General features: G+C 64.3%; 106 protein-coding genes and 1 tRNA gene (2 of these 107 running past the window's edge). 59 read left to right on the top strand and 48 right to left on the bottom strand.

Translation table 11 applies throughout. The features are described from left to right. Positions 1 to 1,684, bottom strand: the 5' portion of a protein-coding gene (locus tag AC097O_RS05195) for an FAD-dependent oxidoreductase (protein WP_479591795.1). It extends 32 nt beyond the left edge of the window; only the first 1,684 of its 1,716 coding nucleotides appear in the window; it begins with the start codon at positions 1,682 to 1,684; its stop codon lies beyond the left edge, outside the window. Between the two features lies 1 nt (position 1,685). Beyond that, positions 1,686 to 2,480: a shikimate dehydrogenase family protein gene (locus AC097O_RS05190; protein WP_479591794.1), complete on the bottom strand. Its 795-nt coding sequence runs from the start codon at positions 2,478 to 2,480 to the stop codon at positions 1,686 to 1,688. Positions 2,481 to 2,603: 123 nt separating this feature from the next. Between AC097O_RS05190 and AC097O_RS05185 the strand changes: the two genes are divergently transcribed. The 4 genes from AC097O_RS05185 (at position 2,604) to AC097O_RS05170 (ending at position 6,634) form a co-directional block, all read left to right on the top strand. Next, on the top strand, positions 2,604 to 3,422 hold the full coding sequence (locus tag AC097O_RS05185; RefSeq protein ID WP_315203420.1) for an IclR family transcriptional regulator domain-containing protein: 819 nt from the start codon (positions 2,604 to 2,606) through the stop codon (positions 3,420 to 3,422). A 2-nt stretch (positions 3,423 to 3,424) separates the two neighbouring features. Beyond that, positions 3,425 to 5,113, top strand: coding sequence for an FAD-dependent oxidoreductase (locus AC097O_RS05180; RefSeq protein ID WP_479591793.1), 1,689 nt, complete (start codon positions 3,425 to 3,427; stop codon positions 5,111 to 5,113). A gap of 72 nt (positions 5,114 to 5,185) precedes the next feature. Continuing rightward, a complete protein-coding gene (locus tag AC097O_RS05175) occupies positions 5,186 to 5,812 on the top strand; it encodes an NIPSNAP family protein (RefSeq protein ID WP_479591792.1) in 627 nt (208 codons plus the stop codon). 9 nt (positions 5,813 to 5,821) lie between these two features. Beyond that, complete coding sequence (locus AC097O_RS05170; RefSeq protein WP_479591791.1) at positions 5,822 to 6,634, top strand: sugar phosphate isomerase/epimerase family protein; 813 nt, start codon at positions 5,822 to 5,824, stop codon at positions 6,632 to 6,634. 4 nt (positions 6,635 to 6,638) lie between these two features. Here the strand turns inward: AC097O_RS05170 and AC097O_RS05165 are convergent, their stop codons facing one another. The 4 genes from AC097O_RS05165 to AC097O_RS05150 all read right to left on the bottom strand — a co-directional run bounded on the left by AC097O_RS05165 (position 6,639) and on the right by AC097O_RS05150 (position 10,837). Next, positions 6,639 to 7,571 (bottom strand): beta-propeller fold lactonase family protein, encoded by a 933-nt coding sequence (locus tag AC097O_RS05165; protein WP_479591790.1) that lies wholly within the window; start codon positions 7,569 to 7,571, stop codon positions 6,639 to 6,641. Positions 7,572 to 7,972: 401 nt separating this feature from the next. After that, a complete protein-coding gene (locus AC097O_RS05160) occupies positions 7,973 to 8,311 on the bottom strand; it encodes an NIPSNAP family protein (RefSeq protein WP_479589433.1) in 339 nt (112 codons plus the stop codon). Continuing rightward, complete coding sequence (locus tag AC097O_RS05155) at positions 8,308 to 10,014, bottom strand: FAD-dependent oxidoreductase (protein WP_479591789.1); 1,707 nt, start codon at positions 10,012 to 10,014, stop codon at positions 8,308 to 8,310. The genes AC097O_RS05160 and AC097O_RS05155 overlap by 4 nt, the downstream gene beginning before the upstream one ends. A 10-nt stretch (positions 10,015 to 10,024) precedes the next feature. Further along, entirely contained in the window at positions 10,025 to 10,837 is an 813-nt protein-coding gene (locus AC097O_RS05150) for an SDR family NAD(P)-dependent oxidoreductase (RefSeq protein ID WP_479591788.1), read from the bottom strand. 107 nt (positions 10,838 to 10,944) lie between these two features. On the opposite strand from AC097O_RS05150, the gene AC097O_RS05145 reads away from it, so the two are divergent. Beyond that, on the top strand, positions 10,945 to 11,871 hold the full coding sequence (locus AC097O_RS05145) for a helix-turn-helix domain-containing protein (RefSeq protein ID WP_479591787.1): 927 nt from the start codon (positions 10,945 to 10,947) through the stop codon (positions 11,869 to 11,871). 255 nt (positions 11,872 to 12,126) lie between these two features. Here AC097O_RS05145 and AC097O_RS05140 read toward each other — a convergent pair whose 3' ends face one another. The 6 genes from AC097O_RS05140 to AC097O_RS05115 form a co-directional block, all read right to left on the bottom strand. Further along, on the bottom strand, positions 12,127 to 12,456 hold the full coding sequence (locus tag AC097O_RS05140) for a hypothetical protein (protein ID WP_479591786.1): 330 nt from the start codon (positions 12,454 to 12,456) through the stop codon (positions 12,127 to 12,129). A 216-nt stretch (positions 12,457 to 12,672) separates the two neighbouring features. Next, a complete protein-coding gene (locus AC097O_RS05135; RefSeq protein WP_479591785.1) occupies positions 12,673 to 13,248 on the bottom strand; it encodes an NADPH-dependent FMN reductase in 576 nt (191 codons plus the stop codon). Positions 13,249 to 13,275: 27 nt separating this feature from the next. Continuing rightward, complete coding sequence (locus AC097O_RS05130; protein WP_479591784.1) at positions 13,276 to 13,602, bottom strand: chaperone modulator CbpM; 327 nt, start codon at positions 13,600 to 13,602, stop codon at positions 13,276 to 13,278. Next, positions 13,583 to 14,521 (bottom strand): DnaJ C-terminal domain-containing protein, encoded by a 939-nt coding sequence (locus AC097O_RS05125; RefSeq protein WP_479591783.1) that lies wholly within the window; start codon positions 14,519 to 14,521, stop codon positions 13,583 to 13,585. The genes AC097O_RS05130 and AC097O_RS05125 overlap by 20 nt, the downstream gene beginning before the upstream one ends. 128 nt (positions 14,522 to 14,649) lie before the next feature. Further along, positions 14,650 to 15,834 (bottom strand): MFS transporter, encoded by a 1,185-nt coding sequence (locus AC097O_RS05120; RefSeq protein WP_479591782.1) that lies wholly within the window; start codon positions 15,832 to 15,834, stop codon positions 14,650 to 14,652. Between the two features lie 20 nt (positions 15,835 to 15,854). Next, the gene (locus AC097O_RS05115; RefSeq protein ID WP_479591781.1) at positions 15,855 to 16,772 is read right to left on the bottom strand and encodes a LysR family transcriptional regulator; all 918 of its coding nucleotides are present in this window, start codon (positions 16,770 to 16,772) and stop codon (positions 15,855 to 15,857) included. Between the two features lie 98 nt (positions 16,773 to 16,870). Here AC097O_RS05115 and AC097O_RS05110 point away from each other — a divergent pair, with 98 nt between their 5' ends. Further along, positions 16,871 to 17,332 carry a cyclophilin-like fold protein gene (locus tag AC097O_RS05110; RefSeq protein ID WP_479589481.1) on the top strand — a complete coding sequence of 154 codons (462 nt, stop codon included), beginning with the start codon at positions 16,871 to 16,873 and terminating at the stop codon, positions 17,330 to 17,332. Positions 17,333 to 17,420: 88 nt separating this feature from the next. Here the strand turns inward: AC097O_RS05110 and AC097O_RS05105 are convergent, their stop codons facing one another. Next, entirely contained in the window at positions 17,421 to 18,266 is an 846-nt protein-coding gene (locus AC097O_RS05105) for a helix-turn-helix domain-containing protein (protein ID WP_479591780.1), read from the bottom strand. Between the two features lie 140 nt (positions 18,267 to 18,406). Here AC097O_RS05105 and AC097O_RS05100 point away from each other — a divergent pair, with 140 nt between their 5' ends. The 3 genes from AC097O_RS05100 to AC097O_RS05090 are packed head-to-tail and all read left to right on the top strand — an operon-like array spanning position 18,407 to position 21,407. After that, positions 18,407 to 19,405, top strand: a complete 999-nt coding sequence (locus tag AC097O_RS05100; RefSeq protein WP_479591779.1) for a Gfo/Idh/MocA family protein — start codon at positions 18,407 to 18,409, stop codon at positions 19,403 to 19,405. A gap of 5 nt (positions 19,406 to 19,410) precedes the next feature. Further along, positions 19,411 to 20,919, top strand: a complete 1,509-nt coding sequence (locus AC097O_RS05095) for a GMC oxidoreductase (protein WP_479591778.1) — start codon at positions 19,411 to 19,413, stop codon at positions 20,917 to 20,919. Positions 20,920 to 20,933: 14 nt separating this feature from the next. After that, positions 20,934 to 21,407 (top strand): heme-degrading domain-containing protein, encoded by a 474-nt coding sequence (locus AC097O_RS05090; protein WP_479591777.1) that lies wholly within the window; start codon positions 20,934 to 20,936, stop codon positions 21,405 to 21,407. 83 nt (positions 21,408 to 21,490) lie between these two features. Here AC097O_RS05090 and AC097O_RS05085 read toward each other — a convergent pair whose 3' ends face one another. The 4 genes from AC097O_RS05085 to AC097O_RS05070 all read right to left on the bottom strand — a co-directional run bounded on the left by AC097O_RS05085 (position 21,491) and on the right by AC097O_RS05070 (position 25,931). Then, positions 21,491 to 22,528 carry a helix-turn-helix transcriptional regulator gene (locus AC097O_RS05085; RefSeq protein WP_479591776.1) on the bottom strand — a complete coding sequence of 346 codons (1,038 nt, stop codon included), beginning with the start codon at positions 22,526 to 22,528 and terminating at the stop codon, positions 21,491 to 21,493. A 51-nt stretch (positions 22,529 to 22,579) separates the two neighbouring features. Continuing rightward, positions 22,580 to 24,547, bottom strand: coding sequence for a glycoside hydrolase family 3 protein (locus AC097O_RS05080; protein ID WP_479591775.1), 1,968 nt, complete (start codon positions 24,545 to 24,547; stop codon positions 22,580 to 22,582). Positions 24,548 to 24,727: 180 nt separating this feature from the next. Next, positions 24,728 to 25,768 carry a substrate-binding domain-containing protein gene (locus tag AC097O_RS05075; protein WP_479591774.1) on the bottom strand — a complete coding sequence of 347 codons (1,041 nt, stop codon included), beginning with the start codon at positions 25,766 to 25,768 and terminating at the stop codon, positions 24,728 to 24,730. Further along, positions 25,743 to 25,931 carry a hypothetical protein gene (locus AC097O_RS05070; protein WP_479591773.1) on the bottom strand — a complete coding sequence of 63 codons (189 nt, stop codon included), beginning with the start codon at positions 25,929 to 25,931 and terminating at the stop codon, positions 25,743 to 25,745. The genes AC097O_RS05075 and AC097O_RS05070 overlap by 26 nt, the downstream gene beginning before the upstream one ends. Here AC097O_RS05070 and AC097O_RS05065 point away from each other — a divergent pair. The 3 genes from AC097O_RS05065 to AC097O_RS05055 are packed head-to-tail and all read left to right on the top strand — an operon-like array spanning position 25,930 to position 28,293. Further along, a complete protein-coding gene (locus AC097O_RS05065; protein ID WP_479591772.1) occupies positions 25,930 to 27,009 on the top strand; it encodes a fatty acid desaturase family protein in 1,080 nt (359 codons plus the stop codon). The genes AC097O_RS05070 and AC097O_RS05065 overlap by 2 nt on opposite strands. Positions 27,010 to 27,035: 26 nt before the next feature. Beyond that, positions 27,036 to 27,350 carry a MocE family 2Fe-2S type ferredoxin gene (locus AC097O_RS05060; RefSeq protein ID WP_479591771.1) on the top strand — a complete coding sequence of 105 codons (315 nt, stop codon included), beginning with the start codon at positions 27,036 to 27,038 and terminating at the stop codon, positions 27,348 to 27,350. 25 nt (positions 27,351 to 27,375) lie between these two features. Beyond that, a complete protein-coding gene (locus AC097O_RS05055; RefSeq protein WP_479591770.1) occupies positions 27,376 to 28,293 on the top strand; it encodes a sugar phosphate isomerase/epimerase family protein in 918 nt (305 codons plus the stop codon). A 434-nt stretch (positions 28,294 to 28,727) separates the two neighbouring features. Here AC097O_RS05055 and AC097O_RS05050 read toward each other — a convergent pair whose 3' ends face one another. Next, entirely contained in the window at positions 28,728 to 29,774 is a 1,047-nt protein-coding gene (locus AC097O_RS05050; RefSeq protein WP_479591769.1) for a LacI family DNA-binding transcriptional regulator, read from the bottom strand. Between the two features lie 109 nt (positions 29,775 to 29,883). On the opposite strand from AC097O_RS05050, the gene AC097O_RS05045 reads away from it, so the two are divergent. From AC097O_RS05045 to AC097O_RS05035, 3 genes are all read left to right on the top strand, one after another. Continuing rightward, positions 29,884 to 30,864, top strand: coding sequence for a fatty acid desaturase (locus AC097O_RS05045; RefSeq protein ID WP_479591768.1), 981 nt, complete (start codon positions 29,884 to 29,886; stop codon positions 30,862 to 30,864). Between the two features lie 20 nt (positions 30,865 to 30,884). After that, positions 30,885 to 31,196, top strand: a complete 312-nt coding sequence (locus AC097O_RS05040; protein ID WP_479591767.1) for a MocE family 2Fe-2S type ferredoxin — start codon at positions 30,885 to 30,887, stop codon at positions 31,194 to 31,196. A 161-nt stretch (positions 31,197 to 31,357) separates the two neighbouring features. Then, positions 31,358 to 31,903 (top strand): hypothetical protein, encoded by a 546-nt coding sequence (locus AC097O_RS05035; RefSeq protein WP_479591766.1) that lies wholly within the window; start codon positions 31,358 to 31,360, stop codon positions 31,901 to 31,903. Positions 31,904 to 31,917: 14 nt separating this feature from the next. Here the strand turns inward: AC097O_RS05035 and AC097O_RS05030 are convergent, their stop codons facing one another. From AC097O_RS05030 to AC097O_RS05015, 4 genes are read right to left on the bottom strand one after another with little or no spacing between them, the layout of a single operon-like run. Then, positions 31,918 to 32,505, bottom strand: a complete 588-nt coding sequence (locus tag AC097O_RS05030) for a flavin reductase family protein (protein WP_479591765.1) — start codon at positions 32,503 to 32,505, stop codon at positions 31,918 to 31,920. A gap of 26 nt (positions 32,506 to 32,531) precedes the next feature. Beyond that, a complete protein-coding gene (locus tag AC097O_RS05025; protein WP_479591764.1) occupies positions 32,532 to 32,744 on the bottom strand; it encodes a YjfB family protein in 213 nt (70 codons plus the stop codon). A gap of 55 nt (positions 32,745 to 32,799) precedes the next feature. Then, the gene (locus AC097O_RS05020) at positions 32,800 to 33,264 is read right to left on the bottom strand and encodes a hypothetical protein (protein ID WP_479591763.1); all 465 of its coding nucleotides are present in this window, start codon (positions 33,262 to 33,264) and stop codon (positions 32,800 to 32,802) included. Between the two features lie 15 nt (positions 33,265 to 33,279). Further along, a complete protein-coding gene (locus AC097O_RS05015; protein WP_479591762.1) occupies positions 33,280 to 33,678 on the bottom strand; it encodes a hypothetical protein in 399 nt (132 codons plus the stop codon). 203 nt (positions 33,679 to 33,881) lie between these two features. Between AC097O_RS05015 and AC097O_RS05010 the strand changes: the two genes are divergently transcribed. From AC097O_RS05010 to AC097O_RS05000, 3 genes are all read left to right on the top strand, one after another. Then, a complete protein-coding gene (locus tag AC097O_RS05010) occupies positions 33,882 to 35,132 on the top strand; it encodes a DEAD/DEAH box helicase (protein ID WP_479591761.1) in 1,251 nt (416 codons plus the stop codon). 74 nt (positions 35,133 to 35,206) lie between these two features. Continuing rightward, a complete protein-coding gene (relB, locus tag AC097O_RS05005) occupies positions 35,207 to 35,419 on the top strand; it encodes a type II toxin-antitoxin system RelB family antitoxin (RefSeq protein WP_479591760.1) in 213 nt (70 codons plus the stop codon). Further along, entirely contained in the window at positions 35,397 to 35,675 is a 279-nt protein-coding gene (locus AC097O_RS05000) for a type II toxin-antitoxin system RelE/ParE family toxin (RefSeq protein WP_479591759.1), read from the top strand. The genes relB and AC097O_RS05000 overlap by 23 nt, the downstream gene beginning before the upstream one ends. A 1-nt stretch (position 35,676) precedes the next feature. Here AC097O_RS05000 and AC097O_RS04995 read toward each other — a convergent pair whose 3' ends face one another. The 5 genes from AC097O_RS04995 to AC097O_RS04975 form a co-directional block, all read right to left on the bottom strand. Further along, complete coding sequence (locus AC097O_RS04995) at positions 35,677 to 35,964, bottom strand: hypothetical protein (RefSeq protein ID WP_479591758.1); 288 nt, start codon at positions 35,962 to 35,964, stop codon at positions 35,677 to 35,679. 274 nt (positions 35,965 to 36,238) lie between these two features. Next, entirely contained in the window at positions 36,239 to 37,048 is an 810-nt protein-coding gene (gene iolB, locus AC097O_RS04990) for a 5-deoxy-glucuronate isomerase (RefSeq protein WP_479591757.1), read from the bottom strand. A gap of 1 nt (position 37,049) precedes the next feature. Next, a complete protein-coding gene (iolE, locus tag AC097O_RS04985; protein WP_479591756.1) occupies positions 37,050 to 37,955 on the bottom strand; it encodes a myo-inosose-2 dehydratase in 906 nt (301 codons plus the stop codon). A 73-nt stretch (positions 37,956 to 38,028) separates the two neighbouring features. Continuing rightward, positions 38,029 to 39,885: a 3D-(3,5/4)-trihydroxycyclohexane-1,2-dione acylhydrolase (decyclizing) gene (gene iolD, locus AC097O_RS04980; protein WP_479591755.1), complete on the bottom strand. Its 1,857-nt coding sequence runs from the start codon at positions 39,883 to 39,885 to the stop codon at positions 38,029 to 38,031. Between the two features lie 12 nt (positions 39,886 to 39,897). Further along, complete coding sequence (locus AC097O_RS04975) at positions 39,898 to 41,835, bottom strand: bifunctional 5-dehydro-2-deoxygluconokinase/5-dehydro-2-deoxyphosphogluconate aldolase (protein WP_479591754.1); 1,938 nt, start codon at positions 41,833 to 41,835, stop codon at positions 39,898 to 39,900. A gap of 265 nt (positions 41,836 to 42,100) precedes the next feature. Here AC097O_RS04975 and AC097O_RS04970 point away from each other — a divergent pair, with 265 nt between their 5' ends. The 3 genes from AC097O_RS04970 (at position 42,101) to AC097O_RS04960 (ending at position 45,754) form a co-directional block, all read left to right on the top strand. Further along, positions 42,101 to 43,039: a sugar ABC transporter substrate-binding protein gene (locus AC097O_RS04970; RefSeq protein ID WP_479591753.1), complete on the top strand. Its 939-nt coding sequence runs from the start codon at positions 42,101 to 42,103 to the stop codon at positions 43,037 to 43,039. Positions 43,040 to 43,177: 138 nt separating this feature from the next. Next, positions 43,178 to 44,710: a sugar ABC transporter ATP-binding protein gene (locus tag AC097O_RS04965; protein WP_479591752.1), complete on the top strand. Its 1,533-nt coding sequence runs from the start codon at positions 43,178 to 43,180 to the stop codon at positions 44,708 to 44,710. A 24-nt stretch (positions 44,711 to 44,734) separates the two neighbouring features. Then, entirely contained in the window at positions 44,735 to 45,754 is a 1,020-nt protein-coding gene (locus AC097O_RS04960) for an ABC transporter permease (protein WP_479591751.1), read from the top strand. Positions 45,755 to 45,903: 149 nt separating this feature from the next. On the opposite strand, the gene AC097O_RS04955 is transcribed toward AC097O_RS04960, so the two are convergent. Then, positions 45,904 to 46,962, bottom strand: coding sequence for a porin (locus AC097O_RS04955; protein ID WP_479591750.1), 1,059 nt, complete (start codon positions 46,960 to 46,962; stop codon positions 45,904 to 45,906). Between the two features lie 309 nt (positions 46,963 to 47,271). Beyond that, positions 47,272 to 48,288: a LacI family DNA-binding transcriptional regulator gene (locus AC097O_RS04950; protein WP_479591749.1), complete on the bottom strand. Its 1,017-nt coding sequence runs from the start codon at positions 48,286 to 48,288 to the stop codon at positions 47,272 to 47,274. 343 nt (positions 48,289 to 48,631) lie between these two features. On the opposite strand from AC097O_RS04950, the gene AC097O_RS04945 reads away from it, so the two are divergent. The 14 genes from AC097O_RS04945 (at position 48,632) to AC097O_RS04880 (ending at position 64,450) form a co-directional block, all read left to right on the top strand. Then, the gene (locus AC097O_RS04945; RefSeq protein WP_479591748.1) at positions 48,632 to 49,654 is read left to right on the top strand and encodes a Gfo/Idh/MocA family protein; all 1,023 of its coding nucleotides are present in this window, start codon (positions 48,632 to 48,634) and stop codon (positions 49,652 to 49,654) included. A 10-nt stretch (positions 49,655 to 49,664) separates the two neighbouring features. Next, entirely contained in the window at positions 49,665 to 51,260 is a 1,596-nt protein-coding gene (locus AC097O_RS04940; protein WP_479591747.1) for an acyl CoA:acetate/3-ketoacid CoA transferase, read from the top strand. Then, positions 51,253 to 52,032 (top strand): enoyl-CoA hydratase/isomerase family protein, encoded by a 780-nt coding sequence (locus tag AC097O_RS04935; protein WP_479591746.1) that lies wholly within the window; start codon positions 51,253 to 51,255, stop codon positions 52,030 to 52,032. Before AC097O_RS04940 ends, AC097O_RS04935 begins: the two co-directional genes overlap by 8 nt. 84 nt (positions 52,033 to 52,116) lie before the next feature. Beyond that, a complete protein-coding gene (locus AC097O_RS04930; RefSeq protein WP_479591745.1) occupies positions 52,117 to 53,574 on the top strand; it encodes an aldehyde dehydrogenase family protein in 1,458 nt (485 codons plus the stop codon). A 43-nt stretch (positions 53,575 to 53,617) separates the two neighbouring features. After that, positions 53,618 to 54,859: an ABC transporter substrate-binding protein gene (locus AC097O_RS04925; protein WP_479591744.1), complete on the top strand. Its 1,242-nt coding sequence runs from the start codon at positions 53,618 to 53,620 to the stop codon at positions 54,857 to 54,859. 13 nt (positions 54,860 to 54,872) lie between these two features. After that, positions 54,873 to 56,114, top strand: a complete 1,242-nt coding sequence (locus AC097O_RS04920; protein ID WP_479591743.1) for an ABC transporter substrate-binding protein — start codon at positions 54,873 to 54,875, stop codon at positions 56,112 to 56,114. 3 nt (positions 56,115 to 56,117) lie between these two features. After that, on the top strand, positions 56,118 to 56,984 hold the full coding sequence (locus AC097O_RS04915) for a carbohydrate ABC transporter permease (protein WP_479591742.1): 867 nt from the start codon (positions 56,118 to 56,120) through the stop codon (positions 56,982 to 56,984). 121 nt (positions 56,985 to 57,105) lie between these two features. After that, entirely contained in the window at positions 57,106 to 57,891 is a 786-nt protein-coding gene (locus AC097O_RS04910) for a carbohydrate ABC transporter permease (RefSeq protein WP_479592091.1), read from the top strand. An 11-nt stretch (positions 57,892 to 57,902) separates the two neighbouring features. Beyond that, the gene (locus AC097O_RS04905; RefSeq protein ID WP_479591741.1) at positions 57,903 to 59,024 is read left to right on the top strand and encodes an ABC transporter ATP-binding protein; all 1,122 of its coding nucleotides are present in this window, start codon (positions 57,903 to 57,905) and stop codon (positions 59,022 to 59,024) included. A 24-nt stretch (positions 59,025 to 59,048) separates the two neighbouring features. Continuing rightward, a complete protein-coding gene (locus tag AC097O_RS04900; protein WP_479591740.1) occupies positions 59,049 to 59,165 on the top strand; it encodes a GMC oxidoreductase in 117 nt (38 codons plus the stop codon). A 107-nt stretch (positions 59,166 to 59,272) separates the two neighbouring features. Continuing rightward, entirely contained in the window at positions 59,273 to 60,886 is a 1,614-nt protein-coding gene (locus AC097O_RS04895; protein WP_479591739.1) for a GMC family oxidoreductase, read from the top strand. 3 nt (positions 60,887 to 60,889) lie between these two features. Continuing rightward, positions 60,890 to 62,989 carry an FAD-binding protein gene (locus tag AC097O_RS04890; protein WP_479591738.1) on the top strand — a complete coding sequence of 700 codons (2,100 nt, stop codon included), beginning with the start codon at positions 60,890 to 60,892 and terminating at the stop codon, positions 62,987 to 62,989. Between the two features lie 40 nt (positions 62,990 to 63,029). After that, positions 63,030 to 63,968 (top strand): sugar kinase, encoded by a 939-nt coding sequence (locus AC097O_RS04885; RefSeq protein ID WP_479591737.1) that lies wholly within the window; start codon positions 63,030 to 63,032, stop codon positions 63,966 to 63,968. Further along, positions 63,965 to 64,450 (top strand): heme-degrading domain-containing protein, encoded by a 486-nt coding sequence (locus tag AC097O_RS04880; RefSeq protein ID WP_479591736.1) that lies wholly within the window; start codon positions 63,965 to 63,967, stop codon positions 64,448 to 64,450. Before AC097O_RS04885 ends, AC097O_RS04880 begins: the two co-directional genes overlap by 4 nt. Positions 64,451 to 64,550: 100 nt before the next feature. Here AC097O_RS04880 and AC097O_RS04875 read toward each other — a convergent pair. Continuing rightward, a tRNA-Lys gene (locus tag AC097O_RS04875) sits at positions 64,551 to 64,626 on the bottom strand. Positions 64,627 to 64,934: 308 nt separating this feature from the next. On the opposite strand from AC097O_RS04875, the gene AC097O_RS04870 reads away from it, so the two are divergent. The 5 genes from AC097O_RS04870 to AC097O_RS04850 all read left to right on the top strand — a co-directional run bounded on the left by AC097O_RS04870 (position 64,935) and on the right by AC097O_RS04850 (position 70,128). Next, positions 64,935 to 65,882, top strand: coding sequence for a PfkB family carbohydrate kinase (locus AC097O_RS04870; RefSeq protein ID WP_479591735.1), 948 nt, complete (start codon positions 64,935 to 64,937; stop codon positions 65,880 to 65,882). Then, a complete protein-coding gene (gene nudB / locus AC097O_RS04865; protein WP_479591734.1) occupies positions 65,879 to 66,325 on the top strand; it encodes a dihydroneopterin triphosphate diphosphatase in 447 nt (148 codons plus the stop codon). The genes AC097O_RS04870 and nudB overlap by 4 nt, the downstream gene beginning before the upstream one ends. Then, positions 66,322 to 67,050, top strand: a complete 729-nt coding sequence (locus tag AC097O_RS04860) for an endonuclease/exonuclease/phosphatase family protein (RefSeq protein WP_479591733.1) — start codon at positions 66,322 to 66,324, stop codon at positions 67,048 to 67,050. Before nudB ends, AC097O_RS04860 begins: the two co-directional genes overlap by 4 nt. Before the next feature lie 6 nt (positions 67,051 to 67,056). Then, positions 67,057 to 68,271, top strand: coding sequence for a cardiolipin synthase ClsB (clsB, locus tag AC097O_RS04855; protein ID WP_479591732.1), 1,215 nt, complete (start codon positions 67,057 to 67,059; stop codon positions 68,269 to 68,271). Positions 68,272 to 68,514: 243 nt separating this feature from the next. Continuing rightward, a complete protein-coding gene (locus AC097O_RS04850; protein WP_479591731.1) occupies positions 68,515 to 70,128 on the top strand; it encodes a GMC oxidoreductase in 1,614 nt (537 codons plus the stop codon). A gap of 33 nt (positions 70,129 to 70,161) precedes the next feature. Here AC097O_RS04850 and AC097O_RS04845 read toward each other — a convergent pair whose 3' ends face one another. The 5 genes from AC097O_RS04845 to xdhA form a co-directional block, all read right to left on the bottom strand. Further along, complete coding sequence (locus tag AC097O_RS04845) at positions 70,162 to 72,099, bottom strand: methyl-accepting chemotaxis protein (RefSeq protein WP_479591730.1); 1,938 nt, start codon at positions 72,097 to 72,099, stop codon at positions 70,162 to 70,164. A gap of 173 nt (positions 72,100 to 72,272) precedes the next feature. Continuing rightward, positions 72,273 to 73,169 carry a DMT family transporter gene (locus AC097O_RS04840; RefSeq protein ID WP_479591729.1) on the bottom strand — a complete coding sequence of 299 codons (897 nt, stop codon included), beginning with the start codon at positions 73,167 to 73,169 and terminating at the stop codon, positions 72,273 to 72,275. A gap of 55 nt (positions 73,170 to 73,224) precedes the next feature. Beyond that, on the bottom strand, positions 73,225 to 73,890 hold the full coding sequence (locus tag AC097O_RS04835) for a helix-turn-helix domain-containing protein (protein ID WP_479591728.1): 666 nt from the start codon (positions 73,888 to 73,890) through the stop codon (positions 73,225 to 73,227). Positions 73,891 to 73,942: 52 nt separating this feature from the next. Further along, complete coding sequence (gene xdhB / locus AC097O_RS04830; RefSeq protein WP_479591727.1) at positions 73,943 to 76,267, bottom strand: xanthine dehydrogenase molybdopterin binding subunit; 2,325 nt, start codon at positions 76,265 to 76,267, stop codon at positions 73,943 to 73,945. After that, the gene (gene xdhA, locus AC097O_RS04825) at positions 76,264 to 77,724 is read right to left on the bottom strand and encodes a xanthine dehydrogenase small subunit (RefSeq protein ID WP_479591726.1); all 1,461 of its coding nucleotides are present in this window, start codon (positions 77,722 to 77,724) and stop codon (positions 76,264 to 76,266) included. The genes xdhB and xdhA overlap by 4 nt, the downstream gene beginning before the upstream one ends. Before the next feature lie 289 nt (positions 77,725 to 78,013). Between xdhA and AC097O_RS04820 the strand changes: the two genes are divergently transcribed. The 6 genes from AC097O_RS04820 (at position 78,014) to AC097O_RS04795 (ending at position 84,965) form a co-directional block, all read left to right on the top strand. Then, the gene (locus AC097O_RS04820) at positions 78,014 to 79,546 is read left to right on the top strand and encodes an ABC transporter ATP-binding protein (RefSeq protein WP_479591725.1); all 1,533 of its coding nucleotides are present in this window, start codon (positions 78,014 to 78,016) and stop codon (positions 79,544 to 79,546) included. Then, positions 79,533 to 80,594: an ABC transporter permease gene (locus tag AC097O_RS04815; RefSeq protein WP_479591724.1), complete on the top strand. Its 1,062-nt coding sequence runs from the start codon at positions 79,533 to 79,535 to the stop codon at positions 80,592 to 80,594. Before AC097O_RS04820 ends, AC097O_RS04815 begins: the two co-directional genes overlap by 14 nt. After that, positions 80,594 to 81,514, top strand: coding sequence for an ABC transporter permease (locus AC097O_RS04810; protein ID WP_479591723.1), 921 nt, complete (start codon positions 80,594 to 80,596; stop codon positions 81,512 to 81,514). Before AC097O_RS04815 ends, AC097O_RS04810 begins: the two co-directional genes overlap by 1 nt. Before the next feature lie 181 nt (positions 81,515 to 81,695). After that, a complete protein-coding gene (locus AC097O_RS04805; RefSeq protein WP_315243744.1) occupies positions 81,696 to 82,856 on the top strand; it encodes a BMP family ABC transporter substrate-binding protein in 1,161 nt (386 codons plus the stop codon). Positions 82,857 to 82,941: 85 nt separating this feature from the next. Then, positions 82,942 to 83,919: an aromatic ring-hydroxylating dioxygenase subunit alpha gene (locus tag AC097O_RS04800; protein WP_479591722.1), complete on the top strand. Its 978-nt coding sequence runs from the start codon at positions 82,942 to 82,944 to the stop codon at positions 83,917 to 83,919. Continuing rightward, entirely contained in the window at positions 83,919 to 84,965 is a 1,047-nt protein-coding gene (locus tag AC097O_RS04795; RefSeq protein ID WP_479591721.1) for an adenosine deaminase, read from the top strand. Before AC097O_RS04800 ends, AC097O_RS04795 begins: the two co-directional genes overlap by 1 nt. 145 nt (positions 84,966 to 85,110) lie before the next feature. Here AC097O_RS04795 and AC097O_RS04790 read toward each other — a convergent pair whose 3' ends face one another. Continuing rightward, positions 85,111 to 86,346 carry an MFS transporter gene (locus tag AC097O_RS04790; RefSeq protein ID WP_479591720.1) on the bottom strand — a complete coding sequence of 412 codons (1,236 nt, stop codon included), beginning with the start codon at positions 86,344 to 86,346 and terminating at the stop codon, positions 85,111 to 85,113. Further along, positions 86,343 to 86,804, bottom strand: a complete 462-nt coding sequence (locus AC097O_RS04785; protein ID WP_479591719.1) for an N-acetyltransferase family protein — start codon at positions 86,802 to 86,804, stop codon at positions 86,343 to 86,345. Before AC097O_RS04785 ends, AC097O_RS04790 begins: the two co-directional genes overlap by 4 nt. A 145-nt stretch (positions 86,805 to 86,949) precedes the next feature. Here AC097O_RS04785 and AC097O_RS04780 point away from each other — a divergent pair, with 145 nt between their 5' ends. The 3 genes from AC097O_RS04780 (at position 86,950) to AC097O_RS04770 (ending at position 89,392) form a co-directional block, all read left to right on the top strand. Then, a complete protein-coding gene (locus tag AC097O_RS04780) occupies positions 86,950 to 87,876 on the top strand; it encodes a LysR family transcriptional regulator (RefSeq protein ID WP_479591718.1) in 927 nt (308 codons plus the stop codon). Positions 87,877 to 87,989: 113 nt separating this feature from the next. Further along, the gene (locus AC097O_RS04775) at positions 87,990 to 88,241 is read left to right on the top strand and encodes a FitA-like ribbon-helix-helix domain-containing protein (RefSeq protein ID WP_479591717.1); all 252 of its coding nucleotides are present in this window, start codon (positions 87,990 to 87,992) and stop codon (positions 88,239 to 88,241) included. Between the two features lie 320 nt (positions 88,242 to 88,561). After that, complete coding sequence (locus tag AC097O_RS04770; protein WP_479591716.1) at positions 88,562 to 89,392, top strand: Ivy family c-type lysozyme inhibitor; 831 nt, start codon at positions 88,562 to 88,564, stop codon at positions 89,390 to 89,392. A 52-nt stretch (positions 89,393 to 89,444) separates the two neighbouring features. Here AC097O_RS04770 and AC097O_RS04765 read toward each other — a convergent pair whose 3' ends face one another. From AC097O_RS04765 to AC097O_RS04745, 5 genes are read right to left on the bottom strand one after another with little or no spacing between them, the layout of a single operon-like run. After that, positions 89,445 to 90,098, bottom strand: a complete 654-nt coding sequence (locus AC097O_RS04765; protein WP_479591715.1) for a MurR/RpiR family transcriptional regulator — start codon at positions 90,096 to 90,098, stop codon at positions 89,445 to 89,447. Between the two features lie 5 nt (positions 90,099 to 90,103). Beyond that, entirely contained in the window at positions 90,104 to 91,114 is a 1,011-nt protein-coding gene (gene iolG, locus AC097O_RS04760; protein ID WP_479591714.1) for an inositol 2-dehydrogenase, read from the bottom strand. Between the two features lie 43 nt (positions 91,115 to 91,157). After that, positions 91,158 to 91,946, bottom strand: coding sequence for a TIM barrel protein (locus tag AC097O_RS04755; protein ID WP_479591713.1), 789 nt, complete (start codon positions 91,944 to 91,946; stop codon positions 91,158 to 91,160). 5 nt (positions 91,947 to 91,951) lie between these two features. After that, the gene (locus AC097O_RS04750; protein WP_479591712.1) at positions 91,952 to 92,263 is read right to left on the bottom strand and encodes a MocE family 2Fe-2S type ferredoxin; all 312 of its coding nucleotides are present in this window, start codon (positions 92,261 to 92,263) and stop codon (positions 91,952 to 91,954) included. Between the two features lie 19 nt (positions 92,264 to 92,282). Further along, on the bottom strand, positions 92,283 to 93,299 hold the full coding sequence (locus AC097O_RS04745; RefSeq protein ID WP_479591711.1) for a sterol desaturase family protein: 1,017 nt from the start codon (positions 93,297 to 93,299) through the stop codon (positions 92,283 to 92,285). A gap of 252 nt (positions 93,300 to 93,551) precedes the next feature. On the opposite strand from AC097O_RS04745, the gene AC097O_RS04740 reads away from it, so the two are divergent. The 4 genes from AC097O_RS04740 to AC097O_RS04725 all read left to right on the top strand — a co-directional run bounded on the left by AC097O_RS04740 (position 93,552) and on the right by AC097O_RS04725 (position 97,750). After that, a complete protein-coding gene (locus AC097O_RS04740) occupies positions 93,552 to 94,568 on the top strand; it encodes a LacI family DNA-binding transcriptional regulator (RefSeq protein ID WP_479591710.1) in 1,017 nt (338 codons plus the stop codon). 268 nt (positions 94,569 to 94,836) lie between these two features. Then, the gene (locus tag AC097O_RS04735; RefSeq protein ID WP_479591709.1) at positions 94,837 to 95,826 is read left to right on the top strand and encodes a sugar ABC transporter substrate-binding protein; all 990 of its coding nucleotides are present in this window, start codon (positions 94,837 to 94,839) and stop codon (positions 95,824 to 95,826) included. A 71-nt stretch (positions 95,827 to 95,897) separates the two neighbouring features. Further along, positions 95,898 to 96,971, top strand: a complete 1,074-nt coding sequence (locus AC097O_RS04730; RefSeq protein WP_479591708.1) for an ABC transporter permease — start codon at positions 95,898 to 95,900, stop codon at positions 96,969 to 96,971. Further along, positions 96,968 to 97,750 (top strand): ATP-binding cassette domain-containing protein, encoded by a 783-nt coding sequence (locus AC097O_RS04725; RefSeq protein ID WP_479591707.1) that lies wholly within the window; start codon positions 96,968 to 96,970, stop codon positions 97,748 to 97,750. The genes AC097O_RS04730 and AC097O_RS04725 overlap by 4 nt, the downstream gene beginning before the upstream one ends. Before the next feature lie 95 nt (positions 97,751 to 97,845). Here AC097O_RS04725 and AC097O_RS04720 read toward each other — a convergent pair whose 3' ends face one another. Genes AC097O_RS04720 through AC097O_RS04700 form a run of 5 tightly spaced genes read right to left on the bottom strand, consistent with a single transcriptional unit; the run spans position 97,846 to position 104,316 of the window. Next, positions 97,846 to 98,748, bottom strand: coding sequence for a hydroxymethylglutaryl-CoA lyase (locus AC097O_RS04720; RefSeq protein WP_479591706.1), 903 nt, complete (start codon positions 98,746 to 98,748; stop codon positions 97,846 to 97,848). Beyond that, on the bottom strand, positions 98,745 to 100,724 hold the full coding sequence (locus AC097O_RS04715; RefSeq protein ID WP_479591705.1) for an acetyl/propionyl/methylcrotonyl-CoA carboxylase subunit alpha: 1,980 nt from the start codon (positions 100,722 to 100,724) through the stop codon (positions 98,745 to 98,747). Before AC097O_RS04715 ends, AC097O_RS04720 begins: the two co-directional genes overlap by 4 nt. A 9-nt stretch (positions 100,725 to 100,733) precedes the next feature. Beyond that, positions 100,734 to 101,516, bottom strand: coding sequence for an enoyl-CoA hydratase/isomerase family protein (locus AC097O_RS04710; protein ID WP_479591704.1), 783 nt, complete (start codon positions 101,514 to 101,516; stop codon positions 100,734 to 100,736). A gap of 6 nt (positions 101,517 to 101,522) precedes the next feature. Continuing rightward, positions 101,523 to 103,130, bottom strand: coding sequence for a carboxyl transferase domain-containing protein (locus AC097O_RS04705; RefSeq protein WP_479591703.1), 1,608 nt, complete (start codon positions 103,128 to 103,130; stop codon positions 101,523 to 101,525). A 10-nt stretch (positions 103,131 to 103,140) separates the two neighbouring features. After that, positions 103,141 to 104,316 carry an isovaleryl-CoA dehydrogenase gene (locus AC097O_RS04700; protein WP_479591702.1) on the bottom strand — a complete coding sequence of 392 codons (1,176 nt, stop codon included), beginning with the start codon at positions 104,314 to 104,316 and terminating at the stop codon, positions 103,141 to 103,143. A 103-nt stretch (positions 104,317 to 104,419) separates the two neighbouring features. On the opposite strand from AC097O_RS04700, the gene AC097O_RS04695 reads away from it, so the two are divergent. Continuing rightward, positions 104,420 to 105,442, top strand: a complete 1,023-nt coding sequence (locus AC097O_RS04695) for an AraC family transcriptional regulator (RefSeq protein ID WP_479591701.1) — start codon at positions 104,420 to 104,422, stop codon at positions 105,440 to 105,442. A 3-nt stretch (positions 105,443 to 105,445) separates the two neighbouring features. On the opposite strand, the gene AC097O_RS04690 is transcribed toward AC097O_RS04695, so the two are convergent. Further along, positions 105,446 to 106,189 (bottom strand): tetratricopeptide repeat protein, encoded by a 744-nt coding sequence (locus tag AC097O_RS04690; protein WP_479591700.1) that lies wholly within the window; start codon positions 106,187 to 106,189, stop codon positions 105,446 to 105,448. A gap of 58 nt (positions 106,190 to 106,247) precedes the next feature. Here AC097O_RS04690 and guaD point away from each other — a divergent pair, with 58 nt between their 5' ends. The 5 genes from guaD to gsiB all read left to right on the top strand — a co-directional run. After that, positions 106,248 to 107,531, top strand: a complete 1,284-nt coding sequence (guaD, locus tag AC097O_RS04685) for a guanine deaminase (RefSeq protein WP_479591699.1) — start codon at positions 106,248 to 106,250, stop codon at positions 107,529 to 107,531. Positions 107,532 to 107,629: 98 nt separating this feature from the next. Further along, entirely contained in the window at positions 107,630 to 108,196 is a 567-nt protein-coding gene (dcd, locus tag AC097O_RS04680) for a dCTP deaminase (protein ID WP_295956959.1), read from the top strand. A 75-nt stretch (positions 108,197 to 108,271) separates the two neighbouring features. After that, entirely contained in the window at positions 108,272 to 109,144 is an 873-nt protein-coding gene (locus AC097O_RS04675) for a class II glutamine amidotransferase (protein ID WP_479589253.1), read from the top strand. After that, complete coding sequence (locus tag AC097O_RS04670; protein WP_479591698.1) at positions 109,141 to 110,997, top strand: dipeptide ABC transporter ATP-binding protein; 1,857 nt, start codon at positions 109,141 to 109,143, stop codon at positions 110,995 to 110,997. Before AC097O_RS04675 ends, AC097O_RS04670 begins: the two co-directional genes overlap by 4 nt. Positions 110,998 to 111,059: 62 nt before the next feature. Next, positions 111,060 to 111,311: the start of a glutathione ABC transporter substrate-binding protein GsiB gene (gene gsiB / locus AC097O_RS04665; RefSeq protein ID WP_479591697.1), read on the top strand. It continues 1,293 nt past the right edge of the window; 252 of the gene's 1,545 nt are visible here — the first part of the coding sequence; it begins with the start codon at positions 111,060 to 111,062; the stop codon falls past the right edge of the window.

Below are 111,311 nucleotides of genomic sequence, written 5' to 3'. Positions count from 1 at the left end.
CGGCCAAATAGCCAAACACCACCCCTGGCCCCAGCGTGATGCCGGGCGCGGTGTAGACCCCGCCCATGATGCTGTGCATGTCGTTGCCCACGGCGTACAGGCCGGGGATGGGCGTGTGGTCTTCGCCCAGCACGCGGGCATCGCCATCGGTGGCAAAGCCGGTGGACGCGCCAATGTCGCCGGGGTACAGGCGCACGGCATAAAACGGGGCCTCGCGCACGGGGCCGAGGTTGGGGTTTTTGCCGCCTGCGCTGGGGTCGCCCATGTTCTGCGAATAGGCGGTGCTGCCCCGCTGGAAGTCCGGGTCCACACCGGCTTGGGCGTAGTCGTTGATCTGGGCCACGCTGGCCTGCAGGTGCGCTGCAGGCAGGGCCAGTTTTTGCGCCAGCGCCTCCACCGTTTCGGCCTGCACCAGGTAGCCGTCGGCCAGAAACGGCTCCAGCCCCTTGCCGCCGGGGCGCACCATGCCGATGCCGTACTTGCGCAAGGCTTTGGCATCGCACACCAGGTAGGCCGCCATCTGGGGCTGCTGCTGCAGGGCCAGCGCGAACAGGTGGTAGGAGGTGCTTTCGTTCACAAAGCGGTCGCCCGCCTGGTTCACCGCCAGCATGCCGGGCTTGGCGCGGTCCATCATGAAGTGCGGGAACACGGCGGTGCTGCCGTCGGGCCGCAGGCGTTTGGACACCGGTGCCCAAAACGCCGGGCTCAGCCCCCCTTGGCCGTAGTGCGCACCCACGTGCTGGGCCAGGCCGTGGGCCTCGCCGGTGTGGCCGGGTGCCGCCGGGCACCAGTCGGGCGAGATGCCGGGCAGCAGGTCCTGGCGCAGTTGCGGATGCCGATTGAAGCCGCCGCTGGCCAGCACCAGGCCTTTGCGCACGGCCACGGTGCGGCGTTGACCCTCCTGCACCAGCGTCACAGTGGCAATGCCATCGGCAGTGCGCTGGATGCGCTGCACCGAGGTGTGCAGGGCCAGGGTCACGTTGGTGTGTTGGGAGAGGGAATGCAGCAGCCGCCCCACCAGCGCATTGCCCATCACCAGCCGGGTGCCGCGCGGGTGGCGCAGGCGGTCCATGCCGTGGCGGGTCAGCAGCTTGCAGGCGTGCTTGAATGAGCGGAACGACTTGCTCAGAGCCAGCAAATGGTTGATGTCGGTGCGGTCCACCATCATGCCGCCGAGCACGGTGAACTCGGGGATGGGCGGGCGCACCAGCGGGAACAACGGGCCCAGCAGGCGGCCATCGAAGGGCAGGGGCTCCAGCGCCCGGCCGTTCAGGGTGGAGCCGCCCAGGTCGGAGATGTAGTCGGGGTGCTTGGGGTAGGCGCGGTAGTGCACCTCGGTGCGGTTCTCCAGCACCTCCACCGCCTGCGCACCATGGTCCAGAAAAGTCTGGCGCAGGGCGGCCGGGCTGCGTTCGCCCACGGCGTTGTCCAGGTAGCGCTTGGCATCGGCCAGGGTGTCGGTGGGGTTGACGCTGGCCGCATGCCGGGTGCCGGGAATCCAGGTGGTGCCGCCCGACCATGCTGTCGTGCCGCCCACATGCCCGGTGCTCTCTACCAGCAGCACCTGCTGGCCTTCGAGCGCGGCGAATAGCGCGGTGGCCATGCCCGCGCCACCTGCGCCCACGACCACCAGGTCATAGGCCGAGGCTTCGGGCAGGGCGCTTAACGAGGAAAGTACCTGCATCTCATTTCTCCAGCAGGAAGTTCACCATCAAATCGCGCACCCGGCCAAACATGTGGGCCCCGGTCATGGTGGCGCAGCCCTTGGCGCGTGCGGTGGCGATCAGCGGTGTGATGGCGGGCGCGGTGATCACGCAGCCGACGAACATGCTGCTGTGTATTTTTTCTGCGTCGAGTGGATACGGATCACCCTCCCGCATGCCCACCGGCGTGGCGTTGAGCACGATGTCAAAACCCGTGGGGTCGGCGCTGCCGTGGGCAACAGTGCAGCGGCCCAGGCCGGCCAGGCGGTCCACCAGCGTGGTGCGGCGGGCGGTGTCGGCATCAAAGATGGCCAGCTCGCTGACGCCGGCCATCACCAATGCATGGGCAATCGCCGAGCCCGCGCCGCCTGCGCCCACCAGCAAGGCTTTTTTGCCTTCGGGCTGGCAGCCGTTGTCTTGCATGGCGGACACAAAGCCCAGGCCGTCGAACATGTCGCCGTGCCAGCTGCCGTCGGGGTTGCGGCGCATGGTGTTGACGGTGTGCAAGAAGGCGGCGCGGTCCGAAGTGGTGGCGCACAGGTCAAAGCAGGCAAATTTGTGCGGCACGGTGACGATGATGCCGTCCACGTTCTGCGCCAGCGATACGCCGTCGAGCCAGGCCGCCAGCTTGGCCGGGGCCACATGCGCGGGTATGACATAGGCGTTATGGCCATGGGACTGCAGTTCCTGGGTCACGCCTGCGGGGGATTTCACCTGGGCGATCGGGTCGCCGACGATGAAGTGGATGCGGGTGGCACCGCTGAGGGGTTCGGTCATGGGATAAGTCTCCGGAGGGTTTGTGTTGGCTGAATCATAGTCAAAAGTGGAATAGTATTCAAGTATTGAATTTAATTCCGATTTTGGTATGATGCGCTATCGCCACACACAATCGAGCAAGCCATGAACGGTGTTTTAGAACGAACCCTAGCCATCCTGGAGCTGCTGTCCCAGCACGGCGGCGGCCTGGAGCTGGCGGCGATTGCCGACCGGCTCGACATCCCCCGCAGCGCGGTGCACCGCCTGCTGGTGGACCTGGCCCGCTGCGGCTATGTGCGCCAGACGCGTGACCACGGTGACTACCTGCTCACCACCAAACTGGTGTCCATGGGCCTGAGCTTTTTGAGCAACACCGGCATCGTCGACATTGCCCAGCCCCTGCTGGACCGGCTGGCCGAAATCTCCGGCGAGCTGGTGCGCCTGGCGGTGGTGGACGGCAACCGCCTGACCTGGGTGGCCCGCGCCCAGGGTGCCCGCCAAGGCCTGCGCTACGACCCCGACATGGGAAGCGATGCGCGCATCTCCTGCTCGTCCTCGGGCCTGGCCTGGTTGTCCACTCTGGCCGACGACGATGCCCTGGCCCTGGTGGCCCAGCAGGGCGTGGGTCCGGTGGAAGAGTTTGGCCCCAACGCCCCCAAGACCCTGCAAGAAGTGATGGCGCAGGTGCAGGCCACGCGCGAACGCGGCTACAGCCTGACGCAGGAAACCTACACCCCCGGCCTGAACGCCATGGCCGCCCCGGTGTGCCTGGCAGGCCAGGCCCTGGGCACCATCAGCATAGCCGGGCCGTCGGCCCGCTTCACGCTGGAGCGCATGCAGGCCCTGGGCGGTGACCTGGTGTCGCTGGCGGCGCAACTGGCCGCAGCCAGCGGGGCCTCGCCGTTTTTCAACCAGCCGCGGGCGAACGCTGCGGCGGGCTTGCGCAAAATCTACGCCTCCTGACCATGGCCACCACCGAACACACCGACCTGTTGGTCATCGGCTCCGGTGCCGGGGGCCTGTCTGCTGCCGTCACCGCCGCCCATCGGGGCCTGAAGGTGTTGGTCATCGAAAAAGAACCGCAGTACGGCGGCACCACCGCCTGGTCGGGCGGCTGGATGTGGCTGCCGCGCAACCCGCTGGCCACCGAGGCAGGCATCACCGAGGACATCGCCACGCCCACCGCCTACCTGCAGCAAGAGCTGGGCGCGCAGTTTGATGCGGCGCGGGTGCAGGCCTTTTTGGAGAACGGGCCGCGCATGGTGGATTTCTTTCGCAGCCAGACCGCGCTGCGGTTCATCGACGGCAACGGCGTGCCCGACTTCCATGGCCGCAACCCGCACGCGGCGCTGGGTGGGCGCTCGATCTGCGCCGCGCCGTTTGATGGCCGCCGCCTGGGTGCCGAGATGGCGCGGCTCAAACCGCCCCTGAAAGAGACCACGCTGTGGGGCATGGGCATCGCCTCGGGGGCCGAGCTGCGGCATTTCTTCAATGCCCTGCGCAAGCCTGCCTCGCTGTGGTACGTCACAAAATTGGTGCTGCGACACTTTGCCGACCTGTTGCTCCACCGGCGCGGCATGCGCCTGGTCAACGGGAATGCGCTGGTGGCCGGGCTGGCGGCATCGGCCTTTGCCAAGGGTGTGGAGATCCGCACCAACAGCCCGGCACAGCGTTTGTTGACCGAGCAGGGCCGGGTGGTCGGCGCCATGGTCAACGGCCAGGAAATACGGGCCCGCTGCGGCGTGGTGCTGGCCTGTGGCGGCTTTCCGCATGACGTGGCGCGCAAGAAGGCTTTGCTGCCGCATGCGCCCACCGGGCAAGAACACTGGTCTGCCGCTTCGCGCGGCAACACCGGCGACGGCCTGCGCCTGGGCGAGGCCGTGGGTGGCCAGGTGGCGCGCGATGCGGTGCAGGCTGCTGCCCTGGCCCCGGTATCCCTGGTGCCGCGTGCCGATGGCTCGGTGGCGCACTTCCCGCACCTGGTCGAGCGGGCCAAGCCGGGGCTGATCGCGGTCACCGCCGCAGGCCAGCGCTTCACCAACGAGGCCGACTCTTATTACGACTTTGTCAGCGGCATGCTGGCCGCCACGCCTGCCGGTGCGCCCGTGCAGGCCTGGCTGGTGTGCGACCACGCTTTTATCCGCCATTACGGCCTGGGCGCGGTCAAACCCGCCCCCATGCCCATGGGTGCGATGCTGCGCAACGGCTACCTGCAGCGCGGTGCCACGCTGGCCGATTTGGCCCAGGCCTGCGGCATCGATGCATCTAATTTGCAGGCCACCGTGGCACGCTACAACCAGCAGGCGCTGACTGGCGTGGATGCCGACTTCGCCAAAGGCGACACCCCCTACAACAAGGTGCAAGGCGACGCGGCCAGCGGCACCCCCAACCCCTGCATGGCCCCGCTGCTCCACGGCCCGTTTTACGCCGTCAAGGTGGTCCCCGGCAGCCTGGGCACCTTCGCTGGCCTGCGCGCCAACGCCAGCGCCCAGGTGCTGGACGCGCACAGCCAGCCCATCCCCGGCCTGTACGCGGGCGGCAACGACATGCACAGCGTGATGGGCGGCACCTACCCCAGCGGCGGCATCACGCTGGGCCCGGCGATGACTTTCGGCTTCATCGCCGCCCACCATGCAGCGGGTATCGATTTATAAGAAATAGGCACTCCGTGCTTATTCCATAAGCGTAAGCAGCTCTTTATTCCATAGCAACCAAGGACTTTCACCATGTACTACGAACTTGCCACCATGACCCTGCCTTTCGGCACCGCAGGCCAGGCCGCCACCAATGTGCAGGCTTTTGCCAGCGCAGCGGACGCCAGCGGCGAACTGCTGGGCTGCTGGTTTACCGACATCGGCCAGCTCAACCAAATGATTGTCTTGCGCGGCTTTGCCGACCTGGCCACGCTGCAAAAAGAGCGCGACCGCACCCAGCAAAGCGCCGACGCTTTCGGCTGCGGCAGCATCTTCCAAAGCCTGGAAGTGCACAGCTACAAAGGCTTTCCGTGGATGAAGCCGGTGCGCCCTTCGGCCGAGTCGGGCATCATCGGCCCGGTGTACGAGATCCGCACCTACGGCATCAAGCCAGGCGGCGTGCAGGCCACCATCGACCTTTGGGAACAGTATGTGCCGCCGCGCGAAGTGCTGTCGCCCTGCGTGGTGGCCATGGTGGCGCTGGACGGACCCCTGCGCTTCACCAACATCTGGGCCTATCCCACGCTGGACGCGCGCAGCAAAGCCCGCGCCGACGCGGTGGCCCAGGGCATCTGGCCACCCAAGGGCGGGCCTGCCAATCTGACGACCAACATGTTCTCCACCATCGCAATGCCCACCGCGGTATCGCCCTTGAAATAAGGACCGGCCATGCGCAGCTACTCACTCGCCTACCTCACCGCCGCCAACCTGACCCCGCCGCAGATGCTGGCCGCCGCCGCCCAGCTGGGCTACGGCCATGTGGGTCTGCGCCTGCGCCCCAATGCACCCGGCGCGCCGTACCAGCCCTTGCTGGGCGATGCCGCCATCCTGCGCGAAACCTTGGCGGTGCAGCGCGACACCGGCGTGGGGGTGTTCGACATCGAAATCGTCCGCATCGATGCCGCCTTCGACCTGCAGGCCTACCTGCCCATGTTCGAAGCCGCCGCCGCGCTGCAAGCCCGTGCCGTGCTGGTGGCCGGGGACGACACCGACCTGGCACGCCTGGCCGACAACTACGCCCGCCTGTGCGCGGCCATGCAGCCTTACGGCATGACGGCCGACCTGGAATTCATGCCCTGGACGGCCGTGCCCCATGCCCAGGCCGCCCTGCGCACCGTGCAGGCCGCAGGCCACCCGGCCAACGCGGGCATCTTGGTGGATGCCCTGCACGTGGCCCGCTCCCACACCACGCTGGACGACCTGCGCGCCTTGCCGCCCGCGCTGCTGCACTACGCGCAGATCTGCGATGCCCCAGCGGGCAAAGACTTCACGGTGGAGCAGATGATTCATACGGCCCGCTGCGAGCGCCTGCTGCCGGGCGAGGGCGGGATAGACCCGGCCAGCATCTTTGCCGCGCTGCCCGCCGACGTGCCCGTCAGCGTGGAAGTGCCACACCAGGTACGGGCGGCGCAGGTGGGGGATGTGGAGTGGGCGCGCCAGGCGCTGGCGGCGTCGCGCAGGTTGCTGGAGGCCGGGAACTAAAGAACTAGCGCGGCCCGATCAGCCGCATCAGCGAAGACCAGGAACGCCGCAAGCCGGAGCCCCGCAGGGCCGGGTGCGATTGCTGGTGCCGGTAGATATTGATCTTGGCCTGTTTGCGCGGCGTTTGCTTGCCGTAAACGATGTCGCCGTTACTGGTGACCGGCAGCGGGCCAAACTGGCTGACCACCAGCAGCGCCCCGTTGGGCGAGAAAGCGATGCCGTGCGGAAACTTCAGGTGGGCATCGGGGTTTTCCAACACCTGGATCGGTGTGTGCTGCAGGATGCGGTTGAGGCTGCGGTCAAACGCATACGAGGTGACGCAGTCGGCGTTGCTGTTGGACACGGTAATGCTGTGGCCGTCGCGCGCCACCTTGATGTCTTCCGGGCGGAACAAGCGGGTGCTTTCGCCTTCGAAGGTCTGTGTGGGCACCGGGTTGAGTCGGCCTGTGGCGCGGTCCATCGCGTAAATGCAGATGCAGTTCAGGTCCGCATAGGTCACCAGCAAACTGCTTTCATCCGGAGAAAAGGCAATGCCTTTGGGTACGCCGGGTAAGTGTTCGTTCGGTATCCAGTCGAGCAATTGCATTGCCAGGCCTGCACTGTCAAGGCTGAACAGGCCGATGGCTTTGGGGTGGGTGGATGTCCAGCCAAAGGCTACCGTCAATAGCTTGCCAGAGGGCGACACGTCCATGCCATGGGGTTTGAAGCCCACCAGCAGCGTAGGAAACGGAATGCAGGCGACGGGGGCGGTGGCATACCGCTGGTCGGCTGCGCGCTGGTACATGGTGAATGTTTCACTGCTCCAATTGACCGCGATGATTTTCTGGCCATCCCGCGTGAAAACCACATGCTGTGGCCCATCGAGTAGCGCCTCGGGATTTTTGATGACCTGGCTGACGCGCGCTTGCCCGAAACGGTCTACCTTGAAATTAATCAACTGGTTGACGGATGAGAATGCCGCGCAGAATAAATTTTCCGTCGGGTGGAATGCAATGCTGTTAATCAGGCTGTAAGCCCAGGAGTTATTGTGAATGCAGTCCGTGGGGCGCGATTCGTAAGACAATTTTGTCTCTCCTATTATTTTTTATTTTGGGTGCTTACTTTGTAAATTGCATCGCATGGCGGTAGCTCTTAATGGTCAGCTGCTAGATACTTAAAATAGTAACCAACAGTATCTTTAGTTTCATTTCTGGTCTATTGAGGTTTACATCTAGATGGCGCAGATGGCATCAGGTAATAGGACTTGCATGGATTGGATGGGTTTTGGCATCTTTTTGTCCAAGGTATTCAAGTTATTTACCCCTCCGCGCCTATCCCATCAGTACGAGTAGCTATAAGTTAAATAGCATCCGTAAAAACAGCCATCTGCACCGCCTTCACCAGCCGCGTCTCCTGCGCGGTGATCAAGTGCCCCGATGCCGCCAGGTAGGCACCGAAGCCGGGGTGGGTGTCGCGGGCGAAGCAGCGGCGCTCGTAGTCGGCCAGGTCGTCGTAGGCCCAGAGGTGCACAAACTGGTTTTGCGGCCCCACCAGGCTGGTGTAGAAGCCTACGGGGTGGCCCAGCGTCTCCATCAGGATGGGCATGGCCAGGCGGTTGAGCACCTCCAGAAACTCCGGCATCTTGCGCAGCGCGATGGTGTAGGTGCGGTGGTCGATCAGCGGCTTGGCACTGTTCATTTTGCGGCTCCGGCCAGGTCGGCGATGTGGTTGCCGGTGATGAAGCCAAAGGTCATGTTCGGCCCGTGGGTGATGCCCGCGCCGGGGTAGTTGCCGCCCATCATGCTGGCGCGGTCGTTGCCCACCGCGTACAGGCCGGGAATCGCCGTGCCGTCGCGCTTCAACACCTCGCCCACCACGCTGGTCTGGATGCCGTCGAAGGTGCCCAGGTCGCCCATCACCACCTTGAGCGCGTAAAACGGGCCGGTCTGCACCGGGGCCACGCAGGGGTTGGGCCGGTGCTCGGGGTCGGCTAGGTAGCGGTTGAAGCTGGTGCTGCCGCGGTGGAAGGCCGGGTCTTCGCCGCGTACCGCGCCGCTGTTGTAGTGGCGCACGGTCTGCTCCAGCCCGGCGAGGTCGATACCGGCGTTGGCCGCCAGTTCGGCCAGGGTGTTGCCGTTCACCAGGTAGCCGCTGCGCAGGTGGCCGCCCAGAGGCATGGGCGCGGGCTTGGCGTAGCCCAGGCCGTATTTGGCGATGGTGGCTTTGTCGCAGACCAGCCACATGGCGGTTTCCTTTTGGCCCGCGCAGGCGCGTACCAGGGCTGCGCCCACGTCGTGGTACGAGTTGGATTCGTTGGTGAAGCGCTGGCCGTTGCGCAGCACACCGATGATGCCGGGCTTGTAGCGGTCCAGCAGGTGCGGGAACACGCCAAACGTGCCGTCGCGGTAGGGCACGCGCGAGACCGGCATCCAGGCGGCACTGTCCTCGAAGCGGATGTCTACGTTGGCCCCCAGCTTTTCGGCCATGGCCACGCCGTCGCCGGTGTTGCCCAGGGGCGTGGGCGACAGGTGTTCGCCGCCGCGCTGCAGGTGCGGGTAGGCTTTGGCGATGCGCTGGATGTCTTGCGGAAAGCCGCCGCAGGCCAGCACCACGCCCTGGCGGGCGGTGATGCGGCAGGGGCCGTCTGCGCCGTCGGCCAGCACGCCGGTGGCGCGGCCACCGAACAGGGTGACTTCACGCACCGGGGTGTTGGTGAGGATGGGGATGCCCAGGTCCAGTGCCGACTGCGCCAGGCGGGCCGCCAGCGCGTTGCCGCTGGTGACGTTGATGCCGCGCCCGTACTGCGCCAGCTCTTTCAGGTGCGTCACCAGGCGCTTGGCCACGTAGACGAACGAGGTCAGCGACTTGGTGGCCTGGAAGAAATGCTTCAGGTCGGCGTTGGACGAGTTGAACATCATGCCTATGAAGGTGATGGTTTTCAGCGGCGGTTTCAGGCGCGCCATGTCCTTGCCCAGGCCGCGGATGTCGTAGGGCGCGGCCAGGATGGAGCGGCCCAGGTCCACGCCGCCGGGCGCGTCGGGGTGGTAGTCGGGGTACATCGTGGGGATGAACTGGGCGGCGGTTTCGCGCTCGAAGAACTCCACCATCTTGGGGCCGTTGGCCAAAAAGGCTTCGACCGCCGCTGCGTCATAGAACTTGCCGGTTTCCTGCTGCATGTAGCTGCGCACCGCCTCCAGGGTGTCGGCCGGGTTCTGCTTGCGGCCATGCGGGCCTAGCGGGATCCACAGCACGCCGCCCGACAGCGCGGTGGTGCCGCCAAACACGGGTTCTTTCTCCAGCACCACCACGTCCAGGCCGCGCTTGCGGGCGGTGATGGCGGTGGCCAGGCCGGCAGCGCCGGAGCCGACGACGACGAGGTCGTAATCCAAATTTGGGGTCATGTGTGTGTTCTCAGGTGGCGTTGAAACCGGGGCGGGGCACCATGTCCATCAGCATGGAGGTCATGCCGCCGTCCACGGCGATCTCGGCGGCGTTGACGTAGGCCGCACGCGGGCTGGCCAGGAACAGGGCCACGTCGGCAATGTCCTGCGGCTCGCCGACGCGGCGGCTGGCGGTGACGGCGGCGCGCTTGGCCTCGAAACCGGGTTCTTCGTAAAACTTGGCCGACAGTGCGGTGCGGACCATGCCGGGGCAAACCGCATTGCTGCGCACACCCTGCGGCCCCCATTCCACCGCCAACTGGCGCGACAGCAACAGCACCCCGGCCTTGCTGGCGCTGTAGGCCCCGCTCTGGGTTTGCGGGGTCAGGCCCGAAACCGAGGCCACGTGCACCAGGCTGCCACGCCCGGCCTGGCGCATCTGCGCGCCAAAGGCGCGGGCGCACAGCAGGTAGCCGGTGAGGTTGACGGCCAGCACCGCGTTCCAGTCGTCCAGGCTGACCTCGGCCAGGCCCCCGGCGCGCAGCATGCCCGCGTTGTTGATGAGCGCGTAGGCGGGGCCCCAGGCGGCGTGCACCCGCTGGGCGGCGGCCTGCACGCTGGCTTCGGAAGCCACATCGCAGGCTACGGCCATGGCGGATGCGCCCTGGGCGGTGAGGGTGGCGGCGATCTGCTCGCAGCCTGCCAGGTCGCGGTCGAGCAGGGCCACCCGGGCTCCGGCCTGGGCCAGGCTGCGGGCGATGGCAGCGCCAATGCCGCTGGCCGCACCGGTCACGGCGCAGACCTGGCCGTCGAGTTGCAGCCAATGGCGGGGGGTGTCGGGCATGCGGGTCTCCTTGTTTTGAAGACCCTATTGTTCAAATTGCGGGCAAATACCGGTTTGACAATTCACGCGAAAACCCAGACAGTTCGTGCATCTTTGAAGGAACGGATGTGGCAACCAGGGTTATCCCGAACTATGCGCTGTACGGCGACCAGGCCGCACCCGGCTGGCAAAGTTCGTTCGATTTTGAATGGATTCCGCAGCGCTCGCGCCCCTACAACTGGGAGATTCGGCCCCACAAGCACGATGCTTTTCTGCAGCTGCTGTACCTGGTGCAGGGCACGGCCGAGGTGCAGATCGACCACGCGCGGTTTGCCGTCAGCGCGCCGTGCCTGCTGCTGATTCCCGCACAAACCGTGCATGCCTTCAGCTTCTCGGACGACATGGACGGGCCGGTGGTTACGGCGGCGCAGCGGCCTCTGGAGTCGCTGGCCGGGGTGGCCATGCCGGGGCTGCTGCCCACCATCCGCACGCCCGCCGTCATCACCCTGGATGCCAGCAGTGGCCATGCGGACATGCTGATGCCACTGTTTCTGGGCATCCAGCGCGAGGCGCAGTTGCTGTCTGCCGGGCAGGTGAATGCGGGCATGGCGCTGGTGGCCGCCGTGTGCGTGCAGGTGGCGCGGCTGGCTCAGGTGCAGCAGGCCGCGCGGGCGCTGGGCAACCCGCGCAAAACCCAGCAGATCGAGAAGTTTCGGGCCATGGTGGATGCGCGTTTCAAGCAGCACCTGCCCATCACCGCCTACGCCGAGCAGTTGGGCATTACGCCGGGGCAGCTGTCTCGCCTGTGCCGCGAGGTGCTGGGAATGTCCAGCCTGGATGTCATCAACGCCCGGCTGGTGCACGAGGCGCAGCGCGACCTGGTCTACACCAGCAACAGCATCCAGCAGCTGGCCGACAGCCTGGGCTTTGCCGACGAGACCTACTTTGGGCGCTTTTTTCGCAAGCACACCGGCCTGAGCCCGCGCGCCTTTCGGGTGAAGGCGCTGGAGGCCATGCTGGTGCCCGAGAGCACCGGGCTTAGAACTTGTCCGTAAATTATCAGGGGTCGCGTTGGGATGCAATCGGGATGAGTTGGTTGTCGCAGACCGCAGCATGGGCTCCCCGCCCATACAAGGGTTGCGGCAGACAAATCGCCCGATTTCACCCCAACCCGAAGGGCAGGTGCCTTTTCGGGCGCTCAGCGTCGTTACAAAACCAGCCAAGGCGGAAAGCCTTGGCTTGGGTTTTGCGCCTAACTGCGCATCCCGAACAGGCACCTGCGCGACCCCGGATAATTTACGGACAAGTTCTTAGTACTCCGTCGTGAGGCGGACCTCGTAGTTGCGAAACCGCAGCTTGGGGAACTTGCGACGCTGGAAGCTGAAAATGGCGCGCCACCACGCATACCCGTACCGTTTGGGGGGGCGCACGCCCAGCGCCGTGAAACCTTCGGGCGTGAGGCCACGCGCAATCGCGTACATGGGTGGGCGGCTGGGGTACTGGGTCAGCGCGGCCGGGCCGATATCCGCATGCACCAAACCCTGGTGTTTGAGTGTGACCAACCAGCCAACTTCCACCGGGTTGTTGATGTAGGTGTCGCCGTCGTATCGCGACAGCACTTGCAGAAATGGCAGGGACATGGGGAACTCCAGAGACTAGCCTCCATTGCACCTCCCCGACCGCCCCCCGCGTGTAGGACAAGTACGCCACGGGGGCTTCACGGGCACCGCGTGTGGGCGTAGCTGCTGTGTACCGATGGCAAATTTATAGGCTCCACAGGCCTCCAGCGCTTATTCCATAAGCGTGAGAAGCTATATTTTATATAGCGGTAGAGGGTCTGGCGGAGCCGGTGCGGGCTATGTCGTGGCCATGCTGGCAAGGGTGTGCGACTGCTTTTGCACCCAGGCCGCAAAGTGGTCCATCCAGCCCTGCAGAAATTCCCGGCTGCCCGCGCCGATGTTGCCATCCGCGTCGAACAAACCCTCTTTGGCCTGGATGAAAGCCTCTGGCTGGGCCATGGTGGGCACGTCCAGGTAGGCCAGGATGTTGCGCAGATGCTGCTGCGCCAGCGCCGTGCCGATGGCACCGACCGACACGCCCAGCACCCCGGCGGGCTTGCCCGCCCAGGCGTTGTCGCCATACGGGCGGGATGCGTGGTCGATGGCGTTTTTGAGCACGCCAGGGATGGAGCGGTTGTACTCGGGTGTGACGAACAGCAGGCCTTGCGATGCCGCAATGTCCTGCTTGAAGCGGATCACCCACTCCGCCTGGTTCGCGTCGTCGTCCTGGTTGTACAGCGGCAGGTCGCCGATCTGCAGCAGCTTGAACGAGAAGTTGCTTGGTGCCAGCCGGGCGATGGCTGTGGCCAACTGCTGGTTGAGTGACTCTTTGCGCAGGCTGCCGACGATGACGGCGATTTGGTAATGTTGCATGGGGTTCTCCAGAGGTTTCAGGGGGGTTCAGCTGAGGTGGGCGGGCACCTGGGCCTGCAGCGACTTCACCTGGCGCTCCAGGGTTTCGATGCGGTTCAGTTGGGCCAGCAGCAGGGCCACGGTAAACAGCTCCAGGTCAAAGTCGTTGCGCAGCTTGCCAGCGGTGCGCAGCGGGGTGACCCATTCGGCGCTGAAGCTGGGGGGCTGGCTGGCGGGCTGTAAGGGCACCAAAGCGCTGTACTCCACCAGCTCCTGCAGGTCATCTTCGGCGATGCCGCAGCAGCTGGACAGCTCAGTCAGCGTCATGGTTTCGCTGGCATCCAGCCAGACCCATTCAACGAGGGTGAGGTTCATGGGGACTCTCCTTGGCGGTCTTGGCGGTGTGGGGGCGGGGATTGAATGGGGAGATGCGGGCCAGCTCCTGGTACAGCGCGCGCTCTGCCTCGGACGGTGCGGCGGGCACGTCGATGTGCACCAGCGCATACAGGTCGCCGTGCCCGGCCTTGCCCTGGGCCAGGCCCCGGCCGCGCAGCCGCAGCTTGCGCCCGGCGCGGGTGCCAGCGGGCACGGTGAGCAGCACCGGGCCGTCCAGCGTAGGCACCTCGATCTCGGCCCCAAGGGTGGCCTCCCAGGGGGCCAGCGCCAGGTCGAAGTACAGGTCGTGGTGGTCGGCGCGAAACAGCGGGTGCGGGGCCAGCGTGATGTGCAGGTAGATGTCGCCATCCGGCCCGCCGTGGCGGCCCTTGCCGCCTTTGCCGCGCAGGCGCAGCTTTTGGCCTTCGCGGGTGCCGGGTGGAATGGTGACCTCCAGCGTGCGGGTGCCGCCTGCCTCGGCCAGGTCCAGGTTCAGCGTGCTGCCCCGGTGCGCGTCTTCCAGGCTGAGCGAGACGGTGTTTTCGTAGTCACGCCCCGGGGTGGCCACCGGCCCGCGGGTGGCCCCGCGCTGGCCTCGGCCCAGCGCGGCCAGCAGGTCGGCCAGGTCCAGGTCGTCGAACGAGGCTGCATCGGCCGCGTGCTCGTGCCGCCACTGCGGCGGTGGGGCAAATTCTTCGCCGGGCTTTGGGCGGCCCAGCGCATCGTAGGCGGCGCGTTTCTCGGGGTCTTTCAGGGTGGCATAGGCCTCGGCGGCTTCCTTGAAGCGGGCCTCGGCATCGGCCGCCTTGGACACGTCGGGGTGGGTTTGGCGCGCCAGCTTGCGGTAGGCCTTCTTGACCTGGTCCAGGCTGGCATCGCGCGGCAGGTCTAGCGTGGCGTAATAGTCTTTGTAGTGCATGCGGCGGGCCTTTGTGATTGCGCAACCCCACCGTAGAGCGCCTGGTGCGCGGAGTCTGTGCGCTGCAGCACATAGCGGCTGCACCAGGCCATCATGGCGGTGTCTGCGAGGCCCCGGGCTGATCTATGTCAAGGTTTGCGCGCGGCCCACGCCAATACCGCCGATCCGGCCAGCAGCAGCGCCCCCAGCGCAAATGGGGCCCACCATCCCACCGCATCGAACAGTGCGCCACCCACCCCCGCACCCAGGGTGATGGCCAGCTGGATGGTGGCCACCATCAGGCCGCCCCCGGCCTCGGCATCGTGCGGCAGCGTCTTGCTCAGCCACACGCCCCAGGCCACCGGGGCGGCGGTGCCCACCAGGCCCCAGCCCAGCAGCAGCACCGCCACCGCCGTGGCCGAGGCCCCCAGTGCGATCAGCAACAGCGCCATTGCCGCCATGCACAGCGGAATCAGCACCAGGCAGACGAACAGCCGCGTCTTCAGCAACACGCCCACCAGGTAGGTCCCCAGCAGGCCGCTGGCCCCCATCAGCAAGAGCATCAGCGATAGCGCCGAGATACCCACGCCGGTAATGGTTTCCAGAAACGGCCGCAGGTAGGTGAACACCGCAAACTGCCCCATGAACAGCAGCAGGGTGGCCGCCATGCCCAGCGCCACCGCAGGCCGCCGCAGCAGCCTGAACGGGTTGCCAGAGGCCGTGTGCGGGTTGCCGGGCATGGGCGGCAGCCGGGCCCATTGCCAGGCGAACGCGGCCACGGCCAAGGGAATGACCAGCGCAAACGCACCCCGCCAGCCCATAAACTGGCCCAGGAAACTGCCCAGCGGCGCGGCGATGGTGGCGGCCAGGGCATTGCCGCCATTGATGGTGGCCAGGGCCTGGGGCACGGCAGCGGTCGGCACCAGCCGCATGACGGTGGCCGTGGACATCGACCAAAAGCCGCCAATCGCCACACCCAGCAGCGCGCGGCCCAGCATGAACACCGCGTAACTGTGGGCTGTTGCAACCACCACGCCCGATACCGTGAGCAGCGCGGTAAAGCCCAGCAAGACCCACCGCCGGTCGAAGCGGCCCGTCAGCGGCGCATTGAGCAGGCTGGTGAGCACCGCAAAAATGCCCGAGATGGAAATCGCCTGCCCCGCGCGCCCCTCGGACAGGGCCAGGTCATGCGCAATCGGCGTGAGCAAACTGACCGGCATGAACTCCGAGGCGATCAGCACCGCCACGCACAGCGCCATGGACAAGACCGCGCCCCAGGCGGGACGGGTGGTGGCGGGCGTAGGGTGCCCGGCGGGCAGGTCAACGGTGTGCATGGGGTTCCTTGGGTCGTGATCTATCTGCGCCGCCGGGGCTTTGCCGCGCTGGACAGGCGCAGCGCATCCAGCACCAGCGAGAATGCGGGCGACGGCTGGCGGCGGCTGGGGTAGTACAAAAAATAGCCGGCAAACGGCGGGCACCAGTCTTGCAGCACGCGCACCAGGCGGCCTTGCTCGATGTGCGGCGCAAATTCTTCTTCCGGCAGATAGGCAATGCCCAGCCCGGCCAGCGCAGCGCCCACCACATGCGGCGTGGTGTTCACCACCACCTGGCCGTCCACGCGCACGTTCAGCGTCTGGCCCTGGCGCTCAAACTCCCAGGCGGGCAGGCCGCTTTGCGGCGAATACCGGATGTGGATGCACTGGTGGTCCACCAGCTCGCCCGGCGTGGCGGGTGCGGGGTGGGCGGCAAAGTAGCCGGGCGTGGCCACGGCGGCCATGCGCAGGGGCGGGCCTATCGGCAGGGCCACCATGTCTTTGTCGATGGTGTCGCCCAGGCGCACACCGGCATCGAAGCGGTCGGCCACGATGTCGCGGAAACCGTAGTTCACGTCGAACTCCAGCTTCACCTCGGGGTAGGCCAGCAGCAGCGGGGCCAGCTTGGGCAGCAGCGTGGTCTGCAGTACGTGGTCGCCACTGGTGATGCGCACCGTGCCTGCGGGCTTATCGCGCATGTCGGTCAGGGCGTCGAGCTCGGCCTCGATCTCGTCGAAGCGGTGGCCAATGGCCTGCACCAGCCGTTCGCCTGCTGCCGTGGGCGACACGCTGCGCGTGGTGCGCGTCAACAGGCGGATGCGCAAGCGCGTCTCCAGCCCTGCAATGGCCTGGCTGAGTGCCGAGGGCGTGACCCCCAGCGCCGCCGCCGCACGGGTAAAGCTGCCCTCGCGCGCCACGGTCACAAAAGCCAGTAAATCGTTGAGGTTGCGTCGTGCCATGGAGCGAGTCTCCCTGAAAGATTGCTTAGAAAAACTAACAGACTATGTAAGCATTGATTATCTAGTCGGGGTCTGCAAGGGCCGCCAGAATGCAGGTTATGCCCACACACCACACCTCTTCCGATAGCAAAGCCCGCTGGTTGCGCAATACCGCGCTGTGGGTCTGTGCCTTGTTCGCCACGTCTGTTTTTGCCCAGGAGCTGCCCATGAAGATCCGCCTGCACGTCCAAGGTGAGGTGGCCACCGCCACCCTGGCCGACAACGCCACCGCCCGCGACTTTGCGGCGCTGCTGCCACTGACCATCACCTTGAGAGACTTCGCCAAGGTCGAGCGTATTGGCGACCTGCCGCGCAAGCTGTCCACCGTGGGCGCACCGGCGGGCCTGGACCCGGTGGTGGGCGACATCGCCTACTACGCGCCGTTGAACCACCTGGTCTTTTTTGCGGGCGACAACGTGTACGCCGATGGGCTGGTGCGCATGGGTCGGGTGGATACCGGCCTGGCCGCGATGCAACGCCCCGGGCCGCTGCAGGTGCGCATCGAACGCATCGCGGACTGAGCGCTTTTATTTGTGTTTTGACCTATGCGTAAAAAGTAGCTTTCGTGCTGATGGAATGGGCGCAAGAAGCTATCTTAAATAGAGCAATTCAAGTGTGGAATCCACGCCTAAACGCCAGCGGTGTCACGCCTTTCACCGCCCGGAACTGCCGGGTGAAATAGCTCTGCTGGCGGTAGCCGGTGGCCTCTGCTATCTGGGCGATGGGGCGGTCGCCGTCCAGCAGCAGGGCGCAGGCGTGGCCGATGCGCAGTTGCGCCAGGTAGCCGCTGACGGTGCTGCGGGTGCTGCGCTTGAAGGCGCGCTGCAACTGGCTTTCGCTCATGGCGGCCAGCTCGGCCAGGGTCTCCAGGCGGATGGGTTCGGCGTAATGGGCGTGCAGGTGCGCGAGCACCCGGTCCAGGCGGGCCCGGTCGCGCGGCAGCTGGTCGGTGGCAAAGCCCTGCAGGGCCAGCAGCTGGCGCTGGCGGTCGGCGGCCAGCAGCAATAGCACCTCCACCAGGCCCAGCCAGCGCTGCGCCGGGGCCATGTCCACCAGCGCCAGCAACCGGGGCAGCACGGTGGCGACCGTGGCCGTGCTGAAGGCCACGCCCCGGCGCGCATCGGCCAGCAGCGGCAGGATGCTGTCCAGCTCCGGGTAGGGCTGGGTCAGGCCGTAAGCCCATTGCGGCTGGAACCACAGCACCAGGGCGCGGTGGGGTTGCGATGGGTCCAGCGCGGCGCGCGACTGCCAGGCGTGCGGCAGGTTCGGGCCGACCAGCACCAGGTCCGTATCGCCGTATTGGCCCACGTGGTCGCCCACGAAGCGCTGGCCGCTGCTGTTGAGCGTCAGGGTCAGCTCGAACTCGGGGTGGTAGTGCCAGTTGAACGGAAACGCGGGCAACTGCCGGTCAAACAGCGTCCACGACTGGCCGCTGCTGCGAGTGACTTGTTCCAACCAGGGCTGCATGGCCGAATTATGCAATTGGCGCAGCAGGGTGGGTAGAGATGCGGCAATCGTGCAAAAACCTGCGATGTTTCTGCCAGCCCAGCGGCGGCGCTTTCCTAAACTGGGCTCCACAACACAAGGAGCACACCATGGCACACACATTAGGCTGGGGACTGGTAGGCGCGAGCACCATCGCGCATGAATGGATGATCGACGCGATCCGCGCCCAGCCGGGCAACACGGTGGCGGCCGTGCTCAGCAGCAACGCCCAGCGCGGTGCGGACTACGCGGCGGCCCACGGCATTGCGCAGTCGTACACCGCACTTGACGCGCTGCTGGCCGACCCGGCGGTGGATGCCGTCTACATCAGCACCACCAACGAGCTGCACGCCGCGCAGGCGATTGCCGCTGCCGCTGCGGGCAAGCATGTGCTGTGCGAGAAGCCCCTGGCCATGAACCTGGCGGACGGCCAGGCCATCGTCGCGGCCTGCAAAACCGCCGGGGTGGTGCTGGGCACCAACCACCACCTGCGCAACGCGGCCACGCACCAGGCCATGCGTGAATTGATCCGCAGCGGGGCCATCGGCACGCCGCTGTTTGCCCGCGTGTTCCATGCCGTGCAACTGCCCGCCCACCTGCAAGGCTGGCGCGTCAACCAGGCCGACGCGGGTGGCGGCGTGGTGCTGGACATCACCGTGCACGATGCCGATACCTTGCGCTTTCTGCTGGATGCCGAGCCGCTGGAGGCCATCGCCATGACCCCCACCGCAGGCCCCCTGGCCGATGGCGTGATGGCCGTGCTGCGCTTTGACAACGGTGTGCTGGCGCAGTTGCACGATGCCTTCAATGTGCCGCATGCGGGCACCGGCATCGAGATCCACGGCAGCCTGGGCTCTCTGGTGGGCCGCGACGTGATGACGCAGCGGCCCGTGGGCGAGATGCGGCTGCGCACTGCCGAGGGCGAACGCGTGGTGGCCGTGGAGCCGCACAACCTGTACGCCCATTCGCTGGCGGCCTTCAACCGCGCCGTGCAGGGGCAGGGCGCGCCTGCGGCCACGGGCGAGGATGGCCTGCGTTCGCTGGCGGCTGCGCTGGCGGTGCTGGAAGCCGCGCGCACCGGGCGCAGCACGCCGGTACAGAAAGTCTGATCGCCGTGGATGTCGACATCGTCATCATCGGCTCCGGCGTGGGCGGCGGGGCCATGGCGCGCAGCCTGGCCAATACCGGGGCCAGCATCCTGATCCTTGAGCGCGGCGAACGCCTGCCGCGCGAGCCGCAGAACACCGATCCGCAAGCGGTATTCGTCCAGCGCCGCTACCGCGCCCCCGAGCGTTGGCTGGACGGCGCGGGCCAGCCCTTCCACCCCGGCCAGTACTACTTTGTGGGTGGCCATACCAAGTTTTACGGCACGGCCATGTTCCGCTTCCGTGCGCGCGACTTCGAGGCCACCGAGCATGCCGACGGCACCTCGCCCGCCTGGCCCATCACCTATGCCGACCTGGAGCCGTACTACGCCGAGGCCGAGCGGGTGTTTGGCGTGCACGGCCAGGCCGGGCAGGACCCGACCGAGCCGCCGCGCTCCAGCGCCTACCCGCACGCCGCCATCCCGCACGAGCCGCTGATCGGCGCGCTGGCCGGGCAACTGGCAGGGCAGGGCCTGCACCCCTTCCACATGCCGTCGGCCGTGGACCTGCACCCCGGTGGAACCTGCGTGCGCTGCGGCACCTGCGATGCCTTTCCCTGCGCCGTGGGTGCCAAGGGCGATGCCGAAACCCGGCTCATCGACCCGGCGCTGCAGCACCCCAATGTGACGCTGCAAACTGGCAGCCAGGTGCTGCGCCTGCTGACCGACGCACGCGGCCAGCGCATCGTGGCGGCGGAAGTGATGCACCAGGGCCAGGTGCAAACCATCCGCGCGCCGCTTTTCATCCTCAGCGCCGGGGCCATCAACTCGGCCCTGCTGTTGCAGCGCTCGGCCAGCAGCCAGCACCCGCGCGGCCTGGCCAATAGCTCGGACAGCGTGGGCCGCTACTACATGAACCACAACACCAGCTGCCTGATGGGCATGCTGCCGAGCACGGTGAACACCACGCGCTTCACCAAGACCCTGGCGCTGAACGACTTTTACGACGGCACACCGGCCCACCCCGCGCCGCTGGGCCACATCCAGATGCTGGGCAACATCCAGGAGCCCATGGTGCGCTCGGCCATGCCGCTGCTGCCGCGCTGGGCGGGCCGCATGTTGACGCGCCACAGCGTGGACTGGCTGGCTATGTCCGAAGACCTGCCGCACCCTGACAGCACCGTCCGCCCGCTGGCCGACGGCGGCGCGCAACTGCACTGGCAGCGTACCAACATGGCCAGCCACGCCACGCTGGTGGCGCGCACCAAGGCGCTGCTGCGCGGCCTGGGATTCCCGGTGGTGCTGAGCCGCCCGTTTGGTATCGACACGCCTTCGCACCAGTGCGGCACGGTGCGCATGGGCCATGACCCGGCGCAGGCCGCGCTGGACCCGTGGTGCCGCGCCTACGACCACCCCAACCTGTTTGTGGTGGATGCCAGCTTCTTTCCGTCGTCCGCCGCGCTGAATCCGGCCCTGACTGTGGCCGCGCAAGGCCTGCGGGTAGGAGAATACGTGCGCAGCCAACTGCATACTTTTTAAACCCGGAGACCCTGATGCCTGAAGACGAAAAAACCCTGCTGCAAGAGCTGCTGCGCCAGGAAGAAACCCTGCAATTTGGCCGCTTTACCAGCGAGACCGCCCTGCACCTGGGCCTGGGCATCGTGAACGCGGCGCGGCAGGCCGGGCAGTCGGTGCTGGTGGATATCCGCGTGAGCGAGCTGCAGCTGTTCCAGCACGCCATGGAGGGCTGCAACCCCGACAACGTGGACTGGGTGCGCCGCAAGAACAACGTGGTGCGCCGCTTTGCCCGCAGCTCGTTCTACATGGGCACGCTGTACCGCAGCAAGGGCACCGACTTTGATGCCGCCACCGGCCTGGACCCGCGCGAGTACGCGGCCCACGGCGGTGCGTTCCCGTTGCGCATCCGCGGTGTGGGCCAGGTGGTAGGCACGGTCACGGTGTCGGGCCTGCCGCAGGCGGAAGACCACGCCTTGGCGGTGGCGGTGCTGCAAACTTTGGTGGGATAGCGATTTAAGAAAAATCGAGCGCTTGTGCTGATCTGATAAGCACAAGCAGCTCTTATTTCAATAGCGTTCGTGCAGCGTGGGTTTCACTCGCGCCCCAGTATCCGGTGGCGGTACAGCGTGGGGGCGATGCCTTCCTGGTCTTTGAAGAAGCGGCTGAACGCGCTTTGGGACGAAAACCCCAGATGGTGGCTGATGGCGCCCAGCGACATGCCGGGCTTTTCCAGGTAGCTGCGTGCGACCTGGGTGCGCACCTTGAGCACGATGTCCTGGTAGGTCTGGCCTTCTTGCTGCAGCTTGCGCCACAGCGTCCAGCGCGTGGTGTTCATTTGCGCGCACAGGTTCTTCAGCACGGCATCCCCCGTGGGGTTGCTGTTTTCTGCGGTGAAGATGCCGCGAATGGCGTGCTCTACCCGTGACGAGAACGCGCCATGGGTCTGGATGGCGGCCAGCTCCTGGGCCAGCTTCTGGCTGAAGACGCGGTGCAGCACCGCATTGAACTGCGGGTAGGGCGCATCGAACTGCGCCGTGGAAAACTCCAGGATGTTGCTGTCCATGTTGTACAGCACCTTGCCCTCTAAAAAGTCTTCCATCACGCTGGCATCGGCTGGTGCGGGGCCGCGCAAATGGCAGCGCATCGGCAGGCGCACGCCCAGGCAGTAGTGGTGCGCAATCTTGGCAATGTTCAGCAAATTGGCGAGTGCCCCCTTGTCAAAGGTGGGCGGCATGCCTTCTGAAATGAACTCGAAGCGCGCAAGGCCTTGGGCCTCGTAGAAGTGCAAAAAATCCAGCTCGCCGATGATGCCGCGAAACTGCATGAAGGTCGTGAGGGCCGTGCGCAGGGTGGGGCAGTTGGCACACACGGCGGCCAGCAGGGGGTAGTCGTCAAACAGCGGGTCCAGCCCGCCGGAGATGAACCGCTCGTACGGAATGGGCTGGTGCGCAAACAATTTGGTGATGCGGATGTGCTTGTGCGCCTCTATCCGCCCGTTTTCGCGCTGCAGCTCTTCGGGGCTGACGCCCACGCTGCGCAGCAGTTCTTCGCCCGACATTCCCATCGCATCCGCATACTGCAGCTGCTTGCGGGCGATGGTGTTGGAAACGGTTTTATAGCGGGTATCCATGGTTTTACAGACCTGCCGCTGCGTGCAGCGGCAGGCAGAGATGGCTACAGTTTAGTACGCCAGCCCATGGAAAACCGGGTACAGCGGATGCGCCGTGTCGTGCGGCATATCCGACAACTGGGCTTCCACTTCGGCCATGGACGAGGGCAGCTCAAAAGGCAGCTTGCCCTGCGGTTTGGCCTTGCCGGTGAGCACATCGAACAGCGCCACATCGCTGACCCCGAAGTTGCCCAGGATGGCGGCGGCCTTGTCGCGCACATTGGTGAGGATGGCCGGGCGGTCCAGGTAGACCGTCACGATGGTGGGCACCTTGGCGCTGGCGGCCTTGATGGCCTCGTAGTCGGCATTGCCATCGGCGTAGGCCAGGCTGCCTTCGTGCTGGAAGGTGCCAAAGATGTAGCCGGGGTGCAGGGTTTCATACGGTGCGCTCACCCGCACAATGGCCACATCGGCTTCCTCGGGCGTGGCCACCACGGTCAGGCCGTACTGGGCGGCCACACTGGCTTCCACGCCATACAGGTAGACCTTTTTGACGCTGGCGGCCAGGGGCAACACCTTGTTCTTGTTTTCCAGCAACACCAGGGCTTTGCGCTGTGCATCCAGGGCTTCTGCCTTGAAGGTTGCGTTGCCCACAGTGGCCACCGACTGGGCCGCATCCAGGTAGGGGTTTTCAAACAGGCCCTGCTGGAATTTCTGCAGCATCACCCGGTAGGCCGATTCGCCCAGTCGGGCTTCGGTCAGGGTGCCTGCTGTTACCGCTGCGATCAGATGGCTGGTGTCGGTCACGCCGCCAAACTGGTCCATGCCGGCGTTCACGGCTTTGACATAGCGTTGCGCCTTGGTCAGGTTTTCCACGCCCCAGGGCGTGCCGAAGTTGGCGAACGAGGGTGCGGTGCCGGGGGCCGTGCCGTTGGTGCAGATGGCGTTGCAGTCTTCGGTGATGGCCCAGTCGGACAGCACCACGCCTTTGAAGCCCATTTTTGTGCGCAGCAGGTCGGTCAGCATTTGCTTGCTGAAGCCCGCGCCCACTTGCTCGAAGCTGATGCCGTCGTACGTCAAGGGGGCATCCGGCATGGAATAGGTGGGCATCACCGATCCCGCATTGGCGGCAAACGCGCCTTCAAAGGGCTTGAGGTGGTAGGCAAAGTTGTTGCCGGGGAAGGTCATGTATTTGCCGTAGGCGCTGTGGCTGTCCCAGCCGTCTTTGGCCGCGCCGTAGCCCGCCCAGTGCTTCACCACCGCCACCACACTGCCTTTGTGCAGGCCGGTGCTGCCATTCTGGAAGCCTTCGATATAGGCCTGCACCATCTTTTTGGCCAGGTCGGCATCTTCGCCAAAGGTGCCATTGGTGCGCGCCCAGCGCGGGTCGGTGGCCAGGTCGGCCTGGGGCGACAGGGCTTGGGTGATGCCTACGGCCTGGTATTCCTGGCGGGCAACATCGCCAAAGCGTTTGGTCAGTGCGGCATCACCAATGGCGGCCATGCCCAGGGTCTCAGGCCATTGCGAGAAGCTACCCGTTGCCACGCTGGCACCGGCCGTGTACTGGAAATGGTTGCGCGGGTCGGTGCTGAGCGACACCGGAATGCCCAGCCGGGTGGCCTCTGCCACCTCTTGCATCTGGTTGTACTGCTCCGCCATGGTCTGGGTACCCAGGCTGAGGCGGGTGATGAAGGTGTTGACCTTGCCGTCGGTGAGCAAGCTGCCCAGGGCTGCCAGGTCGTAACCGGTGCTGTTGGTGGGGGCCGTGCCGTGCATCATGGCCCCGGCTTTTTCGGCCAGCGTCATCTGGGCCACCAGGTCTTTGGCCCGGTCTGCGGGGCTCTTGCGCCAGTCTTCATACACGTCGAGCGTGCCGTTTTTGTTCATGTCCTTGAACTGCAAGCCGTCCACGGTGAGTTTGTTAACCGACTTGGCACCCAGCGTGGCCTGGGTGACATCGTCGCCACCGCAGGCGTACAGCGCGGCGGCAGCGACCAGGGTGAGCGAAAGGGCGGCGGGGTGCTTGCGCAAATTGGGCATGGTTGTCTCCATTTTTTGTTGAACCTCTGCGAGGTATTTGTGTGTTCCGGGCCGGATGCCTCCAGCCCGATTTCCGCCATCGTGGCGGTGGAGAAATAATTACACAATTATTAAAATTCTTGTTTTCCCCAGGGTGCAATGTTTTGACCTGGGGTTGCAACCTGGGGGCGGGGAAAAGAGCTACCCCATGTTCTCGGGCGTGAACAAGTCCATCGCCAGCAGCTTCTGCTGCGGCCCGGCGACCACCGCGCCGGGCAGGGTGGCGGCCAGCATCTGGGCCACGGCGGTCTGGGCCAGGCGCTCTTGCGGGGTGTGGATGACCAGGTCCACCACGCCATCGATCAGCGCGGCACGGGTGGTGGCGTTGAGTTCGTTGCACACCACTACCAGCTGGCGATCGGCAGCGTCTTCGCGCAGCGCCCGGATCACGCCCGCGCCGCCGCCGCCGGTGAGGTGCAGGCCCACCAGCTCGGGGTGGCGGGCCAATAATTCCAGCGTGGCCTCGTAGGCGAGCTGCGGGTCTTCCAGGTTCACCAGGGTGTCCAGCACCTTGAAGCCGGGCGCGTTCTCGCGCAGGTAGGAGCGAAAGCTGATCTCGGCCAGCTCGTGCCCCAGGTAGCGGTGGCTGCCCACAAACACCGCGACTTCACCCGTCGTCTGCCGGTTCAGGCGGCTGACGGCCCAGGCGGCGGTGCGGCCACGCTGGCGGTTGTCCAGCCCGATGTAGCCCGCCCGGTGCGGCGCGCTGATGTCGCTCAGCAGCGCAAAGCAGGGCGTGCCCTGCTCAAACAGCGCCTCCACCGCAGCGGTAACGTGCGGGTGGTCGACGGCGACCACGGCCAGCGCGTCCACCTTGCCGCCCAGCTCCAGCAGCTGTTCGGCGATGGCGGCGGGCTCCAGTGCGTCCATGAACGTGATGTGGGCCACGCAGGTTTCGGGCTGGTTCTGGGTGGCGGCCTGCTGCAGCGCGGCGGCCAGGGTTTGGTAGAAATGGTCGTTGCGCTTTTGCAAGCAAAAGCCCAGATGGCGCACCGGCACGCGCTCTTTCAGCCGCGCGCGCATCAGGCCCACGGCGTGGTAGCCCAGCTTTTCGGCGGCGGCGATGACGCGCAGCGTGGTGCCTTCGCGCACCGGCAGGCGGCTGTTGAGCACGCGGTCGACGGTGGCGGTGCTCACGCCCGCAGCCTCGGCCACGTCATGCAGGGTGATTTTGGCTTTCATAGACCCGGATTATCGCATTCTCTGCCATAAATGCAAGTTTTTGCCCCTGGTAGTTGATAGTTTTTGCAATGATTTGATGGTTTTTGAGGTTTTGCATCACACGGCAGGCGGCATTGGTTTTAGCATCCGGCATCCGCAGCACAAAACGAGAGACACGCCCCATGCCCACCACCGAATCGACAGCCTTTGCGGGCCCAAACTGGACCCGCACCCAGGACGACTACCACCTGATATCCGGCGCAGGCGACCGGGCCCAGGCTGCCGGGCTGGTCAACGCCAGCTGGTACAAATGCGCCGTGCCCCGCGCCCGCATGAAGCAGCTGATGCAGCGTGAAGACGCACAGGCCATCCGCGACACCGTGCTGTGGTACGCGCTGATCCTTGCTGCCGGTGCCGTGCTGGTAGCGACATGGGGCACGGCCTGGGCCTGGCTGGCCTTCTTTGTGTACGCCACCCTCTACACCGGCCCGGCCGATTCGCGCTGGCACGAAGCTGGCCACGGCACCGCCTTCAAAACCCGCTGGATGAACGATGTGCTCTACCAGATGGCCTGTTTTCAGGTGCTGCGCCGCCCCAGCGTGTGGAAGTGGAGCCATGCCCGCCACCACACCGACACCCTGGTCACCGGCCGCGACCCCGAAGTCGCCGTGACGCTGCCTACCGATTTGCTGGGCATGTTTTTGAACCTGTTTTCCATCAAGTCCGGCCCGCGCGAGCTGTGGCGCGTGCTGCGCAATGCCTTCGGCATATTGGGCGAAGAAGAAAAGACTTTTGTGCCCGAGATGGAGTGGCCGCAAATGGTCAAGGAAGCCCGCGTCTGGGTGGTGCTGTACGCCGTGCTGATCGCCAGCGCCGTCTACTTCGGCAGCTGGTTACCTTTGGCCCTGTTTGGCCTGCTGCCGGTGATGGGCGGCACCTGGCTGTACACCTTCTTCGGCCTGACCCAGCATGCAGGCCTGCCCGAAAACGTGCTCGACCACCGCAAGAACTGCCGCACCGTCTACATGAACCCGGTGTTCCGCTTTCTGTACTGGAACATGAACTACCACGTCGAACACCACATGTTCCCCATGGTGCCGTTCCACGCGCTGCCCCAACTGCACGAAACCATCAAAGACGACTGCCCACCGGCCTACGACGGCACCATCGCCGCCTACCGCGAGATCATTCCCGCCGTGCTGAAACAGGCCCAAGACCCGCACTACCACGTGGTGCGCCAAATGCCTGTAGCTGCCGCATAAATTCAACAACCACAAGGAGACAACTCATGACCAATTGGACCGAAGTTTGCGCACTGGACGACATCGACGACGAAGACGTGATGCGCTTTGACCACAACAACCACACCTACGCCGTGTATCGTTACAACGACAAGGTCTACGCCACCGATGGCTTGTGCACCCACGAGCACGTCCACCTGGCCGACGGCCTGGTGATGGAACACGTGGTGGAATGCCCCAAGCACAACGGCCGCTTCGACATCCGCGATGGGCGGGCGCTGGGGGCACCGGTGTGCATCAACCTGAAGACGTATCCGGCGAAGGTGGAAGGCGGGCAGGTGCTGGTGCAGTTGGGCGCGTGACGAACTTAAACACGTTCTAAAACCCATGAAAATCGCGCTCGACCCCTACATGATCCGCCACCTGTCGCTGCCCGAGCTGTGCCGCGCCACGGCCGAGCTGGGCTACGACCAGATCGAGCTGTCGCCGCGCGCCGACTTTCTGGACTGGTGGGTCATGCCCCGCGCCACCAAAGACCGCATGGCCGCCTTCAAAGCCGCCATGCGCACCCACGGCGTGGGCCTGGCCAGCCTGCAGCCCATGTACCGCTGGGCCAGCCCGTTTGAAGACGAGCGCCAGTGGGCCGTGCGCTGCTGGAAGAAAGCCATCGAGGTGTCCGTGGAAATGGGCTGCACCCTGATGATTAGCGAATTCGGGCGCGGCGCGTCCACCGAGCGCTCGGTGGGCGAGCGCCCAGGTGCCCATTTCATCAATACCAAAGAGATGTGCGAGGCCGCCTGGTTCCGCTCCATGGACGAGCTGCTGCCCATCCTGGAGCGCGAGGGCATCACCCTGTCCGTCGAGCCGCACCCCGAAGACTGGATCGAGCAACTGCAGCCCGCCATCGACATCGTCCAGAACATCGGCTCCAAAGCGCTGCGCCTGTCCTACATTGCGCCGCACACCTTCTACTACGGCGACGACATGGCCGCCATGCTGCGCGAAGCCGCGCCGCTGCTGGCCCACGTGCGCGTGGCCGACACTTTCAACCACAAAAAGAGCAGCCAGCTGCGCTACATCGTCAACCCCCCCGGCTCCACCCAGGTCCGCGTGCACCAACACCTGGACATGGGCCAGGGTGAGATCGACTGGAACCTGTTCTTCCAGACCTTGGGCGAGGTGGGTTTTGACGGCGTGATGTCGAGCTGCGTATTTGCGTGGGAAGAGCGGGCGGAAGATTCCAGCCGGTTTATGCGGGGGGAGATGCAGCGGTATGTGGAGCGGTATTTCCCGCAGCGGGGTTGAAAACTATCAAATTTGTAGCTGCTGCGCTTATGAGATAAGCGCTAGAGGGCTATTTGATCAGAATATTTCTGATGATGCTGGATTTCTGCTACCTAAACACACGTCCTCCAGAAATAGCGCAGAGCAGGCTTTGCCAAGCCGCTGATCGCGTGTATCGGAGTGCATGGGATGTCACCGAGGGGCACCTGCCGCCAAACATAGAGAGAGGCTACCGGCCAACAGGGGGCAATCGATAAGGTCCTCGCCAACACCCTTAAAGCCGACACTCGTGCCCATCGGGTTATTGCCCAATTGGCCTCTGCTTGACTAAATGAACGCCTGTCGCTGGCGGCGTAGCCTCGGCAAGAGGACATCCTGCCCACACGGCCCCCAAACCCAAACGCTATTGAATAAATAGCTGCTCCCGCCCACGCAATAAGCACAAGCAGCCCATTTCACACACTCTCCGGCGTATGGATATCCATAGGCACCACGATCTGCTGGACTGCTGACGGCGGTTCGGCCATGGCGCGTACCAAGCGCTCAGCCAGCAACGGCAGAGGGTGTGACAGCACCGCCTGCAGATAGCCGCCCACCAGCGCCTCGCGGGTGGTGGGGGTCAGGTCGTGGGCCACCGCCACCAGGGGCACGCCCGGCTGGCGATCAACATGGTCGCGCAGGGCTTGCAGCACGCCGTCGATGCCGCCGCCGCCCACGTACACGCCCACCAGGTCGGGGTAGCGCTGCAGCAGGTCGCGCGTGGCTTCCTGGGCGTAGTGGTCGCTCTCCAGCGTCACCACCGGCTCCAGCACTTCAAAGCCGGGGGCGTGCTCGCGCACATATGAGCGAAAACTCATCTCGCACAGCTCCTGGCACTGGTAGCGGTGGCTGCCCACAAAGATGCCGATCTGCCCCGGCTGCGCGGCCTGCCGGGTGATGAAGCCTGCCGCAGTGCGGCCCACGCGCCGGTTGTCCAGCCCGGCATAGCCTGCGCGCTCGGGGGCATCCAGGTCGGACACGAGCGCAAACACCGGCTTGCCCTGCGCCCGCAGCTGGGCGATGGCGGCGTGGATGTGGGGGTGGTCGGCGGCCACCAGCGCCAGCGCGTCGCAGGACTGGGCCATCTGCGCCAGTTGCGCGCACACCGCCTGGGGGGCCAGGTCGTCCAGAAACCGTACCACGGCCCGGCCCTGCATCTGCGCGCTAGCCTGCGTGGCAGTGGCCAGCGCGTCGGCCAGGCCGCTGTAAAAGGCCGAGCTGCGCTGCTGCAGCAAAAAGCCCAGCGTGCGCTTGGGCCGCACCTCTTGCAGGCGGGCGCGGATGATGCCCACCGGGTGGTAGCCCAGCGTCTGTGCTGCGGTGTGGATGCGGTCGGCGGTGTCGCTGCGCACCGGCACGCGGGCGTTCAGCACGCGGTCTACCGTGGACGGGCTAACCCCGGCGGCGCGGGCCACATCGGCCATGGTGGCGCGGGAGGAGGGTGTTTCTGGTATTTTTGACATATCTGTCATGAGGTATGCCAGTTTATGCCATGAAATGCCGAATAGCCGTCAAATTAAAGGGCTGCGCACCTACCATTACCGCACACCACAACCACCCGGAGACCTTTGCATGTCCAACCCCTACGCCCTGCGCGGCGACGCTGACGCGCCAGACACCACGCCCTGGTTCAGCCCCCGCATCGACCGCAAGCTGCTCAAGCAACTGATGCAGCGCAACGACCGCCACAGCCTGTGGAACTACGGCCTGTGGCTGGCCCTGCTGCTGGCCAGCGGCACGGCAGGCGTGCTCACCTGGGGAACGTGGTGGTGCCTGCCTGCGTTTGCGGTGTACGGCATCTTGTACGCGTCTGCCGACCACCGGGCACACGAGCTGTCGCACGGCACGCCGTTCAAGACGCGCTGGCTCAACGAGATGTTCTACCAGCTCGCAGGCTTCATGACGCTGCACGAGGGCCACTACTGGCGCTGGAGCCACACCCGCCACCACACCCACACGCTGATGGTGGGGCGCGATGCCGAAATCGCCGTGCACCAGCCGGTGCGCCTGGGCGGCCTGCTGCTGGACCTGTTTTTCCTCAAGTCTGGCGCGGCGCAGATCGCCAACATCGTGCGCCATGCCTGCGGCCAGATCACGCCGGACGGCCTGCATTTCATCCCCGTGGCCGAGCGGCCCAAGGTGATCCGCGCATCCCGCATCTATGTCGCCATCTTCCTGGCGCTGCTGGCCGCCTGCGTGCTGCTGCAAAGCCTGCTGCCTTTAGTGCTGGTGGTAGGCCCGCGTTTTTACGGCGGCGCGCTGGCGCAGGTGTTCAACCTGACCCAGCACGCCGGTCTGGAGGAGAACGTGCACGACCACCGCGCCAGCACCCGCACCTTCCATACCAACGCCGTGTTCCGCTTTCTATACGCCAACATGAATTACCACCTGGAGCACCACACCTTTCCCATGGTGCCCTACCACGCGCTGCCCCAGTTGCACGCCGCCATCCGCAGCCAATGCCCGCCGCCCCACGCCAGCCTGTGGTCGGCCTGGCGCGAAATTTTGCCCGCCCTGCTGCGCCAGCGCCGGGCTGCGGCGGCCTTTGTTTGACCGCCTACCAGGAGACTTCCATGACACATTGGACCGAAGTTTGCGCGCTGGACGACATCGACGACGAAGACGTGCTGCGCTTTGACCATAACCAACACACCTACGCGGTGTACCGCTATAACGACAAGGTCTACGCCACCGACGGCCTGTGCACCCACGAAAAAGTGCATCTGGCCGACGGCCTGGTGATGGAGCACGTGGTGGAGTGCCCCAAGCACAACGGCCGCTTCGACATCCGCGACGGGCGGGCGCTGGGCGCGCCGGTGTGCGTCAATCTGAAGACTTACCCGGCCAAGGTGGAGGGCGGGCAGGTACTGGTGCAGTTGGCATGACTGCTATCGAATAAAGAGCTGCTTGTGCTTATGCGATAGGCGCAGAGGGGCTAAAAGACCATGAGAAATCCAGGTTGTAAAGCACCGCTTACAACCGGAACTGTCCTCCGCAGCCAGCACTCCCACGTTGTATACCAATGTTTGTACAACGAGAGCACCGCATGACCCATCCCTTGGTTTCCTTTTCTTCCCATGTGTCCCGTGCCCGCAAAGCCGCCGCCTTGCTGGCGCTGGCCTGTGGCCTGGGCGCGGGCGCGGCCCAAGCGCAAGACGTGTACATCAACGGCACGGTGGGCGGGGCCATTGCCCCCGGCGTGTACGGCCAGATCACCTTTGGCGGGCGCCCCCCGCCGCCGGTGCTGTATGCCCAGCCCATGCTGATCCAGCGCGGCCCCGTCGCCCAGCAGCCGCTGTATTTGTACGTGCCGCCGGGCCATTCCAAAAACTGGCGTCGCTACTGCGGGCGCTACAACGCCTGCGGTCGGCCGGTGTATTTTGTGCAGGTCAACGAGCGCAACCGCTGGTGGGCCCAGCCGCGCGGAGGCCCCCGCCCGCACCATGACCGCCGCGACGATTGGCGTGATGACCGCGGTGACCGCCATGATGGGCAGCGCCACGATCGCGGCCACGATCGCCATAACGACCGTTACGAAGACCGCAACGACCATGGCCGTGATGACCGCGGACGCGGTCACGGCAACCGCTAGCCAGGTGGCCCGGATCAGGGCGTGATCTGCACCGAGGCACCGGTCGCATAAAACTGCCCGCCTGCCACATAGTGCAGGCTGCGCAGCGCGTCGGGCGCGGCATCAAAGTGCCAGCGGCCATTGCTGAACACCCGTTCGTCGGCCCAGGCTGCTACTACTTCGGCGATGAACAGGTCGTACTGGCCTTGGTTGTGCGGCTCGGGCAGCACCCGGCATTCCAGCCAGGCCACGCAGCCCTGCACCAGCGGCGCGGCGATCTGGCTGGCGGCAAAGGTGGTGATGCCGTGCTGCGCCAGCTTGCCTGGCACGGTGTGGGCGCTGTCGGTACCCACGGCCAGGGTCTGCGCGGCCATGGCCACACAGGGGATGTTCAGGGCGAACACCCCGCTGGCCTCCACCAGTTGCCGGGTCAGCGTGGCCTTGTCGATCACCACCGTGACCTTGGGCGGCTCAAAGTCCAGCGGCATGGACCAGGCAGCGGCCATCACGTTAATGGTGTCGCCGTGGGCCGATGACACCAGCACCACGGGGCCGTGGTTCATCAGCCGGTAGGCTTTGGCGAGGGGGACGGGAATGCAGTGGGCGGGGGCTGAGAAAGTCATACCCGCAAGGGTATCAGGCGGTGCCGTCAGGCGAAGGTGTTGAGCTGCGTGCCCAGGCTGCCCGAGGTGGCCAGCGCAGGTGCGGGCAGGGGCTGGGGAATGGATTCAATCAGCGCCTGCGCCGCCACGGCTTGCGCGTCCAGGGCTTTTTTCAGCACCCGGATGTTCAAACTGTCGGAGGTGGGGGCTTGGGCATCTGACGTGGCGGACTGCACGGCGGTGGTGCTGGCGATGTTCATAAGAGAGTCTCCTGGCAATAAAGAGTTATCGGCCCAAACACGCCAAACTTCAAAACTAGTGCAGCAGCTTTACCGCCGCAATCGCCACCCAGCCCAGCACAAAGTTCAGCACCACCAGGGTGTGGATCTGGCCAGCAGCCTTGGCGGCCAGGGGCCATTCGGCGGCGGCCACCGCGCGTTTGAACTTGGCGAACCCGGCAAACTGGATGTGGCCAAAGGCCAGCACCATCACCACGCCCAGCGCGGCCATGATCGACCAGCCCAGCGGCACACTGCCACCCGCAGCCATAAAGGCTTTCATGCCGCTGCCAAACAGGTGCCCGCCGGTCGCCAGCAGCACCACGATGGCGCCCAGCACCAGCCGGAAAAACCGCTGCCACACCTGCAGCATCAGGCGGGCGCGGACTTGTGCGTCCAGCGCCAGCAGCGCGGCAGGCCGCAGCGCAAACAGCATAAAGGTCATGCCGCCCATCCAGACGATGGCAGCGGCGAGGTGGAGAAAGGTGAAGAGAGTGGTCATGCAGGAGCTAAGGAGTTATTTGGTGCGTGAAGGGCCGGGCGGCATGGGCGGCACAAGAGTGGGCGGTGGCTGGTAGGCCTGCATCGGCAAGACCACGCGGGTCAGGGCGACGTCGACCTTTTCAGCGGGCACCACGCCGTCTTTTTCCTTGAGCCGCACGAACAGGCCTTTGCGGCTGATGTGCACATGGTTGACGGTGTGGCGTTCGCCCTCGTACTGCACATCGGCTCCCGGTTTGTACAGGGCCAGCCACAGGGCCGGCGCTTCCGGCGCTGCTTCCACTGCTTCGGCTGGCACCGTGGCCACTGCGGTGCTGGTGGGCACGGCAGGGGCTGCCGGTGCTGCAGCGGGTGCTTCGGCAGGTGCCGCCGCTATTGGAGGGCTGTCGAACAGGGAGTCAAAATCGTCGCTCAACTGCGGCTTTCTTTCACATGCAAGTGGGGTAGGGGCCGCTGGAATGTGGCCAGCGGGCCGGGTGCACATGCTGCAATATTTATAGCAAATGATGCAGTCGGCGCGCGCGCAAGCGCTGAATTTAACACGCAAACAATTCTGCTGCCTTGCGTGGGGGGTTAAACTGCCCACCCCTATCTGCCGTCCTGCCCGACGCACCCCCCATGCCCTTTGCCTCCCTGGGACTTGCTCCCGCCTTGCTGCGCGCCGTGCGCGAACAGGGCTTTACCGCGCCCACCGCCATCCAGACCTCGGCCATTCCGGCCATCGTGCGCGGCGCAGATGTGTGGGCCGCCGCGCCCACTGGCTCGGGCAAAACCGCTGCCTTCGCCTTGCCCCTGTTACAGCGCCTGACCGAGGCCCCGCGCCAAGACGGCAAGCGCCGCCCCCGCGTGCTGGTGCTGGTGCCCACGCGCGAGCTGGCCGCCCAGGTGGCCGAGGTGTTCCGCGGCCTGGCCCAGCACCTGCCGCAGCCCTTGAAGATTGCGGTGATCTTTGGCGGCGTGTCCATCAACCCGCAAATGATGGGCTTGCGCGGCGGGGCCGACATCGTGGTCGCCACACCGGGCCGTTTGCTCGATCTGGTGGACCACAACGCTCTGCAACTCTCCCACGTGGCCGCGCTGGTGTTGGACGAGGCCGACCGCCTGCTGGACCTGGGCTTTGCCGACGAGCTGGCCCGCGTGCTCACGCTGCTGCCCGCGCAGCGGCAGAACCTGCTGTTCTCGGCCACTTTCCCGCCCGCCATCGAGGCCCTGGCCGCCCAGCTGCTGCGCGACCCGGTGCGCATTGAAATGGCCGCCGAGCCAACCACCCACACCGCCGCGCCCGCCATCGCCCAGCGCGCCATCGCCGTGGATGCCAGCCGCCGCACCCAGCTGCTGCGCCACTTGGTGCAAACCCAAAAGTGGCAGCGCGTGCTGGTGTTTGTGGCCACCAAGTTCTCGGCCGAGATCGTGGCCGACAAACTGCGCAAGGCCGATATCTGGGCCGAACCCTTCCACGGCCAGCTCAGCCAGGGCAAACGCACCCAGGTGCTGGACGACTTCAAGGCCGGGCGCGTGCACGTGGTGGTGGCCACCGACCTGGCCGCGCGCGGTATTGACGTGGCCGAGCTGCCAGTGGTCGTCAACTACGACCTGCCGCGCTCCGCCGTCGATTACGTGCATCGCATCGGCCGCACGGGCCGCGCCGGGCAAAGCGGCGAGGCCTACAGCTTCATCACCGCCGACACCGCAGCCCATTTCGCCCTGATCGAAAAACGCCAGGGCCTGAGCCTGCCGCGCGAAGAGGTCGCCGGTTTCGAGCCAGTCGAGCTGGCCGTGCCGTCCCTGCCCGCGCAGGCCAATGGCGGCATCAAAGGCAAGCGGCCCAGCAAGAAAGACAAGTTACGGGCCGCTGCAGCAGCGGGTTGACCAAAGATGGCGCGAAGCAGTCCGCAGCGGCCTGGGCGTTCCCGCATCCGTCGGTTTGTGCTAGTCTTTCATCCATGTCTACTGTTCTCGACCCCATTGCCTCAGAGTTCCCTAGCGACGAAGCGGCGGCCAGTTACGACCGCTGGTTTCGCGCCAAGGTAGAGCAGTCGCTCGCCAAAGCCGATGATCCGACCACACCGCGCTACAGCAGTGATGAAGTGATGCGCAAGGTGGGTGCGACCATACAAGCTGTGCAAGCCAGCCATGCTGACCGTCATCTGGCTTGACGACGCACTCGCAGATATCCAGCAGATCGTCGCGTTCATTGCCCAAAGCAATCCAAGGGCTGCGCAGGCGCTGGCAGAGAAGCTGATTGACGATGCGGACATGCTGGCCGTGCTACCGGCCCACTACCGCCGGGGCCGGGTAGCCGGTACGCATGAGTTTGTCAGCCACCCCAACTACACCATCGTCTACCGCAGGACTCTTTCGGCAATCGAGGTCCTGAACATCGTGCATTCGCGCCAGCAGTATCCGAAGTAGCTTAGTCGGCCGCGACTTCCGGGCTCTCCTCGTCGTCCATAGTCTCGCTGTCCATCACCGCAATCTCGGCGTACTGGGTGCCGTTGAGCTGGTGGCGGTAGGCGCTGTAGGCATGGCGGGCGGCGGCTTCGTCGTCGCCTTCGTCATCGGCCGTGGCGGCCAGCAGGTGCAGCTTGGCCGCCGCCGCAAAGTGGTGCGCCGCCATGCGGTGGTGGTCGCCCACGGTTTCATATTCCTCGTCAAAAATTTCGGTCGGCAACTCGATGGCGGGCGTGCTGTGGGATGTCATAGAGGTCTCGCAAAGGTGGCAACGGCGACATGCCGCTGCGCCAGCATCGGCGCGGGGGATGAAGGCTTGATTACAGGGGGAGTCTTTCGAGGTGCACGTCTCGCTGCCGCCCCATTGCGCCCGGGTAGCGAATGCTCTCCTTTTTTACTTTAAAAAAGAGAGCTGCTCACGCTCTATGAATAAGCACGGGAGCCTGTTTTAATGCCTGAAAAAATAGGCTAAAACTAGGAGTCAAGGCTGGAACGGGTGCCGGAGCCTCCAGTCCCGTCCATGCCTAAACGGGCTTCAGCATCCACTCATGCGCCGGATCGTTCTTGAAGACCCAGAAGCGGTTCGGGCCCGCCATCACGTTCAGGTAGTACAGGTCGTAGCCGTGCGGTACGGTGACTGGGTGGTAGCCGCGCGGGACCATCACCACGTCGTGGTTCTCCACGGCGCAGGCTTCATCCAGCGTCCGGTCGTCGGTGTAGACGCGCTGGAACGCGAAGCCCTGCGGTGGGTTCAGGCGGTGGTAGTAGGTTTCTTCCAGCAGCGTTTCCACCGGCGGCTGCTCGATGTCGTGCTTGTGCGGCGGGTAGCTGCTGGAGTGGCTGGCGGGGGTGAGCACTTCCACCACCAAGAGGTGGGCAGCGGTGGGGTCGTCGTGGGGCAGCACGTCGCAGACGTAGCGGGTGTTGGTGCCCTGGCCGCGCACGCTGCGGCGCATGGTGGCGGGGTCGATCACGCGCACGGCGTGGGGCGTGTCGCCTGCGGGGGCGGTGCACAGGCCCAGCTCGGCATCGGTGTCGGCCCGCACCACCACGGTCTTGCCGCCGGGCACGTAGACGGCGGCGGGCGAGACCTCTTCGAACACGCTGGTACGCGTGCCCAGCTTCTCGTAGGTTTGGCCATCGACCGTGACCGTGACGGTGCCGGTGAGCACCACCAGGCAGAGTTCGCGGGTACTGGTGTTGACCGTCTCGGTTTCACCGGCGGCCAGGCGCACGGCGCGGAAGCCCACGTGGGTCCAACCTGCGCGCTCGGGCGTGACGTTGACGATTTCGCGGCCCGCAGGGGCGGCTTTGGCGAGGAGGGGGCTGACCATATCAAGCGCTCAACTTGTCAACGATGCCGCGCAGGGTGTCATAGCCCTTTTTCGCGTACTCGTAGCTGGGGGCAACGGCTGGGTCTTGCTCGGCTTCGACTACCAGCCAGCCTTCATAACCGGCATTTTTCAGGATGGTGAGCACGGCTTCAAAGTCCACCGCGCCGTCGCCGGGTACGGTGAAGGTGCCGTTGATCACACCGTTCAAAAAGCTCCAGCCGTCGTTGCGGGCCTGGGCAATGACCGGCACGCGCACGTCCTTGCAGTGCACATGGTTGATGCGCTCGATGTGCTTTTTGAGCAGCACCGTGGGATCGACGGCACCGCCAAAGTAGGCGTGGCCGGTGTCGAAGAGCAGGAAGACCTTGGTCGGGTCTGTCAGGGCCATGAGTTTGTCGATGTCGGCGGGGGACTCGACGTAGGCACCCATGTGGTGGTGGTAGGCCAGCTGGATGCCGTAGGTGGCGATGAGGTGCGCGCCAAAGGCGTTCAGGCGCTCGGCGTAGGCCTTCCACTGGGCTTCGGAGGTGAAGCGCGGGCGCTTGGAGACGGGCACGTCGATTTGGCCCTGGATGGTGTCGGCGCATTCGCCGTAGACCACTACTTTCACGCCGTTGTATTGCAGCTTGGACATGTGGGCCTTGCAGCGCTCGAACTCGGCTTCCACCGTGTCATTGCCCAAAAAGCCGGAGTACCAGCCAGAGACGCAGGCCACGCCGAATTCGTCCAGCTTGGCTTTCAGGCCGGGGCCGTCTTTGGGGAATTTGTTGCCCAGCTCGAAGCCTTCGTAGCCGATTTCTTTGCCCTCAGACAGGGCGGTTTCCAGCAGGGTTTCGCCGCCCAGCGAGGGCAGGTCGTCGTTCATCCAGCTGATGGGGTTGATGCCAATGCGTACGTTCCAGGTCATGTTGGTTCTCTTGAAGTTAAGTGGGGTGTGTTGGGTGTTGCTCCTTCCCCCGGAGGGGGAAGGGGTAAGGCAGCTAAATCCGTTGTTCTTGCTTGGCGGCGGTGTAGCGCTCGAAAGCGGCGTTCACTTCGGTGCGCTCGGAGACGGCGGGGATCGCCACCTCCCACCAGCAGCCGCCTTCGGCCGTGGTGCGGTGGTGGGTGGTGTCGATCACCACCACCTGGCTCTTGGTGGCGGCGCGGGCGGCGACCATGGCGGTTTTGAGCTCGGCCAGGTCTTTGACGTGCACGGCATCTGCGCCCATGCTGCGGCCATGCATGGCAAAGTCGATCTGGCTGCTGCTGCCGCCCTCGCCAATGCAGGTGTCCAGCATGTTGTTGAAGCTGGGTGTGCCGCTGGCGCGCTGCAGGCGGTCGATGCAGCCGTAGCCCCGGTTGTCCAGAATCACCACGATCAGCTTTTTGCCCAGCAGCACCGAGGTGGCCAGCTCGGAATTCATCATCATGTAGGAGCCATCGCCCACGATGACGATGACTTCCTGGTCGGGCCGGGCCATCTTGGCACCCAGGGCGCCAGCCACTTCGTAGCCCATGCACGAATAGCCGTATTCCACGTGGTAGTTGCCGGGCAGGGTGGCGCGCCAGAGCTTGTGCAGCTCGGCGGGCAGGGTGCCTGCGGCGCAGACCACCACATCGCGCACGTCGCTGTTCTCCACCGAGTCGCGCACGGTGCCAATGACTTCTGCGTCGTAGGGCAGCACGTCTTTGGGGACTGCCGTGGTGAGCTCGGTCACGCGGGCCACCCAGCCCGCGGCCAGGGTGCGGGCGCGGGTGGTCCAGGCGGGTGCGGCCTTCCAGTCGCCTGCTGCGGTGCTGAGCTGGGCCAGGCCCATGCGGGCATCGGCCACCAGGGCGGTACCCGCCCATTTGGTGGCATCGAAGCTTTGCACGTTCAGGCACAGCAATTTCGCTTTGGCAAACAGGGCGTGCGAGCCGGTGGTGAAGTCTTGCAGGCGGGTGCCCACGGCCAGCACCAGGTCGGCTTCACGGGCCATTTCGTTGGCTGCGGGGCCGCCGTCTACGCCGATGCCGCCCAGGTTCAGCGGGTGGTCCCAGGGCAGGCTGCTCTTGCCGCCGTGCGATTCGACCACCGGGATGCCGTGTTTCTCGGCAAAGGCCCGCAGCGCTTCCCAGGCCTGGCTGTAGAGTACGCCGCCACCGGCCACGATGAGCGGCTGTTTGGCGGTTTTCAGCAGGGCGGCGGCAGCGGCCAGCTCGCGGGTGTCTGCAGGTGGGCGGCGGAAGTAAATGGTGCCGGGCTGCAGAAAGGTCTCGGGGCAGTCAAAGGCCATGGCCTGCACGTCTTGCGGCAGCGCCAGGCAGGCGGGGCCGCAGGTGGCGGGGTCGGTCATGACCTGGATGGCACGGGGCAGGGCGGTCAGGATCTGCTCGGGCCGGGTAATGCGGTCAAAGAAGCGGGTGACGGGGCGGAAGGTGTCGTTGGCGTTCATGTCGCCGTGCGCAAAGTTTTCAATCTGCTGCAACACGGGGTCTGGGGCGCGGCTGGCAAAGGTGTCGCCGGGCAGCAGCAGCACCGGCAGGCGGTTGACATGGGCCACGGCGGCGGCGGTGACTAAATTGGTAGCGCCCGGGCCAATGCTGGTGCTCACGGCCATGATTTTTTGCCGAAAGTTCGCCTTGGCGTAGGCAATGGCGGCGTGGGCCATGCCCTGCTCGTTGTGGGCGCGGTAAGTGGGCAGGGTGGCGCGCTCGGCATACAGGGCTTCGCCGATGCCGGCCACATTGCCGTGGCCGAAGATGGTGAATACGCCCGCGCAGTAGGGCTGGGTGCTGCCGTCGGCCATCTCGACTTGCAGCGCGGCCAGGTGCTTGACCAGCGCCTGGGACATGGTGAGTTGTTGGGTTTTCATGGGACTAATTTGTTAGGCGGATTTGCGGTTGCGCCAGGCATCTACCAGCGTAGCAAAGTTACGGGCGACGGTGTTTTTGAAGGTGGTGTCGTCGATTTCATTCTTGAACCATTGCAGCGAGGCATCGGCCCACAGGGTACGGCCCACCATGAAGCCCTTGACGATGGGGTTGGTGGCCTGGGCAAAGCTGTCGGCCAGCAACTGCAGCGGCTGGTTCAGACCCAGGATGACTGCGCCACGGCAGTAGGGGTCGCGCTCGGCCACCAGGGCGGCCAGGTCGGTCCAGCCCTGGGGCTGCATGGGGGCCAGTTTCCACCATTCGGGCTTGACCCCCAGGTTGTAGAAGCGCTTCACGGCGCGCAGCACGGCGGCATCTTCGGTACCAGCGGGGGTCATAGGGCGGGGGCAGATGATTTCCAGCAGCAGCTCGTTGCCGCTGGTGCGGGTGGCTTCCCACAGCTCCAATACGGTTTGCTCCTGCTCCAGGCGCAGCGCATAGCTGTCGTCCGGGTGGTAGTGCACCAGGCACTTGACCACGTGCTCGGTAGGCCAGTTGATGAGTGCGCTGCCAATGGAGCGGGTGCCGTCAAAGCGCAGCGGGCGCGAACCGGGTAGCTCTACCGGGCGGCCCACCCACCAGCCGCGCCCGGTGGCGCTGGCCAGGGCATCGCGGCCATAGCCGCCACCGTCGATCAGCACGCCGGTGTGGCCTTGTAGCTGGTGGCTGGCTTCCACCTGCTCGGCGGCTTGTACCAGCAGCTTCTTGAGCGCCGGGACGCGGGCATCGCTGGCACCGGCTTCGCGGGCGATGTCGAAGAACTGGCTGCGGTGGTCAAACGCCAGCACGCACATCTCGTTCCAGTCGGGCCGGGCTGCGGTGACGCGGTGCAGATGGGCGAGCTGCTGGTCGGCATCCACCTTGGGGTTGCGGCTGCCGCTGAACCAGTGGTCCAGCTCGGCGGGCGTGGCCATGGCGGCGGAGCAGGCGTGGCGCGACACCACGATGGCCCCGCAGGCGTTGGCCACCTGGGTGGATTGGGCCCAGTCCTTGCCCTGCAGCAGGCTGGCCATCAGGCCGGACAGGAAGGAATCGCCAGCGCCCAGCACGTTCAACACCTCGACCCGCTCGCCCTTGAAGGTGGGGGAGTCGTCGATATGGGCCGGTATGTCGCCTTCGATCACGGTGCAGCCGTCGGCCCCGCGCTTGACCACCAGGGTGGCGGCGCTGAGCTTGCGCACAGCGCGCAGGCAGGCCATCAGGTCGCCCGCGATGCCCCCGGCGATGAAGAATTCTTCTTCGGTGCCCACCAGCAGTTCGAATTCGGGCAGCACCTCTTGCAGTTGCTGGGTGACGTGCGCGTCGGCCACGTAGCGGTTTTCGCCTGCGCCGCGGCTGGTCAGGCCCCACAGTACGGGGCGGTAGTCGATGTCCAGCACGCGGGTCACACCGTGCTTTTTGGCGTAGGCCAGGGCGGCCAGGGATGCGCTGCGCGTGCCAGGGGTGCTGAGGTGGGTGCCGGTGATGGCCAGGGCGCGGCATTGGGCGATGAAATCTTCGCTGATCTCATCGGCTTGCACCGCCATATCGGCGCAGTTTTCGCGCATGAACAGCAGCGGGAAGGTGTCGCGGTCTTTCAGGCCCAGCAGCACCATGCCGGTCAGGCGCTCGGGGTCGATCTGCACCTGGCTGGTGTCGCAGCCCTCTTGTTCCAGGGTTTCGGTGAGGAAGCGGCCCATTTGTTCATTGCCCACGCGGGACAGCATGGCGCTTTTGAGCCCTAGGCGGGCCACGCCAAACGCCAGGTTGGCCGAGCTGCCGCCCAGGTACATGGCCATGCTGCGTGCGTCTTCCAGGCGGCTGCCGAATTGTTGGGCGTACAGATCCACTGCCAGGCGGCCCAGGCAGGCGAGGTCGATACGGCGACCAGAGGGGAAGTTCAGTTGGCTCATCGAGGTACGGTGTTATGCAGAAAAAGGGTTCCCGTGGGATGCGGGAAGACGGGGTGCACGGCACGGAGCTGTGGCAGGTGTGGCGACTATAAATTGTAGAGAAATATTTTTCTCTAAGTGTAATCACTTAGAAATTTATTTTCTATTTTGGAGATTTTTGAGTACAGTACAGCCCGTGGTCAAGGGCATTTCTCTGTGCCCTGGCCTCAACTAACCAAACGGTACAACAACCCGCCGTTTACCAATAACTCTGGAGACGCATCCTATGAAAAACCTACAAAAGCTAGTCATTGCCGCAGCCGTGTCGACCACCCTGCTGGCGCCTTTGGCGGCACATGCCCAAAAGGTGGGCTTGGCCATGGCCCAGCTGGATACCTTTCTGACGATTCTGAAAGACGGCGTAGTCGATGCCGGCAAGAAGGCGGGCACTACGGTGCAGGTGGAGGATGCCCAGAACGACGTGGGCAAGCAGCTCAGCCAGATCCAGAATCTGATTGCCCAGAAGGTCGATGCCATCATCGTCAACCCGGTGGACACCGATGTCACTCCCAAGATCACCAAGATGGTGACCGATGCCAAGATCCCCTTGGTCTATGTGAACCGCAAGCCGGTGGACTTTGCCAAGCTGCCTGCAGGCGTGGCGTTTGTGGCATCTGACGAAGTAGTCTCGGGCACGGTGCAAACCCAGGAGGTGTGCCGCCTGCTGAAGGGCAAGGGCAGCGTGGTGGTGTTGATGGGCGAACTGTCGAACGAAGCCGCCCGCACCCGCACCAAGGACATCGAAGACGTACTGGCCACCAAAGAGTGCAGCGGCATCAAGATCCTGGACAAGCGCGAAGGCAAGTGGGACCGCACCCAGGGCCAGGACATCACCACCAACTGGCTGTCCACCGGCATGAAGTTTGACGCGATCATTGCCAACAACGATGAGATGGCCATTGGTGCCATCAACGCGCTCAAGGCCCAGAAGAAGTGGACCCCCGCATCCATCGTGGCCGGTATCGATGCCACCCCGGACGCGCTGGCTTCCATGAAGGCAGGCGACCTGAAGGTCACCGTGTTCCAGAACGCAGCAGGCCAGGGCGGCGGCGCCTTGGATGCCGCGCTGAAGCTGTCCAAGAAGCAGCCGGTCGAGCGCTTTGTGAACGTGCCGTTTGAGCTGGTCACCCCCGCCAACCTGGCCAAGTACAGCGGCAAGAACTAAGCCCTTGCGGATCTGAGGGTGCCCCGTCCCGGGGCATCTTCAGCCCTCACGCCAGGCTTTCCCCCGCACGGGGAGGCCTTGCGTGAGGGCTTACGACCAGACAAGCCCCCCTTCCACCCTTTCATAAAGCCACCCAGGATGTCAGACACCGCCACACTCGACCGCCCGGCCACCCAGGCAGCTGCCGCGCCTCCGCTGCTGGAGATCAACGGCATTCTCAAAATTTTCCCGGGCGTGGTTGCGCTCAACAACGTCGGCTTCAAGCTGCGCGCGGGCACGGTGCATGCGCTGATGGGCGAAAACGGCGCGGGCAAATCCACGCTGATGAAGATCATCGCGGGCATCTACATCCCCGACAAAGGCGACATCCGCCTGCGCGGCAAGGCCATCCACATGAAGTCGCCGCTGGATGCCCTGAACCTGGGTATCGCCATGATCCACCAGGAGCTCAACCTCATGCCCTACATGACGGTGGCCGAGAACGTGTGGATCACCCGCGAGCCCAAGAACGCCTTTGGCTTTGTGGACCACGCCGCGCTGTACCGCAAGACCGCCGAGTTGTTTGCCGAGCTGAACATCAAGATCGACCCCAAGGAAGAAATCCAGAACCTGTCGGTCGCCAGCCGCCAGATGGTCGAGATCGCCAAGGCCGTGTCCTGGAATTCCGACGTGCTGATCATGGACGAACCTACCTCGGCGTTGACCGAGACCGAGGTGTCCCACCTGTTTGCCATCATCCGTAGCCTGCGGGCCAAGGGCAAGGGCATCATCTACATCACCCACAAGATGAATGAGCTGTTCGAGATTGCCGACGAGTTCTCGGTGTTCCGCGACGGCCAGTACATCGCCACCCACGCCTCTACCGAGGTGACCCGCGACGACATCATCCGCATGATGGTGGGCCGCGAAATCACCCAGATGTTTCCCAAGATGGAGGTGCCGATCGGCGAGGTCGTGTTGTCGGTGAAGGATCTGTGCGTTGAAGGCATTTTCAAGAATGTGAGCTTTGACATCCGCGCCGGGGAGATCGTCGGCATGGCCGGGCTGGTCGGCTCGGGCCGCTCGAATGTGGCCGAGGCGTTGTTTGGCGTGGTGCCTGCCACTTCGGGCAGCATCAGCATCAAGGGCGTGCCTATCACCATCGACACGCCCACCAAGGCGCTGGCGGCGGGCATGGCCTTTTTGACCGAAGACCGCAAGGAAACCGGCTGCTTTTTGAGTCTGAACATCCAGGAAAACATGGACACGGCAGTGCTGAACCAGCGCTATGTGACCAAGGGCTTTGTGCAGGGCGACCAGCTGGCCAAAGACTGCGCCGAGATGGCCAAGCGCCTGCGCGTCAAAACCCCCAGCATGGGCGAGATCATCCAGAACCTGTCGGGCGGCAACCAGCAAAAAGCGCTGGTGGGCCGCTGGCTGCTGACCAACCCGCGCATCCTGATTCTGGACGAGCCCACCCGCGGTATCGACGTGGGGGCCAAGGCCGAAATCCACCGCCTGGTGTCCGAGCTGGCCGGTACCGGCGTGGCGATTTTGATGATCTCGTCGGAAATGCCCGAAGTGCTGGGCATGAGCGACCGCGTCGTGGTGATGCACGGCGGCCAGGTCACCGGCATTCTGGACCGCAAAGATGCCAACCAGGTGTCCGTGATGGACCTGGCAGCCAAGTAAAAAAACACATAGGAAACCTGCACCATGAGCACCCCCACCGTCACCCACGTTGCCCCCGCCGCTGTCAAAGCGCCGTTTAAATTTCCGCCCGAGTTCAGCATCTTTCTGGTGCTGATCGGCATCAGCGTCTTCTTTGAAGCCATCGGCTGGTACATGAACGGCCAGAGCTTCATCTTCAACGCCGAGCGCCTGAAGGTCATCATCTTGCAGATGGCGGTGATCGGCATCATCGCCATCGGCGTGAACATGGTCATCATCACCAGCGGCATTGATTTGTCGTCGGGTTCGGTGGTGGCGGCCTCCGCCGTGGTGGCCGCCAGCCTGGCCCAGGTGTCGGACTTTCCGCGCGCCGTGTTCCCGCAACTCACCGACATGCACCCGATCTGGCCGGTGCTGGCTGGGGTGTTGGTGGGTGTGGTGGTGGGCTGGGTGAACGGGGCGTTGATCGCCTATACCGGCATCCCGCCGTTCATCGCCACGCTGGGCATGATGGTGGCCGCACGCGGCTTTGCCAAATGGTTCACCGGCGGCATGCCTGTGAGCATGTTGACCCCCGAGTTCGCCTGGATTGGGGAGGGCAGTAATCCGGTGATCATCTTCCTGGTCATTACGGTGATAGCCCACATCGTGTTGCGCTACACCCGCTTCGGCAAGTTCACCTACGCCATCGGTGCCAACCGCCAGGCGGCCCGTGTTTCGGGCATCAACGTGAACCGCCACCTGATCTGGATCTACACCATCGCCGGTCTGCTCAGCGGCATTGCCGGTACTGTGACCGCTGCCCGAGCCATCTCTGGCCAGTCCGGCATGGGTGTGAGCTACGAGCTGGACGCGATTGCCGCCGTGGTGATCGGCGGCACCTCGCTGGTCGGTGGCTTGGGCCGGGTTACCGGCACGGTGATCGGTATCCTGATTCTGGGCGTGATGATGTCGGGCTTTACCTTTATCCGCATCGATGCCTACTACCAGGAGATGGTCAAGGGCGGCATCATCGTCGCCGCCGTGGTGGCCGACCAGTACCGCAACAAGAAACGCCGTACCTGAACCTTATGCATGAAATAGGCTTCCCATGCTTATTCCACGGGCGTGAAAAGCTATAGAAGATATAGCAACCGAGTTTTTCTGCGTTGTCTCCACCCGCCGTACCTGCCAGCCAGGTACGGCGGTTTTTTTGGGGTCAGGACAGTACGCGTTTAGAACGAGTGTTTGATGCCGACATTCAACAAGCTGGTGTTGGCATCGGCCATCGTGCCACCGGCCACCACGGATGTCAGAACCGTGGCACCGGCTTTGGCATTGGCAAAGGCCAGCGTGCCGTACAGCGTGGTGCGTTTGGACAGGGCGTATTCGTCGCTGAGGATCAGCGTGGTGGTTTTGTCGGCGTTGTTGTTTTTATCTTTGGCGAAATACGCGGCAACGCCCACGGTGTTGGCGGTGGAGGTTCTCCAGTCCAGGCCTGCACCCAGCACGCCCACCTTGCTGACATCGGCCAGCGTGGTGGCATCTTTGTTGATGCCGCGCAGGTAGTTCAGCTTGCCGGTAAAGTCGCCCAGGGTATAGCCCGCGCCCAAGGTGTAAATGCTGCTCAGGCGCTCGGAGGTATTCGGTTTGTTGGTGGCTTGGTAGGCCGCTGACAAGGACACCGGGCCAGCGTAAGTCACCCCCAGGGAAACCACCGCGCCCCGGGTTTCCGACACGCTGTAGCCGCCCGCAATGCCCACGGGGCCCAGTTTGTGGCTGTAGCTGATGGCGTTTTGGATGAACACCCCCACGTCGTTGTTCTGATTGCCGCCGGTGGTCAAGACGCCGGAGTTGTAGGCCCAGGGATACAGGCCGGAAAAATTTTCCCGCAGGCCGCGCGGATCGGTGGCGGCAAATGCCAGGATGGCCGGGCTGTACTGGTTGCCTAGGGTGAGCGTGCCCCAGTCGGCAGACGACAGGCCCACATTGGATTGGCGCCGAAACAAGGCTGCGGCGCCTGTGGTGGCATTGCCACCCGCGGCCCCCGTATCGGCTGCGATGTGGCCTTCCAGGTTGAAGTGTGCCTTCAGCCCGCCACCCAGATCTTCCGAACCGCGAAAACCCCAGATGCTGGGCGAAATACCGCCGTTGAACAGCTGGGTCTTGTTGGTGGCGTGGTTCTGCGTCAGCACGCCCAGATCCACATTGCCATACACCGTGACCGAACTCTGCGCCGCTGCCAGGCCGGACACCAGGGTCAGGGCCGCCGCCGTCATCAATCGTTTTTTCATCATTGTCTCGTTTCGTGTTGTGTGAAAGCAGCGGTTTGCTGCGGTACACGAAAGGGCAATTAGCATGCCTGTGCGTCGGGATGGCTATGCGAGGCGGGCGTTCCGGCTGGGCTTTCTCAAGAAAGACCTTCGCTTTTCAGTCCTATCAGAGCGGACCAGAAACCCCTCGGACGCGGTACACATTTTTCAAAGTGCTGCATTCTTGCGCAGTGCTGCCCAAAAATCGAACAATGTCACGGCGGCTTGCGAAGTAGCAGATTCGCGCGCAAGGTACAGAGAAAAACCCATGCAGGTCCGAGGTTTCCAGGCTCAAGCCGAGTCCCGCAAGATCAACTGTGGCTCGACCAGGTACTGCTGGCGTGCCAACTCTGGTTGTTCAATGCGCGCGAGAAGTAGCGCTGCCGCTTGCTCGCCCAGTTCGCTGGGGCGAACGTCGACGGTACTCAGCGGAGGGTTGGAATGCGCCGCGGCAAGAACATTGTCAAAGCCCATGAGCGCGAAGTCGTGTCCAGCGCGCAGCCCCCGTTCTCCCAGTGCGGATAAGGCACCGAATGCCACCAGATCGTTGTAGCAGACAGCCGCTCTGATCTCGGGTTTGGCATCGAGCAGTTGGACCATCATGGCGTGACCGCCCTGCCGAGTGGGGTCAGCCGGGAAGATGAGCTGTGCATCGAACGTAATGCCTGCGTTGGCCAAAGCGGCCTGGTAGCCCTGCAGGCGTTGCTCCAGCACTGGACTGCCATGTCCGCCCAGGAATCCGATGCGCCGATGCCCGGCGGATAAAAGATGTGCGGTGGCGATGTGCACGCCTTGCGCATTGTCCGCTCCCGCAAAATCGTAACTTCCGTTGCCAAGCGTGCGGACCATCACGACCAGCGGTATACCCCAGTCTCTCACTTCTGTGGTCAACGATTCCGGTGTCCCCAGCACGGGACACAAGGCGATGCCGGCTGCGTTGTGTTCACGCATGGTGGTCAGCACCTGCTGTTGGCGCTCCAGGCTTTCGCTGGTGTGGGCCATGAAGACGATGTAGCCGGCATCGACCAGTTTGCGTTCCAGGCCGACGAGCATCTCGGCAAAGAACGGATTCATCAGGTCGTTGATGATGACACCTATGGTTTTCGACGTGCGCCGCCGCAGCTCGCCTGCGCTGCGGTTGTAGACATAGCCGAGTTTGCGGGCGGCCTCGCGCACGCGCTCGGCGGTTTCCTTGCGGATCAACTCGCTGCCCTGGAGCACGAGCGAGACCGTCGATTTCGAGACATCGGCAGCGGCCGCGACATCCAGGATCGTGATCTGGCGGGGACTGTTGACTGGGCGTGGCATGGCGGACCAATGGGTGTTTCAGGCGTGGAATGCAAGCACTTGGCTGTGGCAGGGCCGGTTCAATGGTTGAGATTAGACCGTTCCAATCAGGATAACAGCACCGAGGCAGCTAGCACAACCGGTGCAAGGCCTATGAGGCACCCATAGGGTTTTCCGCAGGGCTGCATCAGATATTCGACCCGCAGCAAGCGACACGGCTTCTCGCCCCGGTACTGCCAGGGCATGGTGCACAGCACCCAGTGTTTTCCCTAGGGCCACGAATTTAGTCTTGTCTTTTTATTGGAACGATCCAATAATTCATTCAATCGTTCCAAAACCTAATAAATACGGAGAGAAACTGACCATGGAAAAACAATCCACCATCGGCTGGGGCCTCATCGGCGCAAGCACGATTGCAGCCGAGCACATGATCGACGCGATCCGTGCCCAGCCGGGCCATGCCGTTGTCGCCGTGGCCAGCAGCAGTGCCGAGCGCGGCCGCGCCTACGCCGACCAGCACGGCATCGCCGCAGCCTACAGCTCGGTGGATGCCTTGCTTGCTGACCCCGCGGTGCAGGCTGTCTACATCAGCACTACCAATGAATTGCACCGCGAGCAGGTGCTGGCCGCTGCGGCTACCGGTAAGCATGTGCTGTGCGAGAAGCCGCTGGCGCTGCATGTCGGCGATGCGCTGCAGATGATTCAGGCCTGCCGCGATGCTGGCGTGGTGATGGCCACCAACCACCACCTGCGCAATGCCGCGACCCACCGCAAGATCCGTGAGCTGGTGCGCAGTGGTGCGATCGGCAAGCCCTTGTTTGCCCGCGTCTTCCATGCCGTGTACCTGCCTCCGCACCTGCAAGGCTGGCGTATCGACAAGCCGCAGGCCGGTGGCGGTGTGATCCTCGACATCACCGTGCACGATGCCGATACGCTGCGTTTCATACTGGATGCCGAGCCCGTGGAGGCCGTCGGCATGACCCAGTCTGCCGCACTGGCGCAGCAGGGCCTGGAGGACGGTGTCATGGCGGTACTGCGCTTCGACAACGGTGTCGTCGCCCAGCTGCACGACGCTTTCACGGTCAAACACGCGGACACGGGCATCGAAGTCCATGGAGAGGCGGGTTCGATCATCGGGCGCAGCGTTATGACCCAGCGGCCCATTGGCGATCTGGTATTGCGCACGGCTTCCGGTGAACAGGCGGTGCCGGTGGAACACGAAAACCTGTACCAGCGCGGTGTCGCCGCATTTTGTGCCGCGATGCGCGGCGAAGGCCAGCCTGCCGCGACGGGCGAAGACGGCGTGCGTTCGCTGTTGGCCGCCACCGCGGTGGTGGAAGCTTGCCGCACCGGCAAGGCGGTGCGCATCCAGAACCCGTTTGCCTGAAAGAAAACCCATGAAGAAAGTCATCACACCTGCGCAGGCGGCCGCATTGGTCCGCGACGGCGACGTGGTCAGCATCAGTTCGTCCAGCGGCCTGGGCTGCCCCGACAAAGTTCTGGCCGCAATAGGGGAGCGCTTTGATCGCGAGGGCGCGCCACGCAATCTGACCACGCTGAACCCCATCGCCGCCGGCGACATGTACGGCATCAAGGGCATAGACCACATCGCCAAGCCTGGGCTGCTGGCACGCATTCTGGCGGGCTCCTATCCCAGCGGTCCGTCGTCGTTGCCTATGCCTGCCATCTGGCACATGGTGGTCGAGAACCAGGTCGAGGCCTACAACGTGCCCAGCGGCATCCTGTTCGACATGCACCGCGATGCAGCCGCCCGCCGCCCCGGCGTGCTGACCCAGGTAGGCATCGGCACTTTCGTTGATCCGGACCAGCAGGGCTGCGCGATGAATGCGGCCGCCACCAAGCATCCGGTGGTGCGCAAGGAGCACTTCGATGGCCGCGACTGGCTTTACTTCCCCGCCGTGGTGCCGAACGTTGCAATCATCCGCGCCACCACCGCCGATGAACACGGCAATCTGACCTATGAACATGAGGGCGCACTGCTTGGCGGGCTCGACCAGGCGCTGGCCGCACGCAACAGTGGCGGCATCGTGATTGCGCAGGTCAAACGTGTCGTCAAGCAGGGCAGCCTGAGCCCGCACGATGTGCGTGTGCCGTGCAACCTGGTCGATTACATCGTCGTTGATCCCGACCAGTGGCAGACCACGCAGACGGTCTATGACCCGGCCATCAGCGGCGAGATTGCGCAACCTTTGGCCACTTTCGAGAACCAGGTCTGGGGAGCGGAGAAGGTCATCGCGCGACGTGCAGCCATGGAGCTGGCGCGTGGCCATGCCGTCAACCTGGGATTCGGCATTTCGGCCAATGTGCCGCGCATCTTGCTCGAAGAGAGCTTGCATGGCGAAGTCACCTGGGCCATCGAGCAGGGCGCGGTGGGGGGCATGCCGCTGCTCGGCTTTGCTTTCGGCTGTGCGTCGAACGCCGATGCAATCATGGCCTCGCCGAACCAGTTCACCTACTTTCAGGGAGCGGGCTTCGACGTAACGCTGCTGTCCTTCCTCCAGGTGGACCAGAACGGCAGCGTCAACGTCTCCAAGCTGGGTGCCAAGCCCTACCTGACAGCCGGTTGCGGCGGTTTTGTGGACATTACGGCGCATGCCCGGCGCATCGTGTTCTCGGGCTTCTTTACCGCGGGTGCCCAGCTCGAAGTGGGCGAGGGCCAGCTCACGATCCTCAAGGAAGGCAAGACCCGCAAGTTCGTCAAAAACGCCGAGCACATAACCTTCAGCGGCGTGGTCGGGCGCCAGCGCGGCCAGCGCGTGACCTACGTCACCGAACGTTGCGTCATCGATCTGGAAGACGACGCACTGGTGGTCAAGGAAATCGCTCCTGGCATCGATCTGCAGCGCGATGTACTCGACCAGGCCGAAATCCCCTTGCGGGTCGCGTCCGATCTGCGCCTGATGGACGTGGCGCTATTCCGCGACACGCCATTCGGCCTGGTGCTAAAGGAAGAGGAGGTGCGCCGTGGCTGAAACCTATATTGAACTGCTGCGGGATGGGCAGGTGGCTACGGTCACCGTCAATCGGCCGACCAAACTCAACTCGCTAACTCCGGCGATGCTGGACCAGTTGGAGCAGTGTGCGCGTGCACTGGATGCCGACACCGAGGTGCGCGTCGTCGTGCTGACCGGCGGAGGCGAGAAGGCATTCTGTGTGGGGGCCGACATCAACGAGTGGGCGGCACTCCAGCCGCTGGACATGTGGCGCCGGTGGGTGCGCCGCGGCCACCAGGTGTTCGACCAATGGGCGCGCCTGCGCCAGCCGGTCATCACCGCGGTCAACGGCCACGCTTTCGGCGGTGGACTGGAGCTGGCCATCACGGGCGACATCCGCCTTGCTGCGGAGACAGCGCAATTCGCGCTACCAGAAGCCTCGATCGCCACCTGTCCCGGATGGTCGGGCACCCAGCGCCTGGTCCAGTTGATCGGTGCCAGCCACGCGAAGTACCTGGCACTCAGCGGCATACGGTTATCGGCAGCCGACGCACGGGCCAGCGGCCTGGTGCACGAAGTGGTGGCTGCCGCCGGGTTGCGCGCTCGCGCCATGGCGCTGGCGCAGGACATGGCGACCAAGGCACCGGTCTCATTGCAGCTGACCAAACAACTAATCAATGCAGCAGCGGGTGAAGACGCAGCCGCAACGCTGGAAGCCATGGCCGGTGCGCTGGCGGCGACGACCGGCGATGCCACCGAAGGCATCCGCAGCTTCAAGGAAAAGCGTGCGCCGCTCTACCGCGGCTCCTGAAATTCTTAAACATCTATTGGACTACCTGACATGACACATTCGAATACTCCCACAGCCGCAGAACTCCAAACCCGTCCGCCATTCGTGGGCAAACTGCTGATCGACGGTGCCTGGGTGGATGCGGCCGATGGTTGCACTCTGGATCGCAGATCGCCTGCCCATGGCACGGTGGTGGCCACCTACGCCAAGGCCGGTATCGTCGATGCCGAGCAAGCCATCGCTGCGGCACGCCGGGCTTTCGATACGGGTCCCTGGCCGCGGATGAAAGGGGCGGAACGGGCCCGCATCCTGCGCGAAGTCGCCGAAGGCATCCTGGCGCGCAAGCATGCGCTGGCGCTGATGGAGACGCTGGAAAACGGCAAGCCGCTGGCCCAGTCGCTGGCCGAAATCGAAGGCGCGGCCGACCTGTGGCACTACGCCGCCACCCTGGCGCGCAATCTGCACGGCGATAGCTACAACACCCTCGGCGAGAACACGCTGGGTGTGGTGTTGCGCGATCCTATCGGGGTCGTCAGCATCATTACACCCTGGAACTTTCCGTTCCTGATCGTCAGCCAGAAGCTGCCGTTCGCACTCGCCGCAGGCTGCACCACCGTGGTAAAGCCAGCCGAGGTGACCTCGGGCACGACGGTCATGCTGGGCGAGATTCTGATCGCCGCAGGCATGCCCGCCGGTGCGGTGAACATCCTTGTGGGTCGTGGCAGCGTGGTTGGCGATGTTCTGGTCACGCATCCTGACGTGGACATGCTGTCATTCACCGGCTCCACCGGCGTGGGCAAGCAGGCGGTGGCGAAGTCAGCCCAGACGCTGAAAAAAGTCTCGATGGAACTCGGCGGCAAGAATCCGCAAATCATCTTCGCCGATTGCGACTGGGACGCTGCCGTCGACGCAACCGTCTTTGGCACCTACTTCAATGCCGGCCAGTGCTGCAACAGCGGCAGCCGCATCCTGGTGCAGGAATCGATTGCCGAAAAGTTCGCGGCGGCCGTGGTCGAACGTTCACGCCTCGTCAAGGTCGGCGATCCGTTGACCGCTGGCGTGCAAGTAGGCGCCATTACCACCGAGAAGCAGCTCGAAACCATCTTGTCGCACATCGACGGCGCGCGCAAGGCCGGTGCCACGGTGCTGCTCGGCGGCTCGCGCATAGCCACCAACGGCATGTACGTCGAACCGACGGTCGTGACCGGCGTGACCCGCGACATGGCAATTGCCAACGAGGAAGTCTTCGGGCCGGTGCTGTCGGTCCTGAGCTTCAAGGATCTCGACGATGCCATCGATCTGGCGAATTCCACACTGTACGGCCTGTCGGCTGCAGTCTGGAGCCAGGACTTCAGCACCTGCATGACGGCGGCACGCCGCATCAAGGCTGGCACCGTCTGGATCAACACCTTCCTGGAAGGGCATGCCGAGCTGCCCTTCGGCGGCTACCGCGAAAGCGGTATCGGTCGTGAACTCGGGCGCTTGGCCACGGAAGACTATACCGAGACCAAGACCCTGCACATGCATCTGGGCCAACGAACCGACTGGTACGTGCCCCGCTGAAGTACCCCTGTACACCCAACCAACCACCCAACGGAGACTCACCATGAATAAAAGAATTATCAGCCTTGCTATCGCCGCAGCCACGATGCCGGTGTGTGCCCAACAACAGAGCGTGGAGGTCCTGCACTGGTGGACTGCGGGCGGCGAGGCCGCGGCCCTCAACGTGCTCAAGAGCAATCTGGAGAAGCAGGGCGTGAAGTGGAACGACATGCCCGTGGCCGGTGGCGGCGGCGAAGCGGCGATGACGGCCGTGCGCGCCCGCATCACCTCGGGCAACCCGCCCACCGCCGTGCAGATGCTGGGCTTCGACATCCAGGACTGGGGCAAGCAGGGCGTGGTGGCCGACCTGAGCGCGATCGCCGCCCGGGACGGTTGGGACAAGTCGGTGCCGCTGGCGCTGCAGAAGTTCTCCAAGTACAACGGCAAGTGGATCGCCGCGCCGGTCAACCTGCATTCGACCAACTGGATCTGGGCCAACAAGGAGGTGCTGGCCAAGGCCGGTGTCACGACCGAGCCAAAGAACTTTGACGAGTTCATCGCCGCCGCCGAGAAAGTGCAGAAGGCCGGTTTCGTCGCTATCGCGCATGGCGGCCAGCCCTGGCAGGAGGCCACCGTGTTCGACAGCGTGGTGCTTGCCACCGGTGGCATCGACTACTACAAGAAGGCTTTCATCGAGCTTGATCCGAAGGCCTTGGGTTCGGATACCACCGCGAAGGTCTTCGCCCGCATGGGCCAGATCCGCAAGCTGGTGGATAAGGACTTCTCGGGCCGCGACTGGAACGTCGCCTCCGGCATGGTGATCAGCGGCAAGGCCGGTTTCCAGATCATGGGCGACTGGGCCAAGGGCGAGTTCGTCAACGCTAAGAAGGTGCCGGGCAAGGATTTCGCGTGCTACCGCTTCCCCGGCACGCAGGGTAACGTGGCCTTCAACACCGACCAGTTCGTGATGTTCAAGCTGTCGGACGCCAACAAGGCCGCGGCCCAGCAGAAGCTGGCGGTCGCCATCATGGAGCCGGGCTTCCAGTCCGCCTTCAACGTGGTCAAGGGTGCGGCGCCCGCGCGCATGGATGTGCCTGACACCGCCTTCGACGACTGCGGTAAGAAGGCGATCAAGGACGTGGCCGAAGCGGCCAAGGCCAACACGCTGGTGGGCTCCATCGCGCACGGCCACGCCATGCCGGCCTCGATCAAGAACGCCATGTACGACGTGATCACGCGCCACTTCAATGGCCAGATCGACGACAAGAAGGCCGTGGCCGAGCTGGTCTCGGCCGCGAAGAACTGAAGGGAGACCCATCGTGCGCAAACACACCATTCTGGGATCGCTGCTGCTGGCCAGCGCGGCCGCCGCGTCGGCACAACAACAAAGCGTGGAAGTGCTGCACTTCTGGACCTCCGGCGGCGAGGCTGCCGCTTTGGGCGTGCTGAAGTCGCGCCTGGACCAGCAGGGCGTCAAGTGGAACGACATGCCCGTGGCCGGTGGCGGCGGCGAGGCGGCCATGACGGCGCTGCGCTCCCGCGTCACCTCGGGCAACCCGCCGGCCGCCGTGCTGCTGATGGGCCACGACCTGCTGGACTGGGCGCGCCAGGGCGTGCTGGCCGACCTGAACGCGCAGGCGCAGAAGGAGGGCTGGGACAAGGTGGTGCCGCAGGCCGTGCAGCGCTTTACCCGCCACGAAGGCAAGTGGATCGCCGCGCCGCTGGCCGTGCACTCGATCAACTGGGTCTGGGCTAACAAGGCCGTGCTGGACAAGGCCGGCGTGACGGCCGAGCCCAAGGACTGGGACGGCTTCATCGCCGCCGCCGAAAAGGTACAGAAGGCCGGCTTTATCGCCATCGCGCACGGCGGCCAGCCCTGGCAGGATGCCACCGTGTTCGACAGCGTGGTGCTGGCCACCGGCGGGGCCGACTTCTACCGCAAGGCCTTCGTCGAACTGGATGCCAAGGCGCTGGGCTCGCCCACCATGGCTACGGTGTTCCAACGCATGGGCCAGTTGCGCAAGCTGGTGGACAAGGACTTCTCAGGCCGCGACTGGAACCTGGCCTCGGGCATGGTCATCAGCGGCAAGGCGGGCTTCCAGATCATGGGGGACTGGGCCAAGGGCGAGTTCTCCAACGCGAAGAAGCAGCCCGGCACCGACTACCTGTGCTTCCCCGTGCCGGGCACGCAGGGCAGCGTGTCTTTCCTGTCGAACCAGTTCGCCATGTTCAAGGTGGGCACCGACAAGGCGCAGGCCCAGGCCAAGATGGTGGCCGCCAGCATGGAGCCGCCGCTGCAGTCGGCCTTCAACGTGCTCAAGGGGGCCGTGCCGGCGCGCAGTGACGTGCCCGACACCGCCTTCGACCTCTGCGGTAAGCGCGCCATGCAGGAGCTGGCCGAGGCCAACCGCCGCAACACGCTGGTGGGCTCCAACGCGCACGGCCACGCCTCGCCCACGGCCGTCAAGAACGCCTTCTACGACGTGATCACGCGCCACTTCAACGGCCAGATCGACGACAGGAAGGCCGTGGCCGAGATGGTCGCGGCGGCGCGGAGCTGAGCCATGAAAGCCGGCTTCCTCCCCAAGCTGTTGATCAGCCCCAGCGCCTTGTTGACACTGGTCTGTGTCTACGGCTACATCATGTTCACGGTCTACTTGTCGTTCACGACATCGACCATGATGCCCAGTTACGAGTTGGCCGGCACGGCTAGCTACGAACGCCTGCTCGGCCTGGAGAACTGGCGTGCCTCGCTGGCCAACCTGAGCATCTTCTCGGTGCTGTACATCGGCATTGCTGGCGTGCTGGGCCTGGCCTTCGCGATCCTGATCGACCAGAAGATCCGTGCCGAGAGCCTTTTCCGCTCGGTGTTCCTGTACCCGATGGCGCTGTCGCTGATCGTCACCGGCACCGCCTGGAAATGGCTGCTGGATCCGGGTGTCGGCCTGGAGCACACGCTGCGCAGCCTGGGCTGGGAGAGCTTCAGCTTCGGCTGGATCAAGGACAGCGAGATGGCGATCTACTGCGTGGTGATTGCCGCTGTGTGGCAGACCACTGGCTTTGTGATGGCCATGTTTTTGGCTGGACTGCGGGGCGTGGACGGCGAACAGATCAACGCGGCGCGCGTCGACGGTGCCAAAACTTGGCAGATCTACCTGCGCATCATCATCCCGCAACTAGGGCCGGTGTTCGTTTCGGCCTTCGTAATCCTGGCGCACATGGCGATCAAGAGCTACGACTTGGTAGTGGCCTTGACCAACGGCGGCCCCGGCCGCTCGACCTGGTTGCCCTCGGTCTTCATGTACCAGTACACCTTTACGCGCAACGAGATGGCGGTAGGGGCTGCCAGTTCAGTGCTGATGCTGCTGGCCATCGGTGTGATCGTGTTCCCCTACCTCCTGAGCGAGATGCGAAAGGTGAAAAATGGCTGAAGCAACTGTAACGACCCACGCCGCGCCGCACGCGCACGGTGCCTCGGGCCCGGCGACGGCCTTTGGCATAGGCCGCATCGCGCTCTATGCGCTGCTACTGGTGCTGGCGGTCTTCTTTCTGATGCCTGTCTACGTGATGGTCGTCAACTCGCTCAAACCGCTGGAGGAGATCCGCAACGGCAACCTGATGGCGCTACCGCAGGCCTGGACCATCGAACCTTGGCTGACCGCCTGGAGTACGGCCCAGATCGGCGTGCAGCCCACGGGGCTCAAGCCCTTTTTCATCAACTCGTTCCTGATGGTGGTACCAGCGGTGGCGATCTCGGCTGTCGTCGGCGCGATCAACGGCTATGTGCTGACGCAGTTCAACTTCCGCGGCGCGCACCTGCTGTTCGCGCTGATGTTGTTCTCGATCTTCATCCCGTTCCAGATCGTGCTGATCCCGATGGCCAAGACGCTCGGGCTGCTGGGCCTGGCTGGCACGGTAAAGGGGCTGGTGTTCGTGCACGTGGTCTACGGCATCAGCTTCTCGACGCTGTTCTTCCGCAACTACTACGCGGCGTTCCCGGCGGAACTGATCCGCTCGGCGCGTATGGATGGTGCGAGCTTCTTCGGTGTGTTCACGCGCATCCTGCTGCCCAACAGCGCGCCCATCCTGGTGGTCACGGTGATCTGGCAGTTCACCAACATCTGGAACGACTTCCTGTTCGGTGCCTCGTTCAGCGACTTCAGCTCCTACCCGCTCACGGTGGCGCTGAACAACCTGGTCAACAGCAGCACCGGCGTGAAGGAATACAACGTGCATTTCGCCGGTGCCTTCATCGCCGCGCTGCCGACGCTGATCGTCTATCTGCTGTCCGGTAAGTATTTCGTGCGCGGCCTGATGGCCGGCTCTGTCAAAGGTTAAAGGAGACAACCATGGCTTCACTCGATCTCATCAACGTCAAAAAAAGTTTCGGTCCCGTGCATATCCTGCACGACATCTCCATCGGCATGCAGGACGGCGAGTTTCTGGTGCTGGTCGGCCCCTCGGGCTGCGGCAAGAGCACGCTGATGAACATCATCGCCGGGCTGGAGGAGCCCACCGGCGGACTGCTGCGCCTGGAGGGCCGTGACATCACGCATGTCGCACCGGCCGAACGCAACATCTCGATGGTGTTCCAGTCTTATGCGCTCTACCCCAACATGACGGTGGCCCAGAACATCGAGTTCCCGCTGGAGATGCGCAAGGTGGATAAGGCCAGCCGTGCCGAGCGCGTGCAGTCGGTGTCCAAACTGCTGCAGATCGAGCATCTGTTGCAACGCAAGCCGCGCCAGCTCTCTGGCGGTCAGCGCCAGCGTGTGGCCATCGGTCGGGCCCTGGCACGCGAGCCCAAGCTCTACCTGTTCGACGAGCCGCTGTCCAACCTCGATGCGCAGCTGCGCGTGGACATGCGCACCGAGATCAAGAAGCTGCACCAGCGGCTGAAGGCCACGATCGTTTACGTTACCCACGACCAGATCGAGGCCATGACGCTGGCCACCCGTATCGCGGTCATGAAGGGTGGTGTGCTGCAACAACTCGGCACGCCCTACGAGGTCTACAACCGACCGGCCAACACCTTCGTCGCAGGTTTCATGGGCAGCCCGCGCATGAACCTGGTGAAGGCGCGGCTGGTCGACGAGCGCGGCAGCCTGTCGTTGGCGTTCCACGAGGGGCAGGCGACTTCGGTGTGTCTTGACCTGCCGACCGAGGTCGTACCACCCGCGCTGGCAGCCTACGCGGGCCAGGAAGTGATCGCCGGCATCCGCGCCGAGGCCGTGACGCTGGCCACACCGGACATGGTGGCCGGTCCGCAGCAGCGCTTCTTCGAGGCACGCGTCGAGGTGATCGAACCCACCGGTGCCGATACGCTGGTGCTGATTGACCTGGGCGGCCACGAGTTCACGGTGCGGCTGGAGCCCGATGTGGCGCTGGTGCCCGGCCAGCAGGCGCGCTTTCTGGTGGATCTGGCCAAGCTTGTGTGCTTCGACGCAAAAGCGGAGACGCTGATCGCGTGATGAATATGGCCGCCACGCACTGCGATGCCATCGTCATCGGCTCCGGTGTCGCACCCGTGCGGCACGGTGCGTTTCGGCGACGATCCGGCCATATCCGCGCTCGACCGTTTTTGCCAGGCCTGGGATCACGATAACCTGTAGGTGGTCGATGCCGGATTTTTCCCCTCGTCGGTTGCCGTCGATCCTGCATTGACGGTGGCGTCGCAAGGGCTGCGGGTTGGTTCCTATATTCGTGAAAAGATCTTTCAATGACAACTGCAAATTTTGACTACATCATCACCGGCGGTGGATCTGCTGGATGCGTGCTGGCCCGACGATTGAGCGAAGACCCCACGGTCAAAGTGCTGCTGCTCGAAGCCGGTGGTAGTGATGGCCATCCCTTCTTCCATTGGCCCGCAGGCTTTGCCAAGATGACCAAAGGCATAGGTTCCTGGGGCTGGCACACGGTGCCCCAAAAGCACCTCAAAAATCGTGTGCTGCGGTACACGCAGGCCAAAGTCATTGGTGGTGGGTCTTCCATCAACGCACAGTTGTACACCCGAGGTGTTCCGGCGGACTATGACGAATGGGTCAGCGAAGAAGGGGCCGCGGGTTGGGGCTACGAGGATGTGCTGCCCTACTTCAAGAAGGCTGAAAACAACCAGCGCTTTGCCAATCGCTACCACGGCTACCAGGGGCCGCTGGGTGTTTCCAACCCTATCAGCCCCTTGCCCATTTGTGAGGCGTATTTCCAGGCCGGGCAGGAGTTGGGCATTCCCTTCAATCCAGACTTCAATGGTGAAACGCAGGGTGGTTTGGGCTACTACCAGTTGACACAGTTGAACGCAAAGCGCTCATCTACCTCGATTGCCTACCTCAAGCCCGTCCGTGACAGAGCCAATCTGTCCGTCATGTTGAACACCATGGCAACCCGTGTCATGGTGGAGGGGGGGCGGGTGACTGGCGTGGAAGTGGTTCAGGGCAGTAGCAAGGCGAAATCAGTGCTGCGTGCCCACCGGGAAGTGGTTATTTCGTCGGGTGCCATGGGCTCGCCCAAACTCCTGATGCAGTCCGGCATCGGCCCGGCAGACCATCTGAAATCCGTGGGTGTTGCGGTGAAGCATGATTTGCCGGGTGTGGGCTCCAACCTCCAGGACCACCTGGATCTGTTTGTCATTGCCGAATGTACGGGCGACCACACCTACGACAAATACAACCTGCCGCACCATGCAGCATGGGCAGGAATTCAATACCTGTTGCTCAAGAAGGGCCCGGTGGCCTCCAGTTTGTTTGAGACTGGCGGATTTTGGTATGCCGATCCCCAGGAAAACGCCCGCTCGCCCGACATCCAGTTTCACCTGGGCCTGGGCTCCGGCATCGAAGCCGGTGTTGCCAGGATGCAGAACTCCGGGGTGACTCTGAATACTGCCTACCTGCGTCCCCGTTCTCGCGGAACGGTGCGCCTGGCGAGCAGCGATCCCGGTGCCGCCCCCTTGCTGGATCCCAACTACTGGTCGGACCCCTATGACCGCGCCATGGGCATCAAAGGCCTGCGTTTGGCCCGCGAAATCCTGAGTCAACCTGCCTTGCAACGCTATGTCAAGGCAGAGGTATTGCCCGGTGCAGGGCTGACCACCGACGAAGACCTTTTTAACTACGCTTGTGAGCACGCCAAGACCGATCACCACCCGGTGGGCACTTGCAAGATGGGACCTGCGTCCGACGCGCGCAGTGTGGTGACACCCGACCTCAAACTCATCGGCCTGGAAGGTGTGCGTGTGGTGGATGCGTCTGTCATGCCACGCGTGCCTTCCTGCAATACCAACGCACCGTCCATCATGGTGGCCGAAAAAGGTGCGGACCATATTCTTGGGAAACTTTGAGCTATGTCTAAACCTTTGGATACACGGGATACGCCGGACAAAGCTGCGGTGTCGCAAGCGGTCCTCGACGCACTGACGGATGTGAAGATGCCACGGTTGAGCCCCAGGCCCTCCACCAAGGAGTGGTTCTCGGTGCAAGGTTGGACCATTCCCGTGCGGCGTGCTCCTGTGGTGGTTGTCGGCAGTGGCGCTGCGGGCCTGCGTGCAGCGGTGGAGTTGAAGCGGCGGGACATGGACGTTGCCGTGGTCACGCAAAGTGCATACGGTGGCACGTCTGCCTGCTCCGGGTCAGACAAGCAGACCTTGCACACTGCCAATACCTCAGACCGTGGTGACAATTTCAAAGCCATGGCGGAAGCGATCGGGGCGGGTGGGGCCATGGACAAGGACACGGCCTACATTGAGGCAGTGGGCTCCGGTCGCGCCATGTCTACATTGCAGTTTTTGGGATTGCCTTTGCCGGTGGATAGCTATGGTGGTGTGCTGCGCTACCAGACCGACCATGACGAAGTGGGCCGCGCAACCAGTTGTGGGCCGCGTACCTCCCGCTTGATGGTGAAAGTTCTGGCGCAAGAGGCTATCCACCTGGGGATCCCCGTCTATAACCAGACGACGGCTGTGCGGATACTGGCGCAGGGGGCGCGTGTCACAGGTGTGCTGTGCATTGACCCCAAATCGAGGGATGAGAACAATCCGCACGGTGTAGTGGCGCACCTGTGTGATTACCTGGTGCTCGCTGCAGGTGGGCCCGGTGAACTGTATCGTGACAGCGTCTATCCCCGAAACTGTTTTGGTTCGTTGGGCATGGCGTTGGAGGCGGGGCTTGAAGCGGTCAATTTGACAGAAAGCCAGTTTGGCATTGGTACATCCCGCGACGGCTTCCCCTGGAATTTGTCGGGCACTTACGCACAATGCATGCCCTATGTGTACTCCGTAGACAGTACCGGTGCCGAACATAATTTCCTGGCCCGTTACTACCGGACGACACAAGAACTGGTGTCCAACACGTTCCGCAAGGGTTACCAATGGCCCTTCCATGCGACCCGTATGCTGGACTTCGGATCAAGTTTGTTTGATCTTGCCGTGTTCAGAGAGATGGAGTCTGGTCGCAAGGTTTACATGGACTTCCATCGGAATCCTGTTGCCGTTGCGGGTGACCAGGCATTCGATCTTGCACGCCTCGATTCCGATGTGCGCGTGTATCTGGAGAAGTCAGGTGCCTTGCTGGACAAGCCCATAGAACGCCTGAAGAAGATGAACCCGCTCTCCATCGAGCTGTACAAGCAGTACAAGGTGGACATCGAGAAGCATCCTCTCCTGTTCGCAATGAACAACCAGCACATGAATGGCGGCTTGGCGGTTGACATCTGGGGGCAGACCAGCCTGGATGGATGCTATGCAATTGGAGAGGCATCTGGAACGCACGGTGTCACGCGCCCCGGTGGAGCTGCTCTGAATTCTGGGCAGGTATTCGGAACGCGCTGTGCCGAACACATCGCATCCAGAAAGTCTGACCCACAAAGCGCCTCCCATGCAGAAGCAGCCATTGCGGATGGTGTTCTTTACATCCAGGCAACGCTCAAGGAGATGAGCCCGATCATGCCTTCGGGCATCAAGCGCGAGGTGCAGGCTCGCATGAGCGATTCCGCTGGAATGATTTGCAGGGCAGACCAGATTGCATCGGCTTTGCGTGAGGCCAAGCAACTCAGGCAATCCATCCAAGAGCAGGGTGTTTCTTTTGACGCTACGACCTTTGGTGTGACGCATGCGCTGCAGTGGCGACAAAACGCATTAGCTTCAGAAGCGATTTTGTCTGCGCTGGACTTCTATGTTTCAAAAGGCGGCGGCAGCCGAGGTGCCAGAGCCATTTGCGATGCCGCAGGTGAATGCGTTCCTGCAACGAATGAGGGGCCCCTGGAAGATTACCGCTTCCGGATGGAAAAAACCGAAGACAAGGACGAGCAGATTGTGGTGCATTGGACGGGTAAAGAGGTGGCTATTACCACCTGCAAACCCAGGAAACTGCTGCAGGCCGAGCGCCCGTTTTTTGAGCGTAACTGGCCCCATTACCTGACCGGTTCCATTTACCGAGAAACTATCTGATGGGTCCAGTCGGGGATAGAAGAAATTCGTGGAGAGCGATATGTCGATTGATGTGGTGACTTTCGGTGAGGCGATGATGTTGCTGGTGGCCGACCAGCCAGGGCCCTTGGAGCATGCGCAGGCGTTTGCCAAGCGTACGGCGGGCGCGGAGACCAATGTGGCCATTGGATTGGCGCGTTTGGGACTTCAGGTTGGATGGTGTAGCCGCTTGGGTACCGACTCCATGGGGCGGTACCTGCTGCAGTCCCTGCAGGCAGAAAATGTCGATTGTTCCCATGTGGTGTGTGATGCAACGCAGCGCACGGGCTTCATGATCAAAGGCCGTGTGGAAGGCGGCGGTGATCCAGAGGTGGAATACCACCGCAAAGGTTCTGCCGCCAGCTTGTTTCAGCCTGCAGACATCGATATTCCCTGGTTGGCAGGTGCCCGGCATTTGCATGCCACCGGAATCTTTGCGGCTTTGTCCCCCAACTGCCTTGCAAGCTCTGTTGCCAGCATGGAGGCCATGCGTCAACACGGAAAAACCATTTCCTTTGATCCGAATCTGCGTCCCTCGCTGTGGGCCAGCGAGGCCCTGATGCGCGAGACCATCAATGGCCTGGCTTTCCGCGCCGACTGGGTGTTGCCGGGCATTGAAGAAGGCACGCTGTTGACGGGGCGAGATTCACCAGAGGGAATCGCTCGGTTTTATCTCGATGCTGGCGTGTCCCTGGTCGTCATCAAGCTAGGTGCACAAGGGGCCTATTGGGCAACAAGGCACCAGGCTGCCTACGTTCCTGGCTTTCCGGTCGAGACGGTGGTCGATACCGTGGGGGCTGGCGATGGTTTCGCAGCGGGCGTTATCAGTGGCATGTTGGAAGGGCTGGCAGAGCAGGACGTTGTTCGGCGTGGGGCGTGGATTGGAGCCCGTGCGGTGCAGGTTCTGGGTGATACGGAAGGCTTGCCCACCCGGGCGCAGCTTGCGCAGGCACGGTTATGAATGCTGCAGATCTGGCAACCATTGCCCAGCAGGAAGAACTTCTGCAGTTCAATTTTTTTGACCATACGACGGCATGGCTATTGGGCGAGTCCCTCAAAAAGCTTGGCGAAGCACAGAATCTGGCCGTGACAATTGAAATCCGGATCTGCCGCGAAACAGTGTTTTCTTATGCCATGCCCGGGACCTCGCCGAACAATGCCGACTGGGCCCGCCGCAAACGCAACACAACCGAATTGCAACAGCGTAGCTCCTACGCGGTCGGACTTGCATTGCAGGAAGGGGAGACTTTAGAGGGCCAGTCTGGCTTGCCTCTGCGTGACTACGCGCACCACGGTGGCAGCGTACCGATTCGGGTGAGGGGTGTTGGTTTCGTTGGCGCTGCAACTATTTCCGGTTTGCCGCAACGCGAGGACCACAGTATGGTCGTGCAGGCCATGGCAGCGCTTATCGGCATCAGCCTGGCATCCTGCACACTCGCATGACTGCAAGCGTCCGGACCACGGTATGAAGCCACCGCATCAGAGGAGCATAAAAAAAGCACTTAGGCTTTTGACCTAAGTGCTTGACTTATTGACTTAAAAGTGGTGGGTCCTGACAGATTCGAACTGTCGACCTACGGATTAAGAGTCCGCTGCTCTACCAACTGAGCTAAGAACCCACTTCTAAAACTGGTGCCGATGCAGTAGATATTTCCACTGTGGCAAGCCCACTATTATGCACTAAATCACGGTGTTTTTAGAAGCTCTTGTTGGGCTTGTGGTGTGCAAGTGGATGAAATTCTGTGTGGCGCTACCATTTTAATAGCTTGTAACGCTTGACAGATAAGCACGAGAGGCTGTTTTCATTCAAAATTTGCCACGCCATTGTCCAAGGACTGTCTTGGGGCTGTGCGGAGCTTGGGCCACAATGCGCTGACAGCGTGGGCCCGGGGTGGGCGCACGGGGCCGTGGACCACAGAGAGGCGCTATGGGTGAGATATCGGGCACGTACGCAAGCGTGGATGCGTCTGCGGTGGGGCCGCGCATCAGTACGGTGGGGCATGCGGCACTGGACCATTGTTTTGATATTGCGGCGTTTCCGCAGCAGCCAACCAAGACCCCGGCCCAGCAATACCGCATGGTGTCGGGCGGCATGGCGGCCAATGCGGCCATCGCGGCGACGCGGCTGGGTGCGCGCGTAGGCTTGTTTGGCGCGGTGGGCGATGACGAGGCCGGGCAGTTTCTGGCGCGGCGGGTGCACAGCCTGGGCGTAGATTGTTCCGGGTTGCAGCGGGTGCCGGGGGCCACGTCGTCGATTTCGGCGGTGGTGATCGATGCGCACGGCGAGCGGCAGATCTTCAACTGCCGGGGCGATGCACTGCGCAAGGCGCTGCCCATGGATGTGTCGGGCCTGCAGGGGTCGGACGTGGTGATGGTCGACCCGCGCTGGATGGCCGGTGCCCTGGCAGCCTTGCACTGGACGCGGGCCAACGGCGTGCTCAGCGTGCTGGACGGCGACCTGTCGCCCCAGGCCGACCTGCAGACCCTGAGCGCGCTGGCCGACTGGTCGGTGTTTTCCGAATCCGGTTTGATGGCGTTTGCGCCGGGCGTGTCGATTGAATCCGCCTTGCAATCAGCGCTGGATGCCGGTACCCAGGTGGCGGTGGTCACCCTGGGCCCGCGCGGCGTGCGCTGGATGCGAAGCGACGGCGTGCTGCATGTCATTGATGCATTTCCCGTAAAGGCGATAGACACCAATGGCGCGGGTGATGTCTTCCATGCGGCGCTGGCGCTGGCCTTGGCGCAAGGGCAGGGCGACCGCGACGCGATCCGCTTTGCAGCTGCCGCGGCCGCGCTGAAATGCCTGCGCACCGGCGGCGTGGGCAATGGGCCCGATCGCCGCGAGCTGGACGCTTTTTTGGCCGCGCACAGTTGAGCACGTTCAAAATCCCCGAGTCGGTGCTGGTGGTCATCCACACCGCCGCGCTCGATGTGCTGCTGATCCGCCGCGCCGATGCCGACGACTTCTGGCAATCCGTTACCGGCAGCAAAGACGCACCCGACGAGGATTTGCGCGACACCGCCGTGCGCGAGGTGGCCGAAGAAACCGGCATCCAGGCGCTGCCCGGCCAGTTGCGCGACTGGCAGCTGGACAACTTCTACACCATCTACCCCCAGTGGCTGCACCGCTATGCGCCCGGCGTGCGGCACAACCGCGAGCATTTGTTCAGCCTGCAGGTGCCCGAGGGCACGCCGGTGGTGCTGAGCCCGCGCGAGCACACGGCTTACATCTGGTTGCCGTACCATGCAGCCGCACGCGCCTGTTTTTCACCCTCTAACGCCGAGGCCATTCTGATGCTTCCTCGCTTTTGCCCATGACCATTCTTCGGGTGGCCACCTACAACATCCACAAAGGCGTGCAGGGCCTGGGGCCGACCCGGCGGCTGGAAATCCATAACCTGGGCCACGCGGTCGAGCAGCTGGATGCCGACATCGTCTGCCTGCAAGAGGTGCGCAAGCTCAACCGCAGCGAACAAAAATACTTCACCCACTGGCCCGATCTGCCGCAGGCCGACTACCTGGCCCCCGACGGCTATGAGGCGGTGTACCAGACCAATGCCATCACCCGCCACGGTGAGCACGGCAACGCCTTGCTGTCGCGCTGGCCGGTGGTGTGGCACAAGCACGAGGACATGTCGGACCACCGCTTCGAGCAGCGCGGCCTGCTGCATGTGCATGTGCAGGCGCACGGCGTGCCCATCCATGTGATCGTGGTGCATCTGGGGCTGATTCCGGCCAGCCGCGCGCGCCAGGTGCAGCAGCTGGCCACCTACATCGCCCGCGATGTGCCGGCCGACGCGCCCCTGATCGTGGCGGGTGACTTCAACGACTGGGGCAGCCAGATGCGGCTGGCGCTGAACCGCATCCACATGCATGCGTTCGACAAGCCCGGCGTGCGCACCTACCCCTCGCGTCTGCCGCTGGCGCAACTGGACTACGTGTATGCCCGCGGCCTGAAACCGGTGGGGCTGGAAGTGCCGCGCGGGCGCATCTGGTGGCGCATGTCGGACCATCTGCCACTGCTGGCAGAGTTCGAAATCTAAAACGGCATGCCGCGCCCCCGTCCGCGCCTGCGCAGTGGCCATGGAATCGATCTGCTGGAGGGCAGCCGCGCGCTTTTCCCCGCCCTGGTCGCCGCCATAGACGCGGCCCAGCACGCGGTGCGGTTGGAAACCTACATTTTTGACTGCACCGGTGCCGGTGCCGAAGTGGCCGAGGCACTGCTGCGCGCCGCCCAGCGTGGGGTGCAGACCTGCGTGGTGGTCGATGGCCTGGGCACCGGCACGCTGCCCGAAGAATGGCGCAAGCGCCTGGCCGCTGCGGGTGTGCAGTGGCGGGTGTACTCGCCGGTGAATATGCTGGCTTTGCTGCTGCCCACGCGCTGGCGGCGGCTGCACCGCAAGCTGTGCGTGGTGGACGGCAGCGTGGCGTTTTGCGGCGGCATCAATATCCTGGACGACTTCCATGACCCCAACTTTGGTGCCCTGAAAGCCCCGCGTTTTGATTTTGCAGTGCGTATCAGCGGGCCCATCGTGGGGCATATCGACACCACCATGCAGGTGCTGTGGCGGCGGCTGCAAGCCGTGCGCGACCTGCGCCAGCGCAAGCTGCAAGAAGCGGTGCAAGTGCTTTTGTCGCCCAAGCTCCGTAGTGTTCCTGCTCCTGAAACCATAGCTGCTGATGCCCCATCCACAAGCGCAGCACTGGTTTTGCGTGACAACCTGCGCAGCCGTACCCGGATCGAGCGGGCCTACCTGCGGGCCATCGCCGGGGCCCGGCACGAGATCATTATTGCCAACGCCTACTTCGTACCCGGTTTTCGTTTGCGCCAGGCGCTGGTGGCTGCGGCCGAACGCGGTGTGCGGGTGCAGTTGCTGCTTCAGGGCCGGTACGAATACTTCATGCAGTACTACGCGGCGCGGCCGGTGTACGGCGTGCTGCTGGGTGCGGGTGTGGAAATCCATGAATACGCGGCCAGCTTTTTACACGCCAAGGTGGCGGTGGTGGATGGCCACTGGGCCACGGTCGGCTCGTCCAACCTCGACCCCTTGAGCCTGCTGCTGGCGCGCGAAGCCAACGTGGTGGTGGAGGATCCGGCCTTTGCCGCCACCCTGCGCGTGCGTCTGCTGCAGGCGATGGAAGAGGGCGGCAAGTTGATGGACCCGGCCACCTACGCCGCCCGCCCGTTGCGCCAGCGCGGCCTGGAATACGTGGCCATGCTGGTGATGCGGCTGGCGCTGTTGGTGACCGGCAAGCGTTACTGACTGTGCGGGTTTTGCGGGGCTCACAAAGTGAGCCTTTTCCCTGGTTTAAGGCTCATTCTCGCCAGGAGTGTGAAAATTTAAGTCATTGATTTAATTGTAAATTAAATTTTTATGTACGAGATTAAGTAACTTAAAGTTACTTTTTCACTGGCGAAATGCAGGTGCTTGCTTCCTATACTTTTCCAGCAACAGACCCCGGTTTTTCGGGCCATCCGGTTTTTTGCTATGCGATAGGACACCACTATGCTGACACGACGCACCACACTTCTGGGCTTGGGCGCAGGGGCTTTGGCCACCCCCTCGGCCCATTCCGCACTTCTGCCTTCCTTGCAGTTGCTCAAGTACAAGGCCCTGGTGCCCGAGATTTTCCAGACCATTCCCCGGCCACCCACCTACACGCCCTGCCTGGTGATTGGCTCGGGTTTTGGCGGGGCCATTTCGGCGCTGCGCCTGGGGCAGGCGGGCCAGCAGGTCACCGTGCTGGAGCGCGGCTCCCAATGGCCCACCGATCCGTGGCGCGATATTTTCAGCAACGACACCTTGCCCGATGGTCGGGCCTTCTGGCACGCCACCAGCGCGAAGATGATTGCCGGTAATACCGCCTATTTCGACCGGTTTGGGGGTGTCATGGATGCCACCGTCTACCCCAACATGACGGTCTGGCGCGGAGCCGCCGTGGGCGGTGGCTCCATGGTCTTTACCGGCTGCATGATCCAGCCCGAGCGGCAGTATTTCGATGCCATCTTTGGCGGCGCAGTCAGCTTTGACGAGATGAACGCCGTCTACTACCCGCGCGTGCGGGCCATGCTGAACCTGAGCACCATCCCCAGCGACCTGTACAACGCCAACGCCTTTCGGCATTCGCGTACCTGGGATGCGCAGGTGCGTGCGGCCGGGTACACCACGACCTTGAGCGAGTCCATCTTCAACTGGAACGTGGTGCGCGCCGAGGTGGGTTTGCAAAGCCGGGCCTCGGCCACCGTGGGGCTGAGCAACCATGGCAACAGCAACGGGGCCAAGTTCGACCTGAACCAAAACTACCTCAAACAGGCCCAGGAGACTGGCCGTGTGCGCATCTACCCCGGGCACGAGGTGCAGGGCATTGGCTGGGACGGCAGCCGCTATACGGTGGATGTGGTCAAGCGCCACCCCGACGGCACGCAGCTCGACCGCTATGTGCTGACCTGCGACAAGCTGTTTCTGGGCGCGGGCTCCATCGGTACATCGGAGCTGCTGGTGAAGGCCCAGGCCACCGGCAATTTGCGTAACCTCAATGCCGAGGTGGGCAAGGGCTGGGGCACGAATGGCGACACCACCGTGGTGCGCAGCCTGGCGCTCACCGGCGGCATTACCCAGGCCTCACCCAGCGCCTCGCGCGTGCACGACGCCGCGTCGGGCTTGCCCATCACCCTGGAGAACTGGTATGTGCCGGGCTTGCCGGTAGACCTGGGCATCATCGGCTCGCTGGGCATGGTGTTCGACCAGACCCACCGGGGCGATTTCCGCTACGACCCCGCCACCGGGTCTGTGAAGCTGAACTGGGCGGCCGACGGCAATGACGACGCCATCGCCGTGAGCCGTACCGTCAACAACCGCATCTGCGCGGCCACCGGTGCCATCCCGGGCGTGCCCTTCATCACGCCCGACGTGTCAGGCCGCAACTGGACGGCCCACCCCCTGGGCGGCGCGGTGCTGAACAAAGCCACCGACGGCTATGGCCGGGTGGTGGGCCACCCCGGTTTGTATGTGGTGGACGGGGCCCTGATTCCCGGCACCACCGGCGCGGTGAACCCCTCACTCACCATCTCGGCGCTGGCCGAGCGCAACCTGCAGAAAATCATCGCCGAAGGCCGCTGAGACGCTTTTTTCGTCTCTTGGCGGCTGGCGACATCAGACCAGCTTGAACACCGCCACCGCCTGCGCCAGCCGGTCGGCCTGGTCGCGCAGGCTCTCGGCGGCGGCGGCGGATTGCTCTACCAAGGCGGCGTTTTGCTGGGTCATCTGGTCCAGCTGGCCCACGGTGTTGTTGACCTGGCCGATGCCGTCCGATTGCTCGGCGGCGGCGGCGGTGATCTCGCCAATGGTGTCGCTCACCCGCTTCACCGAGCTGACGATCTCATCCATGGTGCTGCCCGCGTTCTGCACCAGCCGCGAACCTGATTCCACCTTGTCCACCGACGCGCCAATCAGCGTCTTGATCTCTTTGGCCGCATCCGCGCTGCGTTGGGCCAGGCTGCGCACTTCGCTGGCCACCACCGCAAAGCCGCGCCCTTGCTCGCCCGCGCGGGCGGCTTCTACGGCAGCGTTCAGCGCCAGGATATTGGTCTGGAAGGCAATGCCGTCGATCACGCCAATGATGTCGGCAATCTTTTTGGAGCTGTGGTTGATGTCGGTCATGGTGGCCACCACCTCGCCCACCACCGCGCCGCCACGCGCGGCCACGGCGGCGGCGGACGCGGCCAACTGGTTGGCCTGGCGCGCCGAGTCTGCCGACTGCTGTACCGTGCTGGTGAGCTGCTCCATGCTGCTGGCGGTGCGCTGCAGGTTGGTGGCGGTCTGCTCGGTGCGCGCGCTCAAATCCTGGTTGCCGCTGGCGATCTCGGCGCTGGCCGTGCTGATGCTCTCCACGGCAGAGCGCACCTGCGACAGGGCTTGCAGGTAGCGCTGGCGCATGCCTTCCACCTCGTTGACCAGCGCGCCAATTTCGTCGGTGCGCTGGGTGCTGAAGGCGCGGGTCAGGTCGCCCTGGGCCACGGCGGTCACAGCCACCGTCAGCTCGGCCAGCGGCAGGCTCACGGTGCGGCGCACCAGCACATACAGGCCCACGCCCAGCAGCACGGTGGTGGCGGCCAGGAGGCTCCAGATCACGGTCATGTTGCGCCAGTACTCGGCCATGGCCTCGCTCTCGGCCACCTCGGCCACCAGCCAGCCGCTGCCCGATGCCGTCTTGCGCATCACCGCCCAGGTGTCGGTGGGCGTGCTGCCCAGCAGCGTGGCGGCATCGCGCACATATCCGTCGGGCGCGGCAGACAGGGCGGTCAGGAAGGGCTCGGCCTGGGGAAAGGCCTCCAGCACCTTTTTGCCCTTGGCCGTGGGGTGGATGGCAAATTTGGCATCGGCCAGCGGGCCGCGCGCGTCCAGCAGGTAGATGCCGCCGGAGGTGAAGAACTTGGAGTCGGTAATCTGCTTGTCCAGCGCCGCCTGCTGTAGCGAAATATCGCTGCCCACAAAAAAGATGCCGATGGTGGCCCCGGCTGCGTCCTTGATGGGCTCGTAGCGCGTCATGTAGGGCGTGCCAAACAAGACCGCCGGGCCGGTGTAGGTTTGCCCGGCCTGCACCAGCGCGTAGGCCGGGTGGCTGCGGTCCAGCAGGGTGCCCATGGCGCGCGCGCCGTCCTGCTTTTTCAGCGAGGTGGTGATGCGCAGAAAGTCGTCGCCCTTCTTGGCAAACACCGTGGCCACGCCGCCGGTGTCCAGGGTGAACTGGTCTACCGCGCTGAAGTCGTCGTTGACCACTTTGTCGGCGTTGCTTAACTGGCCGGTGGCCGGGTCCAGGCTCAGCGTGGCGCCAAAGCTGCTGCGAAAGCTGCGGTACGCGCGCTGCACCAGCTCGCGGTTGATGCGGTCGTAGGCATCGGCCACGGCCACCACGCTTTGCACCCGCTCGGTCACGGTGCTGACCCGCTGCGCATGGGTGCTGCGGTGTTCGATCACCCCGATCGCCACTGCCACGGCCAGCAGCACCGCCGCCAGGGCCACCAAAGACAGCCAGGCCAACCGCCGCGCGACCGAGGCGCGGGAACCGGGTGTGGTGGGGGAGTGGTCCATAGCGCCGTCCTTGTAAATATTTGTAATAGAGCAGGAAGGACCGCATATTAACCTCCGCAGAGCCGAAGGTGTTTGTGGGTTGCTCTATTTTTTATAGCTTCTCGTGCTTGTCCAATAAGCACAAGAGGCCGATTTGCTTTAAATCTGCAGTTACCGCACCATGGCCCTGGCGGCTAGTTTTTCCGTTGGCGCACCTCGGCGGCCATCACCACCGCCAGCCCGGCCAGCACGCCACCCAGCCCGATCCACGCGCCCAGCGTGGTCTGCTCGTGCAGCACGGCCACCGCCAGGCCAAAGGCCACCAGCGGCTCGGCCAGCGCCAGCGTCACCGCCGTAGCGCTGGCCACCCAGCGCAGCGCGTAGCTGAACAGCAAATACGCCACCCCGGTAGCCACCACGCCCAGGTAGCCGACGACCAGCACGTCGGTGGCCGTGGCGCTGAACGGGCCCGACACCGCCAGCGCCACCGGCACGGCCACCCACGCTGCCGCGCCAAACACGCACAGCGTCACCGTGGCAGGCGGTGCAGCCCGCACCAGCCCCTGGTTGAGTACGGCATAGGCCGCGTAGCTCAAGCCCGCCGCCAGGCACAGCAGCGTGCCGCGCAGGCTCACGGCATGGTCGGCCCCGCCGCCCAGCACCATCAGCGTGCCCCCGGCCACCGCCAGCAGCGTGCCCAGCCACCAGGCCGGGCGCGGAATCTGCCGGGTAAACAGCCACTGCAACACGCCCGCCCACACCGGCCCGCTGCCCAGCGCCACGGCCGTGCCAATCGCCACGCCGTTGGCCTTGACTCCGGCAAAAAACGCCAGGTTGTAACCCGCCACGCACATGCCCGCCAGCAGCACCCGGCCCCAGGGCAGCGCGCGCAGATCGCCCGCCCAGCGGCTGCGCGGCACGGTTAAAAGTCCATAGATGGCGAAGAAGCCCGAGGCCACCACCAGCCGCAGCGCGCCGATCCAGTAGGCCGACAAATGCGGCGGGGCCAGGCTTTGGGCGGTGCCGGTCGTGCCCCATAGCACGGCGGCGGCCAGCACCATCAGGCTGCCGAGGAGTGTTTTGTTCTGCATGCGCCTATGGTGGGGCAGGGCGCGCAAGCGAAATGTCGAGAGACTCTCGACCTGCTCAGCTGCGCAAACTTTTGGCCCCCACGCCCTGGTCGCGCTTCAAGGCATAGGCCAGGGCGCTGGCGCTGCGGTAGCCCACCTGCAGCGCGGCGGTGTCCAGCGGCATGCCGCCTTGCACCAGGGCCATGGCCCGCTGCAGCCGCCGCGCGCGCAGATAGCTTTGCGGCGGGCTGCCGGTGAGTTCCAGCAGGCGGGCGTGGAAGCGCTGCGGACTTAAGAAGAACAGCGCGGCCATGCGTGCTGTTGTCCAGGGGGCGTGCAGCGCGGCATCCAGCGCGGCATCCAGGGCGGCCAGCGTGATGCGGCGGCGCTGCAAAACCTGCGGGGCCTGCAGCAGGTCGGCCAGCGCCAGAGGATGTATCGCCAAGTCCCGGCGCAGCGGCGGCACGGCAAAGCGTTTGACCCGTTCCAGGCCGGGCTGCGCGGGCACATCCAGCACCCACATGCGGGTGTTGGCTGCGGCCTCAAAGCCATGCGCCACCCCGGCCGGCACGATCACCCCGCAAGCCGTGTCGGCAAAGCAGGCGCGGCCCCCAATCTCCAGCTCCATGCGGCCCTGCAGGGCAAACATGATCTGCACGTGGTCGTGCGCGTGGGCCTGGTGCTCACCGCTGTAACGGCGCACGTCCCAGTGGAGATCGGGGGCGCGGGGGGTAGAGTGCATTAAATTTAGGAGCTGCTCGTGCTGATGGAATAAGCGCTAGAGGCCTATTTGGCTATGATTTTGCCCCCAGCGCCCACAGCACGTTCTCCGCAGTCGCCGGAGCCGCCAGTTGCACTACCGCGCCATCGCCGCGCGCCGAGGCAATCGCTTCCTTCAGCGCTTCAAACACGCTGATCGCCAGCATGAAGGGCGGCTCGCCCACGGCCTTGCTGCCGCCTACGTTGTCCTCACGGTTGGGCTGCTCCCACAGGTCGACCTTGAAGTGGGCGGGGATGTCGCCGGTGGCGGGGATTTTGTAGGTGCTGGGGGCGTGGGTACTCAGGTAACCCTTGGCGTTCCACACCAGTTGCTCGGTGGTCAGCCAGCCCATGCCCTGGATGAAGCCACCCTCGACCTGGCCGATGTCGATGGCGGGGTTGATGCTGGTGCCTGCGTCGTACAGCACGTCGATTTTCAGCACGCGGCTCTCACCCGTCAGGGTGTCGATGGCCACCTCGGTGCAGGCCGCGCCGTAGGCGAAGTAGTAGAACGGGCGGCCCGTCAGCGTGGTTTTGTCGTAGTGGATTTTGGGCGTGCGGTAGAAGCCGTCGCTCCACAGCTGGATGCGGTTGGCGTAGGCCTGCTGCACCAGGCTGGCAAACGGGCGGCTGGTGGTGGGTGTGATGACCTGGCCGCCCTTGAACTGCACCGCCCCGGCGCCGCAGTTGTCCAGCCCGGAGGCGAACGCGGCCAGGTTGTCGCGCACGTTGCGGGCGGCGTACTGGGCCGCGCGGCCATTGAGGTCTGTGCCGCTGCTGGCCGCCGTGGCCGAGGCGTTGGGCACTTTGCTGGTGTCGGCCGCCGTGGCCAGCACGCTGGCGAAGGGGATGCCCAGCTCGTCGGCCACGACTTGCGCTACCTTGGTGTTCAGGCCCTGGCCCATCTCGGTGCCGCCGTGGTTGACCTGCACGCTGCCGTCGGTGTAGACGTGGACCAGCGCACCGGCCTGGTTAAACAGGGTGGCGGTGAACGAGATGCCGAACTTCACCGGCGTGATGCTGATGCCGCGCTGGATCACCGGGTTGGCCGCGTTCCAGGCCGTAATAGCCTCTCTGCGCCCTATGTAACCCGAAGTCTGCTCTATTTTTGAGAGCATGGGATGCAGGATGTTGTCTTCCACTTGCATCTGGTAGTGGGTGACGTTGCGCTTGGCGTTGGGCGTGTCGGCAGCGTCGTAGAGGTTGTGGCGGCGCACGGCCAGCGGGTCCAATTTGAGCTGCCGGGCGATCTCGCCCAGGATGGTTTCGATCACGATCACGCCCTGCGGCCCGCCGAAGCCGCGGAAGGCGGTGTGGCTTTGGGTGTGGGTTTTGACGCGGTACGAGGCGATGTCTACATCGGCCAGAAAGTAGGCGTTGTCGGCATGGAACACGGCGCGGTCGGCCACCGGGCCGCTCAGGTCGGCGCTGAAGCCGCAGTTGGCCAGCATGGTGAGCTGCAGGCCGCAGACCAGGCCTGCGTCGTCGTAGCCCACGGTGTAGTCGTAGGCAAACGGGTGGCGCTTGCCGGTAACCATGAAGTCGTCATCGCGGTCGAAGCGCAGCTTGATGGGACGGTGCAGCTTATTGGCCGCCACCGCCGCCCACACGGCCAGGTGCCCGGCCTGGGTCTCCTTGCCACCAAAGCCGCCGCCCATGCGGCGGCATTCGACCTTGACGGCGTGGTTGGCGATGCCGAGCGCGTGTGCCACCCAGTGCTGCACCTCGCCGGGGTGCTGGGTGCTGGAGTGCACCAGCCATTGGTTTTGCTCTTGCGGCAGCACGTAGGCGACCTGGCCTTCGAGGTAAAAGTGCTCTTGCCCGCCTACTTCGAGCTGGCCGGTGAGGGTGTGCGGGGCAGCAGCTAAAGCCTGTGCGGCATCGCCCCGGCGCACGAACACTGGGGGTAGCACGTAGCTTTGCGCGGCGTGGGCGGCGCGCACGTCCAGCAGGGCGGGCAGGGCCTCGATGTCGAGCTGGATGGCGCGGGCGGCTTCGCGGGCCTGCATCACCGTGTCGGCCACCACCAGGCCGATCACCTGGCCGATGTGCAGCACGGCATCAAAGGCAAACACCGGCTCGTCATGGGCAAAGGCGGCCAGCATCTTGTCGCCGGGAATGTCCTGGCTGAGGATGATCGCCTGCACGCCGGGCATGGCGCGTGCGGCGCGGCTGTCCACACCCAAAAGCTTGCCGTGGGCCACGGTGGACAGGATGGGCGCGGCATGCAGGGTGCCGCGCACCTCGGGCAGGTCGTCGATGTAATGCGCCGCGCCTGCCACCTGGGCGCGGGCGCTCTCGTGGGGCTGGCTGGTGCCTGTGGAGGCGGTCGAGATGCTGAGTTTGTCGGGGGCGTTCATGCGCAGGCCTCCACGTCGAAAGTGGCAAGGTTGATCTGGGTCTGCCCCTGGCTTTCCAGCCAGAAGCGTTGCAGCAGGTTGCCCATGACCTCGCTGCGGTAGGCGGCGCTGGCCCGCATGTCGGAGATGGGCTGGAATTCGGCGCGCAGGGCGGCTGCGGCGGCCTGGGCCGTGGCCAGGGTCCAGGTCTGGCCGACCAGGGCCGCCTGGGTCTGCACGGCGCGCACCGGAGTGGCGGCTACTCCGCCTACGCCGATGGAGGCGGCTGTGACAACCCCGTTGTCCACCGTCAGACTCAGCGCCAGGCAGACGGCCGAAATGTCGTCGTCAAACCGTTTCGAGATTTTGTACACCCGCATGAATTCGGCACCCGCATGCGGCACCTTGACCCACGCCAGCACCTCGTCCGCTGCCATCACATTCGTGCGGTAGCCGGTGTACAAATTCTCCAGCGGCAGCTCGCGCTCCCCGCGCTGGCTGGCCAACACCACGCTGGCCCCCAGCGCGATCAGCAGCGGCATGGAGTCGCCAATCGGCGAGCCGTTGGCTACGTTGCCGCCCAGGGTGCCCGAGTTGCGCACCGGCAGTCCGGCGAAGCGAGAGGCAAAGCTGTGCAGTTGCGGGCGGGTGGCGACCAGGGCGGTGTAGGCATCGTGCAAGGTCACGGCGGCACCGATGTGCAGGCCGTCGGGTTTGGATGCGGTCTGGCGCAGTTCTTCCACCTGGGTCACGTCGAGCACGCTCTCGAAGTGCTTGTGCATCTTGGTAACCCACAGGCCCACGTCGGTACACCCGGCCACGATCTGGGCCTGGGGGTGGGCGGCGCGCGCGGCCAGCAGCTCGGCCAGGGTGCGCGGGGATTTATAAGCCGAATCGGCCTCTGCCGCCCTATTGCTAAGCGCAAGCAGCTCTAATTTCTGTAGCACATCGGCCTCGTCGATGCGCACGGCGGGCAGCTGCTCCATGGCCTGGGCGGCATCCAGAATCGGGCGGTAGCCGGTGCAGCGGCACAGGTTGCCCGACAAGGCCTCTTGTGCGCCCGCACGGCTGATGGTTTGTCCCTGGCAGGTGCTGTTTTGGTACATGCCAAACAGGCTCATCACAAAGCCCGGCGTGCAAAAGCCGCACTGCGAGCCATGGCACTGCACCATGGCCTCTTGCGCCGGGTGCAGGCTGCCGTCGGCCTGGGCGATGTCTTCCACCGTCCACAGCGCCATGCCGTCAATGGAATGGGCCAGGCGGATGCAGCTATTGATGGCCTTGTAGCGCAGCGTACCGTTTTCGGGTTCCGCCAACACCACGGTGCAGGCCCCGCAGTCGCCCTCGCCGCAGCCTTCCTTGGTGCCGGTGGTGTTCAGATCTTCGCGCAGCACCTGCAGCAGGGTGCGGTCGGGCGGCACGTTGTGCAGCGTGATGGTCTGGCCGCGCCGCAGAAAGCGCAGGGGTTGGGTCGTCATGGCTCGGGGGTCCTTCTAGGCAAATCTTGTGAAGCGCAGCATGCAATAGTCACACCACCCATTTTGGTGCATTGCAGCACTTATATAAGGCTGTTGCGGGTTAGGATACGCGTCGTTTACTGACTGTGTACCGCCATTGTTCGCAATATTTACGCGGTTGGCACTGAGCTTGCTGGGGTATCTGCAAAGCTTTCGGGGTCTTGCACTGGTTTGCTATGTAAAAAGTAGCTGCTCGTGCCCATTCCATAAGCGGCAGCACCCATATTTTTATAAAAAAGAGTCTCAACGCATGGCACCACCCAGACTGCAACTGACGAACATCACCAAGCGTTACCCGGCGGTGGTAGCCAACAGCAACGTGTCGTTGACGGTGCAGCCCGGCGAGGCGCACGCGGTACTGGGCGAGAACGGCGCGGGCAAGTCCACGCTGATGAAGATCATCTACGGCTCGGTCAAGCCCGACGAGGGCACGGTGATGTTCAACGGCCAGCCGGTCCATATCCGCAACCCGCAGGAGGCGCGGGCGTTGGGTATCAGCATGGTGTTCCAGCATTTCAGCCTGTTCGACACCCTGACGGTAGCCGAAAACGTGTGGCTGGGCCTGGACAAAAGCCTGAGCCTGGCAGAAGTAACCCAGCGTATAACAGCCAAGGCCAGCGCCTACGGCCTGGACATCGACCCCAGCCGCCCGGTACATACCCTGGCCGTGGGCGAGATGCAGCGGGTGGAAATCATCCGCGCGCTGCTGACCAACCCCAAGCTATTGATTCTGGACGAGCCCACCTCGGTGCTGACCCCACAGGCGGTGGAAAAGCTGTTTGTGGTGCTGAACCAGTTGGTCTCCGAGGGCTGCAGCATCTTGTACATCAGCCACAAGCTGCACGAGATCCGCGCGCTGTGCACCGCCTGTACCGTACTGCGTGGCGGCACGGTCACCGGCGTGTGCAACCCTGCCCAAGAAACCAATGCCTCGCTGAGCCGTTTGATGATCGGTGCCGAGCCGCCTGCGCTGCAGCACCGGGTGGTCAAGACCGGCCCCACCGTGCTGCAGGTGCAGGCCTTGCAACTGGCGCGCGAAGACCAGTTTGGCGTGGAACTGGACGGTATTTCCCTGCAGGTCAAGGCGGGCGAGGTGGTGGGCATTGCGGGTGTGTCGGGCAACGGCCAGCGCGAGCTGTTGTACGCGCTGTCGGGTGAAGACACGCGCTGCGCCGCCAACATGGTGCAGGTGGCAGGCCAGCCCGCGGGCAAGCTGGGCCCCCAGCAGCGCCGGGCACTGGGCCTGCATTTCGTGCCCGAGGAACGGCTTGGCCGGGGGGCCGTGCCCACGCTGGGCCTGGCGCACAACCTGATGCTCACCCGCTCGGATGCCATCACCTCCAGCGGCTGGATCCAACTGGGTGTGCTGCAAACCCAGGCGCAAAGCATCATCGACCGCTTCAAGGTCAAAACCGGCGGGCCGAATGCCGCTGCCAAGTCGCTCTCGGGTGGCAATTTGCAAAAGTTCATCGTGGGCCGCGAGATCGACGCCAAGCCGAAGCTGCTGATCGTCTCGCAACCCACTTGGGGCGTGGACGTGGGCGCGTCGGCGCAGATACGTGGCGAGATTTTGGCCCTGCGCGATGCCGGGTGCGCGGTGCTGGTGGTTAGCGAAGAGCTGGACGAGTTGTTTGAAATATGCGACCGGCTGCACGTCATTGCCAAGGGGCGGCTGTCGCCCTCGGTGGCGCGGGCCGATGCCACCGTGGCACAGATTGGAGAATGGATGAGCGGTTTGTGGAATGCACCAGCTAGCCAGGAGGCGGCCCATGTTCAAGCTTGAAGCCCGCCCCCAGCCGTCCAAATTTTGGGGCTACGGCTCGCCCATCCTGGCGCTGCTGGTCACGGTGGTGATCGGCGTGGCTTTGTTCATGGCACTGGGCAAAGACCCCGTCAAAGGCCTGCAGGTGTTCTTTTGGGAGCCCATCAAGTCGCCGTATGCGCTGGGCGAGCTGATGGTCAAGGCCACGCCGCTGCTGGTGATTGCGCTGGGGCTGGCGGTGTGCTTTCGCTCCAACGTGTGGAACATCGGAGCCGAGGGCCAGTACGTGGTGGGGGCCATTTGCGCCAGCGGCGTGGCGCTGCTGGCCGATAAAACCACCGGCGGCTGGATCGTGCTGCCGATTCTGCTGGCCGGGGTGCTGGGCGGCATGGTCTGGGGCGGCATTGCGGCGCTGCTGCGCGACAAGTTCAACGCCAGCGAGATTCTGGTCAGCCTGATGCTGGTCTACGTGGCGGTGCAACTGCTGGGCTTCATGGTCGATGGCCCCTGGAAAGACCCGCTGGGCTACAACTTCCCGCAGACCAAGAACTTCGAGGCCATCACCCGCATCCCGCGGCTGTTTACCGGCTCGCGGGTCAGCATCGGGCTGCTGGTGGCGCTGGTGGGCGTGCTGGTGCTGTGGGTGTACCTGTTTCGCACCCGGGCCGGGTTTGCCCAGCAGGTGGGCGGGCTGGCCCCGGCCGCTGCGCGCTACGCCGGGTTCTCTTCGCGCAAGGCACTGTGGGTGGCGCTGCTGGTGTCGGGCGGCGCGGCGGGCCTTGCCGGTGCGCTGGAGGTGGCCGGGCCGATTGGCCAGCTCACGCTGTACCTGCCTGCGGGCTACGGTTTTGCGGCCATCATCGTGGCCTTTGTGGGGCGGCTGCACCCGGTGGGCATGGTGTTCTCTGCCGTGCTGATGAGCATGTTCTATATCGGCGGTGAGCTGGCGCAGTCGCGCCTGGGCCTGCCCAAATCGCTGACCGGTGTGTTCCAGGGCTTGCTGCTGTTTACGCTGCTGACCTGCGACACCTTGATCGCTTACCGCGTCCGTTTTAAGAAGGAGGCGTGATGGAATCGTATGCTTTGTTATTTGCCGCCACGCTGAGTGCGGGCACGGTGCTGGCGCTGGCCGCGCTGGGCCTGCTGGTCAACGAAAAGGCCGGTATCGTCAACCTGGGGGCCGAGGGCATGATGCTGTGCGCCGCCATTGCCGGGTTTGCCACGGTGGTGCATACCGGCAGCGACTGGCTGGGCTTTGCCGCGGGCATGGGCGTGGGGGCCCTGCTGGCGGCGCTGTTTGGCGTGCTGGTGATCTGGCTCAACACCAACCAGTACGCCACCGGCCTGGCGCTGAGCCTGTTTGGCGCGGGGTTTTCGGCGTTTGCCGGTATCACCTACGTGCAGGCCAAGCTGCCCGAGCGCATCCAGTTTGCGGTGCCGGTGCTGGGCGATATTCCGCTGATCGGCCCGGCGCTGTTTCGCCAGCACCCGCTGGTGTATGTGGCTATGGCGCTGGTGGCGGCGCTGGTCTGGTTTTTGTACCGCACCCGCAGCGGCCTGGTGCTGCGCTCGGTGGGCGAGTCGCCCGAATCGGCCCATGCACTGGGCTACCCGGTGCGGCGCATCCGCTTTATGGCGGTGGTGGTGGGCGGCGCGCTGTGCGGGCTGTCGGGGGCTTTCATCTCGCTGGCCTACACCCCCTTGTGGGTCGAGGGCATGGTGGCGGGCAAGGGCTGGATCGCGCTGGCGCTGACCACCTTTGCCACCTGGCGGCCCATGCGGGTGCTGCTGGGCGCCTACCTGTTTGGCGGCGTGACCATGCTGCAGTTTCACCTGCAAAGCGTGGGGGTGGAGGTGCCCATCCAGCTGCTGAGCATGCTGCCCTATCTGGCCACCATCGTGGTGCTGGCGCTGATTTCGCGCAACCCGGTGTGGATCCGCATCAACATGCCCGCCTCGCTGGGGAAACCCTTTTTCCCCAGTTCATAGATGCACACCCCCAGGCTACAGCGCAAGCGCTTTTCGCCAACCCCCTTGCAGGGGGCAACACCAGCAGCCTGGCAGAGCCAGTTCTGCGGTGTTCTGGCGTGCGTGCGTTCTGTCTGACAAGTGGGTTGTTTCGTTAGTATCTGTTGCCTCGTTGTATTTAACCCTGTCTGAAAGAGACTTTATGACCGACCTGAAGAAACGTACCCTGATCCAACTGGCTGCCGCGTCTGCGGTGGCGGCGGCCCTGGTGGGCTGTGGCAAAAAGGAAGAGCCCGCACCGGCCCCGGCCGCTGAGCCCGCCGCATCGGCCCCCGCTGCCGAAGCGCCCAAGCCCGAGCCGCTGAAGATTGCGTTTGCCTACGTCGGCCCGGTGGGCGACGGCGGCTGGACCTTTGCGCACGACAATGGCCGCAAGGCGCTGGAAAAGGAAATGGGCGACAAGATCGTCACCAGCTTTGTCGAAAGCGTGCCCGAATCGGCCGATGCCGAGCGCGTGTTCCGCGACATGGTGGGCCAGGGCAACAAGCTGATTTTCGGCACCACCTTTGGCTACATGGAGTCCATGCTGAAAGTGGCCGCTGACAGCAAGGACGTGAAGTTCGAGCACGCCACCGGCTACAAGAATGCCGACAACATGGCCATCTACGACAGCCGCACGTATGAGGGCGCGTACATGGCCGGTGTGATCGCAGGCAAGATGACCAAGACCAACACCCTGGGTGTGGTGGGCTCCATCCCAATCCCGGAAGTCATCCGCAACATCAACAGCTTCACCCTGGGCGCGCAAAGCGTGAACCCGAAGATCAAGACCAAGGTGGTCTGGGTCAATGAATGGTTCAGCCCACCCAAGGAAACCGAAGCCGCTACTGCGCTGATCAACGGCGGTGCCGACGTGCTGTTCCAGAACACCGATTCCCCCGCCGTGCTGAAAACCGCCGAAGCCAAGGGCAAGCGCGCATTTGGTTGGGATTCGGACATGACCGCCTACGGCCCCAAGGCCCACCTGGCTTCCGCCGTGATCAACTGGGGCCCGTACTACATCAAGGCCACCAAGGACGCGCTGGACGGCAAGTGGGCTGCGGGCAAGAGCTGGTGGGGCGTGAAAGAAGGCGCGATCGACATCGTGTCCATCGCCGAAGATGTGCCTGCCGAAACCAAGACCCAGGTCGAAGAGATCAAAAAAGGCCTGGCCGACGGCAGCTTCGTGATCTGGAAGGGCCCGATCATGGACCAGTCCGGCAAGGTGGTGGTGGCCAAGGACGCGGTGGCCGACGATGCCTTTTTGGGCGGTGTCAATTTTTACGTTAAAGGCGTAGAGGGCAAGATCCCTGGCGGAAAATAAGCACACCCTCCATGGCATCCAAAAAGCCGCTCTTGCCGAGCGGCTTTTTTCGTTTGGGCATGGTCTTTGCTGATACCTTCGCACGATGATGGAAAACACTCTTTGGCACCCGGTGGTGGCCAGCGCGGATCTGGCGGATGCGCCGCTGGCCGTGGTGCTGCTGGAGCAGGCCGTCGTGCTGTGGCGCGACGCGGCCGGGGTGGCGCATGCCTGGGCCGACCAGTGCCCGCACCGCGGCGCACGGCTGTCCTTGGGGCGGGTGTGCGGCGACCGGCTGGAATGCGCCTACCACGGCTGGCAGTTTGCGGCCTCGGGGCAGTGCGTGCATGTACCGGCCTTGCCCACGTTCACCCCGCCCGCCACGCATACGGCGCGCAGCTTTGCGGCCTGCGAGCGCTATGGGCTGGTATGGGTGCAGCTGGAGGCATCCGATGTGCCGGTGGTGGCCTTTGCCGCCGAGGACGACAGCCGCCTGCGCAAGCTGATTTGCGGGCCGTATGACGTGGCCACCAGTGCGCCGCGCCTGGTAGAGAACTTTCTGGACATGGCGCACTTTGCCTTTGTGCACGAGGGCTGGCTGGGCACGCGCAGTGCCTCCAGCATCGACGACTACCGCGTTGAAACAACAGCAACCGGCCTGCTGGCCACGCAGTGCAAGGCCTGGCAGCCGCAGTCCAGCGTACAGGCCACCGGCCCCGCCCAAGTCGAGTACACCTACGCGGTGGATGCGCCGTACACCGCGGTGCTGACCAAGCTGCCCGATCCGGCCAGCGTGGCCCTGGCCGATTTCCGCGAGGCGATTGGCCTGTTCATCTGCCCGCTGGGGCCGGAGCGCAGCCGGGTCTGGTTTAGACTGGCTTGCAGCGATTGGGTGTCAACGGACGCCACGCTGCAGGCCTTCCAGCACACCATCTTTGAACAAGACCAGCCGGTGCTGGAATCGCAAACCCCCCAGCGCCTGCCGCTGGACCCGCGCGCCGAGCTGCACACCGTGGCCGACAAGGCCTCTGCCGCCTACCGCCGCTATCTCAAAAATATGGGCATTACCTTTGGAGTCTGCTAATGACCACTTTCACCGTACCCGCCATTGCGCCTGAGCGCCTGCCCGACCTGCTGCGCGGCATGCCCAAGGCCGAGCTGCACATCCACATCGAAGGCTCGCTGGAGCCCGAGCTGATCTTTGCCCTGGCCCAGCGCAACCAGGTCGCCATTCCCTACGCCAGCGTCGAAGAGCTGCGCAGCGCCTACGCCTTCACCAACCTGCAAAGCTTTCTTGACATCTATTACGCCGGGGCCAGCGTGCTGCTTAAAGAGCAAGATTTCTACGACATGGCCCACGCCTACCTGGCACGGGCCGCTGCCGACAACATCGTCCACACCGAGATCTTCTTCGACCCGCAAACCCACATCGCGCGCGGCGTGGCCATGGAAACGGTCATCCACGGCCTGCACCGTGCCTGCGTGGATGCGCAAAAAATGTGGGGCCTGAGCGCCGTGCTGATCCTGTGCTTTCTGCGCCACCTCAGCGAAGAAGACGCCTTTGCCACCCTGGAGCAGGCCCTGCCGCTGCGCGACAAATTCATTGGCATCGGCCTGGACTCCAGCGAGCTAGGCCACCCGCCCGAGAAGTTCGCCAAAGTCTTCGCCCGCTGCCGCGAACTGGGCTTTCGCCTGGTGGCCCACGCAGGCGAGGAGGGCCCCCCGGCCTACATCTGGAGCGCGCTAGACGTATTGAAGGTAGAGCGCATCGACCACGGCGTGCAGTCCACCCAAGACCCGCTGCTGATGCAGCGCCTGGCCAAAGACCGCATCCCGCTCACCGTCTGCCCGCTGTCCAACCAGAAGCTCTGTGTGTTCCCGAATCTGGCCGACCACAACCTGGGTGCTCTGCTGGACGCGGGCCTGGTGGCCATGGTCAATTCCGACGACCCGGCTTATTTCGGCGGCTACCTGAACGAGAACTTCACCCAAACCTTCGCCGCCACCGGCCTCAACGCCCAACACGCCTACCAGCTCGCCGCCAACAGCTTTGAGGCCAGCTTCATCCCCGCAGCGCAGAAGCAGGCGCTTGTGGGCAGGCTGCAGGCGTTTTTTGAGAAATTTGAATGAAATGGGCCTGTAAGGCCTGCTGCTGGGCATGCCCATCCTGGTGGCGGTGAAGGCCGTGTGCGACCGTGTGGGCGACCTCAAGCTGGTGAGGGAGTTTCTAGGGAATTAGGTGCAAGTTCCGCACGGGATCTTGTGCAGACTTGCCTTAGCGGGATGTGAGGCGTTGAAAACGCAGAATCATCCAAGGTCCTAAAAGCGCACCAGCCCCTACGGTCGTCCATGCCAGCACCCATTTTGGCCCTGGCAAAGCGAAATGGGCATGCCCCCAATCCAGCGCGATGCCAAAGACCCAGGGGCTGATCGCGCCAGCGCCGAATCCCATGACAGATCGCACAGACAAGGCGGCACCAAGCCGCGCTGGTGGAACCACATCCGCGAGCGCAGAGGTGTATGACGAAGAATCCGCAATGGCACACAAATTGTAAAAAGCGCCCATGCTTGCCACGACCCAGATAGGTGCGGCCCATATCCAGCCAAAACTGAAAGAACAGGCGAGGCTGGCGCAGGTGGCGACCATCATGATCCGGGTGCGGCCAAACCGGTCGGATGCAGTGCCCCCCACCACACTTCCCGCCACGCTGACTAAATGCGCCAGGGCCGCCAGCGCAATGCCTTGCGTTGGCGAGAGCCCGCCTTCCTGTGCAGAGAAGGCAAGGTAAGCAGGTAGCCATGCCCACAACGCCATCAACTCCCAGCAGTGTGCTGCGTACGCCCAGTTTCCGGCCATGGCCGGTTTGTCTTGCAAGGTTGCAACCAGAGAAGTGCGGGCAGCGTGGATAGAGTGTTCACGCGTGGCGCGCGGGTCAGGCCGCATGCGGCCCAATGCCATTAACGTCAAAAATGCACCTGTGGCGACCAATCCCGCGATGCACGCGAGAGTGGCCCGCCATGAGATGAAGTTCGTGCAGGCAGCAACCACCGCCAACGATAGACCATAACCCAAGGACGATGCGCCGATGAAAGCGCCCATGGACTTACCCCGCTGGGCGGGCGCGGCATTCGCGGCCAGCAACTGCAGGCCAGGGCTGTAGCATCCCCCGGCGCACAAGCCCGTAAGTCCAAATAAAAGCGCTGCAGAGACGGGCCCGCGGGCACCGGCGGCAAAAAGCATAGCGGCCAGGGCGGTCAGCACACTTGCAGCCCAAAAGACACGCCGGGGCCCAATCCGGTCGGCGATGAACCCGACGCAAAAAAGCGATATGAGATAACCCACATGCCATGCGCTTTGCACCAATCCCGCCTGGGATGCCGCCAAACCCCATTCCTGTATGACCTGGGGCATAACACCAGCCCATGCCGTCGCAACGCTTGCCTGCAACACCCGCGTCCCACACAACAAGCCCAACCAACCCGGCTTGGCCTCGTCGGGTGGGGTTGTCATGCAAGCTCCAGGCTGCGCTGCATTAACACCGTGTCTACCGCCTGCCCAAACTTGTTCCCCACAGCGCGCAGCACGCCAACATGGTGGAAACCGGCTTTTTCATGCAAACGGATGGAGCCCAGGTTTGCGCTGTTGCCAATGACCGCCACCATTTGCTTGAAATGTGCATCCTGGCACTCCCGGACCAGGGCTTGGAGCAAAGCCTGACCTACACCGCGCCCTTGGTGGGCATCGCCGACGTACACCGAGTTCTCCACCGTACCGCGGTACGCGGCCCGCGTCCTGAAGCGTCCCGCATAGGCGTAGCCCAGAACAGTCTCGCCTTCCAGTGCGACAAGCCACGGTAGCCCCATGCGGCGCAAGGAATCATGCCGTCCATGCATTTCCTCCAGGCTGGGCACAACCTCTTCAAAAGAGGCTAACCCGACCAACACGTGCGGAGCGTAAATTTCGCGCATGGCAGGCATGTGGAAAGAGCGGGCCGCGGCGATGTGGGGCTGTAAACAATGGGAAGAGGAGGCAATAGAGTGCATGGACCGCATCTTGACCTGCACTAGAAAATAAGGGAAGCTGCAGCGACTTCTACTTTGCATAAGAAAAACTTTGATTTCACCCTTTTCTTTGGACCAGCTCCAGGCCTTCGTACTGGTCCTGGAAACAGGCAGTTTTTCCAAAGCGGCATTGCGGTTGAACTTGAGCCAGCCAGCCGTCAGTCTGCAAGTCCGAGAATTGGAGCGGAGACTGGCCACCAGACTGGTGGAGCGCGTGGGTCAGGGCGTTGCACCCACGCCTGCGGGCGTATCCCTGCAGGGCCACGCCCGCGACATACTGGATGCGGTACAGCAAGCTGCGCAGGCTGTGGCCTCTCATGCAGAGGGTACAAAAGGGACCGTGCGGTTAGGAACAGGTGCCACCGCGTGTCTTCATTTTCTGCCGCCGGTGCTTCGGCGGCTGCGTGGGGAATTTCCAGCATTGCAAGTCGTGGTGAGCACCGGAAACACGAACGACATTGTTCGGCGTGTGGAAGAGAACGCTCTCGACATCGCGTTGGTCACCTTGCCGGTTTCCAGCAGGGCGCTGCAGGTGAGCGACGCGGTGCATGACGCCTTTGTTGCCATTGGCCCCCGAGAATCGCCCAGGCTACCCAAGGTGGTGGTGCCCGCAGATTTATCGGCGTTACCGTTGCTCCTGTTTGAACCGGATGCCAACACACGCCTGCTCGTAGATGCATGGTTATTGGCAGAGGGCGTGCGGGTACGACCTGAAATGGAATTGGGTAGTGTTGAGGCAATCAAGGAGATGGTGTCTATAGGACTCGGCTATAGCATCATTCCCGAGATGTCATTGCGGGAGTTTGAAAAGCAGACATTCCAGGTCCGCCCCCTGCGTCCTGCATTGGTTCGGAAGTTGGGTTTGGTTGTCAGGCAAGACAAACCGCTCACCAGGGGAATGCGCGCGGTTGCTGACGCGATTGCGCAAGCGGGCTCAGCATGCATGGCCATCACGCCGCAGCTTGCCAAACCTCTATAAAAAGCATGCCAAAAATAGGCCCTCTGCACTTGAATAGCTACTGAAGCTGTAGCGAATACGCGGATGCGTTGGCTTGCTTAAAATGCATGCATTGCCATCACCGGGAGTCTCCCATGGCCAGCATCACCATCCGCAATCTGGACGAGCAACTCAAAACGCAACTGCGCATGCTGGTGGCCAGCCACGGCTGTTCGATGGAGCAGGAGGCCCGCGATATCTTGCGCCGCGCAGTGCAGGGCCCCGAGCCGTCTAGCGGCTTGGATTTCGCCCAAAAAATCCACCAGCGCTTCGCCGGTGTGCACGTGGATGCCTTGCCCGTGCCCGCACGCCGCCCCGCGCGGGTCTCGACCGCAACCCCAGACTGATTGTGTAGGGCCGTGGGTTAAGGACTTTGTGGGCATCACGGGACTGACCGTGGTGAACCCGTGGGCGGCGGCGAATGGTTAAGGGCAATCCGCTAGCAATTTAGATGAAATTGGTCGCCAGCGCTTATTAGATAAGCGTGAGAAGCTACTGAAACTGTAGCGTTTTCTGCAGATTCGGTAATAAATGCCGCAGTGCAGCAATTTGGTTCTAAGATGGTCCGCAGTACTTCTTCAGGATTTACGCAAGTTCCCCCTGTAAGCCCGAAGGGCGATGCAGGGGCGCTGCGTAAATCCTATTCTGTTTGGAAGGTCTGCTTGCCATGGCTGCTGTACATCCCCTCTCGCCCCTGGCTTACCGCCCGATCTGCGCATGGTTGGTGGGTCTGTGGGCCAGCACCTCGCCCGTGCAGGCCATGGACGACGTGACGGCCACCGCGCTCAAAAACTACGGTGGCCGCTATTCCAGTGCCTGCCAGAACCCCGCTGCGCCGCGCCTGGCGGTCGGCCCCGGCAGCCTGGTGTTTGCGCAGGGCGGACAGAGCATCACCGGGCGCGAGGTGCTGGCGGCGCACTCCTACTTTGGCAACAGCCCACCGGCGGGTTTTTTGGTGGCCTTTATCAGCCAGATCAAGGGCAAGGAGCAGATGACGTTTTTGGTCCATGAAGACCCGCGTGGCCGCTACATCTTGATCGAGAACGAAGGCAACAAGCTGTCCGCCTACCTGGGTCCGGCCCGCATGGCCGCGCAGTACCGGCGCTGCGATGGCCCACCCGCCGTGGCGGCACCCGCCGCCACTGTGGCGCCCGGCGCGGCCCCGTTCAGCTACGAGGTGTTTGCCACGCCGCAATTCAAAAGCCAGTTTGCCTTGATCTCCGCTTCGGTGCGCCAGGTGCCGTGGTTGGCCCGCATGGAGGGGCCGAACAGCCAGATCGCGCGGGTGAAAGTGGGCAACAAGGAGTATTTGCGCGCCGACCTGTGTAAGCCGCACGACTGCCACGACTACAACGTGCTGTTTCTCTACGCCCCGCAGCGCAATGTGCTGTACGCCCAGGTGCACCAGAAGGGCCAGGTTACGCTGCTGGGCGACCCACCCCGTGCCGAGGCCGCTGCTTTGGGCAAGTTGTGGACGGCGCAGTTTCGCAGCCCATAAGAAAAATAGGGATGAAATAGGCCTCTGACGCTTATTCCATGGGCGTGACAAGCTACTGAATCAATAGCGTTTGCCGGGCGCTGTGCACCGCCTGCGCCAGGGCCAGTCCGGCCGGAATACCTTGCAAACCCTGGCCCAGGTGGGGCGTACAGAGGTGGGCATGGTGCAGCGGGCTGGCATCGGGCGCATCGCTGATGCGTACCACGGGCATGCTCTGGGGCGCTGCCGCGCTCTCTTTGGCCAGCGCCACCCACAGCAGCACATCGCCCGGTTCCGGCTGCCACCCAAGCGCGGGCCGCCACTGCACCTGCAGCCCGGCCACGCGCAGCATGTCGGCGTAGCACTGGGCCACTTGTGCGGTGGCGGGGCTGGCCTGCAGCCACACGGTGCGGGCCTGGGCCAGCAGGTGGGCGGCCAGGCCGAGCGCGTTGACTGTGTCGCCGTCCACCTGCAGACCCTGGCCCTGGTCCGCACCGGCCTCGGTCAAAAACGCCATCTTGAAGTCCAGAAAGCCGCGAAACCCGTAGCGCTTGGCCAGGCGCACCACGGTAACCGGTTGGGTCTCGCAGTGCTGCGCCACCTCCTGGATGCGGCACAGGTGCAACTGCCGCGCATGCTGCAGGCAGTAGTGGGCCACCTGCAGCAGCTTGGGGCTCAGGCTGTGCAGGTTGCGGGTGATGCGCGCCTCCAGGGCGGTGGCCTGCATGGGGCTCAGGCCGTGACGGGTTGGCCGTCTTTCAATGCCACTGGCTTGCCCAGTTTGGCGGACAGCGTGGCGGCTTCGGCCACAGCCAGGGCGTTGATGCCGTCCTTGAGCGTGACGGGCAGGGCGCTGCCCGACTCCAGGGCGGCGATGAAGGCGCTCCATTCGGCCTTGTAGGCACGCATGTAGCGCTCCAGGAAGAAGAACTCGGGCTTGGCGCTGACGGCTCCGCCGGTGGTGAGCTTGGTGACGGTGTGCTCCAGCACATTGTTGGCGGTCAGCAGGCCTTCGGAGCCCAGCAGTTCCACGCGCTGGTCGTAGCCGTAGACGGCGCGGCGGCTGTTCTTGATGGCGGCGATGCGGCCATCGGCCCAGCGCAGGGTGATCACAGCGGTGTCCACATCGCCCGCCTCGCCGATGGCCGGGTCCACGATGCTGGAGGCGATGGCCGACACGGTTTCCGGCAGGCCGCCAAACAGCCAGCAGGCCATGTCGAAGTCGTGGATGGCCATGTCGCGGAACAGGCCGCCCGACACTTTGATGTACGACACCGGCGGTGGCGCGGGGTCGAACGAGGTGATGGACAGCAGCTCGCCCTTGCCGATTTCACCGGCATCCAGCGCGCGCTTCAAGGCGGCAAACTGGGGATCGAAACGGCGGTTGAAGCCAATCATCACGGGCTTGCCGCTGTCTTTCACGGCCTCCTGGCATGCCAGGGCGCGGCCCAGGTCCAGGTCCACCGGTTTTTCGCACAGCACGGCTTTGCCCGCGGCGGTGGCGGCTTCAATCAGGTGGGAGTGGGTGTCGGTAGAGGTGGCGATCAGCACTGCGTCAATCGACGGGTCGTTCAGGATGTCTTGCGTGCTGCGGGCTATAGCCCCGCAGGTGGCGGCCAGCTTTTCTGCCGAGGGCATGTGGGCATCGGAGATGGCCACGAGTTGGCACAGGGGGTGGCTGGTGATGCTTTGGGCGTGCACATTGCCGATGCGGCCTGCGCCGAGAAGACCAATTTTGAACATGTTGATTCCTTGAAAAAGTGAGGGAGGGGTGAAAGAAAGGGGATCAGGCGGGCAGGGTGAAGGCGGAGCGGAAGGCTTCCAGCGCGGCTTCGGGGTCGCCCGAGGCAAAGGCCTCCATGCCCACCGGGCCGCGGTAGCCCATGGCATGCAGCGCGCGGGCGATACCGGGGTAGTTGATTTCGCCGGTGCCGGGCTCCATGCGGCCGGGCACGTCGGCCACCTGCACTTCGCCAATCCAGGGCAGGCAGCGTTGGCAGAGTTCGACCAGGTTGCCTTCGCCGATCTGGGCGTGGTACAGGTCCAGATTCAGGCGCAGGCGCGGGTGGTTCACGGCAGACACCAGGGCCAGGGTGTCTTCGGCCCGGCCAAAGGGCACGCCGGGGTGGTCTACCGGCAGGTTCAGGTTCTCTAATGTGAAGGTCACGCCCTCGGCATCGGCCAGGTCGGCGATGCGGGCCAGGGTGTCGCGGGCTTTGAGCCACATCGCACCGGTGACCACCTGCACGGGGGTGACGGGCAGGCCGCCATCGCCCAGGCCGGTGCCGTGCAGGTTCAGGCGTGCCACGCCCAGGCGTTTGCCCACCTGGGCCGTCTCGCGGGCGGTGCGCAGCAGCTCGGCCGCGCCCTCGTCGTCGGTCAGGCGGCCGCGCAGGTAGCCGTTCATGATGGAGAAGCTGGCGCCGGATTTTTCCAGCTGGGCCAGATCGTGCTCGGGCCAGTTCCACAGCCCTACCTGGAAGCCCATTTCGGTGAGGCGCTGCACGCGCCATTGCATGGGTTTGTCACGCCACAGCATTTCGGCGCAGGCGGCGAGGGTGAATACGTTTGTCATAGGTTTCAGATTTCGATGTGGATACGGCCGTTTTCGACCTTGGTGGGAAAAGTTTTCAGGTTCACGCAGACCGGCGCACGCCGGGCTTCACCGGTGCGGTAGTCAAACGCACCGCTGTGTTTGGGGCACTCGACTTCATGGTCCATGACCAGGCCGTCGGCCAGGTGCACGGCCTCGTGGGTGCAGAGTCCTGCCGTGCAGTAGTACTGGTCGTCGAGGCTGCGGAAGATGGCGAAGGTTTTGGCGGCGTGGTCGAAGCGGATGACCTCTTCGGGTTCCACGGCATCCGCGGCGCAGGCGTTGATCCATTCGGGCATGGGGTGTTCCTTGGTCGGTTTAAGTGGAAGGTGTTTCTGCGTTCATCCGGGCGCGCTTCTTGTCAAAACGGGCCTGCATGCGGGCTTCGCCTGCCGGGGAGCCGTCGTGCCAGGTGCCAAACAGCATGTCCAGCGGCACGAGCTGGTCGCCGCCGTAGTTCACCTCGAAGTATTTGTGGTGCAGGTAGTGCGCATAGGCCGAGCTGTCGAACGCCACACCGTCCACCACCTCGACCTTGTCAAAGCCGATGTGGCCATTGAGTGCGCCAAAGCCCGCGATGTGCAGCTGGAACAGCGCGATGATGGGGTTGGACGGAATCACCAGGTGCCACAGCGCCACTGCGTGGTACAAAAATGCCTCTACCGGGTGCATGGACAGCGAGGACCAGGGCGTGGGGTTCACCGAGTTGTGGTGGATGGCGTGCACCCACTTGTAGCCCAGGCGGGTGTGCATGGCCCAGTGGATGAAGAAGAAGTGGGTTTCGTGGATCACCGGGGCCAGCAGCACCAGGGCCGCCAGCCAATACGGGTTGTCGGCCCAGGCCAGCCAGGGCACATAGCCATTGGCAAAGCACCACAGAAACAGCACTTCCACCACCGTCCACAGCGGGATAGACACCAAAAAGCTGCGCAAGAAGTTGTCTATGTTCTGGCTTTTGAACCAGAAAACGTCCGAGGGCTGGTCGGCTGGGAATTTGCCGTTGAACTTGAACGTCGTGCCCTGGCGGCGGCGCACGTAGAGTTGCAGCTCAAAAGCGCCGTACAGCACGAACACGGCGGCGGCGTTCACGGCATACAGCCACAGCGCCCAGCCCCAGCCCAAGGTCTTCATGGTCTCTACATCGGGCACCACCCAGTACCAGTACAGCAGGGCGCTGGCCATGTGCAGGGCGTTCCAGGGCCAGACGTACGACACCAGCCAGCGCAGGATCTTGCCCAGGTTGAAGGGCCGCGCCCACAGGGCGGCGGGCTCCAGCGCCTGGTACGGGGCCCAGTCGCCGCGCTTGTTGCGTTTACCGAGTTGTGAGTCGTCCATGGGGTTCCTGAGGGTCAAAGTCTGAGATTTCATGAATTGCAACCGGGTGCAAAACATGGCAAAATTTTTTAGAAATTAAGTGCGAAATTTAAATTTTTCGAATTAATTTTCCAATGTGGCGATCATTACACAGCCGCAATTGGATTTTTCTAAGGGTTTTCGATAGGATTTACCGGATTTGCACTCGGGTGCACATCGATGGCAGGCGGATAGACTGGCAGCATACGCCTTGAACTCCATCTGCCCCACACCATGCACCCCGACCATCCCAACAAAAAAGTCACGGCCAGCGATGTAGCCGAGCGCGCCGGTGTCTCCAAATGGACCGTGTCCCGCGCCTTTACCGACGGGGCTTCCATCGCCCCCGAGGTGCGCGACCGCGTCCGGGCGCTGGCCACCGACATGGGTTATTCGCCCAATTTGCTGGCGCGCAGCCTGTCGACCCGCAGCACCGGCCTGATTGCGCTGGTGGTGGACGAGCTGGGCAACCCCAACCAGCTGGTGTCCTTGAACGAGGCCACCCGCCAGCTCCAGGCGCGGGGTTTGAGCACGCTGTTGCTGAACACCAGCCCCGAGTACCGGCCTGCGCTGGCGCTGCGCCTGGCAGACCAGTTCCAGGTGGACGGCATCATGTTTCTGGGCACCACGCTGACGCGGGACCTGGTGGAGCTGGCGCAGCGCATCAAGCACATCCCGCTGGTGGTCATCATGCGCAACAGCGGGCAGGCGGACATCCCCTTCGTCAGCACCGATGGCTATGCCGCTGGCGCGGAGATTGCCAACCTGTTTCTGGCCCAGGGCTACCGGCGCATCGGCTACATGGCGGGCCCGCTGTCCGAGCGCACCGAGTTGCGCCGCATGGAGGGCTTTCGGGACCGGCTGCAGGCCGCAGGCGTGGCGCTGGCCACGGTGATCGAAACTGCGCACTACCGCCGCGAGCAGGGCATGCATGCCCTGCAACGCTACCTGGAGTCCACCCCCCGCACAGACCGCCTGGAGGCGCTGTTCTGCGAAAACGACATTCTGGCCATCGGGGCCATGGACGCACTGGTGGCCGCCAACGCCCAGCGCAAGATCGCCATCGTCGGCTTTGACGATATCGAGATGGCCGCCTCGCCCAGCTACCAGCTCACCACCTTCCGCCAGCCGGTGGACTACCTGGTGGGCGAGGCCATCCGGCTGATCGTGGAGCCCGCCAGCGCCACGAGCCGGGCGCTGATGGCTCCCGGCTCCCTGGTGCTGCGCGACTCGCACCGGCGGCACGACTGAGATTTTTTGCGTCCGGGTGCAAGCCCACAGGGCTGCTTCGGCTGGGGTGGCTGCACGCAAGACCGGCCCAAAACAGGTCTTTCACCCCGTAATTTTTGGAAATATCAATTTTTTACAGCGGTTTATTGAAAGTTTATTTCCACGGGCAAACACCTAGACGGGTTTTGCAAGATGTTGGCTACAGTTATTTGCACCCGGTTGCATAACCACAACCGGTTGACCCACACCGATTTTTGCCATCCACACAAGACACCCCGAGGAGATCGATATGCACGCTGTACAACGTACCCTGAAGCTGGCGGCCACCGCCGCCATCGTGGCCACCGCGGCCACCCTGGCCACCACGGCCCTGGCGGCAGGGCCCAAAATTTTCGTGATCGGCGGCAAGGCCGACGATCCGTTCTGGTCGCGGGTCAAGAAGGGTGCCGACGACGCGGCCCTGGTGGTCAAGGCCGCAGGCGGCACTGTCACCTGGCTCGGCCCGCAGACCTACGACAACCTCGGCCCCGATGCAGCCAAGCTGATCCGCTCGGCCCTGAGCCAGAAGCCCGATGCCATCGTCGGCCCCAACTGGGTGCCCGAAGCCATGGACGCGGCCTTCAAGGAAGTGGTGGCCGCCGGGGTACCGCTGATCGTCTACAACGCCGGTGGCATGGAGTCCGCCAAGCGCCTGGGAGCCCAGAATTACGTGGGTAGCGACGAGTTCGTGGCAGGCATGGGCGGTGGCGAGTACTTCGCCCGCAACGGTGCCAAGCACGTGCTGTGCATCAACACCCAGCCCGGCTCCACCAACCAGGAGTCGCGCTGCAAAGGCGTGGCCGAGGGCATGGCCAAGGGCGGCGGCAAGAGCGTGCAGTTGCCCCTGCCGTCTTCGGCCTTTGGCAACCCCACGGCGGTGGCCCAGGCCATCAAGGCTGCGCTGCAAAAGGATCCCACCGTAGACGGCGTGATCACCATTGCGGCCAACGATGCCAATAGCGCCGCCAACGGCATCAGCCAGGGCGGCTTTACCAAGAAGGTGAAGCTGGGCACCTTCGACATCGACCCTACCAACCTGCAACGCATCAAGGCGGGTACCCAGCTCTTTTGCATCGACCAGCAACCCTACCTGCAAGGCTACCTAGCCGTGTCCATGCTCAACGCCTACGTGCAGTACGGCCTGAAAGTGCCGACCGCACCCATCCTGACCGGCCCCGGCATCGTGGATGCGTCCAACGTGGATGCCACCGTAGCCGGTGCCGCCGCCGGAGCCCGCTAAGCCATTTGTCGCGGGGCACAGCCTGCATGGGCTGCGCCCCGACTCCCTCCCATGACCACTTCGAGCCCACCATGAACCCGCACACCTCCTTACCAGCGTCTGCCGCCAGCGCGCCAGACACGCGTCCAGGCCCCACGCCCTGGTCCTTCGGCGCACTGTTGCGCCGCCCCGAAACCGGCTCCTTCATCGGGCTGGTGGCGGTTTTCGTCTTCTTCTCCATCTTCGGTGGAGCCAACTTCTTGTCTGCCGGTGGCGCAGCCAGCTGGCTGAACATCGCTGCCGAGCTGGGCATCATCGCCTTGCCGATTGGCCTGCTGATGATTGCGGGCCAGCTGGACCTGTCGATCGGCAGCGTGATCCCGGCCAGTTCCATGACCATCGCCATCGTCTCCGGCCACTTCGGTCTTCCCATGCCCGTGGGCATGGCCGCCGCGCTGGGCCTGGGCCTGGCAGTGGGCTGGCTCAACGGCTATCTGGTGGTGCGCACCGATTTGCCGTCGTTTGTGGTGACCCTGGCCACCTTGTTTGCGGTGGCGGGTTTGACCCTGGGCCTGTCGGTGATTGTGGCGGGCAGCACCAGTGTCGCCCTGGTCAGCCCCCCGGCCTACAAGATGGTTTTTGGTGACTTCATCGACGGCAAATTTGAGGTCGTTTTGCTGTGGTGGGTGGCCGCCATCGCCCTGGTCAGCTACATCCTGAGCTACTCCAAATACGGCAACTGGATTCTGGCGCTGGGCGGCGACAAGGTCAGTGCGCGCAACGCGGGCATCCCCACCGACAAGCTCAATATCGCGCTGTACATGTCCAGCGGTTTTTGCGCGGCCTTTGTGGGCATGTGCCAGGCCATTCTGTACAACAGTGCGCAGGTGTCTGCCGGGCAGTCGTTCATCTTCAACTCCATCATTGCGGTGGTCATCGGCGGTGTGTTCCTCACCGGCGGCTACGGCTCGGTGCTGGGCATCGTGCTGGGCACGGTCACCTTCGCCATCGTCAACCAGGGCATCTACTACACCAGCTTCGATGCCAACTGGGCCAGCCTGATCATTGGCGTGCTGCTGTTGGCCGCCGTGCTCCTCAACAACACCTTCCGCACCCTGGCGCTGGCGCACTCCAAGCCGCGCACCACGACAAAGGCTCCGAAATGACCACCCCCATCTTGCAACTCAAAGGTGTTAACAAATCCTTTGGCCCCGTCGATGTGCTGCACGACATTTCGCTGGACGTGTACGCCGGTGAAGTGCTGTGCCTGCTGGGCGACAACGGTGCGGGCAAATCCACCCTGATCCGCCTGCTGTCGGGCGTGCACAAGCCCACTTCGGGCCAGATGCTGATGCAGGGCAAGCCGGTGCTGTTCGAGAACCCGCGCGAGGCCAGCAACCATGGCATCGCCACCGTGCACCAGTTCGGCGGCACCTTCCCGCTGATGAGCATTGGCCGTTCGTTCTTTGTGGGGGCCGAGCCCACCAAGCGCTGGGGCCCGTTCGAGGTGTTTGACCGCGACTACGCCAACACCGTGGCGGTGCGCGAGATGCGCGAGCTGGGCATCACCCGCATCGACGATGGCGACCGCCTGGTCGGTGGCCTGTCGGGCGGCGAGCGCCAGGCCCTGGCCATCGCCCGCGCCGTGCACTTCGGTGCCCATGTCTTGATTCTGGACGAGCCCACCGCCGCGCTGGGCGTGAAGGAAGCCGCTCACGTGCTGCGCATCGTGCAGCAGGCGCGCAAAAAGGGCATTGCCGTCATCTTCATCACCCACCAGGTCATGCATGCGCTGACCGTGGGCGACCACTTCGCGGTGCTGATCCGCGGGGCCAAGGCCGCCGACTTCCGCAAGGGCGAGAAGACCCGCGAGGAAGTCACCGACCTGATGGCCGGTGGCGAGGCCATGGCGGACTTGGAGGCCGAGATCGAAAGCCAGATGTAGCGTATTGCCTGTAGACGCAGTGGGCAGCCATGGGTCAAAAACCATAGCTGCCCACGCTTATGGAATAAGCGCTGGAGGCCTAAAACGCTCTTATTTCAACTTGCACGCTTGGCCAGCAGTGCCCGCCCCACGCGCGAGGCCGAGGCGCGGCCCAGCTGGGCGTTGATCCAGTCGCCGCAGTCCACCAGCCGGTCCAGGTCAATGCCGGTGTCTGCGCCCAGTTTGTGCAGCAAATACACCACGTCTTCGGTGGCCACATTGCCGGTGGCCCCCTTGGCATACGGGCAGCCGCCCAGTCCGCCGACCGAACTGTCGAAGGCGCGCAGGCCGAACTGGTACGAGGCGTAGACGTTGGCAACCGCCATGCCATAGGTGTCGTGGTAGTGGCCGGCCAACTGGGCCACGGGCACTTGCTGCGCCACCGCCTCCAGCATGCGCAGCACCGAGTCGGGCGTGCCCACGCCGATGGTGTCGCCCAGCGATACCTCGTAGCAACCCATGGCCAGCAGTTGGCCCGCCACGTCGGCCACGCGCTGGGGGGCCACATCGCCCTCATAAGGGCAACCCACCACGCAGGACACGTAGCCGCGCACCCGCACGCCCCGGGCCTGGGCGGCGGCCATCAGCGGGGTGAAGCGGGCCAGGGATTCGGCAATCGAGCAGTTGATGTTCTTCTGCGAAAACGCTTCGGAGGCCGCGGCAAATACGGCCACCTGGTCCGCCCCAGCCTCCACGGCTGCGTTAAAGCCCTGCAGGTTGGGGGTCAGCACCGGGTAGGTAACACCGGGGCGGCGCAACAAGCCACGCATAATTTCGGCGGAGTCACCCATCTGCGGCACCCATTTGGGCGACACGAAGGAGGTGGCCTCGATCTCGCGCAGCCCGGCATCGGCCAGGCGCTGGATCAGTTCCAGCTTGGTGGCGGTGGAGACGAGTTGCTTTTCGTTTTGCAGGCCGTCGCGAGGGCCCATCTCGATGATGCGCACAAAGTCGCTCATGGTGCAGCCTCGAAATCCACCAAATCTACCCCATCGCCCACCTGTTCCCCCGCGCTGAAATAGAAGCCCTTGACCAGTCCCTTGGTGGGCGCGTGGATGGTGTGCTCCATCTTCATGGCTTCCAGCACCAGCAGGGGCGTGCCTTTTTCTACCGTGGCACCCACCGCGGCCAGCAGGGCGATCACCTTGCCGGGCATGGGCGCATGGATGCCGCCGTGGGCATCGTCGCCGCCTTCGCCGTGCAGCAGTTCCACCTTCGTCAGCGCCCAGCTTTGGCCTTGGCAGAACACGTGCAAGTGCTCGGCACGCGCCACCACTGCGGCGGTGAGGCGGCGGTCGCCCAATTGCACTTGCGATGGGCTGGTGCGGCGGGCCAGCACGGGCTCACCGCCTATGGCGAGTAGCACGCCATCCGTCACCACTTCGGCAGTCACGGCTTGCTCCGTCTCGCCACAGCGCAGGGTAATGGTTTGCTGCGATGTGCCGTTGAGCCGCCAGCCGTCCAGCACGCGCCAGGGCGAGTCGGGTTCCATGGCGGGCAAGGCGGCGGCATCGGTTTGGCTTTGCAGCACGCTTAAAGCGGCCAGCATCCACACATCGGCGGGCACGGCCTCGGCCTGGGTAGGGAAAAGGTGCTCCTGCTCGCGCTCGATCAGTGCGGTGTCCAATTTCGCCTGGGCAAACGACGGGGTAGTCACCAGGCGCTGCAGAAAGGCCACGTTGTTGGCTACGCCCACGATCTGGTAGTCGGCCAGGGCCTGGCGCATGCGGGCCAAGGCCTGGGTGCGGTCGGCATCCCAGACGATGAGCTTGGCGATCATCGGGTCGTAGTGCGGGGTGATTTCGTCGCCTTGCTCCACCCCGGTATCGATGCGCACATGGGCGGACGCGGCGGGGGGCAGCAAGTGGCTGAGGCGGCCGGTGGAGGGCAAGAAGCCCTTGTCCGGGTCTTCGGCGTAGATGCGTGCCTCGATGGCGTGGCCGGTCAGCACCAGTTGCTCTTGCGCCAGCGGCAGGGGCTCGCCCGAGGCCACGCGCAATTGCCATTCCACCAGGTCCAGCCCGGTGATCATTTCGGTCACCGGGTGCTCTACCTGCAGCCGGGTGTTCATCTCCATGAAGTAGAAGGCACCGTCCTGGTGGGCAATGAACTCCACCGTGCCTGCGCCCACATAGCCCACGGCCAGGGCGGCGTTGACGGCGGCAGTACCCATGGCCGCGCGGCGCTCGGCGGTCATGCCGGGGGCGGGGGCTTCTTCCAACACCTTTTGGTGGCGGCGCTGCACCGAGCAGTCGCGCTCGAACAGGTAGACGCAGTGGCCCAGGCTGTCGCCAAACACCTGGATTTCGATGTGGCGCGGCTGCAGCACGTACTTTTCGATCAGCACATGGTCGTTGCCAAAGGCGTTAATGGCTTCGCGTTTGCACGACACGAGGGATGCCTCGAAATCGGCCGCCGCGTCCACCCGGCGCATGCCCTTGCCACCGCCGCCTGCGCTGGCTTTGATGAGTACTGGGTAGCCGATTTTCTCGGCCTGCGCGGCCAGAAAGCCAGGGTCCTGGTTGTCGCCGTGGTAGCCGGGGGTCAGGGGCACGCCGGCTTTTTCCATCAGGGTCTTGGCCGCTGACTTGCTGCCCATGGCGCGGATGGCCGAGGCGGGCGGGCCGATGAAGACCACACCGGCCTGGGCGCAGGCATCGGCGAAGTCGGCGTTCTCGGACAAAAAGCCGTAGCCGGGGTGTACCGCCTGGGCACCGGTTTGCAGTGCGGCGGCGAGGATCTTGTCTGCCACCAGATACGACTCGCGGGCCGCCGCCGGGCCGATACACACGGCCTCGTCGGCCAGGCGCACATGGCGGGCGTTGGCATCGGCTTCGGAGTACACCGCCACGGTACGGATGCCCATGCGGCGGGCGGTCTTGATGACCCGGCAGGCGATCTCCCCACGATTAGCGATCAGAATCTTGTTGAACATATTTTTTCCTTACGCAACCCAGGAGGGTGCGCGCTTTTCAAGAAATGCCGCCAGGCCTTCGCGGGCCTCGGGCGTGGCGCGCAGGCGGGCGATGCGCTGGGCGGTGTCTTCCACCAAAGCATCGTCGATGGGGTGGTTGGCGACGGCGCGGATCAGGTCGGTGGCGGCAGCTTGCGCACCCGACCCACCGGCCTGCAAGGCCTCTAGCAGGGTGTGCACCATGGCGTCCAACGCTTCGGGCACGGCAACTTCGTGGGCCAGGCCCAGGGCCAGGGCGCGTTCGGCGCTGATGCGCTCTGCGGTCTGGAAGTAGCGGTAGGCCTGGCGTTCGCCGATCGCGCGCAGCACGTAGGGGCTGATGGCGGCGGGGATGATGCCAAAGCGCACTTCCGAGGTGGCGAACTGCGCCTTGCTGGAGGCCACGCAGATGTCGCAGGCGGCAGCCAGGCCCATGCCGCCGCCCAGCGCCGCACCGTGCACGCGGGCGATGGTGGGCGTGGCCATGCAGGACAGGGTGCGGAACAGTTTCGCCAGTTGGCGGGCATCGTCCACGTTCTTCTCCAGCGTGGCGGCACCCTGGCGCTGCATCCAGCCCAGGTCGGCTCCGGCCGAAAAGCTTTTGCCCCGGCCCGCCAGCACCACGGCGCGCACGGCGGGGTCGGCATCCAGCGCCAGCAGGGCCTGGGTCAGCTCGGTGATCAGGGTTTCGTCAAAGGCGTTGTGCACCTCGGGCTTGTTCATCCACAGCCAGGCGGCGCTGCCCTGGTATTCGATTTCTAAGGTGGTGTACATACAAGCTCACATGCGGAAGATGCCGAACTGCGTGGGCTGGATGGGCGCATTCAGCGCGCTGGCCAGCGACAGGCCCAGCACGCGACGGGTTTGCGCCGGGTCCACCACGCCGTCGTCCCACAGCCGGGCGGTGGCGTAATAGGGGTGGCCTTGCAGCTCGTACTGGGCGCGTATCGGGTCTTTGAAGGCGGTTTCGTCCTCGGCCGACCACTGGCCGCCCTTGGCTTCGATGCCCTCGCGCTTCACGGTGGCCAGCACACCCGCGGCCTGCTCGCCGCCCATCACGCTGATGCGCGCGTTGGGCCACATCCACAGGAAGCGGGGCGAATAGGCCCGGCCACACATGCCGTAGTTGCCTGCGCCAAAGCTGCCGCCCACCAGCATGGTGATCTTGGGCACGGCGGCGGTGGCCACGGCGGTGACCATCTTGGCCCCGTCTTTGGCGATGCCGCCGTTTTCATATTTACGGCCGATCATGAAGCCGGTGATGTTCTGCAAGAACACCAGCGGGATGCCGCGCTGTGCGCACAGCTCGATGAAGTGCGCGCCTTTCTGGGCCGACTCGGCAAACAGAATGCCGTTGTTGGCGATGATGCCCACCGGCATGCCATACAGCCGGGCAAAGCCGGTGACCAGGGTGCTGCCATAGCGGGCCTTGAATTCGTCAAAGCGCGAGCCGTCCACGGTGCGGGCAATGATTTCGCGCACGTCATAGGGCTTGCGCGCGTCCAGCGGCACTACGCCGTAGATTTCTGACGGGTCGTACAGCGGCTCTTCGCTGGATTCCAGCTTCACGGTGAAGGGCTTTTGCCGGTTCAGGTTGCCAACGATGTTGCGGGCGATCAGCAGCGCGTGCTGGTCGTTGTCGGCCAGGTGGTCGGCCACGCCGGAGATGCGGGTGTGCACGTCGCCCCCGCCCAGGTCTTCGGCGGTGACGACCTCGCCGGTGGCGGCTTTCACCAGCGGCGGGCCGCCCAGGAAGATGGTGCCCTGGTTTTTGACGATGATGGTTTCATCGCTCATGGCAGGCATGTAGGCGCCGCCTGCGGTGCACGAGCCCATCACCACCGCGATTTGCGCAATGCCCATGGCGCTCATCTGGGCCTGGTTGTAGAAGATGCGGCCAAAGTGGTCGCGGTCGGGGAAGACTTCGTCCTGGCGCGGCAAAAAGGCCCCGCCCGAATCCACCAGGTAGATGCAGGGCAGGTGGTTTTGCATGGCAATTTCTTGCGCGCGCAGGTGTTTTTTGACGGTCAGCGGGTAGTAGGTGCCGCCTTTGACGGTGGCATCGTTGGCCACCACCATGCATTCCACGCCATTCACCCGGCCTACGCCGGTGATCAGTCCGGCGGCGGGGGCTTCGCCGTCGTACATGCCGTAGGCCGCCAGTTGCCCGACTTCCAGGAAGGGCGTGCCGGGGTCGAGCAGCTGGGCTACGCGGTCGCGCGGCAGCAGTTTGCCGCGGGCGGTGTGACGCTGGCGGGCGACCTCGCCGCCGCCCAGGGCGGCCTCGGCGGCTTTGGCGCGCAGGTCTTGCACCAGGGTGCGCATGGCATCTGCGTTGGCACGGAAGGCCGGGTCGCGGGGTTGGAGCTGGGATTTCAGGACTTGCATGGCGCGCTACCTACATGGTTTCTGCAAACAGCTCGCGGCCAATCAGCATGCGGCGGATTTCGCTGGTGCCCGCGCCGATTTCGTACAGCTTGGCATCGCGCCACAGGCGGGGCGTGGGGTATTCGTTGATGTAGCCATTGCCGCCCAGAATCTGGATCGCCTCGCCCGCCATCCAGGTGGCTTTTTCGGCCAGGTACAGGATGGCACCGGCGGCATCCTTGCGCAGCGTGCGGGCGTGGTCGGCCCGGTCGCAGGCCGCAGCCACGGCATAGCCGTAAGCACGGCAAGCCTGCCAGGTGGTGTACATGTCGGCCAGCTTGCCCTGCATCAGCTGGAATTCGCCAATGCTTTGGCCAAACTGTTTGCGATCGTGCACATAGGGCACCACCACGTCCATGCAGGCCGCCATGATGCCTAAAGGGCCGCCGCACAGCACGGTGCGCTCGTAGTCCAGGCCCGACATCAGCACTTTGACACCCTGGCCCACACCGCCTAGCACGTTCTCGGCGGGCACTTCGCAGTCTTCAAAAAATACCGGGTAGGTGTTGGAGCCGCGCATGCCCATTTTGTCCAGCTTGGTGCCGAAACCCAGGCCTTTGAAGCTTTTTTCGATGATGAAGGCGGTCATGCCCTTGGCACCGGCGTGGATGTCGGTCTTGGCGTAGACGATCAGGGTGTCGGCATCGCCGCCATTGGTGATCCACATCTTGGAGCCGTTGAGCACATAACGGTCGCCCTTCAGGTCTGCGCGCAGCTTCATGCTGACCACGTCGGAGCCCGCATTGGGCTCGCTCATGGCCAGGGCACCCACGTGGTCGCCGCTGACCAGCTGGGGCAGGTACTTGTCTTTTTGGGCCTGGGTGCCGTTGCGGTGCAACTGGTTGACGCACAGGTTGGAGTGCGCGCCGTAGCTCAGGCCCACGGAGGCGCTGGCACGCGAGACTTCTTCCATGGCCACCATGTGGGCCAGGTAGCCCATCTCGGTGCCGCCGTATTCTTCTGACACCGTCATGCCGTGCAGGCCCAGGCTGCCCAGTTTTTTCCACAGGTCGGCCGGGAACAGGTTGTCGTGGTCGATGGCGGCGGCGCGCGGGGCGATCTCGGCAGCGGCAAAGCTCTGCACCGTGTCGCGCAGCATATCTATGGTGTCGCCAAGGTGGAATGAAAGCGAAGGCAGGTGGGCCATGGGGGTGTCTCCTCAGATAGTTGCCGCTAGTGTCAGCCCGTGGGGCGATCAATGCTTGCCAATGTGGTTGCAAATCGTGCCAAAGTTGCGTAGCCTTGGGCCCATGCCACCCCGTTCCCCCGCTGCCGCCAGCACATCCCCCCGCGCCGCCACACCCATCGCCTTTGTGCAAGCGGTTTTACTGGCCTACGCGCGCTACGGCCAAGACCCCGGCCCGGCCTTGCAGGCTGCACAAATTACGCCAGCCCTGCTGGCCGATCCGCAGGCCTGCATCACGGCCGCGCAAATGGAAATGCTGTGCAATGCCGCCATGCGTGCGCTGGACGACGAGGCCCTGGGCTGGTTCTCCCGCAAGCTGCCCTGGGGCAGCTACGGCATGCTGTGCCGGGCCTCTTTGGGCGCGCCCAGCCTGGAGGTGGCCATCAAGCGCTGGTGCCGCCACCACCGCTTGCTGACGGGCGACCTGGCGTTGTCGCTACGCATCGAGGGCGATGAGGCCGTGGTGATGCTGGCCGAGCAGCAAGACTTTGGCCCGCTGCGCGAGTTTTGCCTGGTGACCAGCCTGCGCTACCTGCACGGCTACGCCTGCTGGGCCATCGACTCGCGCATTCCGCTGCGCGGCGTGGCGTTCCCGTTCCCCGAGCCCGCGCATGGGCAGGTGTATCCGCTGATTTTTCCGGGGCCCACGGTGTTCAATGCGCCGCAGGCGGGTTTTCGTTTCGATGCCCGCTACCTGGGCCTGGCCTTGCGCCGCGACGAATCGGCCCTGCAGACCATGCTGGAGCGGGCGCTGCCCTTGACCGTGCTGCAGTACCGGCACGACCGGTTGTTGCAGCAAAGCGTGCGGGCGCTGCTGCACACCCGCTCGGGCGAGCTGCGCAATGCCGAGGCCCTGGCCATGGCGCTGGGCGTGTCTACCCGCAGCCTGCACCGGCAGTTGCAGTTGGAGGGTGTGTCGCTGCAGGCGCTGCGCGACGAGGTGCGCCGCGAAGTGGCCCTGGACCTGCTGCGCCGCACCGACTGGCCGGTGAAGCAGATTGCGCACACGGTGGGTTTTTTGAACGAAAAGAGCTTTTCGCGGGCTTTTAAAACCTGGACCGGGCTTGCGCCCAGTGAGATGCGCTGATGTTTAGACTTTGACTTTTGCCAGCATCTGCTGGCCCACGCGTCGAAACTCGGGGTGGCCCGACTCCAGCAGCACCGTGCCCACCTTACGCAGATACGCCGGGGTGGCGGTCAGCGGCACCTTGTTCAGCCATTCCAGCGCTTCCGGCAGCCGACCGCGTGCGGCCAGCATGCCTGCATAGTTGAACTGGCCGCGAAAGTCGCCGCCCTGGGCACCTTCCTGGTAGCAGAAGAAGGCGGCCTCGGCGTCTTTCTCCACCACCAGCCCGTCCTCGTAGTAGCGGCCCATCTTGGTCATGGATTTGGCGTGGCCCAGGTCGGCGGCCTGGCGGTAGAGCTGCAGCGCGGCGGCGTGGTCTTGCGGCACACTTTTGCCCTCGGCGAGCTGGTTGGCCAGGTTGTACAGCCCGGCATCCAGGCCCAGGCTGGCGGCTTTTTTGTACCAGGCCACGGCGGCAAACAGGTCGATGGGCGCGCCCCAGCCGTTTTCCAGGCAGCGCCCGGCCATGTTCATGCCCATGGCGTGGCTTTGTGCTGCGGCCTGCAAAAACCAGTGCAGGGCCTGGGCCGGGTTGCGTTCCATGCCGTGGCCGTCCAGCAGCCACTGGCCCAGCACGGCTTGCGCGTCGGCATTGCCCTGGGCGGCGGCGGTTTGTACCCAGGGCAGGGCCTGCGCGGGCGGGCTGGCCAGCACGGTGGTCCACTCGGCTTGGGTGGCGGAGGAGGAGATGGGGGGCAGGGCGGTCATGGGCAGTACAGATGAGACAAATGAGAAATGGTCCGAATTATGCGTAAGCTATGGCTCTATGAAAGCTTACCGCGCCGCCATCCTCCGTTTTGCCCCCGACCAGTCGGCCATTTTTGAAGAAGATGGCCTGCTGGTGACCGGCCCTGATGCGTCGGGCACCCGGCGGGTGCAGGCCGTGGGGCCGTACCGCACGCTGGGGCCCAAATACCCAGGCCTGCCGGTCGAGCACCTGCCGGGCCGCATCCTGGCACCGGGTTTTGTGGACATGCACATCCACTACCCGCAGACCGACATCATCGGCGCACCCGCCGACGGCCTGCTGCCCTGGCTGGAGAACTATACATTTCCTGCAGAAAAACAGTTCTCTGCGCCAGTCCATGCTGCGGAAGTAGCTAGTTTTTTTATAGCAGAGCTGCTGCGCAACGGTGTGACCACGGCGCTGGCCTTTGCCACCTCGCACCCGGCCTCCGTCAACGCCTTGTTTGCCGAGGCGCAAAAAAACCATATGCGCCTGATCACCGGCAAGGTGCTGCAAGACCAGAATTCGCCCGACGGTGTGCGCGACGACACCGAGCAAAGCCTGCTCGACACCGAGGCACTGATCCAGCGCTGGCACGGCGTGGACCGCCTGGGCTACGCCATCACCCCGCGCTTTGTACCCACCAGCACACCCGCCCAGTTGCGCGGAGCGGGAGAGCTGGCCGCCAAGTACCCCGATGTGTGGGTGCAGTCCCACGTAGCCGAAAACCTGGGCGAGATCGCCTGGGTGCGCGAGCTCTACCCCGACGCGCGCAGCTACCTCAGCGTGTACGAAGACTTTGGCCTGCTGCGTCCGCGCGCGGTGTACGCCCACTGCATCCACTTTGACGATGCCGACCGTGCCCTGATGCGCGACACCGGCACCGTGGCCGCCATCAGCCCGACCAGCAACCTGTTTCTGGGCAGCGGCTTTTTTGACTACGAGGGCGCAGACCGCATCGGCTTTGGCTACGGCCTGGCCAGCGATGTGGGCGGCGGCACCAGCTTCAGCCCCTTCCACACCATGCGCGCGGCCTATTACGTGGGGCGCGAGGGGCAAACCAAACCCGGCCTGTCGCTGAATCCGCAAAATCTGTGGTGGCAGCACACGGCGGGCGCGGCGCAGGCGCTGGGCCTGGGCGGCGTGGTGGGCAACCTGGCGGTGGGCTGCGAGGCCGACTTTCTGGTGCTGAACCCGCAGGCCACGCCCTTGCTGGCGCGCAAGACGGCGCGGGCGCAGAGCCTGGACGAGCTGTTGTTTGGCCTGATCATCCTGGCCGACGACCGGGCGGTGGAGCGCACGGTGATCTCCCAAGCCAAATAGACCGTTAGCGCATGTAACGCATGTGCATATAGCTATTACTTTGGTAGCGATGGGCATGTCTGCGCGGTACAATCGCGGCCAACCTCAGAGACTGCCCAATGACTATCAAAAGCGACAAGTGGATTCGCCGCATGGCCGAGCAAACCGGGATGATCGAGCCGTTTGAGCCCGGCCAGATCCGCGAACGCGACGGCAACAAGATCATCAGCTACGGCACCAGCAGCTACGGCTACGACATCCGCTGCGCGCCCGAATTCAAGGTGTTCACCAACATCCACAGCACCGTAGTCGATCCGAAAAACTTCGACGAAAAAAGCTTTGTGGATTTCTCGGGCGACAGCTGCATCATCCCGCCCAACAGCTTTGCGCTGGCCCGCACGGTGGAGTACTTTCGCATTCCGCGCAATGTGCTGACCATTTGCCTGGGCAAAAGCACCTACGCCCGCTGCGGCATCATCGTCAACGTCACGCCGTTCGAGCCCGAGTGGGAAGGCTACGTGACCCTGGAATTCAGCAACACCACGCCGCTGCCAGCCAAGATTTACGCCGGCGAGGGCTGTGCCCAGGTGCTGTTCTTTGAAAGCGACGAGGTCTGCGAGGTCAGCTACAAAGACCGTGGCGGCAAATACCAGGGCCAGGTGGGCGTGACTTTGCCCCGAGCCTAAACCAGGTATCAGCCGGGATAACAGCCGCAAAGGCCTGATTCTTGCAACTGCGCAGGGCGACTCCAAGGAAATACCATGTGCCAAATGCTCGCCATGAACTGCAACAGTAGCGCCAGCATCAACTTCTCGTTTGCCGGTTTTTCGGCCCGCGGTGGGCAGACCGGTGAGCATGCCGACGGCTGGGGCATTGCCTTCCACGAGCGCACCGGCTGCCGGGTGTTCATCGACGATGGCCGCGCCAGCGACTCGGCCCTGGCCGACTTTGTGCGCAGCTACCCGATCAAGTCCAAGTCGGTGCTGGCGCACATCCGCAAAGCCACCCAGGGCGCGGTGACTTTGTCCAACTGCCACCCGTTCCAGCGCGAATGGCTGGGCCAGCACTGGGTGTTCTGCCACAACGGCGACCTCAAAAACTACCACCCCAACCTGCGCGGCAACTACCTGCCGGTGGGCACCACCGACAGCGAAAAAGCCTTTTGCTGGATGCTGCAAGAGCTGCGTAGCGCGTTCAAAGGGGCCTGCCCGCCCAGCTGGAAACAGGTGGCCCCGGTGCTGGCCGAGCTGTCGCGCCGCATCGCCAGCCACGGCACCTTCAACTTCCTACTGTCCAATGGCGAGGCCATGTACGCGCATTGCTCCACCAAGCTCAGCTGGGTATCGCGCCAGCACCCGTTCCAGACCGCCCGGCTGATCGACTGCGACATGACGCTCGATTTGCGCCAGGCCAACAGCGAAAGCGACCGCATGGTGCTGGTCGCCACCGAGCCCCTCACCGCCGACGAGCCTTGGGACAGCTTTGCCCCGGGCGAGCTCAAGGTGTTTGTCGAAGGTGCCCAGGTCTGGAGCAGTACCAGCCTGCCGCCTAAGCCCGCCAAGCCCGTCAAAACGGCCCGGGCGGTACGGGTCCAACCCGTCGCCGTGCGCGCCAGCTTAGGGGCACCCGCGTGAGTGCTGCCGCAGGGGCGGGCGGTCGCCGGGTGCTGGATGTGCAGCACTTGAGCGTGCGGTTTGAAACCAAGGAGCGCGTGGTAGATGCCGTGCGCGACCTGTCGTTCCACGTCAACGCGGGCGAAACGCTGGCCATCGTGGGCGAGTCGGGCTCGGGCAAGTCGGTATCGTCCCTGGCGCTGATGCGGCTGGTGGAAAACGGTGGCGGGCGCATCACCAGCGGCAGTATGCAGTTCCACCGGCGCGACGGCAGCCGCCTGGACCTGGCCCAGGCCAGCCCGGCCACTATGCGCGGCATCCGCGGGGCCGAAATGGCCATGGTGTTCCAGGAGCCCATGACTTCGCTGAACCCGGTGTTTCCCGTGGGCGAGCAGATTGCCGAATCCATCCGTCTGCACCAGCGGCTGGGCCGTGCCGCCGCCCTGGCCGAGGCCCTGCGCATGCTGGAGCTGGTGCGTATCCCCGAGGCGAAGAATGTGCTGGGCCGGTTTCCGCACCAGCTCTCGGGCGGCATGCGCCAGCGGGTAATGATTGCCATGGCCCTGGCCTGCAAGCCCCGCCTGCTGATCGCCGACGAGCCCACCACCGCACTGGACGTGACCATCCAGGCCCAGGTGCTGTCGCTCATCCGCCTGCTGCAAAGCGAGATGCAGATGGGCGTGGTCTTTATCACCCACGACATGGGCGTGGTGGCCGAGATGGCCGACCGCGTGCTGGTCATGCTGCGCGGCGACAAGGTCGAAGAAAACGACTGTGCCCGGCTGTTTGCCGCTCCCCAGCACCCCTACACCCGCGCGCTGCTGGCGGCCGTGCCCACACTGGGCGCCATGCGTGGCACCGACAGCCCGGCCAAGTTTCCCTTGCTCGACGCACCCCATGCGGTGGTTTGGCCGGAGCGCGATACCGTCCAAAACGGCATGCCGCCGGTACTGGGTGTGCAGGGTTTGACCACCCGCTTTCCGGTGCGCACCGGACTGCTGGGCCGTGTGACCCGGCAGGTGTGCGCGGTGGAGCAGGTCAGCTTCAGCCTGCTACGCGGCGAGACTCTGGCCCTGGTGGGTGAGTCAGGTTGCGGCAAGTCCACCACCGGGCGCTCGCTGGCGCGGCTGGTCGAATTCAATGCAGGCAGTGTGCATGTGGCCGGGCGCACCGTCGCCACGATGAAAGGCCGCCGCCTGCAGGCCATGCGCCGCGACGTGCAGTTTATTTTCCAGGATCCGTTTGCCTCGCTGGACCCGCGTCTGACGGTAGGCTTTGCCATCATGGAGCCGCTGCTGGTGCACGGCGTGGCCACGGGCGCAGAGGCAGAAAAGCGCGTGGCCGACCTGCTTTACCGGGTGGGCCTGCCCGCCAACGCCGCACAGCGCTACCCACACGAGTTCTCGGGCGGGCAGCGCCAGCGGATTGCCATTGCCCGCGCGCTGGCGCTGAACCCCAAGGTGGTGATTGCCGACGAGGCGGTGTCGGCGCTGGATGTGTCCATCCGCGCGCAGATCGTCAACCTGATGCTGGACCTGCAGCGCGAGTTCGGCATTGCTTTTCTATTCATTTCGCACGACATGGCGGTTGTGGAGCGCATCAGCCACCGGGTGGCGGTGATGTACCTGGGCCAGATTGTCGAGATCGGCCCGCGCCGCGCAGTGTTCGAGAACCCGCAGCACGCCTACACCCGCCGCCTGATGGCCGCCGTGCCGGTGGCCGACCCGGCGCGCCGCCACAATAAGCGCGAACTCCTTACGGGCGAGATTCCCAGCCCGATCCGCGCCTTGAATGACCTGCCGCAGGTGGCCCCGCTGGTCGAGGTAGGCCCTGGCCACTTCGTGGCGCGGCATGCGGTGGGTGGAATTTATTAGTTTTTGGCTTCCCTTTTGGCTTTATGTCCATCGGGATTTTTTGTAACCCTGGAGTTTTCAGCATGCAACACGCTTTGTCCCCATTGACCCAATTGTCTGCTGCGCTTGCCGTGGCGGCAGCACTTGCTTCGCCCGCATTTGCAGCCAAAAACGCCGTGATCGCGGTGGATTCGACCTTTACTACCCTGGACCCGTATGACGCCAACGACACCTTGTCGCAAGCCGTGGCCAAGTCGTTCTACCAGGGGCTGCTGGGCTTTGACAAAAGCATGAAGATGGTGCCGGTGCTGGCCGAGAGCTACAAGGCCAGCAAA

Source organism: Rhodoferax sp. LS1P39, assembly GCF_056521425.1.
This window is presented reverse-complemented; position numbering and strand designations above follow the sequence as displayed.

What these genes read in the sequence shown, in the direction of transcription:
- AC097O_RS04870 (WP_479591735.1), top strand. Translation starts at nt 64,935, where the DNA reads ATGGGTGAGATATCGGGCACGTACGCAAGCGTGGATGCGTCTGCGGTG.
- AC097O_RS04965 (WP_479591752.1), top strand. Translation starts at nt 43,178, where the DNA reads ATGTCAGACACCGCCACACTCGACCGCCCGGCCACCCAGGCAGCTGCC.
- AC097O_RS04675 (WP_479589253.1), top strand. Translation starts at nt 108,272, where the DNA reads ATGTGCCAAATGCTCGCCATGAACTGCAACAGTAGCGCCAGCATCAAC.
- AC097O_RS04750 (WP_479591712.1), bottom strand. Translation starts at nt 92,263, where the DNA reads ATGCCCGAATGGATCAACGCCTGCGCCGCGGATGCCGTGGAACCCGAA.
- AC097O_RS04795 (WP_479591721.1), top strand. Translation starts at nt 83,919, where the DNA reads ATGACCACTTTCACCGTACCCGCCATTGCGCCTGAGCGCCTGCCCGAC.
- AC097O_RS04710 (WP_479591704.1), bottom strand. Translation starts at nt 101,516, where the DNA reads ATGTACACCACCTTAGAAATCGAATACCAGGGCAGCGCCGCCTGGCTG.
- AC097O_RS04890 (WP_479591738.1), top strand. Translation starts at nt 60,890, where the DNA reads ATGTCTAAACCTTTGGATACACGGGATACGCCGGACAAAGCTGCGGTG.
- AC097O_RS05170 (WP_479591791.1), top strand. Translation starts at nt 5,822, where the DNA reads ATGCGCAGCTACTCACTCGCCTACCTCACCGCCGCCAACCTGACCCCG.
- AC097O_RS04915 (WP_479591742.1), top strand. Translation starts at nt 56,118, where the DNA reads ATGAAAGCCGGCTTCCTCCCCAAGCTGTTGATCAGCCCCAGCGCCTTG.
- AC097O_RS04695 (WP_479591701.1), top strand. Translation starts at nt 104,420, where the DNA reads ATGCCACCCCGTTCCCCCGCTGCCGCCAGCACATCCCCCCGCGCCGCC.
- AC097O_RS05090 (WP_479591777.1), top strand. Translation starts at nt 20,934, where the DNA reads ATGCCTGAAGACGAAAAAACCCTGCTGCAAGAGCTGCTGCGCCAGGAA.
- AC097O_RS04885 (WP_479591737.1), top strand. Translation starts at nt 63,030, where the DNA reads ATGTCGATTGATGTGGTGACTTTCGGTGAGGCGATGATGTTGCTGGTG.
- AC097O_RS05050 (WP_479591769.1), bottom strand. Translation starts at nt 29,774, where the DNA reads ATGTCAAAAATACCAGAAACACCCTCCTCCCGCGCCACCATGGCCGAT.
- AC097O_RS04820 (WP_479591725.1), top strand. Translation starts at nt 78,014, where the DNA reads ATGGCACCACCCAGACTGCAACTGACGAACATCACCAAGCGTTACCCG.
- AC097O_RS05190 (WP_479591794.1), bottom strand. Translation starts at nt 2,480, where the DNA reads ATGACCGAACCCCTCAGCGGTGCCACCCGCATCCACTTCATCGTCGGC.
- AC097O_RS05020 (WP_479591763.1), bottom strand. Translation starts at nt 33,264, where the DNA reads ATGACCACTCTCTTCACCTTTCTCCACCTCGCCGCTGCCATCGTCTGG.
- iolB (WP_479591757.1), bottom strand. Translation starts at nt 37,048, where the DNA reads ATGGTCAGCCCCCTCCTCGCCAAAGCCGCCCCTGCGGGCCGCGAAATC.
- xdhA (WP_479591726.1), bottom strand. Translation starts at nt 77,724, where the DNA reads ATGACGACCCAACCCCTGCGCTTTCTGCGGCGCGGCCAGACCATCACG.
- AC097O_RS04970 (WP_479591753.1), top strand. Translation starts at nt 42,101, where the DNA reads ATGAAAAACCTACAAAAGCTAGTCATTGCCGCAGCCGTGTCGACCACC.
- AC097O_RS05135 (WP_479591785.1), bottom strand. Translation starts at nt 13,248, where the DNA reads ATGCAACATTACCAAATCGCCGTCATCGTCGGCAGCCTGCGCAAAGAG.
- AC097O_RS05060 (WP_479591771.1), top strand. Translation starts at nt 27,036, where the DNA reads ATGACCAATTGGACCGAAGTTTGCGCACTGGACGACATCGACGACGAA.
- AC097O_RS04730 (WP_479591708.1), top strand. Translation starts at nt 95,898, where the DNA reads ATGAACCCGCACACCTCCTTACCAGCGTCTGCCGCCAGCGCGCCAGAC.
- AC097O_RS04905 (WP_479591741.1), top strand. Translation starts at nt 57,903, where the DNA reads ATGGCTTCACTCGATCTCATCAACGTCAAAAAAAGTTTCGGTCCCGTG.
- AC097O_RS04720 (WP_479591706.1), bottom strand. Translation starts at nt 98,748, where the DNA reads ATGAGCGACTTTGTGCGCATCATCGAGATGGGCCCTCGCGACGGCCTG.
- AC097O_RS04700 (WP_479591702.1), bottom strand. Translation starts at nt 104,316, where the DNA reads ATGGCCCACCTGCCTTCGCTTTCATTCCACCTTGGCGACACCATAGAT.
- AC097O_RS04945 (WP_479591748.1), top strand. Translation starts at nt 48,632, where the DNA reads ATGGAAAAACAATCCACCATCGGCTGGGGCCTCATCGGCGCAAGCACG.
- AC097O_RS05160 (WP_479589433.1), bottom strand. Translation starts at nt 8,311, where the DNA reads ATGAACAGTGCCAAGCCGCTGATCGACCACCGCACCTACACCATCGCG.
- AC097O_RS04715 (WP_479591705.1), bottom strand. Translation starts at nt 100,724, where the DNA reads ATGTTCAACAAGATTCTGATCGCTAATCGTGGGGAGATCGCCTGCCGG.
- AC097O_RS05000 (WP_479591759.1), top strand. Translation starts at nt 35,397, where the DNA reads ATGCTGACCGTCATCTGGCTTGACGACGCACTCGCAGATATCCAGCAG.
- AC097O_RS05180 (WP_479591793.1), top strand. Translation starts at nt 3,425, where the DNA reads ATGGCCACCACCGAACACACCGACCTGTTGGTCATCGGCTCCGGTGCC.
- AC097O_RS04925 (WP_479591744.1), top strand. Translation starts at nt 53,618, where the DNA reads ATGAATAAAAGAATTATCAGCCTTGCTATCGCCGCAGCCACGATGCCG.
- relB (WP_479591760.1), top strand. Translation starts at nt 35,207, where the DNA reads ATGTCTACTGTTCTCGACCCCATTGCCTCAGAGTTCCCTAGCGACGAA.
- AC097O_RS05035 (WP_479591766.1), top strand. Translation starts at nt 31,358, where the DNA reads ATGACCCATCCCTTGGTTTCCTTTTCTTCCCATGTGTCCCGTGCCCGC.
- AC097O_RS04805 (WP_315243744.1), top strand. Translation starts at nt 81,696, where the DNA reads ATGACCGACCTGAAGAAACGTACCCTGATCCAACTGGCTGCCGCGTCT.
- AC097O_RS04840 (WP_479591729.1), bottom strand. Translation starts at nt 73,169, where the DNA reads ATGCAGAACAAAACACTCCTCGGCAGCCTGATGGTGCTGGCCGCCGCC.
- AC097O_RS04740 (WP_479591710.1), top strand. Translation starts at nt 93,552, where the DNA reads ATGCACCCCGACCATCCCAACAAAAAAGTCACGGCCAGCGATGTAGCC.
- AC097O_RS04835 (WP_479591728.1), bottom strand. Translation starts at nt 73,890, where the DNA reads ATGCACTCTACCCCCCGCGCCCCCGATCTCCACTGGGACGTGCGCCGT.
- AC097O_RS04895 (WP_479591739.1), top strand. Translation starts at nt 59,273, where the DNA reads ATGACAACTGCAAATTTTGACTACATCATCACCGGCGGTGGATCTGCT.
- AC097O_RS04860 (WP_479591733.1), top strand. Translation starts at nt 66,322, where the DNA reads ATGACCATTCTTCGGGTGGCCACCTACAACATCCACAAAGGCGTGCAG.
- AC097O_RS05185 (WP_315203420.1), top strand. Translation starts at nt 2,604, where the DNA reads ATGAACGGTGTTTTAGAACGAACCCTAGCCATCCTGGAGCTGCTGTCC.
- AC097O_RS05125 (WP_479591783.1), bottom strand. Translation starts at nt 14,521, where the DNA reads ATGCACTACAAAGACTATTACGCCACGCTAGACCTGCCGCGCGATGCC.
- AC097O_RS05075 (WP_479591774.1), bottom strand. Translation starts at nt 25,768, where the DNA reads ATGAAAGCCAAAATCACCCTGCATGACGTGGCCGAGGCTGCGGGCGTG.
- AC097O_RS05130 (WP_479591784.1), bottom strand. Translation starts at nt 13,602, where the DNA reads ATGAACCTCACCCTCGTTGAATGGGTCTGGCTGGATGCCAGCGAAACC.
- AC097O_RS05025 (WP_479591764.1), bottom strand. Translation starts at nt 32,744, where the DNA reads ATGAACATCGCCAGCACCACCGCCGTGCAGTCCGCCACGTCAGATGCC.
- AC097O_RS05030 (WP_479591765.1), bottom strand. Translation starts at nt 32,505, where the DNA reads ATGACTTTCTCAGCCCCCGCCCACTGCATTCCCGTCCCCCTCGCCAAA.
- AC097O_RS04725 (WP_479591707.1), top strand. Translation starts at nt 96,968, where the DNA reads ATGACCACCCCCATCTTGCAACTCAAAGGTGTTAACAAATCCTTTGGC.
- AC097O_RS04910 (WP_479592091.1), top strand. Translation starts at nt 57,106, where the DNA reads ATGCCTGTCTACGTGATGGTCGTCAACTCGCTCAAACCGCTGGAGGAG.
- AC097O_RS05100 (WP_479591779.1), top strand. Translation starts at nt 18,407, where the DNA reads ATGGCACACACATTAGGCTGGGGACTGGTAGGCGCGAGCACCATCGCG.
- AC097O_RS04745 (WP_479591711.1), bottom strand. Translation starts at nt 93,299, where the DNA reads ATGGACGACTCACAACTCGGTAAACGCAACAAGCGCGGCGACTGGGCC.
- AC097O_RS04900 (WP_479591740.1), top strand. Translation starts at nt 59,049, where the DNA reads ATGCCATCGTCATCGGCTCCGGTGTCGCACCCGTGCGGCACGGTGCGT.
- xdhB (WP_479591727.1), bottom strand. Translation starts at nt 76,267, where the DNA reads ATGAACGCCCCCGACAAACTCAGCATCTCGACCGCCTCCACAGGCACC.
- AC097O_RS04755 (WP_479591713.1), bottom strand. Translation starts at nt 91,946, where the DNA reads ATGACAAACGTATTCACCCTCGCCGCCTGCGCCGAAATGCTGTGGCGT.
- AC097O_RS04770 (WP_479591716.1), top strand. Translation starts at nt 88,562, where the DNA reads ATGGCTGCTGTACATCCCCTCTCGCCCCTGGCTTACCGCCCGATCTGC.
- AC097O_RS04940 (WP_479591747.1), top strand. Translation starts at nt 49,665, where the DNA reads ATGAAGAAAGTCATCACACCTGCGCAGGCGGCCGCATTGGTCCGCGAC.
- AC097O_RS04790 (WP_479591720.1), bottom strand. Translation starts at nt 86,346, where the DNA reads ATGACAACCCCACCCGACGAGGCCAAGCCGGGTTGGTTGGGCTTGTTG.
- AC097O_RS04815 (WP_479591724.1), top strand. Translation starts at nt 79,533, where the DNA reads ATGTTCAAGCTTGAAGCCCGCCCCCAGCCGTCCAAATTTTGGGGCTAC.
- AC097O_RS05080 (WP_479591775.1), bottom strand. Translation starts at nt 24,547, where the DNA reads ATGCCCAATTTGCGCAAGCACCCCGCCGCCCTTTCGCTCACCCTGGTC.
- AC097O_RS05140 (WP_479591786.1), bottom strand. Translation starts at nt 12,456, where the DNA reads ATGTCCCTGCCATTTCTGCAAGTGCTGTCGCGATACGACGGCGACACC.
- AC097O_RS05085 (WP_479591776.1), bottom strand. Translation starts at nt 22,528, where the DNA reads ATGGATACCCGCTATAAAACCGTTTCCAACACCATCGCCCGCAAGCAG.
- dcd (WP_295956959.1), top strand. Translation starts at nt 107,630, where the DNA reads ATGACTATCAAAAGCGACAAGTGGATTCGCCGCATGGCCGAGCAAACC.
- AC097O_RS05070 (WP_479591773.1), bottom strand. Translation starts at nt 25,931, where the DNA reads ATGGGGCGTGTCTCTCGTTTTGTGCTGCGGATGCCGGATGCTAAAACC.
- AC097O_RS04995 (WP_479591758.1), bottom strand. Translation starts at nt 35,964, where the DNA reads ATGACATCCCACAGCACGCCCGCCATCGAGTTGCCGACCGAAATTTTT.
- AC097O_RS05155 (WP_479591789.1), bottom strand. Translation starts at nt 10,014, where the DNA reads ATGACCCCAAATTTGGATTACGACCTCGTCGTCGTCGGCTCCGGCGCT.
- AC097O_RS04850 (WP_479591731.1), top strand. Translation starts at nt 68,515, where the DNA reads ATGCTGACACGACGCACCACACTTCTGGGCTTGGGCGCAGGGGCTTTG.
- AC097O_RS04775 (WP_479591717.1), top strand. Translation starts at nt 87,990, where the DNA reads ATGGCCAGCATCACCATCCGCAATCTGGACGAGCAACTCAAAACGCAA.
- AC097O_RS04810 (WP_479591723.1), top strand. Translation starts at nt 80,594, where the DNA reads ATGGAATCGTATGCTTTGTTATTTGCCGCCACGCTGAGTGCGGGCACG.
- AC097O_RS05115 (WP_479591781.1), bottom strand. Translation starts at nt 16,772, where the DNA reads ATGGCACGACGCAACCTCAACGATTTACTGGCTTTTGTGACCGTGGCG.
- AC097O_RS04975 (WP_479591754.1), bottom strand. Translation starts at nt 41,835, where the DNA reads ATGAGCCAACTGAACTTCCCCTCTGGTCGCCGTATCGACCTCGCCTGC.
- AC097O_RS04765 (WP_479591715.1), bottom strand. Translation starts at nt 90,098, where the DNA reads ATGCAGGCCACCGCCCTGGAGGCGCGCATCACCCGCAACCTGCACAGC.
- AC097O_RS04735 (WP_479591709.1), top strand. Translation starts at nt 94,837, where the DNA reads ATGCACGCTGTACAACGTACCCTGAAGCTGGCGGCCACCGCCGCCATC.
- AC097O_RS04845 (WP_479591730.1), bottom strand. Translation starts at nt 72,099, where the DNA reads ATGGACCACTCCCCCACCACACCCGGTTCCCGCGCCTCGGTCGCGCGG.
- AC097O_RS04950 (WP_479591749.1), bottom strand. Translation starts at nt 48,288, where the DNA reads ATGCCACGCCCAGTCAACAGTCCCCGCCAGATCACGATCCTGGATGTC.
- guaD (WP_479591699.1), top strand. Translation starts at nt 106,248, where the DNA reads ATGAAAGCTTACCGCGCCGCCATCCTCCGTTTTGCCCCCGACCAGTCG.
- AC097O_RS05120 (WP_479591782.1), bottom strand. Translation starts at nt 15,834, where the DNA reads ATGCACACCGTTGACCTGCCCGCCGGGCACCCTACGCCCGCCACCACC.
- AC097O_RS04955 (WP_479591750.1), bottom strand. Translation starts at nt 46,962, where the DNA reads ATGAAAAAACGATTGATGACGGCGGCGGCCCTGACCCTGGTGTCCGGC.
- iolG (WP_479591714.1), bottom strand. Translation starts at nt 91,114, where the DNA reads ATGTTCAAAATTGGTCTTCTCGGCGCAGGCCGCATCGGCAATGTGCAC.
- AC097O_RS04960 (WP_479591751.1), top strand. Translation starts at nt 44,735, where the DNA reads ATGAGCACCCCCACCGTCACCCACGTTGCCCCCGCCGCTGTCAAAGCG.
- AC097O_RS04690 (WP_479591700.1), bottom strand. Translation starts at nt 106,189, where the DNA reads ATGACCGCCCTGCCCCCCATCTCCTCCTCCGCCACCCAAGCCGAGTGG.
- AC097O_RS05065 (WP_479591772.1), top strand. Translation starts at nt 25,930, where the DNA reads ATGCCCACCACCGAATCGACAGCCTTTGCGGGCCCAAACTGGACCCGC.
- AC097O_RS05045 (WP_479591768.1), top strand. Translation starts at nt 29,884, where the DNA reads ATGTCCAACCCCTACGCCCTGCGCGGCGACGCTGACGCGCCAGACACC.
- AC097O_RS05175 (WP_479591792.1), top strand. Translation starts at nt 5,186, where the DNA reads ATGTACTACGAACTTGCCACCATGACCCTGCCTTTCGGCACCGCAGGC.
- AC097O_RS05055 (WP_479591770.1), top strand. Translation starts at nt 27,376, where the DNA reads ATGAAAATCGCGCTCGACCCCTACATGATCCGCCACCTGTCGCTGCCC.
- AC097O_RS04880 (WP_479591736.1), top strand. Translation starts at nt 63,965, where the DNA reads ATGAATGCTGCAGATCTGGCAACCATTGCCCAGCAGGAAGAACTTCTG.
- iolE (WP_479591756.1), bottom strand. Translation starts at nt 37,955, where the DNA reads ATGACCTGGAACGTACGCATTGGCATCAACCCCATCAGCTGGATGAAC.
- clsB (WP_479591732.1), top strand. Translation starts at nt 67,057, where the DNA reads ATGCCGCGCCCCCGTCCGCGCCTGCGCAGTGGCCATGGAATCGATCTG.
- AC097O_RS04785 (WP_479591719.1), bottom strand. Translation starts at nt 86,804, where the DNA reads ATGCGCGAAATTTACGCTCCGCACGTGTTGGTCGGGTTAGCCTCTTTT.
- AC097O_RS05010 (WP_479591761.1), top strand. Translation starts at nt 33,882, where the DNA reads ATGCCCTTTGCCTCCCTGGGACTTGCTCCCGCCTTGCTGCGCGCCGTG.
- AC097O_RS04705 (WP_479591703.1), bottom strand. Translation starts at nt 103,130, where the DNA reads ATGCAAGTCCTGAAATCCCAGCTCCAACCCCGCGACCCGGCCTTCCGT.
- iolD (WP_479591755.1), bottom strand. Translation starts at nt 39,885, where the DNA reads ATGAAAACCCAACAACTCACCATGTCCCAGGCGCTGGTCAAGCACCTG.
- AC097O_RS04800 (WP_479591722.1), top strand. Translation starts at nt 82,942, where the DNA reads ATGATGGAAAACACTCTTTGGCACCCGGTGGTGGCCAGCGCGGATCTG.
- AC097O_RS05150 (WP_479591788.1), bottom strand. Translation starts at nt 10,837, where the DNA reads ATGCCCGACACCCCCCGCCATTGGCTGCAACTCGACGGCCAGGTCTGC.
- AC097O_RS05110 (WP_479589481.1), top strand. Translation starts at nt 16,871, where the DNA reads ATGCCCACACACCACACCTCTTCCGATAGCAAAGCCCGCTGGTTGCGC.
- AC097O_RS05040 (WP_479591767.1), top strand. Translation starts at nt 30,885, where the DNA reads ATGACACATTGGACCGAAGTTTGCGCGCTGGACGACATCGACGACGAA.